Origin of the sequence: Aliarcobacter lanthieri, from assembly GCF_013201625.1 — a bacterium.
Taxonomy (GTDB): Bacteria; Campylobacterota; Campylobacteria; order Campylobacterales; family Arcobacteraceae; genus Aliarcobacter; species Aliarcobacter lanthieri.
This window is the reverse complement of sequence record NZ_CP053839.1, coordinates 576,716-692,058: the sequence shown is the minus strand read 5'-3', so window position 1 is coordinate 692,058 and position 115,343 is coordinate 576,716. Positions and strand designations below refer to the sequence as shown.

The window sequence follows — 115,343 nt, the reverse complement described above, 5'->3', positions numbered from 1 at the left end:
TTTTACCAACTCCGGTTGGTCCTAAAAATAAAAAACTCCCAATTGGCCTTGAAGTTTCACTAAGCCCTGCCTTATTTCTTTTAATTGCTCTGCTAATTGCTTTGATAGCTTCATCTTGTCCAATAACATCTTGTTTTAAAACTTCTTCAACTTTTAAAACTTTCTGTTTTTCACTATCCATCATTTTATTTACTGGAATTCCTGTCCATCTTGAAACTATACTTGCAATTGATTCTTCATCAACACTATTTCTCAAAAGTGTTCCTTCTTTTTGCATTCTATCCCATTTTTCAGCATTTTCTTTAATTTTTGTTTCCAATGCTGGGATTTCTCCATACTCTATTTTTGCTGCTTCTTCAAATTTTGATTCACGTTTAGCTATATTTGCTTTTGTTTTTAACTCTTCAATTTTTGCTTTTAGTTCACTTGTAGCATTAAATGTATGTTTTTCATTTTCAAATCTAGCTTCAAGACTTTGTTTTTCTTCATTTTTATTAGCTAACTCTTTTTCTATTTCAACAACTCTTTCTTCATTTTTCTTATTTTTTTCCATTTTAAGAGCTTCTTTTTCAACATTTAAAGTTTGAATCTCTCTTTTAATTATTGAAAGGGCTGTTGGTTCACTCTCTATTTGCATTTTAAGTTCTGCTGCTGCTTCATCAATCAAATCTATTGCTTTATCAGGTAAAAATCTATCAGTTATATATCTATTTGATAGTTTTGCAGCTGCAACTAATGCACTATCATTTATAATAACATTGTGGTGCGCTTCAAGTCTTTCTTTTATACCTCTTAAAATTTGTAAAGCTTCATTTACTGTTGGTTCATCAACTTTAACTGGTTGAAATCTTCTTTGCATTGCAGCATCTTTTTCAAAATATTTTCTATACTCTTTTAAAGTCGTTGCACCAATAGTATGAAGTTCACCACGAGCCAAACTTGGTTTTAAAATATTTGCAGCATCCATACTTCCTTCACTTGCACCTGCTCCAATGATTGTATGAATTTCATCAATGAAAAGTATTATATTTCCAGCTTTTTTTACCTCATCAATAACTGATTTTAATCTATCTTCAAATTCACCTCGATATTTTGCTCCAGCAATTAAAGCACTCATATCAAGAGCTATTACTCTTTTATTTAGTAAACTTGTAGGAACATCTTTATTTACTATTTTTTGAGCAAGTCCTTCAGCAATTGCAGTTTTTCCAGTTCCTGGTTCTCCCAAAAGTATTGGATTGTTTTTTGTTTTTCTTATCAAAATTTGCATCATTCTAGTAATTTGTTCATCTCTTCCAATAACTGGGTCAAGTTCACCATCAATAGCTTTTTTATTTAAGTCAATTCCATATTTACTTAAAGCTTCTAAATTATCATCTCCACTTTGGCTATCTATTTGTTTTCCAGCACGCATAGATTCAAGTTCTTTTTTTGCCTCTTTTAAGTCTATATATTTACCTAAAATATCTTTTAAAATTTTATTATCAAAGTTTGCAATTAACCAAGTATCAATTGCTATAAATTTATCTCCATTACTTGCCATTTGTCCTTGAGCTTTTTGGAAACTTTCATAAAGTTCTCTTGAAAGTTTTATATTCTCTTTTGTTACACTACTAACAGTTGGTAGTTTTTCAGCATTTGATTTTGCTTCAAGTTCAATCGCTGTCTTATTAACATTCATTTTATTTAATAATTGATTTAATACTGAATTTGTATTTGTTAGTAAAGCCCAAAGTAGATGTACTACTTGTACTTCTTGATTTTTATTATGTAAAGCTAAAGCAACACTTGAATCTATTGTTTCAGCTAGTTGATTTGTCATTTTTTCAAATATATTCTCATTCATTTAGCACTCCTTATATTTAACTGCTAATAAAATTATATTACTTTAGTCTATCTTTGTCAAGTTTTAGGCCTATAATTTTAAAGATTTTTAAATTATATAACTTTTGATATAAATGTTATAATAAAAATATTTAAAAAGGGTATATTATGTTGTGTGGGATAGATGAAGCTGGAAGAGGTCCACTTGCAGGTCCTTTAGTAGTCGCTGGAGTTATACTAAAAGAAGAAATTATTGGATTAGATGATTCTAAAGTTTTAAGTGAAAAAAAAAGAGAAAAACTTTTTGATGAAATTTTAGAAAAATCAAAATATCATATAGTATTTAAAAGTGCAAATGAAATAGATGAGTTTGGTATAAGTTTTTGTTTAAAAAATTCTATTTTAGAAATAATGGAAAATTTAAAAGAATTTACAAACTCTTTTTTAATGGATGGAAATACAAATTTTGGGATACAAAACTTAGCAAAAGAGATAAAAGCAGATGCAAAATATCCTAGCGTTAGTGCAGCTTCAATCTTAGCTAAAGTTAGCCGTGATAGATTTATGGATAGTATATCATCATCTTATCCAAACTATAATTTTTCAAAACATAAAGGATATGGAACAAAATCACATATAGAAGCTATAAAAAGGTTTGGAAGAAGTGATATTCATAGATTTAGTTTTAAGCTCAAATCTTTAGGTGAAGTTGAAGTAGGAATTCAAAAGACTTTATTTTAAATATTAATTTATATCTTATAGTTGTATATTACTTCTACCAAAAGAGTAGCTGATGTACAAAGCAAAAGGATATATGTAAATATTCTAAATGTTTTTTGATTAAACCACTTAAAAATAATTTGTCCTATAAATAAACCAATAAATACAATAGGTATAGCATAAAAACTATATTGCCAAATAATTTTATTCGTTCCTATAAATATTATTTGACTTATTAAACTAATAAAATATATAAAAAGGTAAAAAGCCAATATAGTTGCTCTTAAACTCTCTTTTTTTGTATTAATTCCTGTAAAATATAGTAATAATGGTGGTCCTGGCATACCAATACTTGAAGTTAAGCTCCCTGAAATCCCACCTGCTATAAAATCTCTAATTAGAGTTGATTTTATCCTAAAATTTAAAATTAACAATATAGTTAAAAATAAAATAATAAGTCCTATCAAAACTTTCAAAATATTTGTGTCCATAGAAATAAAAAATAAAATACCAAGTGGTACTCCAAATATACTCCCTATTATTAATCTTTTTAATAATATAAAATCTATATCTTGTCTAATTTTTGATATTAAGGCTATAGATATCAATAAAGATAAAATTATATTTATTTGTATAGCCTCATTTGGTAAAAAAATCATAAGTAAAAAAGGAGTTGCCATAATAGAAAAACCAAAACCTGTACTTGTTTGAAGAATAGAAGCTATTAATATAATAGTGATGAAAATAAAGCTAATTTCCAAAAATTCCCTTTTTATATAATTTTAATTTCTTATTTCATACTTTCTATCGTACAATAAACCTTCTTTTTTCATTTTTTCTCTATCCATTGAATTAATCTTTATAGAATTAAATATTTCAGATATATCTTGATTAAATTGATTTTGGATATTTTTTAAAATTTGTTCTTTTGTTTTATCTTTATTTTTAAATATACTACTTTCAGGATTATAGCTGTATGAATACGATAAATGTAAGAAGTGTTCATATGAATTATCAATTAGTTCAAAACTATAAAAACTACAATAAGTTTCAAACAATTTAATAGTTTTTGTATTTTTACCAGAAGTAGTATGATATATATCATCAAATTCATTCCACTCTAATGTCCTACATTTAATTCCATCAATATAATCTACAAAAGCTCTATTGTATCTTTTTCCATAGCGTTTAGTATATTCTATAATATTATTATTTTCATTAATTTCTTTTTCAAAACTATCAAGATTTTCTTTATTGAAATATTTATTAGAATCAAAAAGATATGTTTCTGATGAATGTTTGATATGTACCATCTCTTTCATCTGATCTGGAATATCTCGAATCAAAACAATCCTATCTAAATGATCAATAACTTTTCCAGTAAATGGTATGCTAATATTATTTGGAGCACTTACAGATACAACTTGCCTTTTACTAGAAATCTTTATATTATCAAGCATGTTTGTAGTTGATAAATATCCTTCTTCTTTGACTAAACAACCAATAAATAAAAAGCTTATTAAAATTAATACTACTAAATTTTTCATTTTTTATACCTATTTACTAATTTTATAAATATTATAATAAATTTATTTTACTCATATCGTAAAGCTTCAATAGGATTTAATCTTGCAGCCTTTCTTGCGGGGAAATATCCAAAAACAACTCCTATTAAAGTAGAAAAAATAAATGATATTAAAATAATTTGATGATTTATAATATAAGGTAATTGCATAAAACTTACAACTCCATATCCAATACCAAGTCCTAAAACAATACCAATGATTCCACCCCAAGTTGACAATACTATTGCTTCAACTAAAAATTGCATTAAAACTTCATTTTCCATAGCTCCAATAGCAAGTCTAGTTCCTATTTCTCTTGTTCGTTCAGTTACAGAAACAAGCATAATATTCATAATACCAATTCCACCAACAAGTAAAGAAATAGCAGCAATAGACCCCAACAAATATGTAAGCATAGTTGTAGTTGATGTCATAGTTTCTAAAATATCTTTCATATCTCTAATGTGAAAATTATCTGGTTCACCAACTTTTATTGCTCTACGCTCTTGCATCAAAGCTATAATATCCGTTTTTGCATCTTCAATATATTGTTCTTGTGTTATAGAAATTATTACAGATGATACATCTTTTTTACCTAATATTTTTCTTTGAAACATACTTACAGGAACAACCACTATCTCATCTTGATCATTTCCAAAAGCAGCTGCCCCTTTGGATTGTAAAACTCCTATTACATTACAAGTAATATTTTTTAATCTTATATTTGCTCCTATTGGATTCTCTTCTCCAAAAAGTTGTTTTACAATAGTTGTTCCTATAATGCAAGATGATTTTCCACTAGCAATTTCACTATCATCAAAAGTCCTTCCATCTTGTAAAGCCCAATCTTTTACTATAAAGTAATCATTATCTGTTCCTATAACACTTGAAGCATGACTTTTATTTCCATATACGATATTCATCCTTGATGAACCTTCAGAAGTAGCTGCTTTTATGTTTGCAATTTCACTTTTTATAGCAACAATATCTTCATTTGTAAAAGGTTTTGAACTATTATCTTCTCTTGGAATACCTCTTCTTTCTTGCCCCACTCGCAAAGTTAACATATTACTTCCAAGTTTTGTAATACTATCTCGTACATTTTGAGTTGTTCCATCACCTATCATAACCATAGCTATAACAGAAGCAACACCTATTACTATTCCAAGAATTGTAAGAACAGATCTTAAAATATTTCTTTTTATCTCTTTAATAGCTATTAAAAAAGCATTTACTAACATTATTTAAATCCTTTCTTTAAACTATCTTCAATATGTCCATCTCTAAAATAAATTACCCTATCTGCATAAGCAGCCATATCTTCTTCATGAGTTACCATTATTATAGTAATTTTTGACTCTTGATTTAATTTTTTTAATAAATTCATAATTTCAATACTTTTAATACTATCAAGATTCCCTGTTGGTTCATCTGCTAATAATACCAAAGGATTTGTAACTATTGCTCTTGCTATTGCAACACGTTGTTGCTGTCCACCACTAAGTTCAGCTGGAGTATTTTTTATAACACTTCCAAGCCCTACTTTATTTAAAGCTTCTATAGCTAAAACTTCTCTCTCTTTTGCTGGAACTTTTCTATATATCAAAGGAAGTTCAACATTTTCTAAAGCAGAAGTTCTTCCTAAAAGATTAAATCCTTGAAAAACAAAACCTAAATAATTTCTTCTTAAAAGTGCCATTTGATTTCTATTTAGTTTTTCTACATTTATTCCATTAAACAAATATTCTCCACTTGTTGGTTTATCTAAACATCCAATCATATTCATAGAAGTTGATTTTCCACTTCCACTTGCTCCCATAATAGCAACAAATTCACCTTCATAAATTTTTAAATCAACACCATTTAGGGCATGAGTAATATTTTGTCCACTTCCATAACTTTTAACAATATTTTTAAATTCAATTATTGTTTTTTTATCTTGCATTTTCACTCTTTTGTGAAATAATTACTAGATCACCAATATTTAAATCTTTAGATTCAATAGCTGAAGATTTTCCATCTGTATCCAAAATTTTAACCATAACTCTTTTAGGTTGACCATTCTCTAATATATATATTGAAGCTAAATTTTGTTTACTCAAATCCTTTGTAACAGGACCTGGTCTATTTGGCATATTTGGTCCAGCAAGTTTTACAGGTCCACTACTAGCTTGTTCTTGTGCTCTTGGTTTAAATCGCAATGCACTATTTGGAACTAAAATATTATCTTTACTATCTTTTGTAACAATTTTAGCAGTTGCTGTCATACCTGGTTTTAATACTAAATCTTCATTATTTACTTCAACTACTGTTTCATAAGTTACAACACCATTTGAATCTATAGGATTTAATCTTACTTGTTTTATCTTTCCTAAAAATGTTCTATTTGGATAAGCATCAACAGTAAATGTAACTGGTAAGCCTTTTTTAATATCAGCAACATCAGCTTCATCAATACTTACAATTAAATCCATACTTTTTAAATCTTTTGCTAAAGTAAAAAGTTTTGGAGCAGACATAGTTGCAGCTAAAGTTTGTCCTACCTCAACTTCTCTATTTAAAACAATTCCATCTATAGAAGATTTTACAGAAGCTTTTTCAAGATTTTGTTTATCGGTTTTTACATTTGATTCTGATTGTAGAACTTTTGCTTTTGTTGCTTCAAGAGAAGCTAAAGCTGCTTCATAAGAAAATTTTGAATCATCAAGTTCATTCTTTGATGGATATTTTCCATTTGATTCATTATACATTTTTAAAGTTCTCTCATATAAAATCTTTTTATTTTTTACATTAACTTCACTCTCTTTTAAATTTGCTTTTGCAATTGCTAAAGCTGCTATTGAACTATCAACTTGTGATTGTAATTTTACAGTATCAAGTTTTGCTAAAATCTGTCCAACTGTTACTTCATCATTATAATCAACAAAAATTTCTTTTATTGTTCCAGAAACTTCTATACCTATTTCAACACTATTTGTAGGATTTAAATTTCCTGTAGCACTAACAATAACTGACAAATCTCCTCTTTCAACAGCTTTTGTTACATATTCAATTTTCAATGCTTTATTTGCTGAGTTAAATATGAAGAAATACACCATAATAACAGCTAAAACTATTGCTGTACTTATCCAAATATATAGCTTTTTTGAACTTTTTGTTTTATAGCTATTTAACTCATTTATTAAATTTTCATTACTCATCTTTTATTAACCTTTTATCTTAAAGTATAGTTTTGCATATTGAAGTTTGATATTTATATCATTGATTACCATATCATACTCATTTATCAGTTTTGTATTTTTTAGAATATCCAAATCATATTCAGAAGTCATTCCTGCATCATTTGAAATTTGATTTGCTGATATTAAATCATCATATAATCTAATATTTTCTTCTATTGTTTTAATATGTTTTTCATATGTATCAATTTGATTTAAAGTTTGTTCATAATCAAAAGCTACTTCATTTTTCAAATCATTTACCTGTATTTTTTGTTTTAGATAATCTATTTTTGCTTCTTGTATTTTATTTGACCTATTATAATCAAAAAGTGGCATAGACAAAGTCAAACTTGCAGTTGATTGTGCATCATCTTTATTTGTATTTCTTGCCATTTTGTTAAATTCACTATCACTAGAACTATAACTTGCATTAGAAGTAAGAGAAACTTTTGGAAGATAATTTGTTTTTACTTTTTTATAATTTGTATTCATCATATCAATTTTTGAATCTTCTTGCAATATATCTATATTATTGTTAATAAAATCATCTTTTGATACTACATAAAAATCAATTATTTCTATTTCATCAGATTTCAAATCAGTATATTTAGATAACTCATACTCTTTTTCTTTTAAAGTATTTTCTAAACTAATATTTTCTTTAAATTGATTGTTTTTTGACATAACAGCATTATTTAATTCAATAATATCAGTTTTTCCTGCTTCATACTGTATTTTTTTTATTATCAATTCTATATCTTTATTTTCTAATCTATACTTACTTTGTGCAATTTGTAATTTTAATTTTTTGATATCCAATAAAGTAGTATAAATAGTTTGTAACAATTGTTGATTTTGATTTTGCCAAGATAATAAATCATATTTTAACTTGTCTTTTGCATATTGAATTGTAAGCATTATTCCACCAGATTCAAATACTGATTGTGTAAAACCTATTCTTGCCGTTTTACCATATCTTCCATCATCTGATTTATCTTTATCAAAAGAGTGATTTCTATTTACACTTGAACTTATATCAATAGTTCCTATCCAATCATTTTTTAAAGTTTCATAGCTTGTTTCTATTGATTGTTTTTCAAGTTCCCTTAACTCTTTTTTATCTTTTTGTAGAATCTCTAAATTATTTGTATCTGCAATTGCAATACTACAAATGATTGAGAATAAAAGTACTTTACGCAATTTTTTCATCCTTAAATTTTTATGTGGAATTATATGTTCTAAATTTTAACGGTATTTTAACAAAATTTTAATCCATTCTTGCATCTTGATAATTATCATTAATACAAAATTAAAGTTTTTTGATTATAATTACAAAAATTTTTAGTTTAAGGAAAAAAATTATGATGGAAGATATTGAAACGCTAAAGCATTTAGTTGACTATGGGGTTATTGTTCTACTTGTTATTATGAGTTTTGTTGCTGTTTTCTTTTTTATAGAAAGAGTGTTATTTTATAAAAAAATAAACGTAAAAGATTACAAAAATAAAAAGTCTTTAGATGTAGCTTTAACAAAACATTTAACTATTATTGGAACTATTGCATCAAATGCTCCTTATATTGGACTTCTTGGAACTGTTTTAGCCATTATGCTTACATTTATGACAATGGGGAATGGAGATATTGATGCTGCTAAAATTATGGAAAGTTTAGCTTTAGCACTTAAAGCAACTGCTGTTGGACTTGTTGTTGCTATCATTTCTATGGTTATGTATAATATTCTAGGAAGATCAGCAGAAGTTTTGGAGAGCGATTATGAAGCTACAGAAATATGATTCAATAAATGTAATACCGTTTATTGACGTTTTACTTGTACTTTTAGCAATTGTTTTATTAACTTCAACATTTATTACAAAAGGAATAATACCTGTTGCATTACCAAATTCTAGTAGTTCAGAGCAACTTAAACCAGATAAAGAAATAGTAATAGTTATAAATGAAAATGGTGAATTATTTTTAGAAGAAACTCCTCTTGTATTAGAAGAATTAGAAAAATCTATTTTACAAAAATCAATAGAAACTCCAGTTCATATACATACAGATAAAAATACAAAATTTGAATCATTTGTAAATGTACTTGATATGTTAAAAAAGAATTCTTATTCAAATGTTTCAATAGTAACAAAGAAGTAACTAATGAATAGATACCAAAGTTCATTCCTAATTACAAGTACGATATATGCAATAGTAGGATTTTTTGCTTTCTTTGTTTTTGCGAATGCTTTAATTATCCCAGACAAGGCAGCTGAGGAAATTACAACAATATCTTTATCAACAGTAGAAGTGGCTCAAGTACAACCTGAGCCAACTCCTCCAGAGCCTGAACCAGAGCCAGAGCCTGAACCAATTATTGAAAAACCAACACCAATAAAAAAACCAGAAAAGCCTAAAAAACCAAAAAAAGAACATATACAAGAAAAACCTATTGAAAAAGTTGTAGAAAATGTTGTGGCACCACAACCAACTCAAACAGCTCCAGTAGAAGAAGCTCCTGTAAAAAATGTAAACCCTGCACAAGTACATAATTTAGAAAGTGCTTATTTAGCAAAAGTTAAAGCAAAAGTAGAAAAGAATAAAGTCTACCCAAGAGTTGCAAAAAGATTAAATCAAACGGGAAAAGTTGAAGTTAATTTTGATGTAATGAAAAAAGGTAATGTAAAAAATGTAAAAATAGTTAAAAAATCTAAATTTGATAAATTAGATGAAGCAACATTAGAATTACTAATTAAAATTGCTACATTTGAACCAATTCCAGATGAGTTAAATAGAGAAGTTTGGAATATAACTATTCCTGTAGATTATCAAATTCAATAATATTTTTTAATAATACAAAAGAGTGTAGTTTTAAACTACCCTCTTTTTACTAAATCTTGTACAAATTTAACTGCCAATCTAACTCCCGTTCCACTAGCTCCATACGGATTATATCCCCAAGCTTTTTCAACAAATGCTGGTCCAGCTATATCAAAATGAATCCACTTATCTTTATTTTCTTCATAGATAAAATTATCTAAGAACATTCCAGCAGTTATTGCTCCACCATATCTAGTAGTTGAAATATTACAAACATCTGCTATTTCAGATTTAATACATTTTTTTAAATATCTATTAAAATCTAATTTTGTTGCATATTCACCAGAACTTTGGCAAGACTCTAAAGCTTGTTGTTTTAAACTTTCATTATTTCCCATAATCCCAGTTGTATATTCTCCAAGTCCTACTACACAAGCACCTGTTAATGTAGCAAAATCTAAAATATAATCAATATTTTTTATTTCATCTTGTGCATAACAAAGACAATCTGCAAGTACTAATCTTCCTTCAGCATCTGTATTTCGAACCTCTATCGTTTTACCATTTTTTGCTCTTAAAATATCATCTGGTTTATAAGCATTTCCACCTATCATATTTTCAACTGCACCAATAATAGCATGTACTTCAATAGGAAGTTTTAATTCAGCAATTACTTTTATACTATTTAATACAGCAACAGCCCCTGATTTATCAGCTTTCATTGTAACCATAAAATCACTTGGTTTTAAAGATAATCCACCACTATCATAAGTAAGTCCTTTTCCAACTAAAACTACTTTTTTAAGAGATTTTTTTGGTTTATATTTTAAGTGAATTAAATGTGACTCGTGAATAGAAGCTCTTCCTACGCTATGCATTGCCATCATTTTATTTTTTTCAAGATATTTTTCTCCAAAAACTTCACACTCTAATTCTAAATCTTTTGCTATTTTTTGAGCTTCTTTTACAAATATTTCTGGATAGAAATCTGCTGGAGAAGTATTTACCATATCTCTTGCTACATTCACTGCTTTTGATATAGTTGTTGACTCTTTTAATATAGTATTTAATAAAGGTTTTTTATCTTCAACAATAAAAGATAATTCTTGTTTTTTACTGTCTTTTTCACTTTTATAAGTTTCAAAACTATAACTTCCTAAAATAGCACCTTCAACCAAAGCTTTAAAATTTTCTTCAAGTTCATTAGTTAATACAATTTTTGCATTCTTAAATTTTGTAGTTTTAAATTTTTTAACTGCTGTTGCTATAGCAATAGCTAAAGAATCATAATTATACTCTTCAAAACCAACATAAATTTTTTTACTTTCAACCAAAATAGCAGATATCTCATCTTTTACTTTAAAATCAAGTTGTTCTAAACTCTCTTTATCCTTAATACTAGAAATTTCTTCTAGACTATTTAGAAATACTATCTCTAAATCAAAATCTTTATTTTTACTAAGTTCTAAAATATTAATCTTCATTCATTACCCTTTTTTCAATTTTCTTTGTTGCTTTATTAAAGTAGTATACTATCCCTCCACCAACTATTATAGCTAATGGAATTGCTAAATACCAATGTTGTTTAGCCCAATGAAGTACAACCATTATTTGTTCTCCAAAATACCAAACAGGAAGTATTGTAATTGCTGCCCAACACCAAGCGGATATTAGATTTATAATTGCAAATTTTCTTGCATCATATCTTGTAAGACCAATAGATATTGGAATAATTGTTCTCATTCCATACATATATCTTTGAGTGAATATAATTGGCCATCCATGCTTTTTTAATAATAAATGAGCAAAAGCAAACTTTCTTCTTTGTCCTCTTAATCTTTTTAAAACACCAACTTTATTAAATCTTCCAATGTAAAAATACACTTGATCTCCAGCAAATCCACCAAGTCCAGCTATAAAAATAGCAAAAACAACATTCATAACTCCATCATGGCTTAAAAGACCTGCCATGATAAGCCCCATTTCACCTTCTAGCATACTCCAAACAAAAAGTATTACATATCCATACTGCTTTAATAAATATATAAATTTTTCTTCTAGTCCTTCAACTGGGGCATTGTATAAATTGTATGCAAGAAAAGATAAAAATATTATCAATCCTATTGCAAAAATTTTTCCTGTATATGGTTGAATTTTTCTAAATAGTTCTTTCATCTTAATCCTTAATCAAAGTTTAGTAGGCTTTTTGCTTGTATCATATCTTTATCTCCCCGTCCTGATAAACATACAATTACACTTTTTCCTTTTAATTTATCTTGAGCTTTTTTTAAATATGCAATAGCATGAGATGATTCAAAAGCTGGTATTATTCCCTCTTTTTGACTCAACCATACAAAAGCATCAAGTGCTTCTTTATCTGTTATATTGTCATACGTAACATTATTATTATCTCTATGAAAAGAGTGTTCAGGTCCAATACCTGGATAATCAAGTCCTGCACTAATTGAATGTGCTTCTAAAACTTGTCCATCTTCATCTTGTAATAAATAAGAACATTGTCCATGAAGTATTCCAGGATTTCCTTTTTCTAAAGAACAACCATGCTTATTTGTATCTAGTCCTAATCCTCCAGCTTCAATTCCAATACAATTAACATTTTTATCCTCTAAAAAATGAGAAAATATACCAATAGCATTTGAACCACCACCAATACAGGCAATTACAAAATCAGGTAATTTTTGTTCTTTTTCTAAAATTTGTTTTCTTGCTTCATATCCAATAATTGCTTGAAAATCTCTAACCATCATAGGATAAGGATGTGGACCAGCAACAGTTCCAATTATATAAAAAGTATCTCTTGCATTAGTAACCCAATATCTTATAGCATCGTTCATAGCATCTTTTAGAGTTTTACTTCCACTTTCAACTGATACAACTTTAGCTCCTAGAAGTTTCATTCTAAATACATTCAATTCTTGTCTTTGAACATCTTTTGTACCCATAAAAACTGTACATTCTAAACCTAAAAGTGCAGCAATAGTAGCTGTTGCAACTCCATGTTGCCCTGCACCAGTTTCTGCTATTACTTTTGTTTTCCCCATTCTTTTAGCTAATAAACCTTGAGCAATAACATTATTTACTTTATGAGCACCAGTATGATTTAAATCTTCCCTTTTTAAATATACCTTTGCTCCGAGTTCTTCACTAATATTTTTAGCAAAATATAATGGATTTTCTCTTCCTACATAATCTTTTAATAAAGCATTAACTTCTGCCCAAAAATCTTTATCAAATCTATATTTAAAATAAGAAGTTTCTAGCTCTTTTAAAATTGGCATCAGTGTTTCTGGTACATATTGACCACCAAAAATCCCACCAAATTCTCCTCTTTCATTTGGATCAAATATACTTTTTTTTGGAATATAATCATTCATATAAATTTTCCTTAAATCTCTAAAACTGAATAAACTGGTACAATTTTACTTAATTTATCTTTACCATCTAAAACTGTAAAATTTAATAAAAAGCAACTCTCTACTAAATTAGCATTTAATTTTTTTATCAAACTTGCACTTGCTTTTGCTGTCCCACCACTTACTATTAAATCATCTAATAATAAAACTCTTGCATTTTCTTTATTGTTAAATGCATCTAAATGTATTTCTACTTCATCAAAACCATATTCTAATTCATATTTCTCACAAACAGTTGTACTAGGAAGTTTTCCTTTTTTTCTAACAGGAACAAAACCTATTTTAAGCCTAGTTGCTAAAGCAGCTGCAAAAATGAATCCTCTTGATTCTATTCCTGCTATAAAATCTAAATTATATAATTTATATCTTTCTTCTAAGTGATTCATCAAGAGTTCAAAAGCATCTTTGTTATTTAATAAAGTTGTAATATCTTTAAATATAATTCCTGGTTTTGGAAAATCATTTACATCTCTTATACTATTTAATAAAAAATTTTTATCCAATTCACTTAACACAACATCTTGCCCCAAACTCTATCCTTTGTATAATTATTAAAATTGGTTTATTTTAACCAAATAATTATTATGTTTTTATGATAATTTTTAAGAATAAAGCAAATATAATCCTATATTTCATATAAAGAGTTACTATGAAACTTATTCTTATTCTTATATTTTCATTATATTCTTTTGCAATAGATTTACAAAAAGCAACTATATATGATGAAAGAAAACACAATATTAACAGCTACTACATGAGTGAAAAATTAGATGGAATAAGAGCCTATTGGAGTGGAGAAGAGTTACAAACCAAGAATGGAAATAAAATTTTTGCACCAAAATGGTTTATAAAAGATTTTCCACCTTTTGAATTAGATGGAGAACTTTTTACTAAGCAAAATGATTTTGAAAATATTCAAAGTATAGTTTTAAGCCAAAAAGAACCAATTGAATGGGAAAATATAAGTTATAATATTTTTGAAGTACCAAATCAAAATGGTGATTTTCAAACAAGACTTAACTTTTTAAAAAATTGGCTAGATAAAAATCCAAATAAATTTATTAAAATAATTCCACAAATAAAAGTAAATAATATTGAAGAATTAAATGATTTTCTAAATAAAGTTTTAACGAATGATGGAGAAGGTGTAATATTAAAAAACTATACATTAGATTATTTCACAGGAAAAAGTGATAATGTATTGAAAGTAAAAAAGTTTTTTGATGATGAGGCAGAAGTAATTTCACATAATTTAAATAAAAATGGCTCTTTTAAAAGCTTAAAAGTTAGACTAAAAAATGGTGTTGAGTTCAATTTAGGTAATGGATTTAAAAATAGTGATAGATTAAATCCACCTAAAGTTGGAAGTATTATAACTTTTAAATATTTTGATTTAACAAAAAATGGTAAACCAAAGTTCGCTTCTTTTTTAAGAATTAGGCAAGTAGAGTAATTATTCAGCTGTTGCATTATGAATTGATTTTTTAACTCCTTGATAAGCTTCACTTGTTGTATCTTTTGTAGTTTCCCATGCTGTTTTACTATCTTCTTTTACACCTTTCCAAGTAGCACAACCTTGAAGTAAAATTATAAATATAACTAATAACACACTTTTAAACATATCTTATCCTTATATTCTCATGAAATATTTTAACTATATTTATACCAAAATTTCTATCAAATTATATTAAATAAATTTAGGTACAATTTGCCAAAAAGTTAAGGGATTTAAAAAAATTATGAAAGAAAATATACAAACAAAAATATGTCATCAAACACAATTCTCACCATTTGAAGATATTGCTGGAGCTTCACATTTCCCTATATACAATACTGCAACTTTTGATTTAAAAAAACAAAATGGTGAAAAAATTTATGATTACACAAGAAGTGACAATCCTACAAGAGAAACTTTAGAAAATCTTTTCAGCTTTGTCGAAGGTGGAGAAGGAGCTGTTTGTACTCATACAGGAATAGCAAGCGTTTCTCTTTTATTTGAGACTGTTTTAAAAGCAAATTCATCTATATTAGTTGAAGCTGATTGTTATGGTGGTACGTTTAGACTTTTAAAAGTATTTAAAGAAAAATATAATATTCAAGTAAATTTTGCAGATTTTAATGATACAAATATGGTAGAACATATTTTAAAAACACATAATATTGATTTAGTATTGTGTGAAAGTCCTACAAATCCAGGACTTAAAATTATTGATTTAAAACTTATTGCTTCTTTATCTCACAAATACAATGCTTTATTTGCTGTTGATAATTCACTTGCAACTTTTATAAGTCAAAGACCTTTAGATTTAGGGGCTGATTTTAGTCTATTTTCAACTACAAAATATATCAGTGGTCATGGTGGAGTAATAGCTGGAGCAATAGTCGCTAAGACAAAAGAACTTGCAGAAAAAATTCACTACTACGCAAATGCCTATGGAAGAAGTCAAAATCCATTTGATGTATATTTAATCTCTTTAGGAATTCCAACTTTAAAAATAAGAATGAAAGAACACGAAGCAAACTCTATCCAAATTGCAAAGTTCTTAGAAACTCAAGATTACATAGACAAAGTTACTCATCCAGCATTAGAAAGCCATCCTCAACATGAATTAGCAAAAACTCAAATGAAATATATGACTGGAGTTTTTTGTGCTGATTTTAAAAGTGTAGAATTAGCAGAGAAATTTATAGAGAACAGCAAAATTTTTGGTGAAAAATGTTCATTTGGGAGTGCTGATAGTAGAGTGGAAATACCTGCAAAAATATCTCATGCAAGTTTTTCTAAAGAGGAATTAAAAGCTATTGGAATAAGTGATAGCACAGTTAGATTTTCTATTGGTTTAGAAGAAGTTGAAGATTTAATAGAAGATATAAAACAAGCAGTAAAATAAATGAATAAAACTCAATTTTATCCAATACCATGTGGACAAACTCTTCCTCCCAATAATATTCATGCAGTATCTACAAGTATGCCAAACTTGCAAGATGTAATTGATTATGAAGAGCAAACACCAGAGATTTTGGAAAAAATAACTGTTGCTTATCCGAGATTTATAGTTCATCCATATCTAAAAAAGCTAGCAACATATTTAAAACAAAAGTATAATGTTTCACAAGAATATGAACTTATACTTTTAAGTAGTAAAAAAGCAATTAAAGTTGTAAGTAATAGATATTTTATACACAATAAATTTGATTTCAATGAGCCTTTTGGAGTAATAAAAGTAATCAAAGGAAGACAATATCAAAAAGTTTTAAAATTTATCCAACATGTAGGATACAACCTTTCTTCAAGATTAGCTGAAGATTATTTATATAAAGTAGGAATAATAAATAAACTTCATATTGAGGAACTAGAAGATAAAAATAAAGCAAAAAGAATAATTATTGAAACTTTATCTAGTGCTTACAAACAACCATTAGAAAATATCTGCTTAAATCCATCTGGAATGAATGCTATGTATTGTACTTTAAAAGGTATAAAAAATATTCAGGCAAAAAATGGAAGAACTATTTTAGTACAATTTGGTTGGTTATATTTAGATACAACAAATATAGTAGATCACTATTTTGAAGAGAGTAAAGTTTTTCATGATGTTACAAATCTTGATAAATTTGAAGAGTTTCTAAAAAAAGATGGACTAAAAGTTTCAGCTATAGTTACAGAAATACCTACAAATCCACTTTTACAAACTGTGGATTTAGAAAGACTCAAAAATCTTTGTAATTATTATAATATACCAATAATTATAGACTCTACTTTTGCAACTCCTTATAATTTAGATTTAAACTCATTTGCAGATATCTATATAGAATCTTTGACAAAATTTGCATGTGGAAATGCTGATGTTTTAATGGGTGCAATTATTTTAAATAAAGCTTCAAAAATTTCTCATATTTCAAATGAATTTTTTAAATATGCAGATGAACCATATATAAAAGATGTGCAAAGGATGGCTTTAGAAATAAAAGATTATAAAACAAGAGTGAAAAAAATAAGCCAGAATACTTTAAAACTAGCTTCTTATTTAGAAAATGCTCCTTTTATAAAAGAAGTTTTTTACTGTTTAAGCCCAAAATATAAAGAAAATTATAAAAAATTAATGATTGATGAAGATAGCTTATGTGGGATAATATCTGTAACATTTAAAAAAGATTTTCAAAAGGTTTACGATATATTAAACTTTGCCAAAGGTCCAAGTTTAGGAACAGAATTTACACTTCTTATGCCTTATACATATCTTGCTCATTATGATTTAATCACAAGCCAAAGTGGAAGAGAGTTTTTAGAAAAAATTAAACTTCCAATAGAACTTTTGAGAATCTCAGTAGGAATAGAAGAGATAGAAGAGATAATTAATGAGTTTGAGAAAATAAACAATATTTAATTTTATTTTTTATACAAATAAGAATTTATGTAAGGTAAAAAATTAGAAATGAATTTAGAAACTGAAAGATTATATATTAGAAAGTTTAAATCAACAGATTGGGAAGATGTATATGAATATACTTCAAATCCTGAAGTAATGTATTATTTACCAGAAGAAACATTTACACAAGAAGATGCAAAAAAATTTATGCAAGACAATGAAGATAAAAAAGCTGAAAAAGTAGCTATTTTATTGAAAAATTCAAATAAATTAATTGGACACATTGTATTTTTTCCTTATTTTGGAGATCATACATATGAAATTGGTTGGGTATTTAATCCAAAATATTATAATCAAGGTTATGCTACTGAAGCAGCAAAAGCTATTTTAGATTATGGATTTAAAATTTATAAATTACATCGTATTATTGCTACTTGTCAACCTGAAAATAAAGCTTCTTGGTATATTATGGAAAAATTAAATATGAGAAGAGAAGGATTTTTCAAAAAGTGTATTCCAACAAAATTTGGCTGGTGGGACGAATACTATTATTCTATATTAGCAGAAGAATATATCTAAAAGCATAAATTATATATATGTTAATGAAATATTCTAAAAAGCCATATAACTCCCACCAATATAAAAGCTATTAAATTTTTTACTATTGTAGCTTTTTTTGAGTTAGAGACAAAATTTAAAGTCTTGCTTTTCTTTTTTTAATAGAATATCTATTGATATAACATAAGAAGCAAAAAGTCCTGAAGTTATAATTAATGTAATAAAAAAAACATTTTAACTATCTTCAAAGATTTGTAAAAGTTTTTTTAGTAAACTCTTCATCAAGTGAAGATATTAGTTCAATAGAATAAATATTTACCATTAATCTCTTATTAGCAAATACATCATAGAATATTATTTTTTAAAAGGATTATTTATGATAAAAAGAACAGATAAAAATAATATAGAAAATATTTCAAATCTAATTTATGATGCAATTCACAATGTAGCAAATACATTAACTGGTGAAAATGAAGATAAAAAAATATTAGAAACTTTGGATTATTATGTAAAAATGGATATTTGTCGTCTCAGCTATAATAATATATATTCATATGAAGTAGATAATAATATTGTTGGTATATTACTAGCATATAGTTCAAATGATGTAGATAAATTAGACTTCCCAATGCTTGAACATATAAAATCAAAAGGTATTTTTTTAGATTCATTTGAAAAAGAGTGTTTTGAAGATGAATTTTATATAGATACAGTTAGTGTAAATCCTAGTTTTCAAGGTCGTGGAATAGCAAAAGAGTTATTTGATTTTGCTACAAAAAAAGCAAAAGAGGAAGGATTTAAAAAGCTCTCACTTTTGGTAGATTTTGAAAATCCAAAAGCAAAAGCCTTATATGAAAAACTAGACTTTCAAGACAATGTTGTATTAAATGTATCTGGTAGCCAATTTTATCATATGATTAAATACATTTAAACAAAAACTCCTGAACTAATAAGCATTAAAAATGCTAAAATAAACATAAAAATGGGAGCAATAATTTCTAAAGTATTTACAAACTTTTTAGAGTTTGAAGATACTTTATGTAAACTTACTCCTAAAAACGATGAAGCAAATATTACAACTGCCATACCCAAACTTATACTTAAGCTAGCTAGAAATACTGCAAAATAAGTTTTTAGCAAAAAAGCATATACAAAAAGTAAAACCGTTCCTGGACAAGGAACTATTCCTGCTGTTAAAACAAATATTAAATCTTGTTTTTTACTTCTTTTTTCTAAATATACAGGTATATTGGTAGTTTTAACAATAAAATTCATATTTTTATTTTGTGGTTTTATATTGAAATTTGTAGTTTTAAAATCTATATTACAAGAAGCACAACCACAAGATTTTTTCGTTAGTTTTCTATATAAAATAAATATTGCTAAAAGCATTATAATACTAGCACTTAAAGCTGTAATATAGATAACTGAATCTGCTATAAATCCACTTAATACTGTTTGAAGTATAAAAATAGATATTACAACTATAACTAAAGCTCCTATGATATGTATAAATGCTGTTAAAAATGAAATGATAAGAGCTTCAAAATATGTACTTTTAGCAGATGAGAAATATGAAAATGCTAAAGATTTCCCATGACCTGGTCCAATAGAATGAACAACTCCATATATAAAAGAAGCAATAATTAAAAAGAATAAAGCAAATTTATCACCATTTTCTATATCTACTAAATATTGTTTTACTTTTGATGTAAACTCATCTAAAAAATCTTTAGGTTTTTCTTCTTCAATGATAGTATCTACTTCTTCATCAATATTATTTTCATCACTATTTTTAGTCCATTTCTCAACTAAATTTTCATTTTCAATATTTGATTTAATAATACCTTGACTAAATTTTTGCTCACTTAATTGTGGAGCATCAATAAGATATGAAACTTCACTTATATTTGTATTCTTTTTAATATTATAAGGAATATCAAATTTTTGGTTTTTATTTTCAAATACTATAAAAAAGAAGCCTTCTTTATCAAATATTCTTATCTTTAAAATATTTTTATCATAAATCTTTTGTTCTACTTCAATATCATATTCAAAACTTAAAATACGATTTTTATAATACATCTTATATTTCTTAACTTCAAAAGGTATTTCATAAGCATCTTCTACTTTATCATAATATATAGTTGTTATAAAATTTCTACTAATTAAATAGTCAATTAGACTATCTTCAATAAGTTTTAACTCTTTATCATCAAAAGTATTATCTAAATTCAAATCATAAATTTTCAATAATTCATCACCAAATTGTTCAGCAAATTCCCATTTTATATTTATTGATTTTATATTTTCATTGTCAGCTTTTATATGTGTAGATATATGTGTTCTTGGAGTAAATGTTGAACATAAAGAGCATCCAAGAAGAATACTCTTTAATATTAAAAATAAAATTATATATCTAATCATTTGTAACTATTTGCTATCTCTTTTGCTGTTTTTATCATACTATCTTTCCAATTCTCACTTAAAGGATCAATAGAAATTACACTTCCACCAATATTTGTAGATATTGTTTTAGCACTTTTTTGTGAAAATTGAGGTGCAACAAAAATTATTTTTATATCATGTTCTTTTGCCTCTTTTATTAATTTCACTAATTCATTTGGTTTTGGCTCTTTACCTTCAATTTCAATAGGAATTTGATTTAGTCCATATTGTTTAGCGAAATATCCCCATGATGGATGAAATACCATAAAAGATTTACCTTTATATGGAGCTAAAATATCTTTTATTTCATTATCTAAAGTATCAAGTTCTTTTATAAATTCTTCATAATTTATTCTATAAAATTCACTATTTTTTTCATCTATTTTTAGCATCGCCTCATATATATTTTTAACTTGAATTTTAACAGAAATTGGATCAAGCCATGTATGTGGATCTAAACCATCTTCATCATGATCATGATGTTCATGGAAAGGATCATCTTCATCGTGATCATGTTCATGATGTGAATGTTCAACCATAGCAATTTTTTCTATTCCAATAGTTGTATCAACAAAAAAAGTATTCTTAGCATTTTGCTTGAATCTATCTATCCATGCCAATTCACTTGGATCACCAACTAAAAAATATGCTTTTGAAATATTCAATGCCTTCATTTGAGATGGTTTTGGTTCAAAATTATGTGGAGAACTACCTGGTTTTACCATAACATTTATATCAAATTTATCTTTTACTATTTTTTCTACAAAATATTTTTGTGGTAAAATATTTACTGTTAACTGTGGTTTATCTGCATACAAAAATGAAGATATTACCATAAATAAAACTAATATTTTTTTCATTTATTTCCTTTTTTTAGAATGCAACTTAGTTGCAGTTTAGAATATTAAGCTTTTTTTTCTTTAATGCAACTTAGTTGTACAATTACTTTAACTATAATTTTGATAAAATTTCCAAATGGATAATTTAACAAACATTTCAGACTTTATAAATATTAAACTAACAACTGCTAGAAAATCGATTTTAGAAATTTTGATAAACTCAAATAGACCTTTATCTTATGAAGATATAAAAGATAAAATCTGTATGGATAAAGCAACTTTCTATAGAAATATTACTATTTTTGAAGAAGAAGGAATTATTGATTCTTTCGAATCAAATGATAAAAAAAGATATTTTGAGATAAAAAATACTCAACACTCACATTTTATTTGTAATGAATGCTTAAAAATAGAGTGTATTCATGAAAAACTAAATCTATCATTAAAAGATTATAAAATTGAAAATATAATATTAAAAGGCAAATGTAAGGAATGCAATAAAAATGGCTAAATTTTTTACTCAAAAACAGTTACAACAAATAGCAAAATTAAAAAGTAGATACGATTTTGTAAAAAACTTTGTTTCTATTGAAACTTTAAGTGGATTAATCCTATTTTTAGTTACAGTACTTGCAGTATATATTGCAAATTCTAGTTATTCAAATACTTATTTTGAATTTTTTTCATCATATCTTTCTATAAGTTTTGCAAATCATAGTTTTTCTATGAGTTTACTTCATTGGGTAAATGATGTTTTAATGGCAATATTTTTCTTAGTTGTAGGAATGGAAATAAAAAAAGATATGCTAGTAGGTGAACTATCAAGCGTTAAACAAGCATCTTTTCCAATAATTGCAGCTATTGGGGGGATGATTGTACCTGCTATTATATATTTAAGCTTAAATAAAGAACATCCAACAGGATTTGGAGTTCCTATGGCAACAGATATTGCTTTTGCATTAGGGATTTTAATGCTATTAGGTAAAAGAGTAAATATATCTTTAAAATTATTCTTAGTTACTCTTGCTGTAGTTGACGATTTAGGAGCTATTGTAGTCGTTGCAATATTTTATACAAGTGAACTTAGCTATATATTCTTTTTATATAGTGCTTTAGTTTATGGAGCTTTAATATTTTTAAATTATATTGGTGTTAGAAAAATATTGCCTTACATAATTTTGGGTATTATTTTATGGTTTTGTATTCATAGTTCTGGAATTCACTCAACTATTGCTGGGGTTTTACTAGCATTTACAATTCCATTAAAAACAAAAAACTTTGATAAAAACTATGAATTTGAAAATTCTCCTTTAGATAAATTATCTTTATCTTTACATAACTTTAGTGCATTTATTATAATGCCTCTTTTTGCTTTTGCAAATGCTGGGGTGATAATAGACTTTTCTAGTGTTTTAACTCATAAATATATTGTTTTAGGAGTTGCTTTAGGACTAATTATAGGGAAACCAATTGGGATATTCACTTTTACATATTTAGCAACAAAACTAAAAATTGCTGTTAAACCTGTAACTGTATCTTGGAGTGAAATTATTGCAGCTGGATGTTTAGGTGGTATTGGATTTACAATGTCAATTTTTATATCTCACTTAGCATTTACTGATGAGAGTATTGTAAGTGCAGTAAAACTTGGAATTTTTGCTAGTTCAATAACAGCAGCAATTATAGGGGTAATACTAATTTTGTTAAACAATAAAGCCAATAAATACAAATGATAATTAAAATTACTAAATTATTAAGATATATAATGTTAGAATATTTTGATAATTTAGTTTTTACTTAGATAAAAGGTATTATAAAGTGGATAAAAATCAAGAAAAAGAGTTCGACCTCTTTTTAAATAATTTTAAAAAACAATCCTCTAAAATTGGATTTAAAAATACAATTCAAAAAGATTATATTTTAAAGACTCTATTTATATCAAAAAAACACCTAACTGCTGAAGATATTTTAAAAGAAATAAAAGAAAAATACAATCTAAATACGGGAATAGTTACTATTTATAATACTATAAAATTTTTTCATAGATTAAATTTTATAACTTTATTAGATATTGGCGATGGAACATTTAGATATGAATTTAACCATAAAAATCATCATGATCATCTTGTATGTACAAATTGTAATCTTATAAAAGAATTTACAGATGACTTTATAGAAGAACAACAACAACTAATAGCAAAAAACAATAGATACAAACTTCAAAACCATATAATGATTCTTTATGGTATTTGTGAAGAATGTCAGAAACTTGATAGCAATTCTTAATTTATAATAAGTTAGATTTAATTTTAAAAACGAAAAAATACATTTCAAGAAAGGATATATTATGATTAAAACAGAAGATATTATAAAAATAGCTAGTTATTTTACAATTATTGCTCATACACCAGGAAGACTTAGAGTAAGAGTAAATCCAAAAATCACAAAAGAGGCTTCAAATATCTCTTTAGGAGATATCGAAAACCTTCCAAATAAGATAAATGGAATAAAAGAGATAAAAGTAAATAAATTAATAGCTTCTGTTACAATCTTATATCATCCTGAAATCTTTAGTCCGAAACTGTGGGAGAATTTGATAGAATCTAAAAATTTAGATGAATTAACAATTCTAATCAACAAACTTGCAAAGGAGGTAATTTAATGGCAATTGATTATAGTATTTTAACAAATAAAAAAGTTGATCCAAACTCAGTTATTCCAGTTCGTGATCAAATTTTACAAATTGCAGTTTATGATGAGTTTGAAGCCTATGAAACTTATTCAAGAATTATTGAGAAATTTGGAAATATTACTCCATTTATAAATATAAAAGAGGCAGAAGCAGTTCATTATAGTGTATTGATACAGCTTATGCAAAAATATAATATTGAAGTACCTATAAATGATTTTTCAACAGCAATAATAAATATTCCAAACACAATAATTGAGTGTTGTGAACTTGGTGTTGCAGGAGAAATTAATAATATTTCAATGTACAACAATCTTTTAAGTTTTGCTGTTGATAGTGATATTATTGATGTTTTATTTAAACTTCAAGCAGCTTCATATAATAATCATCTTCCAGCTTTTAGAAATTGTGTATTTAATCATTATAATAATGGAACAACTTCTGGAATAAATCAAGATGATATTATGCAAAGAATGCAAGAGTACCAAGATATATTAAACAATGTAATGAGTGGAAATATAGATGAAAGTCTTATCTCTTCACTATTTTCAAAATTAAATATGTCAATGATAGGTGGAATGGTAAGTGGTGGTGCAATAATTGCACTATTAAACAATTTTTTAACACAAAATTCAAAAGATGAGGAGTAAAAAATGGCATTACCTTTTATATTAGGATTAGCTCTTGGGGCTACAGCTGTAGTAGCATATAAAAACTCAGACAAGTTAAAAGAAAATAGTAAGAAACTTTTTGAAAAAGCAAAAGATAGTTCAAAAGAACTTCAAGAAAAAGCAATTCTTGTAAAAGAAAAAATCGAAGATAAACTTCATCAAAAAATTGAAAAAAAAGTAGAAAAAGAAGTAGAAAAAGAAGTAGAAAAAGAAGAAGTAAAACCAAAAAGAAAATATACTAGAAAACAAAAGGAAGTTAAATGAAATTTGAAATAGATACAGGAACTCCAAGAAATGTTTTAGGACATGTAATAAGTGGAGCATTAGCTAGTGCTGTTATTAGTGGTGCAATAAATTATAAAAGATACAAAGCTGGAGAATTAAAAAGCTGTGAAGCAATAAAAGATACAACAAAAAGAACTTCACAAGGTGCAATCGCAACTGGAAGTGCAATTGCAACTACAAATTATATTGGTGAAGGAAGTTGGCTAAAAGCTTTAACTTCTGCAAGTATAGGTATTGCTGGAATTTATGCTTTAGAATTAGTAGAAGAAAAACTTGAACAAAAATATTTAACAAACCAAAACATAGAAATAGAAGGAGAATAATATGGCAACAAATCAAAACAATAATCAACAAATTAATGTAAACCCATATGATACAAATATAAATAATAGTAGAATAAACAACAATAATCAAAGTGGATTAAATATAAATCAAAATCCATACTTAAATCAAAATGTTAATCAAACTGCCCAAAATATAAATACTCCAGTTCAACAAAACAATTCAATCTTTAATGGAGATTTTGTAAAAGGTGCTTTAATTGGTGCTGCTTTAACTTATGTATTAACAAATAAAAATGCACAAGAAAATATTTTTAAAGCTTTTGAAAAAGGAAAAGAATTTTTAAGTGCTGGGGTTGAAGAGTTAAAAGAAAGAATTGAAGATGCAAAAGCTTCAATGAATGCGACAAAAGAAGAGTTCTAATGAACAATTTTATTAAAATTCATCAAACAAAATTAAGAGCTAGATATAAATTATCACTTTTAAAAGATAGTTTCATTGATGAAGATATTTTAAAAAACTACTTTTTAAATATTGATTATATAAAAGAAGTAAGAGTAAACAAAAAAGCTTACTCTATTATATTCGAGTTAAAAGAAAATAAATTTTTAGAACTTGAAAATATACTAAAAAACCTAAATACAGATTTACTTTTAAAATCTTGTGATAAAAATCCTTCTAGTATTTGTGTATCTTGTGTAAAGAATGAGGAACCATCAATCAAAGGAACCCTTTTAGCTAGTACAGCTTTGATAGCTGAAAGATTAACTACAAACAATACTTTAAAGGCTGGTATTTCAACAGCGGCAGCTGTACCACTTTTAATTGATGGAACTAAAGAACTTTTCAAAGATGGTTTAACTTCTCATGTCCTTGAAGCAGGAGCAGTTGCAATATCAATATATAGAAAAGATTATTTAGCAGCTAACTCTACAAATGCTATGCTTGAACTTGGAGAGTATATAGAAGAGACAACAGTACATAAAAGTGATGACTTACTAAAAGAACTAGCTCGTCCAAATGTTGAAGAAGCTTGGGTTGAACAAAAAATAGATGGAGTAGTAAGTGAAATTTTAGTAAAAACTGAAGATATAAAAGTTGGTGATATTGTTGTTGTAGGAACTGGAAATACTATTCCAATTGATGGACATATATTAGAAGGAACAGGAACAGTTAATCAAGTTTCAATGACGGGAGAAGCTGAACCAGTTATAAGAAATAGAGGAGATAAAGTTTTATCTGGAACAATTGTAGAAGAAGGACGTTTTAGAATTTGGGCTGAACATGTTGGAGCAAATACTGCAACACAAAGGATTAGACACTATATAGAAAATTCTTTAAATGAAAAATCATCAGTACAATTAAAAGCAAATAAATTAGCGGATAAGCTTGTTCCTGTAACTTTAGGTTTAGCAACAGCTGCATATATTTTTACAAGAGATTTTGAAAGAGTAGCATCTGTACTTCAAGCTGATTATTCTTGTGCTTTAAAACTTGCTACTCCAGTGGCTTTTAAATCTACTATTTCAAAAGCTGGACATAGTGGAATTATGATAAAAGGTGCAAAATCAGTAGAAGCTTTAAGTAGTGCAGATACTTTTGTTTTTGATAAAACAGGAACTTTGACTGCTGGACAACTTGAAGTTATAAGTGTAGATTCTTATGATGATAATTGGACAGATGAAGAACTTTTAAATCTTACAGCTTCAACAGAAGAACACTATTTCCATCCAGTTGCAGAAGCTGTTGTAAAAGCAGCAAAGGAACGTGGTTTTGTACATATGCACCACGAAGAAGTTCAATTTATTGTAGCTCATGGAGTAAAAACTGAAGTTGATGGTAAATCTGTAATTATTGGAAGTCGCCACTTTTTAGAAGATGATGAAAAAATAGACTTTTCAATGCATAAAATAAATATTGAAAACTCTTTAAAGAAAAGTGATACATTATTATACATAGGTTATGATGGAAAACTATTAGGAACTATTGGTCTTTCTGATGAATTAAGAAGTAATGCAAAAGAATCTATCAAAAAATTAAAAGAGCTTGGTGTAAAAAATATAGTTATGTTAACTGGAGATATAGAATCAAAGGCTAAAAAAACTGCAAAAGAATTAGGTATTGAAGATGTAAGAGCAGAACTTCTTCCAACTGATAAAGCTAAGATTGTAAAAGAGTTAATGAATGAAGGCAAAAAAGTTGCATTTATTGGAGATGGAATAAATGATGCTCCTGCATTGATATCTGCTCATGTAGGAATATCTATGTTTAAAGGTGCTGATATAGCAAAAGCAACTGCCGATATTAGTTTACTAAAAGATGATATTTCAGCTGTTGTTGAAGCAAAAGAATATGCAAATAAAACTATGAATTTAATAAATACAAACTTCAATGCAACAGTAGGTATAAATTCTTGTATTCTCGCTGGTGCAACATTTGGATTATTTTCACCAATAGTAACAGCAGTGTTACATAATGGAACAACAATAGGATTACTGTTAAATTCAATTAAAGGTGTAAAACCCAAAAAACAATAATTGTTATTAGTTATATTTAAGGTTTTTTTGATAAAATTCTAAGAATTATTATTAAAGGATTTTATCAAATGCCTATCTTATTACCAATAGCAACAGCTTTAACAGCTATTTTGACAGTTAAAACAGTTAAAAAAAGTATAAAAACTTATGAAAGAAGAAAAAAAAGATATGAAAGAGATAAAATTTGATTTAGAAGTTCAAAAAGAAGTTGCAAAAATAGGAATGACTGCTACTTTAGGTGCAACAGTCGTAACATCAATGTTTATGAAAAACTCTATAGCAAAAAAAACTCATGTTGTTGCAGGGGTTGCCTTTTGTGGATTTGCTTTATGGCATCATATGCTTTATCAACCAAAAAAATCTAATAAAAAATCAGAGAAATTACAAAATATTTTACCAAAAAAACCTATAGCATAACCTAAGTTCTTGTTAATTATTTTTTAGATAGAATCCAAAAATTATTGAAGGAAAAACTAAATGACAAAAAGAGTTCTTGTTAAATTTTCAGGAGAAGCATTAGCTGGTACTGAAGGTTATGGAATAGATACAAAAATATTAGATTATATAGCAAATGAGATAAAAAGTTTAGTTGAATTTGGAATTGAAGTTGCTATTGTTATTGGTGGTGGAAATATAATTCGTGGTGTTACAGCCGCTGCTGATGGCGTTATAAAAAGAACAAGTGCTGATTATATGGGAATGTTAGGAACCGTAATAAATGGTGTTGCAATGCAAGAAGCATTAGAATACAAAGGTTTAAGTGCAAGATTACAAACTGCTATAAAAATGGAAGAAATAGCTGAACCTTTTATTGTAAGAAAAGCCATGAGACACTTTGAAAAAGGAAGAGTTGTAATATTTGGTGCTGGAACAGGAAACCCTTATTTTACAACAGATACAGGAGCAACTTTAAGAGCTACTGAGATAGGTGCTGATTTGCTAATAAAAGCAACAAAAGTTAATGGTGTTTATGATAAAGATCCAATGAAATTTACTGATGCTATAAAATTAAATACTTTAACTTATGATAGAGCTTTAGAAGATCATATCAAGGTTATGGATGACACAGCTATTGCATTAGCAAAAGACAATAAACTTCCAATAGCTGTTACTAATATGAATGAAGAAGGAAATTTACTAAGAATCGTAAAAGGTGATTATAGTAGATGTTCGATTGTTAAATAAGTTTAAAAGGAAAATTGTATGGAAAGATTAGAAGAAAGAATTTCAAGAGCTTTAAAACAAGTAGATAATGATAGATATATTTTAGCTATTGCTGTTGGACAAAGAGCAGATGAGTTAAGTAAGGGTGCAAAACCACTTTTAGAGCAAAATACTCAAAAAATGAAATATACAGATATTGCAATAGAAGAAATAGCAAATGGACTTTTAAAAATAGAAGGTTTAGTAAATAAAAAATAACCATATATTATTTATTAAGTAAAACTACATGAACCAATTTTTTAAAGATGTACAGATTATTAATACTATTGAAGGTGCTATCAATAAATTAAAAAGTCAAATTGATATTTCAGATAAACTTTATGAAATTATTAATTTTATAATTGAAGCACATAAAGGTCAATTTAGAAAGAGTGGTGAACCATATAGTGTTCACCCAATACTTGTTGCATCTATTACTTCAAACTTTTCGAAAGATGAAGATGTTATAGCTACTGCCCTACTTCATGATGTAGTTGAAGATACAGAGTTTTCTTTAGAGTATGTTCAAGAAAAATGGGGTAGTAATGTAGCAAATATGGTAAAGGGGCTTACAAAAGTTTCTGATATTAGAGAAGAAAATTTTGTTACTTCAAAAGACTCAACAAATTCAAAAATAATATCTGCAGCACTTACTTTTAGAAAGATGCTTATTACTTCTATTGATGACCCAAGAGTTTTAATAGTCAAACTATGTGATAGACTTCATAATATGCTAACTCTTGGAGTTTTACCACCACATAAACAAAGAAGAATAGCTGAAGAAACTTTAGTTGTTTATGTTCCAATCGCGAATCGTTTAGGTATTTCAACATTAAAAAATGAATTAGAAGATTTAGCATTTTTTTATATTTATCCAGAAGAATATAAAAAAATTGATGACTTTTTAAAAGAACATCAACAATCTATGCAACTAAGTTTTAATAATTTTATAACTGTTACAAAAAATCTTTTAGAAAAAAATGGCTTTGATATCAATAAGATTAAAATTTATTCAAGAATAAAACATCACTATTCAATATATTTAAAAATGCAAAGAAAAGGTATTACTATAGATGAAGTACTTGATCTCTTTGCCATTAGAATTTTAGTTGAAAATGACATTGACTGTTATAAAGCGTTAGGACATATTCATTTAGAGTTTAAACCTTTAGTTTCAAGATTTAAAGATTATGTAGCAACTCCAAAAGAAAATGGTTATCAAACAATCCATACAACTGTCTTTTATAACTCGAAAATTTATGAAATTCAAATTCGTTCTTTTGAAATGAATAAAGTTGCAGAATATGGAATAGCTGCTCACTGGGTATATAAATCTGGAGAAAAAAATTCTATAAACTTAAATTGGCTTAAATCATTAGAGTTTTCAAATGACAATATTGAAGAATTTTATTCAGATGCAAAAGAGAACCTTTTTAATGATGAAATAATAGTTTATTCTCCAAAAGGAGAAGTTTTTATTCTTCCTATTGGTTCAACTGCCTATGACTATGCTTTTGCTATTCATACAAGCGTAGGAGAAAAAGCTATATCATGTTATATAAATAAGATAAAAAAACCCCTTTTAACAGTTTTAAAAAGTACTGATATAGTATCTATTGAAGTTGGAGAAGAAACAATTGCTAGATGTTCATGGATGGATATGCTAAAAACTCCAAGAGCAAAAAAACAACTAAAACTAATTTGTACACAAAGACAAAAAGAGATAGATAAATTATCAGGAAGAAATATTATAAATACAGTATTCTCAAGATACTATGAAAATATTATTGAAGTTTATCCTATTGAAAACTTATATAAAGTTCCTCAGGTTTTAAGCTATTTTAAGCACTCAAAGTTACTTTTAGAAAAAAAAGTTGCAAAAGATAAAGGTTTAATGGCTAGATTTAAAATATTAACTAGTAAAATAAAAGAATTTAAATTTGACAATCTTTTGATATACTCAAATTTTAGTATACATTCAATATCTTTTGAACACTGCTGTCATCCAAAATTTGGAGATGATATTGTTGCTTTTAGAAATGGTAACGAAGCAATAATTCATCATAAAATGTGTGATAAAGCATATTCAAAGATAAAGTCAAACCATCAAATGTTATTTTGTACTTGGACAAAAAATAGTGTGTTTAAATATAAAATGTTAATTAGTATCCCAAATACAAGAGGACAATTAGCAAAAGTATTTAACTATTTATCTTTAAATGAATTTTACATTTTATATGTATCATTTGGAAGACAAAAACATACTTATAACCAATATTGTGAAATAGAATTTGAAACAAATATATCAAATATTGATGAAGTAAAAAAAATAGTTGAGAAAAATATAAAAGTTATAGAATTATTCTCATCAAAAGATGCATATAATAAATAAAGGTTTAAATAAATATGGAAAATAAAATTATAGAAGCAATAAATGAAATAAAAAGAGGAACAGCTGAAATAATAGATATTGAAGCAATTGAAAAATTAGTAAAACGTTATTTTGAAACTGGTGAAAATTTTTATGTAAAAGCTGGGTTTGATCCAACTGCTCCTGATATCCATGTTGGACATACAGTATTAATACAAAAGTTAGCAACTTTCCAAAAATTTGGAGGAATTGTACAATTTTTAATTGGAGATTTTACAGCAGCTATTGGTGATCCAACAGGAAAAAGTGAAACAAGAAAAGTTTTAAGTAAAGAACAAGTTTTAGAAAATGCTGAAACATATAAGGAACAGGTATTTAAAATATTAGATGCTTCAAAAACTCAAGTTGTATTTAATAGTAAATGGTTAAATGATTTAGGAAGTGGAGGTATTATTACTTTAGCTTCTAACTTAACAGTTGCAAGAATGTTAGAGCGTGATGACTTTTCAAAAAGATATAGTTCAAATACTCCAATAGCAGTTAGTGAATTTTTATACCCTTTACTTCAAGGATATGACTCAATTGCATTAAATAGTGATATTGAAGTTGGTGGAACAGACCAAAAATTCAATCTTTTAATGGGAAGAACTCTACAAAAAGCTTATGATTGTAAAAAACAACAAGCCGTTTTAATGATGCCAATTTTAGAAGGACTTGATGGAGTTCAAAAGATGTCAAAATCTTTAGGTAACTACATTGGAGTTACAGATGAACCTTTTGATATGTTTGGAAAAGTTTTATCTATTTCAGATGAACTTATGTGGAGATATTTTGAGTTAGTGTCTACTAAATCTTTAAAAGAAATTGAAGATATGAAAATTGGTGTAGAAAATGGAACTTTACACCCTAAAAAAGTAAAAGAAAATTTAGCAACAGAGTTAGTTGATAGATTTCATGGAATAGGTGCTGGGGATTTAGCAAAACAAGAATTTGAAAAAGTTTTTGCAAAAAAAGATATCCCAACAGATTTAGAAGAATTTATATTTGAAAATGAAATATGGATTTGTCAAGCATTAGTAGATTCAAATTTAGTAAGTTCAACTTCTCAAGCAAGAAGAGATATAAAATCAAATGCTGTATCAGTAAATCAACAAAAAATAAATGATGATAACCTAAATTTAACTAAAGGCGAGTATATTTTACAAAAAGGTAAAAAGAGTTTCGCTAAGATAATAATAAAATAAAAAGGGCCTTTGTGAAAATAGGAAAATATGAGATAAAGTATCCAATAATTCAAGGTGGAATGGGTGTTGGAATAAGTTGGGATCAACTTGCAGGACATGTAAGTTTAGAAGGTGGTTTAGGAGTAATTTCCGCTGTTGGAACCGGTTATTACAAAAAATTAAGCCCCAATGTACATATTATTACAAGAAAAGATAAACCAAAAGATGTTATAAATTTTTATAGTAAAGACGCACTAAAAGAAATTTTTGCAAATGCAAGAAAAATTTGTGGAAAACTTCCACTTGCTTGTAATATTTTATATGCTATAAACGACTATGGGAGAGTAGTACGTGATGCTTGTGAAGCTGGAGCAAATATTATTATTACTGGGGCTGGTATACCTACAAATATGCCAGAATTTACAAAAGATTTTCCAAATGTAGCATTAGTCCCAATTGTTTCTAGTGCAAGAGCATTAAAACTTATTTGTAAAAAATGGCAAAGATATAATAAAATTCCTGATGCAGTAATAGTTGAAGGTCCATTAAGTGGCGGGCATCAAGGTTTTAAATATGAAGATTGTTTTAAAGAAGAATATCAACTAGAAAATATTGTTCCACCTGTAATAGAAGAAGCAAAAAACTGGGGTAATATTCCAATAATAGCAGCTGGTGGAGTTTGGGATAAAAAAGATATTGATAAATTTTTATCTTTAGGCTGTGTTGGCGTTCAAATGGCTACTAGATTTATAGGAACACATGAATGTGATGCTGATTTAAAATTTAAAGAAGTTTTAGTAAATGCAAAAGAAGAAGATATTGTTTTAATGAAATCTCCAGTTGGACTTCCAGCACGTGGAGTTAAAACAAATCTACAATTTTCAATAGAAAATCACACTGCCCCAAAGGTACAATGTATTTCAAACTGTGTTGCACCATGTAATAGAGGACATGAAGCTAAACTTGTAGGATACTGTATTGCTGATAGATTAGGAGCTGCTTATAAAGGTGATGTTGAAACTGGATTATTCTTTTCAGGTTCAAATGGTTATAAAATTGATAAAATAATATCTGTAAAAGAGTTAATGGAAAAATTGACTAAAGGAGAGTAGTTATATTACTTAGACTTTTTATTATAATAATTCTCTTTTTTAATCTATCTCTTGCTTCAAGCTTGGAAGAGCAATATAAAGAAGCAAGAATAGATTTTTTAAAGTCTTCATTAAAAAAAGATGAAGATAGGAAAATCAAAGATTTAGAGAAAATTATCAATTTAGGTAAAAAGTTAGGTAAAGATACAAGACCAGATGAAGAAAAACTAAAAGTTTTAACAAAAAGAAATGTATCCACAAATAAAAAAGTAGAAGTAAAAACTACTTCTCAAAATAATAAAACTATTCAAAATGTAAAAACACAAAAAGAAACAAATAAACCAAATATTTTATATTCTATAAAATCTGTAACTACTTCAAAGAATTCAATTATTGTTGATTTTAATGTTGATATAACAAAAGATGATATTAAATTTTTTGAACTAAAGCCATCTCCTTTGTATAGAAATGTTTTTGATATAAAAGGTTATTTTAAAGATGCTCTTGCAACAAAATTATCAATTGAAGGAGAGGAGACAATAACAATAGGACAGAATCAACCTGATATATTAAGAATAGTTGTATCAGGAAAAACTAAACCTACTACATCATATAATGTTTCAAAAAGACAATTAATAATAGAGGTAAAAAGTTCTACATCAAAAAGTAATAATACACCAAAACAAAATGTAATTAAACAACCAACTTTAGTTGATAATAACTTAGTTGATACAACAAATGCAATTAGATATATTGAAGCAAATAACAATAATATAACTATAAAATTTAATAAAAAGGTTACGCAAAAAGATATAAAATATACTCATATAAAACAAAATGGGAACTTTGAATATATTTTTGATATATCTGGGCAATATAAATATGCTAATCCAATAAAATTGACTTTAGATAGTATGGATAAAGTTGTTACAACCCAAAATACAAATAGTGTAAGATTAAGACTTATAAATAAAACTTCTGCTCAAATAAAATATAATATAGTAAATAATGAATTAGTTATTGAAGCAATTGCTACAAAATCAGAGAATAAGCAAAATAGCACACAAACTAATATAAATCAAATTCAAAATACAACTCCTAAAAATGCAAAAAATAAAATTATAGTTTTAGATGCAGGTCATGGGGGAGATGATGTAGGAGCTGTTGGACCAAATAAAAGATATGAAAAAGTTGTAAATTTAGCTGTTACAAAATATCTAGAAGCCATTTTGAAGCAAAGAGGATACAAAGTCTATCTTACAAGAACAACTGATAAATTCATAAAAGTTATGGATAGAACTGTTTTAGCAAATGAAAAGAATGCTGATCTATTTATTTCAATTCATACTAACTCTATCACAAAAGAAAAAGCTAATACTACAAGTGGGATAGAAACATTTTTCCTAAGTCCAGCAAGAAGTGAAAGAGCAAAAAGAGTTGCTGCACAAGAAAATAAATCAGATATTAGAGAGATGAATGAAAGTTCAAAAAATGTTTTCTTAGAGTCACTAAATAGACCTAGAATAACTGCTTCACATAAATTTGCAATAGATGTACAAGCTGGAATTTTGCAAGCTGCTAGATCAAAATATAAAGATGTAAAAGATTCAGGTGTAAGGGAAGGTCCATTTTGGGTTTTAGTTGGAGCACAAATGCCATCTATTTTAGTAGAGCTTGGTTATATATCACATCCTGAAGAGAGTAAAAGATTATATGAAAAAGACTATCAACAACTTTTAGCAAATGGAATTGCTAATGGTATAGACTCTTACTTTCTAAAAAATCCTTAATATTTTTTATTAAGTTTTGTTGTTTTTTCTTTATTTTTGGAAGTTTCTTTAATGAAAAGAATTTTACTTTAGTATTTTCCCAAGACAAAAACTCTTTTTTGAGTTCATCTTTATCAAAATATTTATCAATTAACTCAATATTTGAACTATTTACAAGCCAAATCCCAATATCTTTATCTTCATTTATTTGCTCAAAATATTCTTCAAAAAGTGCAATATCAACAAGAATAGAACTCTCTTCGAAAAATTCTCTTTTAGCACATTCAAAAGCACTTTCATTTCTATTTTTACTACCTTTTAAACAGCCCCATCTAGATTGACTTGCAACACCTAAACATAAAAGAATTTTTATATCTTTTTTGTCCACCAAGTATGGAACTACTCCGTAAGTTTTGACATTACCCATTTTAAAACCTAATTATCTTGAATTTTTTTAATATACAAATAAGACGATATAGCAAACCAAAGTATTAAAGGTACTATAATTGAAAGTTCAGGATTTAGTACTCCAGAACTTGTAATTTTAAATAAAAAGAAAAAGAATCCCCAGATTACTAAAGTTCCAAATACACCAAACGATACAAACTTTCCTAAATGGAAGAATCTACTATTTAAAGAGGCATAAGCAAATATCAAAAAGAGTAAAGGTATAACAAAAAATGGAGTAAATATCTGATTATAAATATTTGTTCTTATTTTTTGTGTATTTACACCTTGCTGTTCTAGCAATATCCAAGCACTTAAAGCATCAAGTAAAGAGTACTCACTTTTTGCTTCATACACATTATTTAATATTTTTGGTTGAAATCCTTCTAAAGTATGTAAAAACTTTTCACTTTTTAAAGTAAGCTTTGAATTTTCATCAATATCTTTAGGCTTTAAAATAATATTTGCATCTATAACATACCATTTATTATTTTGGAAATATGCTTTTGGAGCTATTATTGTTTCAACTATATCTTCATCTTCAACTTTATAAATATGTATATTTTCAGCTCTTTTTTCTAAAGGAAATAATTTCTGGAAATAAACAAAATACTCATTGTATTTTAAAAAAATATCACTTTTTGTACTAGTAAAATATTCATTATCTAAAATCTTTCTTTTTTGTTCATAAGAGTACGCCAATGGAGTCATTTGTAAAACTATTAATATAATAATAAAAAATGAAGATAAAAGTACAATAGGAGCAAATATATCTTTTCTTTTTGCTCCTAAAGCATAAAATGCTACAAACTCATTATTTTTTATAAATACTATTAAAGTTACTATTAACGCAAAAACAATCGAAAGTGGTAAAGCTAAAGTAAGTGTAAAAAAACCATTATAAAAAATATATAAAAGTTGTAAATTTGCAGAAGATGGTATTGATTTAAAGTTTTGTAAGAAATCTATACCGACAAAAAATACTTCCAATGACATTAATACAATAAGAAAGTTTTTTATATATTTTGTAAGTATATATTTTGTTAATGTACTCATATTTTACTTCAATGTATATTTAGATTTTACTTCATCAATATCAAACTCTTTTAAAGCATCAATTGATTTTATAATATGAGGAATAATTCTACTATAAAGTTCTTCTAATTCATCTTTAGAAAAATTACTTAAAACATAATTTGATACATCTTCTTTATCTTGTGGTTTTCCAATTCCAACTCTAATTCGTATATAGTCTTTTCCAATATGACTATCAAGTGACTTAAGCCCATTATGTCCACCATGTCCACCAGCAATTTTAAACTTTACTGTTCCAAAAGGCAAATCTAAATCATCATGAATGATAATAATATTTTCTAAATCAATTTTGTAATATTCTTTTATACTATGAACTGCAACACCTGAATTATTCATATATGTAATTGGTTTAGAAAATAGGTTATAAGCTGATTTTTGTAAATTTGATTGGAAATTTGGATTATTTATATTTGATGTATTTAGATTTTTAGTCATCTCATCGATAACTAAAAATCCAATATTGTGTCTTGTCAATTGATATTTTTCACCAATATTTCCAAGACCAACTATTAAATACATATCTAATTATTTAGCTTTAATAACACCAACAACTGGTACTCTAGGATCTAAATAACAATCTACATTTTCAGGTAATGTAATATCTCTAATTAAAATATTATCTCCTGTATCTAAATTTGTTACATCTAATGTAATATTGTTTGGTAAATTTTCAATTGCACATTTAACTGGAATTCTTCTAGTATGAAGTATTAAAAGACCTTTATTTTTAAGACCTTTTGCAATTCCTGTAGTTTTTACTGGAATTTTATAAGAAGCTCTAACTCCATTTTGTGCAACCATTAAATCAACGTGTAATAACTCTGAAGTAATAGGACATTTTTGATACTCTTGAACAACAACTTTTAAAGTGTTTTCCCCTACTTTTACATCAAAAGCTAAAGTAGATTTATTTTTTAAATATTTAATAAACTCATTTCTTTTAAATGCAGCAGAAATATTTTCTAGTCCTTTACCATAGATATTTGCAATTAAATATCCATCTTTTCTTAAAGCTTTAACAGCTGATTTTGTTATACTATCTCTTACGATACCCTCTAACATAATGATCCTTTATTTTGATTTTAAATTGAGTCGGGATTATATAAAAGCTTTACTAAATCTTTGATTAAGAGTTTTATTTATATTTTATTAATACTCTTTTTGATAAAATCTTTACTAAAATTAAAAAACAATAAGGTAAAAAATTATGGTACTACTTGATGGAAAAGCCCTATCTGCAAAAATAAAAGAAGAAGTAAAAGTTGAAGTTGAACAAATTGTTAAAGATAAAAAAATAACTCCAGGATTAGCTGTTATTTTAGTAGGAGATGATGCTGCAAGTGCAACTTATGTTGCAAGTAAAGAGAAAGCTTGTAAAGATGCTGGAATTTATTCTGTTGTTCATAAAATGCCTTCATCTATTACAGAACAAGAATTACTTGAAACTATTGAAATGATGAATAAAAATCCAAAACTTGATGGAATCTTAGTACAACTACCATTACCAAAACATATAGATACAACAACTGTTTTAGAAGCTATTAATCCACTAAAAGATGTTGATGGTTTTCATCCATACAATGTAGGAAGAATGGTTTCAAACTTAGATTCATTTTTACCAGCAACACCATTTGGTGTTATGAGAATGTTTGAAGAAAATAGTATTGAATTAAGTGGAAAAAATATTGTAGTTATTGGAAGTAGTGACATAGTTGGAAAACCTATGGCATCACTTTTAATAAATGCAAAAGCAACTGTTACAGTATGTAATAGTAGAACAAAAGATTTAAAATTTCATACACTAAATGCTGATATTGTAGTTATTGCTGTGGGAGTTCCTTATTTATTGAAAGCCGATATGGTAAAAGATGGAGCAATTGTAATTGATGTTGGTATAAATAGACTTGATACTGGAAAACTTGTTGGTGATGCAGATTTTGAAGGACTTAAAGATAAATGTTCATATTTAACTCCAGTTCCAGGTGGAGTTGGACCTATGACTATTGCAATGCTTTTAAAAAATACAATAAAAGCAGCAAATTTAAGAGAAAAAAGAGAAGCAAAATAGATGTTAAAAAAAATTTATAACTGGTCATCTTCTTGGACTGGAACAATTATAATTGTACTTGCAATTATATTCTTTATTGCTCAAGCTTTCATAATCCCAAGTGGAAGCATGAGAACTACACTTTTAGTAGGAGATATGCTTTTTGTTAAAAAATTCTCTTATGGAGTACCAACACCTACAATTCCTTGGGTTAATGTAAAAGTTCTTCCAGACTTTAATAACAACAGTCATTTAATAGAAGGTGATAGACCCAAAAGAGGAGACATTGTAGTATTTTATGCTCCACAAAAAGCTTTAAATGATGGAAGATTACCAGAAGGAACACATTTTGTAAAAAGAGCTGTTGCCGTTGGTGGAGATACAATATTTTTAAAAGATAAAAATCTATATTTACATCCAAATGAAGGAAATGAGTTTGTAAAAGAGAATTTTAGTAATTATGAAACGATTGAAATAGATGGAAAACTATTTATTGTAAATCCTTATGAAAAAGAGTTTCAAGGTATAAGAAGAAATCCAAATATAGTTAGAGGATTCTTTCATCAAGAGTTATTTGATATGCAAGCAATTACAATTCCAAATGATGAATTTTTTATGATGGGTGATAATCGTGATTATTCAAATGATTCAAGATTTTGGGGAACTGTCCCATATAAAAATATAGTTGGTAAACCTTGGTTTATATATTTTTCATGGGATAAAGATTATAAAATCAGATGGGATAGGATGTTTAAAACTATTCAAACAATACAAGATGAAACAACTTTTGATATGAATTTTAAAGAAGATAGTAAAGGAATCTACTAATGAAATATTTTATTGCTGCTGATCATGCTGGAATTGAAGTAAAAAATTTTATAAAAGAGTTATTAACAAAAAAAGGACATGAAATTGAAGATTTAGGTCCTTTTAATACTTCAAGAGTTGATTATCCTGATTATGCTTCAAAAGTTTGTACAAAAGTTTTAGAAAATAATGACTCAATGGGTATTTTAATTTGTGGTAGTGGAATTGGCATGAGTATGGCTGCAAATAAATTTGATGGGATTAGAGCAGCACTTTGTCATAATGAATACAGTGCAACAATGGCTCGTCAACATAATGATGCAAATATTTTATGTTTAGGAGAAAGAGTTAGTGGTCAAGGTATGATTGAAGCAATCATAGATTCTTGGGATAAAGCCAAATTTGAAGGTGGCAGACATACTCAAAGAGTTGATAAAATAAATGCTTTATCAAAAATGGGAAGTTGTAGAGTATAAAAAAGGATTTTATTATGAGTGATTCGCAAGTTTATTTGATTATGGCAGTTATTGTTGGTGCAATGCTTTTTGGTCATAAATTAATGTTTTTTGATAAAAAAGATAAGGACAAGAAGTGATAAATCCAAAGATTATTGATTATATATTTTCAAGTGCTTCTATTCAAAGATGGAATGATTATCCAAGAATGGTAGAACTTGTAGAACTTGATAAACAAGCTCATAAATTTGTAATCGCATATTTTATAGCAAAACTTGAAGATGGTATAAACTTCACTCATCTAATAGAAGCTGGGATTTTTGAATTTTTAAGAAGAGTTGTTGTTACAGATATAAGACCAGATGTTTTTAGAAAAGCTTTACAAAAAAAATCAAAAGAGATAAACTCTTGGGTTATTGAGAAACTTAGGTTTTCATTACAAGATATAGATAACGGAAATTTTTTACAAAAATTTGAAGAATTTTTAAATGATCCAAGTATGTATAAAAAAGAAAGATTTATACTAAAAGCTGCTTCATATTTATCTACAAAATGGGAATTCTCAATAGTTTATCAAACTAGTCAATTCTTAAATGATATTGAGGAAGTAAAAAAAAATGTAGAAGCTGAACTTGAAGATTATTATGAATTAATTGGTGTTAGAAAAATTGCACTTAATAAAAAACTTAGTAAAATTGTAGATTTAAGTGGAAGATTAAGATTCCAAAAAAGATGGGCTCAAACACCAAGGATTCCAGAAACTTCTGTTTTAGGACATATGCTAACTGTTGCAATATTTTCATATTTTTATAGTTTAAAAGTACAAGCTTGTGATAAAAGACTACAAAATAACTTTTTTACAGCACTTTTTCATGATTTACCAGAAGCTTTAACAAGAGATATTATAAGCCCAGTAAAATATAGTGTTGATGAACTATCAAATATTATTGCTGAATATGAAGTAGAAAAGATAGAAGATGATATTTTGCCTAATATTCCTGAAAGTATGCAAGAAGAATTTTCTTACATTCTAGGAATTTATAATGGAATAAAAGAAGAATTTGCAAATAAAGTGCAAATTGATGGAAAAATTCAAGAAGTTGAAGATATAAGTAAATATAACCTTGATAAATATGAAGCAATTGATGGGAAAGCTCTAAAACAGTGCGATAAGTTATCTGCTTTTGTTGAAGCTAGTTTATCAATATCTCATGGAATTAAATCAAAAGAATTAATCAATGGTAAAAAAGAAATTTTAAGAGGTTTAAATGAAATTCTAGGAGTTGATTTTAAAGCTATTGCTATGGAAATTGATCAAGAGTTTGGAAGTACTGGACAAACTCAAACTACTTTAGATTTTGATTGAGTAAAAAGAGAGCTTAAAAGCTCTCCCACTCATCATCTTTACTATTATCTTTTATAACTACTGGTTTTGTTGATTGTATTGTTGATATTTTTTTATTACTTATTATTTGTGTATTTTTTATATCTTTTCTCTGATTTCCTATATCTTTTGCTTTTACTTCATTTTTACCTAAAAAGTTTTTTTGATTTGCATCTTCAACAATCATCTTAGCAATATTATCAGTTGCTATTGCGATATCATGAGATTGACTAGCAACCATCGCATTTTGTTGTGTTTGTTGATCTAACTGATTTACTGCATCATTAATTTGTTCTATTCCTAGAAGTTGTTCTTTTGAAGCATTTTGAATATCAGATATTAAATTCATAGTATGAGAAATATTGTCATTTAATTCTTTATAGCCATCTATCATTGTTGTTGCTATATTTTTACCTTCATTTGCTTTTACTGTTGCTCTTTCCACTATATCTTTTATCTCTTTTGCTGCTTCTGCTGAACGAGATGCTAAATTTCGCACTTCTTGTGCAACTACAGCGAACCCTTTCCCTGCTTCTCCTGCTGTTGCTGCTTCTACAGCTGCATTTAAACTTAAGATATTTGTTTGGAATGCTATATTATCTATAACTCCTATGGCTTCATGTACTAAATTTACTTGTACATTTATCTCATCCATTGCCATTGTTGTTTTATTTGCTAATTCTTCACCTAAATTCGCTGATTTAGTAACATCATTAGAAAGATTTGACATTTTTGCAATACTCTCTGTATTATTTCTAATATTACTTGTTATCTCTTCTAAAGCTGCTGCTGTTTCTTCTAAAGATGCTGCTGCTTCATTTGAAGATAAATTTAATTTATCTACATTCGCTAATAAAATCATTGAACTATTATCTAAAGTTAAACCATTTGATTTATTTTCTACTAACATTTGAGTAATAGAATCTCCAAGACTATTTATACCATTTGCTAAAGCTAATAACTGCTCTTTTATACCACTTGTTGGAACTCTTTTCATATAATCATATTTTGAGTATTTTTCTAATACATCTAAAATATTTTCTATATTCGTTTCAAGTACATTACCCATATTATTTATAACATTTTTAAGTTGAGTTAAAGCCGGATTAGATACTTCAGTATTTAATCTTTGACATAAATCACCCTGTTCAAATTCACCAAGAACAGTTATTGTTTCATCAATTAGTTGTCTATCTTCTTCTATCCCTTTTTTAGTCTTAATTATATTTTCATTAACGACTTTTGACATTTCTCCAAATTCATCATTTGCACTGTCATCAAGTAATTGAGTTGTTGATGTTTCTCTATTTAAATATGCAAAAAAGCCTAATAAACCATCTTTAAATCGTTCTATTGAATTAACTACTGCATTTGATATTATTATTGAAATAATTATAAACAATATAATAGAAGATATTAAAACTGTAATAAGTACTCTTTCCATAGTATCATCTGCTTCATCTCTTAATTCTATCGCTTTTTTAGATATTTCTGCAGCTTTATCTTGTATTGAAACACCTGTTTTTGCCATATTATTTATAGAAATTGATATGTTTTTATCTTCTTCTAAAATTCCTTTTTCATAATCAGTAATTTTTACTTTTGAGTATAATAAGAATTCATTCTCATACTCATCTAATAAAGATAAAATTTCATTTGCTAGTTTTATATTATTTTTTTCAGTATAACCAGAAACTGCCTCTTTCATATTATTTTTAAGATATTTTATATCTTCAAGTACAATTTTCTCTGTTTGAGGTGTTGATGTTCTCATAAACTGTAAAACAACAAATCTTGTTCTAATAGTATCAGAGATAAATTTTTCAGAAGCTACTGAAGCAGCATTTCTAGTTTCATATATATTCATATAGTATTTATATACACTTACAATTATTCCAACTATTAATATAAATAATATAGGAAATAAAAACAATTTTTTTCTTGTGTTAAACTTATTTAACATTTTTGCGTCCTTTGTTATTTTAATTATAAAAACACTACTAATAAATGAATTAATTATTATTGTATTTTTATAATTTTAAGAAAAAAAATATTACAAGAAAATAACTGTATAAAAACTTAGGTATAGTTGTTTTATAAAGGAACTTAACTACTTAAAATTAACATAAAAAATATTTATTTTAAAAGTTATGAATTTAATACTTTTAAAATATAATTAATACTTAGATATAATAAAAACTAAAAAAAGGAAAAATATGCAAATTATTATTGGTATTGCCATTTTTATTGTAATTTTAACAGTGATAATATATAAGGTAAATGATCAATTTGAGAAAAGAGAGTTTATTATACTTTTATCAACTATTTTATTTGTAACAATAGGAACTATTTTATATGAAAAATTAAATGAAAATTATTTACCAAAAATATTTAAAGAAAGATACGAGAAAACTAAAAATCTATCAATAGAAAGTCTTAATTATGAACTATTGAATAATAAAGTTGTTAGTTCTAAAGATCAATTTATATATAAATTTACATATATAGTAAAAAAAGATGATAAAGAATTTCTGTGTACAATGAATAATGTTGAGATAAATAAAATACAAAAAGAGTTTGTATTTAAAGATTTTGCAAATTTAAAAGAAGAGTGTATTGAAAAATAACTTTTCTTTATAAATTTTACATAGGTTTAAAACTACTCTTAGTTTTACAAACTTGTGGAAAATAACACTTATCACATTCTGGTTTTACAGCTTTACAGATATATCTTCCAAATAAAACCATAGCTTGATGAAAAATATGTAAGTCTCCTTTTAATTTTTTTACTAAATCAGCTTCTGTTAAAGTTACATTTTTAGCATCACTAAGACCTAAACGATGAGAAACTCTAAAAACATGAGTATCAACAGCCATAACATTTGCACCCTCAAACTCTATCATAAATACATTTGCAGTTTTATTTCCAACACCTGCGAGTTTCATCAACTCTTTTTGCTCATGAGGTATTTCTCCATCATAATCCATTATTACACTTTGTGCCATTTTTATAATATTTTTTGCTTTATTATTAAAAAAAGAACAAGAGTTTATGATCTTTTTAACATCATCTAAATTTGCAACAGCTAATTCTTTTACACTAGGATATTTTTCAAATAGTGCTGGAGTTATAATATTAACTCTCTTATCTGTACATTGAGCAGATAGAATAATAGCTATTAAAAGTTCATAGTCATTTTTATAATTTAGTTCAGTTACAGCATCACTATAATGTTCTAAAAAGGCTTGTTTTATTATTTCTATTTCTTGTTTCGTTGCTTTTTTCATATTAAATTCTCAACTATTAAATATCTTTTATTTTTGCTATTTCATCTCTTAATCTTATAGCTTCTTCAAAATTCAAATCACTTGCTGCTTTCTTCATCTGTTTATTTAACTCAACTAATATTTTTTTTCTCTCACTTGCTGGCATTTTTTCAAGCCTTTGTTTTTTTAATGCCACAGTATCATACTCTTCAAGCTTTAAATTTTCATCTAGCTTTCTTGTAGTTGATTTTGGAGTAATATTATGAAGTTTATTATGTTCTTCTTGTAGTTTTCTTCTTCTATTTGTTTCATCAATAGCAAATTGCATAGAGGCTGTTATTTTCTGAGCGAAAAGAATAACTCTTCCATTTTCATTTCTTGCAGCTCTTCCTATTGTTTGTATAAGAGAAGTTTTACTTCTTAAAAACCCTTCTTTATCTGCATCAAGTATTGCAACAAGAGAAGTTTCTGGAATATCAAGCCCTTCTCTAAGTAAATTTATCCCAATTAATACATCAAAAGTTCCAAGTCTTAACTCTCTTATTATTTGATTCCTTTCAATTGCATCAATTTCAGAGTGCATATATTTTACTTTTATTCCTAAATCTGCATAGTAACTAGCTAATTCTTCTGCCATTTTTTTGGTTAAAACAGTAACTAAAACTCTCTCATTTTTAGCAATTGTTTTTTTAATCTCATCATGAAGTTTTTCTACTTGAAATTGACTATCCATAATTTCAATAACAGGGTCAAGAAGTCCTGTAGGTCTTATAATTTGCTCCGCTACAACAGAACTTAATTCTAATTCTAATTCATTTGGTGTTGCACTTACAAAAACATAATGAGGTGCTTTATTTATAAACTCTTCAAATTTTAGTGGTCTATTATCAAGTGCAGATGGTAATCTAAACCCATATTCAACTAAAACCTCTTTTCTACTTCTATCAGCTACATGCATTCCACGAAATTGAGGTAAAGATACATGAGATTCATCAACAACAAGTAAAAATTCCTTACCCATTTGTTCAAAATAATCCAATAATGAATATGGAGTTTCACCAGGTTTTAAACCTGTTAAATGTCGTGCATAATTTTCTATTCCTTTACACATCCCAGTACCTTCAATCATTTCTAAATCAAATTCAACTCTTTGTTTTAATCTTTGATACTCTACTAACTTATTTTCTTTTTGAAAGAATGCTAATCTATCTTCTAATTCTTCTTCTATTTGTTTTACAGCTTTACTTAAATTATCTTGTGTTACAACGAAAGGATTAACTGAATAGATAATCACTTCATTTAAGTCTTTTATTTTTGTATTAGTTAAATATTCATGTTTAGTAATACTTTCAACCTCATCACCAAAGAATTCAACTCTTATAAATTCATCTTCAAAATATGCAGGAAAAATATCTATAACATCACCATTTACTCTAAAATCTGCTCTATCAAAAAATTTATCATTTCTTTTATAACCCATCTCAATTAATTTTAATAAAAAAGATTTTTGTGAATATTCAAATCCGACTTCAATTCTTTGAACCATTGCTTTATACTCAGTTGGATTTCCAAGTCCATAGTTTGCTGAAACAGAAGCTATAACTATAACATCATCAAATGATAAAAGTGATGCTGTTGCACTAAGCCTTAATCTTTCTAACTCATCATTTATTGAACTATCTTTTTCAATAAACAAATCACTTCTTGGAATATAAGCTTCAGGTTGGTAATAATCATAATATGAAATAAAATACTCAACATGATTATTGGGAAAGAATTGTTTAAATTCACTATAAAGTTGAGCTGCTAAAGTTTTATTATGAGTCATAATAAGTGTTGGTTTTTGAACCTTTTCTATAACTTTTGCAATAGTATAAGTTTTTCCACTTCCAGTAACACCTAATAATGTATTATATTGATTTCCTTGTAATATCGAACTACTTAAATATTCTATTGCATTTGGCTGATCTCCACTTGGACTATAATCACTTACTACTTTGAATTCTGGCAAATTTTATTCCTTATTTTTCTTCTATAAATTGATTATCTTTAAATCTTATAAAACTTTTTTGACAACATAAAGATGGTACATTTATATACTCTTTATTTTCAAAATTAAAACTACTTCCTTGATGATAGTGTCCTTCAATGATAATATTACTATTATAATTTTTCAATCTTTTTTTAGCAATCTTTTCAAAATTTGAGATTTTATGACAAATATTTTTTTTTAGTAATACTTGTTCAATTTTTTTTGATATAAAAAATTTTATATCTATAAAATTTAAGAACCAAAGTAAAAAACTATTCCTTATAATTTTACAAAATAATTCATACTTCCAATTTATAAAATTATCCCCATGAGATAAGGCTATAATATTGTTTTTATATTTTATGAAAAAAGGTTGGTCTTCTCTTTTTATTACTTTAATATTAGGAAATAGTTTTTGTAAGTTAAAATCATGATTACCTTCTAAATATATAATCTCTTTTTTTAAAGATAACTGATTCAATCTATCTATAACTTCATAATTTTGTTCTACGAAATACTTTGATTCAACAGATAAAAAATCAAAATTATCTCCCATTAAAAAAATTTGAGAAGTAAAAAAATCATCTTTTTCAATTCTTTCTAGTAAGTATAAAAACTCTTGATTTTTTTTATTGTAGTGAGAATCGGCTATAAATATAGCCTCTTCTTTTAAACTTGTGTTCAATTTATAGCTCTAACTCTTTATAATATACTTTTAAAACTTCAAAAGTTTTAGTTCCTCCAGGTAAGCTTGCACTAAATTCATCACCTTCAACTTTTCCCATAAGTTGCTTTGCTAAAGGAGAGTTAAAAGAGATAAATCCTTTTTCTACATTTGATTCAACACCACCAACTATAGTATAAGTAAATTCTTCATCACTATCTACATCAACAAGATTAATCGTAGATCCAAAACTCACTCTATCATGTGGTAATACAGATGGATCAACAATAACAGCTTTTGATATTGTATCACTCAATTCAGCTATTTGAACATCTATTAATTTTAATTTTTCTTTTGCTGAGTGATACTCTGCATTTTCTTTTAAATCGCCTAATTGCCTAGCTTCATCTAGTGCTATTACCGTTTCTGGTCGTTCAACACTTTTTAAAAAATCCAAATCTTGAGTAACTTTATTGTACCCCGCAAGTGTCATTGGCTCTTTATCCATAACCTCTCCAATAAATATTTTTGTGATATAATACCGAAAAATTAGTAAAGAAGATTTAAATATGCAATATGATAGAACATTAAAGCTTTTTGGGGATGAAGCATTTGAAAAATTTCAAAATACTAAAATAATACTTTTTGGTGTTGGTGGAATAGGAAGTTTTGCACTTGATGCACTTTATAATACTGGAATTACAGATATTACAATAGTTGATTTTGATAAATATGAACCTTCAAATATGAATAGACAATTAGGAAGCCATGGCAATATAGGAAGAGTAAAAGTTGAAGTTTTAAAAGAAAAGTATCCAAAAGTAACACCTATTTGTGTAAAAGTAACACCTGAATGGATTGATAACTTTGATTTTTCTCCGTATGATTATATTTTAGATGCAATTGATGATGTAACACCAAAAGTTCACTTAATAAAAAAACATTTTACAAAAATAATTAGTACAAGTGGAGGAGCAAAAAGAATAGATGCAACAAAACTTGAATATAAATCAATTTGGGAAACTTATAACGATAAATTTATTAAAAAAGTAAGAGAAGAGTTAAAAAAACAAGGATTTAAAAAGAAGTTTAAAGTGATTTTTTCATCAGAAGTTCCTTTATGTGTTGAAAAAGGTAGTTTTGAAGGAGTAACGGCTTCTTTTGGCTTGATGATGGCTTCAATTACAGTACAAAAAATAGTTAAAAAATTAAATTTGGTTAAAGATAGTCAAAGTTAAAAATATATATAATAATTTACTTTACACAAAAAAGGATTTACATGAGCGGTATTGGTGGTAGTGTTGAACAAATGACACAAGGACATTTACGAAATGTTCAGCAATTAGCAGTATTTTACACTGGTCATAATAATATTTACGCAATAAACATTGCAAAAGTAAAAGCTTTTATAATAACTGAAGAAGTTGTGATTAATGACACTCCTAAAGATACAAATATTATATCAGGAATTGCAACAATCAGAGGGGAACCTGTAACTTTAGTTAATCTTGATGCTTGGCTTGGTCTTAAACCTCTTGAAACAAGTGAATATAAGCTTATAATTTTTTGTGAATTTAACCACAAAAAAATAGGTTTTTTAGTAAAAGATATGCTTGATATTGTTGAAAAAACTACTCAAGAATTAAGAAATACAGAAGAAACAAACTCAAAAATTACTTATACAACTTATGTAAAAGTTAATAATAAAGATGAGCTATGTACAGTATTTAATGCAGAGCAACTTTTAAGAGATATTCACTGGACAAATGATGGAGAAGATGATGTTAAAAAATATGTTGAATCTAAAATCAATTCTTCTAAAAAAATCTTAGCAGCTGAAGATTCAGCAGTAGCAAGAGAAGTTTTAACAAAATTTTTTCAAGAAGCTGGTGCTAACTTTGAAATATACCAAAATGGGGGATTACTATTAAGTAGATTAGAAGAGCTAAGCCCAGAAGAAATAGGACTTGTTGTAACAGATATTGAAATGCCAGGAACTGATGGATATCAAGTTGCCTCTTTTATAAAAAATAGTAACAAATATTCTCATGTTCCAGTAATTGTGAACTCATCTATGACAACAGATGCTGTAAAAGGGAAAATGGATAGAATAGGAATAGATGGATTTGTAGGTAAAACTGATATCTCAACTTTATATAATCTAACAAAAAAATTTCTTAATTAAGTAAAAGCTATAAAATTTAGCTTTTACTATTTTCAAATACTTTCAAGCCAATTTTTAATATTTTCTATTTGAACTTCAGTCTGTTTTGTTGATGTTCCTCCATAAGAGTTTCTACTATTCATAGAATTTTTCAAATCCAAATATGAAACTATTTCTTCATCAATATTTTCTAATTCTTTTGATGAGTTTCTAATCTCTTCTATATTTAATTGACTTATATCTTTATTTAAACTATTTGCTTTTTCTACTACTTCTTTTGTAAGGTAATAAGCTGTACGAAATGGCATATTTTGTTTTTGAACTAAATAATCTGCTAAATCTGTTGCTGTTAAATGACCTATTTTACAAGCAGTTTCCATATTTTCAACATTAACAATCATAGTTTTAATAACTTCATTTAAAATGCTAAGTGATATTTCAATAGTAGAAACAGAATCAAAAACTCCTTCTTTATCTTCTTGTGTATCTTTATTATAAGCTAATGGTAATGATTTCATAACAGTTAATAAAGAGATTAGATTTCCATAAACACGACCTGTTTTCCCTCTAAGTAATTCTGGAACATCAGGATTTTTCTTTTGTGGCATAATAGAACTTGTTGTTGCATACTCATCACTCATTCTTACAAATCTAAACTCATAAGATGACCATAAAATTAGTTCTTCAGAAATTCTACTAATATGCATCATTGTTGTAGCAATATTAAATAAAATTTCTAAAGCGAAATCTCTATTTGAAACACTATCCATTGCATTTGAAGTTGGAGCAGTGAAACCTAAAAATTCAGATGTTTTAAATCTATCAATTTTATGTGGAGTTCCAGCAAGTGCAGCACTTCCAAGTGGAGAGTAATTGTTTCTTTCATAAGAAGAAGCAAATCTTTCAAAATCTCTTTTAAACATATTTGCATAAGCCATAATATGATAACCAAAATTTATAGGTTGCGCATGTTGTAAATGAGTCATTCCTGGCATTAAAGTTGTTGTATGTTTTGAAGCAATGTTTGTTAAAGTTAATATTAATTCTTTTATTTGATTTTGAATAGATTTTGTTTTTTCTTGAACATAAAGAGTAAAATCTGTACAAACTTGATCATTTCTACTTCTTGCTGTATGTAGTTTCTTTCCTGCATCTCCTACAATTTCAGTTAATCTATTTTCAACTGCCATATGTATATCTTCATATTCAAGTGAAAATTTAAAATCACCTTTTTCAATCTCATCTTTTACTTTTAACAATCCTTCTTCTATTACTTTTTGTTCATCAATATTTATAATACCTTGTAAAGCTAACATTTTAGAGTGAGCTATTGAACCTTTGATATCTTGTGAATATAGTTCTTTATCAAACATTATTGAAGCATTAAACTCATCTAATAACTTTGCATTAGTATTTTTTAAAATCTGATTATTTTCTTTTGACATTTAGTTTTTCCTATAAAATTATTAAGTTTATATTATAACATAAGTGGTATAATAGTTGATTATATAAATTTTTGAGAATAATATAAAATGAAAAATATAAAAGAAATTACAAAAAATACTTTATCTAGTTTAAAAGATAAAAAACTTCCAACAACACCTGAAAATTATTTTTTAGAGTTTGTAGCCCAAGCAAAAGTCTTTAATAATCAATTTGACGATATAAAAATAATAAATGATGCGCTAAAGAATTTAACAAATGATGAAAAAAAAGTATTAGATGGGGAATCAATATTCCAAATTATAAAAATTTTATCAAAAAGAGCTACAAATGAAGAATTAAAATCTTTAATAAGTACATTTAGTGATTTATTAGCACCTTCTGTTAATTTCGAATTAAAAGAAGAGATTGAAGATTTTATTTTATCATGCTTTAGAAATCCAAAAAATATAACTTCAAAAGAATCTATAAAAAAGATTAAAGAATTTGCACATAAAAGAGTAGAAGCAGATAGAAGAGTTTTAAAAGAGAAAACAAATGATATTATAAAACTAACATCTTTGATTAGTAGATACTATGATAAAACACTTTCAGATAGTGATAGTTCAAATGAAGAAATAAAAAGAATAAAAGAAGATTTAGTAAAATTAGATATTTCAGATTACTCTAAAAGAGAGCTTATTCTTGTTCAGAAAAAATTAATTGATACAATCTATAAATTAGAAAATTCTTTATCAGAAAATAATAAAGCTTTAGCTTCAAGTATTGATAAATTTAAACTTTTGCAAAAACAAATAGAAGAGTTAGAAAAAGAATTAAAAGTTGCTAAAGAAGAATACCTTTTTGACTTTTTAACTGGTATTTTAAATAGAAGAGCTTATGATAATGAAGCAAAAAAAATGGAAAAACAATATTTTATTTTTGATACAAATTTTGCTATTGTATTTTTTGATATAGACCATTTTAAAAGAATAAATGATAGTTTTGGTCATATTTGTGGAGATGAAATATTAAAATCATTTGCTACTATTTTAAAAGATCTTACAAGAAAAGAAGATGTTGTTGCAAGATATGGTGGAGAGGAATTTGTTGCTTTAGTTAATTTTAGAGATAGAATAGAAATTAAAAGGTACATAAAAAGAGTAAAAAACGCTTTTTTAAATAGTACCTTCATATATAAAGATAATAAGATAAATATAACTTTCTCTGCAGGAGTTACTTTTAGAAGTAATTATAATTCAATAGGAGAAGCTCAATTAAAAGCTGATGAATTACTTTATCAAGCAAAAAAATCTGGTAGAAATATGACTATTTTTGATTCAGGAGATATAGTTTAAACTATATCTCTTAAGACCATAACTGCAATTTTGGTAAATTTGCAACAGCTTTTAAAATATCAGTTTTAGATACAATCCCTACTAAAATATCATTTTCATCAACAATAGGTATAGCATCAATTTTTAAATCCAACATTACTTTAACAACATGTCTTACATCTGATTCAGGGTCTGCTGTTAGAACTTCTGGTAAATAAACATCTTCTATTTTTCTTTTTAATACAGATTCTATATCATCTATATTATTCATTATTAAAGTTAGAATAATTTTTTTATTTATAATTCCAATAATTTTTTTACCAAAAGCTGTTATTGGAATTTGAGAAACACCTTTATCTTTTATAAATTCATATAATTCTGCAATAGTGAAATTTGTAGTAGCATACATAACATCTTTTGTCATAATATCTTTTATTTTATAAACTGGTTCTAAGTTATCTAAAGATGCAATTTTTTTATAAGAATTTAAAAATTCATTTTTTTGATTTTTATTTAGTTCACTAGAAAAATCTTGAATCAATCCCTCTTTAGGTTCAAATCTAACACTTTCTGCTTCATCAATATTTTTTAATTCATATAAATTATCTGTTGTACTTCTAAAGCCTACTGTTCCATTATTGTAAATAGCAAACATAAAAATAACCTCTCTTTATTTTACCTATTGTACCAAAATAATTTCAAAAAACTATTTTTTATATAGGTAAAACTCTTAAATCAACAAATACTTTATCTTGTAAAATTGATTCTATAGCATAAAGGGTTCCCATACTTCCTGAACTACATCCACTACATGCACCTAAATACCTAATATATAAATCATAGTGTGGTTTTGAATCAACCAAATCTAAAATTTCCATATTTCCACCGTCCATAACAAGCATTGGTCGTACATCTTCATCTAAAACTTCATCAATAAGTTTTAATTTTTCTTCTTTTGATAAACTTTCAAAATCTATTTGACTTCTCTCTTGAGCTTTTTCTTTTTGTTCATCTATCTCTTTTCTAGTATATTCTAAAATATCACTTAGATAAATCTCTTTTTCTTCTAAACCACCCTCTTTTTGACATGATTTACAGAAAATTCCTGCTTTTGTAATTTCTCCTATATCTTCAATAGTTTTTAAATCAAATTGCTTTATGGCAATTTTAATATCTTCTAAATTAACTCTTGCACACTCACAAACTAAGTAATCATCATCAAAAGAGCTAACATCAAATTCTTCATTAGATAATGCAATTTTTTTAATAACTACAAAATTCAAAGTCTTATCATATAATTCTTGGATATTCATTGCAGGCATTTCTGGTCTATCTCTCAAGGCAAATTCTACATCTGTTTTTGTAATTTTTGAAGCTTTTTCAACTGTTTTTCCAATACATAATTCTGTCATCATATCATTCAAAGCTATTATAATACCACTACCAAAAGATTGAAATTTTGCATCCATAATAATATTGCTTTGTTTATCAACAGCCCAATAAAGTCTTATACTATCTCCAGCATTTGATTCATAATCTGCAATTAATAATTTTAAATTGAACTCTTTTGCTTTCTCTTTTGTAATTACACCTAAATTTTTGGGTTCATCAATTCTTTCTAAAATTTTATTTGAATATTCATTTTGACTATTTTCTTTCATTAAACTTCCATTATATAATAAATTTTTTCTGTATTTTATTCAATATAGGATAAATTTTATCTTAATTATAAACTTCGTAAGAATAGGACTTATACTAATATTTGCATAGCAATAAAATCGCTTTATTTAGATTTATGCCTTTACATTATATACTTATTTTGATATTATTCAAACAGGATAAATTCTGTCCTATTTAAAAATCAAATAAATTTTACGGAGAAGTCATGAGTGATAATCAACAAATACATGACATTTTAAACAAAGATTATAAACTGGGATTTGAAACTTTAGTTCAAAGTGATACATTCGAAAAAGGTTTAAATGAAGATGTTATACGGGCGATAAGTGCAAAAAAAGAAGAACCACAATGGCTTTTAGACTTTAGATTAAAAGCTTATAAAAAATGGTTAACTATGGAAGAGCCTACTTGGACAAATCTTAAATTCCCAAAAATAGATTACCAAGATTATGCATACTTTTCAGCACCTAAAAGAGCTTTAAATTCTTTAGATGAAGTTGATCCAGAGATTTTAAAAACTTATGAAAAACTAGGGATTCCACTAGAAGAACAAAAAATGTTAGCTGGAGTTGCAGTAGATGCTGTATTTGACTCTGTTTCAGTAAAAACAACTTATCAAGAAGAGCTTGAAAAATTAGGAATTATATTTTGCTCTATAAGTGAAGCAGCGCATAGATTTCCAGATTTAGTGAAAACATATTTAGCAAGTGCAGTTCCAGTTTCAGACAACTATTTTGCATGTTTAAATAGTGCAGTTTTTACAGATGGAAGTTTTGTATATATTCCACCAAATACTAGATGCCCAATGGAATTATCAACTTATTTTAGAATAAATGCTTTAAATACAGGTCAATTTGAAAGAACACTAATAATATGTGATGAAGGAAGCTATGTTTCATATAATGAAGGCTGTTCTGCTCCTTCAAGAGATGAAAGACAGCTACATGCAGCAGTTGTTGAATTATGTGCATTAAAAAATGGACATATAAAGTACTCTACTATTCAAAATTGGTTTCCTGGTGATGAAGAAGGAAAAGGTGGAATTTTAAACTTTGTAACAAAAAGAGGATTATGTAAAGGAGAAAACTCTAAAATCTCTTGGACACAAGTTGAAACTGGTTCTTCAATTACTTGGAAATATCCATCTTGTGTACTACAAGGAGATAATAGTGTAGGAGAATTTTACTCTGTTGCTATTACTTCAAAAGCTCAGCAAGCTGATACTGGTACAAAAATGATACATCTAGGTAAAAATACAAAATCAACGATTATCTCAAAAGGTATTTCAGCTATGAAAGGTGTAAATGCTTATAGAGGATTAGTACGAGTTGGAAAAAATGCAGACAATGCTAGAAATATATCTGAATGTGATTCACTTTTAATAGGACACAAATGTCAAGCACATACTTATCCTTATCATGAGATAAGAAATAGTAGTGCAAATATAGAGCATGAAGCAACAACATCAAAAATATCTGATGAACAACTATTTTACTTAAACCAAAGAGGGATTGATGAAGAAGATGCAATAGCCATGATTGTAAATGGTTTTTGTAAAGAAGTTTTAAAAGAGTTACCAATGGAGTTTGCAGCAGAAGCAAAAGAGTTATTAAATATTTCATTAGAAGGAAGTGTAGGTTAATTATGAGTAATAGTTTATTAAAAATTGAAGATTTAAAAGTTAGTATAAATAATAATAATATTTTAAAAGGTTTAAACCTAGATATAAAACCTGGAGAAGTTCATGCTTTAATGGGAGTAAATGGTGCTGGAAAATCTACTTTAGTTAAAACATTAGCAGCTCATTATGACTGTGAAGTAATAGGTGGAAAAGTAACATTTAAAAATAAAGATTTATTAGAAATGGATGTTTCAACAAGAGCTAATGAAGGTATTTTCATGAGTTTCCAAAGTCCTGTTGAAGTTGCTGGAGTAAACAATAGCTATTTTTTAAGAACAGCTTTAAATGCAAAGAGAACTTACAAAGGTGAAGAAGAACTTGATGCTATGCAATTTTTAAAACTTGTAAAAGAAGAAACTTCAAAATTTGATATAGATAGAAAACTTTTACAAAGAGATTTAAATGATGGTTTTAGTGGTGGAGAGAAGAAAAGAAATGAATTAATCCAACTTTTGATGCTTCAACCTGATTTAATAATGCTTGATGAAATAGATAGTGGACTAGATGTAGATGCAATAAAAATCGTAGCAAATGTAATAAACTCTATGCTTGATGGTAAGCGTTCTATTTTAATGATTACTCACTATGATAGACTTCTAGAACTTATTAAACCTGATTTTGTACATATTTTAAGTGATGGAAAGATTGCTAAAACTGGAGATTATAGTTTAGCTTTAGAACTAGATGAGAAAGGTTTTGAGGCATTAGGAATAAATAATGCAAGTAATTAATTTTAAAGATTTAAAACTACCACAAAAAAGAGATGAAGAGTTTTTAAAAATAGACTTCTCTTCACTTTTTTCTTATGATTTTAAAAATATTAAAACATCTACTTTTAGTCTTGACTTAAAATCAAAAAAAGATGAAAATTCTTATGATAGTATTTTATTTGATATTACAAAAAATTTAGATAAAAATCAAAAAGTTTTAACTATCAATGAAGATACAAAAGAGCCAATTATCTTAATTCATACTTTAAATGAAGATGAAACAGCTTTTACAAACTCTTTAGAAATTGAATTAAAAGATGGTATAAAAGCACAAATTATTGAAGTTTTCAATTCAAAATCAACAAATTCTTCATTTTTTGTAAATAGAAGTTTAATTATAGGTAAAAATGCACATTTAGAATATGTAAAAGTTCAAGATATAGTTTCTCAAAACTCTATAATATTTTCTTTAAAAACTTCTCAAGATGATAACTCAAATGTAGAACTTACAAATTTTGAATTTGGAGATGGATTTATAGTAAATAGTTTTGAAAATACAATAAATTCACAAGAAGTAAACTATGAATTAAATGGTTTACTAAAATTAGAAGATAAAGCAAATTCTTCAACTTTGGTAAAAACTGTACACAATAACAAAAGTTCAAGAAGTAATATAAACTATAAAAATAGTTTAAAAGACAATTCAAGAGCTGTTGTAAAAATAAAATCTATTGTAAATCAAGAAGCACTATATTCAAAAGCTTTCCAAAACTGTAACTCAATTTTATTAAGTGATGATGCAACTATTTTTGCTCAACCACATTTAGAAATTTATATTGATGAGCTTGAAGCTAGTCATGGAACAACAACTGGTACACTAAATAAAGAACAACTTTTATATCTTTGTGCAAGAGGTATCCCAAAAGAAAAAGCTTATGATATGCTTTTAGTTGCATTTGAAAGTTCTATTAAAAATAATTTAAAAAATGAAAAAATTAAAGAATTCATTGATAACTATAAAAGAGAGAACTATGTATAAAAAAGATTTTCCATATTTTCAAAACTCAAAAACTATATATTTGGATAGTGCAGCAACAACACAAAAACCACAAAGTGTAGTTGATGCAACAGTTGATTTTTATACAAAATATTGTTCAAATACTCATAGAAGTAATTTTGGTGATGCAAATAAAGCTACACAAGAGTTTGAAGATGCAAGAAAAACTTTACAAAAGTTTATAAATGCTAATAAAAAAGAGGAGATTATCTTTACAAAAGGTGTTACTGAAAGTATTAATTTTATAGTTTCTTCTTTTGCAGCAGATTTTAAAACAGTTATTATCTCAAGTTTAGAACACCATGCAAATATTGTACCTTGGCACATACAAGGAAGAACTTTAGGTGCTGGACTTGAAGTTGTAAATTGTGATAGCAACTTAAACTTCGATATGAACCATTTTGAAGAACTTTTAAAAGCAAATCCAAACTCTTTTGTAAGTATTACTCATATTTCAAACTCTTTTGGAAAAATTCATGATATAGAAAATATTATAAAACTTGCTCACTCTTACAATGCTGTTGTAATGATTGATGGAGCACAAAGTCTGGCTCATACAAAAATTGATGTTCAAAAACTTGATGTTGATTTTTTTGCTATTTCTGGTCATAAAACTTTAGCACCAACAGGAGTTGGAGCAATTTATATAAAAGATAAGTTTTTAAAAGAAGTAAAACCTTATCAAACAGGAGGAGCTACAATACATGAAGTTAGCTATGAAAAATCTACACTTCTCGATGCTCCTTTCAAATTTGAAGCTGGAACTCAAAATATAGCTGGGATTATAGGATTTAAATATGCTTTAAACTATATATCAAATATTGGTTATGAAACAATACAAAAAAAAGAGCATGAACTTTTCTCATATCTAGATGAAGAGTTAAAAAAACTTCCAGATATTGAATTTTACAATGATTTGGAAAATTGTTGTGGAAGTAGAAGTTTTAACTTCAAAGGAATAATTCATGATGATATAGGAATCCTTATTGATAAAATGGGAATTGCTGTAAGAGTAGGACATCACTGTACTCAACCAATTATGAAAAAACTAGGAATAAAAGGAACAGTAAGAGTTTCTATATCTTTTTATAATGAAAAAGAGGATATTGATAAATTAATAATAGCTTTAAAAAAAGCTTTAAGTATGTTAAAGGATTGATATGAGTATCAAACAAAGAGTAGAAGATATTAAAGAAGATTTAGATTTTTTTGATGATGAATTAGCAAAATATGAATATATTATAGATTTAGGGAAAAAACTTCCACCTTTTGATGATAAAAATAAGACTCCACAAAATATAGTTCATGGTTGTACTTCTCAAGTTTGGTTAATATGTGAAAAAAAAGATGATAAACTATTTTTTTATGGCACAAGTGATGCTATTATTGTAAAAGGTTTAGTATATATTATTTTAGATATTTTTTCAAATTCTACTATAGCAGAGTTAAAAGAAGTTGATATGGATATTATAAGAGAGTTGAATTTAAGTGAAGTTATAACTCCAAATAGACAAAGTGGAGTTATTGGAATGATAAAAAAAATAAAAGAGTATGCATTAAACTCTTAAAGGAAATTTATGGCAATTTTTAATAAAGATGAAATAAAAGAGAGAGTTATAGAAAATTTAAAAAAAGTTTATGACCCTGAAATTCCAGTTGATATTTATAATTTAGGACTTATTTATAAAATAGAACTTGAAGAGAGAGAAAACTATTTATTTTGTGAAATAGATATGACACTTACTAGCCCCTCTTGTCCTGTTGCTGATAGCTTAATTGAACAAGTAAGATATGTAGCAATTGCTGTTGATGAAATAGATGAAGCAAAAGTAAACTTAGTATTTGAACCTATCTGGGAACCAACTATGATGAGTGAAGATGCAAAAGAAATTATGGGAGCAAGTGGAGCTGCAATAACTTTTTAATCTTTTATTATTAAGCAAAAAATTTAGAAGATTTATCTTTAATTTTATCTATAAATCTTCTATTCTACAAAACAAAATTAGCAATTTCTAACAATTTAATTAACAAAAATTAAGAAGATTTAATCAAAAAAAAACTCTACAATCATATATAAAATTTTTGAAAAGGCTAAAATTATGAAAAAGATTCAAAAAGTGCTTATTGCAAATAGAGGAGAGATTGCATTAAGAATTATTAGAGCTTGTAAAGAGCTTGATATAAAAAGTGTTGCAATTTTTTCTGAGGTTGATATTGAAGGTGTTTGGGTAAGAAAAGCTGATGAATGTTACCCAATTATGGGAGATGTTGTACAAGCATATTTAGATTATGAAAAAATTATTTCTATAGCTAAAAAATCTGATTGTGATGCTATTCACCCTGGATATGGATTTCTAAGTGAAAATGCTGATTTTGCTAGAGCTTGTGAAGAGAATGGTATTATTTTTATTGGACCAAAACCAGAACACATAGAACTTTTTGGAGATAAAATGGCTTCAAAAGTAGCTATGAAAAAAGTTGGAGTACCTGTACTTGAAGGAACAGATGAGCCAATTAGTGACCCAGCTGAAGCTTCTAAAATTGCAAAAGAAATTGGGTTCCCTGTTATCATCAAAGCTGCATTTGGTGGTGGTGGAAGAGGTATGAGAATAGTTAGAGAAGAAAAAGATTTTAAAGAATTATACGAAAGTGCTTCAAATGAAGCTTTAAAATACTTTGGTAGAGGAGAAACATTTATAGAAAAATATGTTGAAAATCCTAGACATATTGAGATACAAATTATTGCTGATAAATATGGAAATGTTTTACACTTAGGTGAAAGAGATTGTTCTATTCAAAGAAGACACCAAAAAGTTATCGAAATTGCTCCATCTCCAAGACTAAACAATGAAGCAAGAAAAGAGCTTTATAGAATTGCAACAAAAGCTATGTTCAAACTGGGATATGAAAGTGTTGGAACAGTTGAATTCTTACTAGATCCAGATGACAATATCTATTTTATTGAAATGAATACTAGAGTTCAAGTTGAGCATCCAGTAACTGAAACTATCACTGGGGTTGATATTATTCAAAGAATGATTCAAATTGCTGAAGGTGATAAGATGATATTCTTACAAGAAGAGATTAACTTTAGAGGTTACTCTATAGAATTTAGAATAAATGCTGAAAATCCTCTAAAAGGATTTATGCCATCAGTTGGAACTGTAAATAAATACTTAACTCCAGGAGGACCTGGTGTAAGACTTGATTCAGCACTGTACACTGGATATAAAGTTCCACCAAATTATGATTCAATGGTAGGAAAACTGATAGTTTGGGCTATTGATTGGGAAGGTTGTGTAAAAAAAGCAAAAAGAGCTTTAGATGAATTCTATATTGAAGGTTTCCCTACAAATATTCCTCTACATAGAGAAATTGTAAGAGATCAAGATTTTAAAGATGGAAAATTTACTACAAACTATCTTGACACAAAAATGGATATTTTTACTTTAAACAGCCAAGATAACATTCAAGAAGAAGAAGGAAAAATTGAAAATCTTAAAAAACTAATAGATACTATTAACTCTAAAAAAATTGCTACAAGACACTAAGAACTAAAAGTTCTTAGTGTAATAAACCACTAAATTAAAGCCTTTATAATATATACTTATAAAAAAATTTATCTAAGGCTATTTTGTGTCAATATTTTTTACTCTTTTAGGGAAAATAATCCCTTTATATATAAGTATTATTTTAGGGTTTCTAAGTACATATATTTTAAAATGTGATAAAGAAACTGTAGCAAAAATTCTACTTTATCTTTTATCTCCACTAATTATTTTTAATGCAGCTTTAAATGTAAATTTAAGTGCTTCAATACTTTTTTTACCAATATTTTTCTTTTTATTTAGTTCTATTTTAAGCTTTTTACTTTTAGCATATTTCAAAAGAGTTTATAGCGATAATACTGCAAATTTACTAGCTTTTAGCACCTCAACTGGAAATACTGGAAATATAGGAATTCCTTTAGCTATTTTATTTTTAGAACCAAGTATGGTTGATGTTTTTATATTCACTGTTTTAGCTTCACTTTTATATCAAAACTCTGTTGGATACTATATAACTGCAAAAGGAAATTTTAGTGCAAAACAAAGTCTTTTAAAAATGTTAAAACTTCCAGTTTTATATGCATTTATTTTAGGAATTATTTGTAATTTACTAGAGATAAAATTACCAGAAGTTTTTGAAAACTACAACGAATATTTAAAAGGTGCTTATACTGTTTTTGGTATGATGATAGTTGGAATGGGACTTGAACACATAAGAACAAATGGTTCTTTTGATATAAAATTTATATCTTATGCAATGTTTATAAAATTTATTTTGTGGCCTGCTGTAGTTCTTGCTTTTATTTTTATAGATAAAACTTATATTCACTTCTTAAATGATGGTTTATATACTGTTATGTTTTTATTTTCTATTGTTCCACTTGCGGGAAATACTGTAACAGTTGCTACTTTGTTAAATGTAAAACCACAAATGATGAGTATAGCTTTGTTTATTTCAACTGTTATTTCACTATTTTATATTCCATTAATTTTATATCTTTATATGAATTAATTTGTTTTTTTGTACAAAGCTATAAAAATTCCTACAAGTATATTAATAGTTGAAAATAAAAGCTCAAAAGTAAGACTTTCACCAAGAAATATAATACTTAAAAATATTGCCATTATTGGTACTATTAATTGAACTATACTTGCAGTTACAATCTCAATTCTTGGTAAAATTGTATACCAAAGGAATACTCCAAAAGCAGTTGTTATTGAACCTGAAGTTATAGCCATAATAGATGTAACAAAATCTAGTTTAAAATCATTCCCAATAAAAACTATATAAAAAATAGCAAAAATTATAGTAAAAATAGTAGCTTTAAAAAAACTATCTGTTGCATTTAAAGTTGTATTTTTTGATTTCTTTCCAAGAACACTAAAAACTGCCCAACCAAACCCAGATAAAAACATCAAAAAAGTATGAAAATATGAGATAGTAAAATCACTTTTTGGATATAAAAGATATACAAGTCCTCCAAAGGCTATCGTTATTCCAATAATTTTATTAAGAGTTAGTTTTTCATTAAAAAATAGAGCTAAAATAATCATAGTTAGCTGAACAACAGCAAATAAAATCAAAGTTCCAACACCTGCAAGCATATTTATATATGAATATGAAAAACAAATTGCATATAAAAAAAACATAAAACCACTTAGATAGTTTGTTTTAAGAGATATTTTTAAATTCTTATTTTTATAAAAGAATATTACAAAAAGTACTAACATTGCTGAGACTATTCGTAAAAAGGTAAAAGAAAAAGCATCAATATTTTGTGTAGATATAGCCATTCTAGCTAAAACTGAATTTGAAGCAAAAAATAGTAAAACTATAGAAATTAAAGCTATTAATTTTATATCAAAACTAAGATTTTTCATATATTTCCTAATTTTTAAAGTATTATACAATATATAGTTAATTTATAATATTTCAATATTTATTAAATAATTCCGTATTCTTTTTTTGAGATAAGATATTTGTAAAGAAGAAAGATTATATTAATTTAATCTCTTATTATTTTTTCAACAATTTTTTTAACTCTTGGGGCAACAATAGAAATAATTGGGATAGCACAAACAGCGGCTTTAAAAAATGCTTCCATCCATTTTAGAAAAAAACCATCAATAAATCCTAAATTAATAAAAGATATTATAAAGCTCATTATAAAACTCATAATACTCCCCATTAAAATAGCAAAAACATATTTTTCATATTTTTTATCTATCATTTATATCCTTATCGCTATAAAACAGGGATTATATTAGATTCTATATTAATTATACATTTACATGAATATTATCTTTTCCTTCAAACTCCTTTGTATTCGCATTTTTTACAATTAATTTTGAAATAGAATCTGTTTTTAATGCTACACTATGAGATTGTGAAGCAACACTAGCATTTTGCTGTGTTTGTTCATCCAATCTATTAATAGAATCATTTATTTGCTCTATTCTTAAAAGCTGCTCTTTTGAAACACTTTGAATTTCTTCTATTAAATTTATAGTTTTGAATAAACTATCATTTAGTTCTTTATAACCTACAATCATATTATTGGCTATAGTTCTACCTTTATGTGCTTTTTGTGTTGCATTTTCAACTATACTCTTTATTCTTTTTGCAGCATCAGCACTTCTAGTTGCTAGATTTCTTACTTCTTGTGCTACAACAGCAAATCCTTTTCCACTTTCACCAGCAGTTGCTGCTTCTACTGCTGCATTTAAACTCAATATATTTGTTTGAAAAGCAATATTATCAATTACACTTATTGCTTCATTAACTAATATTACCTGAGTATTTATCTCTTCCATAGATAAAACAGTTTCATTTGCTAATTCTTCACCATCATTTGATGATTTTTTAACATTTTCTGATAAAGACCACATTTGTAAGATATTATCTGTATTACTTCTAACATGAGAAGTTATCTCATCTAAAGCTGCAGCTGTTTCTTCAAGTCTTGTTGCAGCTTGACTTGAAGATAAATTTAGTATATCTACATTATCTAATAAAATTTTAGAATTACTTTCTAAAATAAGGCCATTTGATTTATTTTCAATCAACATATCTGTTATTGTCTGCCTTAAAGTATTTATTCCAACAAATAACTTTTTAAAATCATTATTTACTAAATCAATGTTTAGGGAATCTAAATAGTTATATTTACTATATTCACATAAGATACCAATAATTTGATCTATATAGTTATGAAGTGTTTCAACTAAACTGTTTATAGTTTTTGCTATATAATTTAGTTTTATATTTGAAGTATTTGTATGAAAAATTTTATCTCCAATTATACCTTTTTCAATTTTTTCAGAAATAAGCATAATTTCACCATAAATTAATAATTCATCATCATTTCTTTGATTCAAAATATTACATATTGAATCTAATTTATCTTTTATTTCTTTATTATAGCCCTTGCATTCAAAATCATCTATATTTAAAAAATTTATCTCATTCTTTAAATATGCCTCTATTTTATTTAATAGTTGTAAAACATCTTTATTTTTATTATCAAAAAACATTATAGCTCCCTTCTATTTCAAATATAATTTTGTAGCATTTAATATTTCTTCTTGTGTTGGCTTTACTCTAACAGAAATATATCTTAATTCTCCATTTACATTTTGAGATGAGTAAACAGTTGCATTTACCCAATAAAATCCACCATCTTTAGTTTTGTTTTTTACTATTCCTTTCCAAATTTTTCCACTTTTGATGGTTTCCCATAAATTCCTAAAAACTTCTTTAGGCATATCTTCATGTCTTACTAAATTATGAGGTTTTCCTACCAATTCACATAACAAATACCCTGATACTTTACAAAAATCATCATTTGCAAAAATAATAATTCCTTTTTCATCTGTTTCAGTCACAATTATTATTTCTTTACTAAATGTTGTTTCTTTTGACATTCTCCCCTCCTTTTCAATTTATTTTAGTTATCACTACAAATTGTATCTAAATAAATACAATTTTATAGGTACTTTATTAATAAAAAATCATTATTTTAATTTCTAATATTTCGATAAAAAATAAATAATTTCATATAACAAACTTATTTTAAAAATTAAATTAGGTTATATAAAAAGTTATATTATTTTAATAATTATTAGATAGAATAATTTTAATCTTAATAAAGATTTATTTATCTACATATAAAAAAGGAGAGTATATGAAAAATAAAATTTTACTATCACTTTTGGCTTTTGGTTTAATCTCAAGCCTTAATGCTTACGAATTAAATGGAAATTTAATTGTAAAATGGACTGGATATAAATTAGCTTCAAAAGTTGGTGTTTCTGGAACATTTAATAAAATAAATTTTGATATTAAAAAATCAGATAATTTATCTGAGTTTTTAAAAAGTTCAAAAGTAAAAATAGAGTCTAATTCATTAGAATCAAATGATCCAACAAGAAATTCTAATATTACTTCTACACTATTTTCTCTAGCTTCTGCAAATTTTATAGAAGGAGAAATATCTAGTGTAGATGAAAAAAATAAAACACTAATTTTAGATGTTATTATGAATGGTATAAAGAAATCTACTACAATGACTTATGAAATAAATGATGAAAGTATAGTAGCAAAAGGAGTTATAGATATTTTAGATTTTGATATGAAAAAATCTTATGAAGCATTTACTAAAATTTGTGGTGCATTACATGAAAATGTATCTTATTCAGATGTAAATATTGAATTTACAATACCTTTCAAATAATAAAATAGCCTTTTTAAGGCTATTTTAAAAAATAATTATAATTTAAAACTATAATAGGTAAAATCTTCTATATTTTTATTTTAGGAGATTTTATGTTTTTTTCAAATAAAGAAGATAAACTTCAACTCAAAGTTATTGACCAAAATTACGCTTCTATCGTATTTAAAAATGATGGAACTGTTATAAAGGCAAATAAAATCTTCTTAGATACAATGGGTTATACTTTAAATGAGATTGTAGGAAAACATCATAGTATGTTTTGTGATAAGAAATTTGTTGAAAGTAATCAATACAAAGAGGCTTGGGATATTTTAAATAGAGGTAAATCTATAACTTCTGAATTTAAAAGAATAAAAAAAGATGGTGATGCTGTATTTTTAAGAGCATCATATATGCCAATTGCTGATGATAGTGGAAAAGTTTATCAAGTTATGAAACTAGCACAAAATATTACAGAAAAGAGATTAAAAGATTTGTTCTACCTTGGACAAGTAAATGCTATAAATAAATCTCAAGCTGTTATAGAATTTGATATGCAAGGTACAGTTTTAAATGCAAATAAAAATTTCCTAGATATTTTTGGTTATTCACTTGAAGAAATTATTGGTAAAAATCATAGTACATTTTGTGATGAGAAATATAAAACATCAAATGAATATCAAGAATTCTGGAAGAAATTAAATCGTGGAGAATATGATGCCAATGAATATCTACGAATTACAAAAAATAGGCAACAAGTTTGGATACAAGGAAGCTATAATCCTATTTTAGATTTAGATGGTGATCCTTTTAAGGTTGTACAATATGCTACAGATATAACTTTGAAGAAAACTACAATGTTTAGTATAGGAAAAGAGATTGAAGAACTTACTAAATCTCTACAACATTTAAAAAATGCTTCTTTAACAATGGTACATGAAGCAAAAATAACTATGGAAGGCTCTCAAGAGGTAACTGTTTCAATTGAAGAATTAAATCAAGCAGTTCAAGAATTATCAAATAAAATAGAAATTATGTTATCTTCAATTACAAATATTTTTAATACAACTTCAGAAAGTGAAAAAGTAATTTCAGAATTAAAAAATCAATCAAATGAAACTACTATAGCTATGAATAGACTAAATGAAGAATCAATCAAAATTGGTGATACAATAAATGTTATCACACAAATTGCATTTCAAACAAATATATTAAGTTTAAATGCAGCAGTAGAAGCAGCAACTGCGGGAGAAGCTGGAAAAGGTTTTGCTGTTGTTGCAGGAGAAGTAAGAAATCTTGCTTCTAGATCAAATGATGCTGCAAAAGATATAACATCTGCTATTGGATTTATACAATCTTTAGTAAGAAATTCTCTTGATTCTATACATAATATTGATAGTAAAGTTGATGAAATAAGCTCTATGTCATTTCAAATATCAAGTTCAATGAGTGAACAAAAAACAATCTCAAATGAATTAGCTAGTACAGCTTTAGAAACAAGCCAAACTCTAAATCAAATTACAAATAATATGGTAAGAGTTTCAAATAGTGCAAGTAGCACAGATAAAGAAGCTGAAAAAACAAAAGATAATTCAAATGAGCTAATAGAAGTTTCAAATAGACTTATTGATACATTAAAAGTACTTAATTAATATAAGTACTTTTTGTATTTTTAATTGCTTATTTTGTATGTAATTTTCTAAATGGTAACTTTTATTAGATTTATTACACACTTTTCAATCATTGAGTAAACATTTTTGAAATCTTCAAAATTTTTAAAATAATATGGATCTGGGACACAATCTCCTTCATATCCATAATCACCAAGTTTTAAAGGATTTGCATATCCTAAATTTTTTAAATCTCTTAAGTTATTATCATCAAGAGCTACAATAAAATCAAAGTTTTTAAAATCATCTTTTTTTACTTGTCTTGCTCTTTGTTTTGATATATTAACACCATTTAAATGTGCTACTTTTATAGAATTTTCACAAGGAGCTTCACCTATATGCCAAGAGCCTGTTCCTGCACTATCTACAATAATATCAAGTTTATTTTTATTTATATAATCTTGTGCGATTCCATGAGCTAAAGGAGAACGACAAATGTTTCCTAAACATACAAAAAGTATTGATTTACTCATCTATAAACTACTAATGGAAAAAATCTTTTTTCAATAATTGCATAAATAAATCCTATAGCAAGCCCTATAAAATGAGCATACCAAGCTATTGGAAGTCCTATTAGAAGTGGAGCAACAGAAATAAGTAAAATCCAAGTTATAATCCCGCTTCTTTGTCTTTTATCAAAATATGCAATATAGCCTAAAATAGCACATATAGCACCACTTGCTCCAACTAAATTTACTTGAATATCTATATAAAAAATATATAAAAAAGATAAAAGCGAAGTCAAAATACCAGTAACTAAATATAAAGTTATAAATCTTTTTTTACCTCGAGCTTGTTCTATTAAATTTCCAAATTGCCATAAAACAAACATATTCATACCTAAGTGTGCTATTCCTCCATGTGAAAACATTGAAGTAAGTGGTTGCCAGTAAAATCCACCAATTAAAAAGTATAGATTTAAACCAAATAAAAGATTCCCTTGAGAAACATTTATTTGAATTATATAAGCCACAACTGTGATAAAAATAATCACATTTGTAGCAGTGAAATCTTTTTTTGAAAATTTCATACTATATAAGTGCCTCTTTTAAGACATCTTCTATTGTATCAACTACTTTTATTTCTAAAGAGTCTTTTACTTCTGTTGGAATATCATCTAAATCTCTATCAAAATTTTTACGTGGAATTAAAACTTTTTTAATTTTTGCTTTATATGCAGCAATTAATTTCTCTTTTAAGCCACCAATAGGTAAAACTTTTCCACTTAAAGTTAGTTCTCCAGTCATTGCAACATCAGATTTTATTTTTCTTTCACTTAAAACTGATGCTAAAGTTAAAGCCATAGTTATACCTGCACTTGGTCCATCTTTTGGTGTTGCACCTTCTGGAATATGTAAGTGAATATCGTATCTTTTATATACTTCACTACTATCAATTTTAGAATTTTCCTCTTCTTCTTTTACAAATTTTGGAATAATTTTTTCATCAATTTTTAGAATATTTTTATCAATTAAATGTTTTACTACAGAATATGAAATTCTTGATGACTCTTTCATAACATCACCTAAATTTCCAGTTACATTTAAAGAACCTTTTCCTTTTAATTTGATTGCTTCTATTTTTAAAATATCTCCACCTACACTAGTCCAAGCCAAACCATTTGAAACTCCAACAACATCTATTTTATCTGCTGGTTCTATCTCAAAAATAGGATTATCCAAATATTCTTTTAAATCTTTTGTTCCTATTGTAACTTTTGTAATCTCTGGATTTTGTAAAATAAGTTTTACAACTTTTCTAAATATTTTAGAGAAAACTCTTCTTAAATTTCTAACTCCAGCTTCTCTTGTATATTTTGAAATAATTAATTCAATAGTTGCTTTGCTTAAACTAACTTCACTTTTTTGAAGCCCATGTTTTTCAAGCTCTTGTGGAATTAAATAATCTTTTGCAATATGATATTTTTCATTTGGAGTATAAGAGTTTAGTTCTATAAACTCCATTCTATCTCTTAATGGTGCTGGAATTCTTCGTATATCATTTGCAGTTGATACAAAAATAACTTGTGATAAATCAATAGGAAAGTTTAAATATAAATCTCTAAATTCATGATTTTGTTCTGGATCAAGAATCTCAAGCATAACGGCTGCTGGATCTCCTCTATGATTTGCTCCTAATTTATCAATCTCATCTAAAACAATAACTGGATTCATCTTTTTAGCATCAATTAATCCTTTGATTAATCTTCCAGGCATTGCTCCAACATAAGTTCTTCTATGTCCTCTAAGTTCATTTACATCTTCCATTCCACCAAGAGCAACTCTTACAAGTGGTCTTTGAAGAGCTTGTGAAATAGAGTTTGCTAAAGAAGTTTTACCAACACCAGGAGGTCCTACAAAACATAAAACTGTACCTTTTGATTTTAAATCTTCTATTTTTCTTTGTTCTAAAAGTTGTTTTACTGCAAAATATTCAGCAATTCGCTCTTTTGCTTTTTCTAGTGAGTAGTGATCCTTATTTAACTGTTTTTCAACACTTGCAACTGATATTTTTTCATTTGCATATTCTCCAAAAGGTATATCTAAAACTTGTTCAACATATGTTTGAAGAAGAGAAGCATCAGGAGAATCAGGGTTCATTCTACTTAATTTTTCTATTTGTTTTTTTGTTTCTTTATAAGCTTCTTTACCCATAAAACATTTTTTATCTTTTAATCTTTTTTTATAAGATTTTATCTCTTCTTCTTTTTGATTATCAGCACCAAGCTCTTTTTGTATAGCTTTTATTTGTTCTTTTAAAAAATAATCTTTATGAGTTTTTTCAATTTTAGAATTTACTTTTTGTGTTATCTCTTTTTGGATTTTATATGATTCAATCTCTTTTTTTACAACTTCTATAATATCTAAAATTCTTTGTTCTAAATTAGTATTTGAAAAAATCTTATAAGCTTCATCTTTTTTTAGTTTTAAAACAGATGAAATTAAATCTGCAACTCTTGCTGCATCATCATTTTCTTCTATTGCTTTTATTAAATCAACTGGAAACTTATTATTTAGTTTTGAAAGTTTTTTAATATTATCTAGTAAAATTGCAATTAAAGATTTGATACTCTCTTCATTTGATATTTCATCTGCAAGAATATCAACAGTTGCAAAAATATTTTGTGTTGGCACAAAATCTATAATTTTAGCTTTAGCAACTCCTTGAAATAATACTTTTACTTTACCATCAGGTAAAGATATCTTTCTCATAACATTTCCTACAACTCCAACATCATAAAAAGAGTCTTTCTCTCTTTTCCCCTCTTTTAATGATTTTGAAACAGTAACCATCACAAGCCGATTAAACTCTATCGCATTTTCAACCGCTTTTATATTTTCCTCTTTATTTAAAAAAAGTGGTGTAATCATAAATGGGTATAAAAATACCTCATCTTCGATAATCAATGGTATAGTTTGTGGAAAATTACCATAATTTGCTAATTCCATATTTTAACTGTTCTCCTTAAAATATTTTTACTTATTCAAATATTGACCTATAAAAAGGTACTTTAACTTTGTTTATCTCTTCTGGATTTTCCCAAGAATTTTGAGATTTATTCATATAATATTCCGATGCCATAGGCTTATCTCTTCTTTGATAAAGTTCTGCTATTTCTTTATCCATAGAAGCTTTTGCCATCATAAGCCTAACATTCATAGTATCAATAAGTGGCATATATGGAGAGTTTTTATACTTATTTTTAAACTCTTCAATTTGTACTAAAGTATCTTCTATAAGTTGTTGATCTCTAAATTGTTGTTTAAATCCCATAAAATTGGCTTTTATTTTTAGATATCTTGCATAATCAATATCTTTACTCATACTAAATCTTTTTATATACTCATCTAAATAGAAGTTTGCTAAAGCATATTCTTCGTCTTGCATATGAGCATTTACCAAAATAAGCATAGCTGTTGGTATATATGGTGAATTTCTATGTTCACTTTCTAAAGATGTATAAGTATCATCTGCTTCGTCTAAATCGCCCATTCCAATTTGCATCATCATTTTATTGTACCAATAAAGAGCTGGTTTATTATATTCTTGTTCACTCTTTGATGAACAAGCATTAAAAACAAGTGTAGCACTTAGTAATAACAAAATATTTTTTATTTTCAGGTTTTTTACCATTTCTTCATCCTTATTTGTCATAAAAGCAATATATTATCGAAAAAAAGCTTTATATTTATAAATGTTAATATGCTATAATCAAAAAAACTAACTTAAGGTAATAAAATGAAATTAACTCTTATTGGAAATGGTATTATGGCTCAATCTCTTGCTATTGGATTAGTAAAAAATCATGAAGTTGAAATGATAGGAAGAGATTTTGGAAAATTAAAATTAATTCATGAAAAAATTCCTCAATTAATTATAAAAGAGCTAAGTGATAAAGAAGATATAAGTGGTAAAAATGTTATTTTTTGTGTAAAACCTTATGCTTTAGAGAGTGTTTCTGTAAGACTTACTGGAGAAGCAAATGTTTTAATATCTATTTTAGCTGGAACAAAACTTGATTATTTAAGAAAACAGATAAAAGCAAAAAGTTATATTAGAACAATGCCAAATGTTGCCGCAAGTGTTCAAAATTCTATGACAACCGTAACTGGTGATATAGAATCAAAAGCTATAGCATTAGAAGTATTTTCATCTATTGGTGAAGCTATTTGGGTAAACAATGAAAACCAATTAGATATTGCAAGTGCTATCACTGGCTCTGGTCCTGCATTCTTATCTTTAGTTGCTGAAGCAATTGCTGATGGTGCTGTAAAAGTTGGATTAGAAAGACATCTAGCACAACATTTAGTTCAAGGATTATTTAGTGGGACAGCTTCTATTTTAAAACACACTCATCCAGCTGTTATAAAAGATTCAGTTATGAGTCCAGGGGGAACAACTGCTGCAGGATATTCAAAACTTGAAGAAGGAAATGTAAGAAATGCCTTTATAAAAGCTATTGAAGGCTCATTTACAAAATCACAAAAAATTGCTGAAAAATAGTATAACTTTAATTGAAACTTTAATAAGTTTATTGATTTTATCAACTGTTGTAATAGGTTTTTTAAAAATCTCTTACAATAGTGAAAACAATAACAATCTTTTTAATATCCTCAATCATATAGAAAATGATTTTACTACAAAAAACTACTCAAATTTTATTCAATATAGTACAAATTTACAAATCACAAAAAATAAAATTGGAAACGAAAATGAAGTTGAAAATTTAAATGTAAAAAAATATGAATATTTAGATAATAATATAAGAGTTTTTAAATATGAAAAATAGTTTTTCTCTACTTGAACTTTTATTAACTTTGATTATATCAACTTCAATAGTTATTTATTCAACAATATTTTTAAAAGAATTATCTTTAAAAAATAGAGAAACTTTAAATTTAGAACTTTTAAAAATAGAACTTTTTTCAACAAAGGCTTTTTTAGAAAAAAACAAAGATAATTTATCTCAAATCTCTTTTAATGCAAGTAGTTTATATTTCAAAAATTCCATTTTACTTAAAAATGTTATAGATTTTAATATGAATAATAATGGAGATATTGTAACAATTTATATAAAACTCTCAAATAACTTATCTCAAGAATGGAAAATAAAATTATGAAAAAAGCATATACTCTTATCATAACTTTAATTTTACTTGTAGTTTTTAGTCTAGTTGCAAATCAAATTTTAGAAAATAGTTCTTTGGGAAATGAGAGTTTAAAACAAAAAGTTTTATACATTCAAGCAAAAAACCATCTTAAATTTTTAGAAGAGTATATTTTGAGTTTAAATTTAGAAGATATTGAGTCTATAAATAATCTAAAAATAGATGATGATTCTTTTGAGATAAAAGCACAAAAATCAAAAGAGTTTGAAGGACTTTTATTGGATGTTAAATCTTTTGATTTTGATATTAGAGTTACTAAAAAATTAATTATAAAATAACATCTAAAACTTTTTTAGCTAATTTTAAAGCCCTACTTCTATGTGAAAACTCTTTTTTTACTTCATCACTTAACTCACCTAAAGTTTTATCAAATCCACTTGGAATAAACATAGGATCGTAACCAAAACCATTTGTTCCTTTTTCTATATTTAAAACTTCACCATACATCCAACCATGAACTGTATAAACTTCTTGTTTATACACTATTGCTATACAAGCAGTATAAAATGCTGGAGTTTTTTCTAATCTTAAATTATTTAATTCATATTTTAATTTTTCATTATTTTCTTTATCACTTGCATTAAAACCCGCATATCTAGCACTATAAACCCCAGGTGAATTTCCTAAAACTGGTACACTAATTCCACTATCATCAGAAATAACAACTACATCCAAACCTTTTTTTATCAATTCATCATATATTGTTTGAGCCTTTTTTATAGCGTTCCCTTTGAATGTATCTTTATCTTCATCTATCTCCATTTTGCCTAAAATATCACTAAATGCTACAACTTCATCATTTGGAAGAAGTTTCTTAAACTCTTCTATTTTTCCTTTGTTTGCTGATGCTAAAACTATTTTCAAATTTTGTCCTTATACTACTTATTATCGAATTTTTTATATAATAAACTCAAATTATAATATATTTAGGATTATTAATGATTAAATCTGTAATGCCTTTGAGTTTTATTATCGCTCTTAGATTTTTTGGGCTTTTTATTGTTTTACCTGTTATTTCTGTATATGCTCTGTCTTTGGAAGGTGCTAATGCTACTTTAGTAGGAATTGTTGTTGGAGGATATGCTTTAACTCAAGTTATTTTTCAAGTTCCATTTGGAATTATGAGTGATAAATTAGGAAGAAAAGGTACTATTATAACTGGACTTTTACTTTTTGCTATTGGTTCATTAATCTGTGCAATAGCAACTGATATTTTCACTTTAATGCTAGGAAGACTTTTACAAGGTTCTGGTGCTATTGGTGCAGTAGTAACTGCAATGATAAGTGATTTAGTAAAAGAAGAACAACGTTCAAAAGCTATGGCAATGATGGGAATGTTCATAGGTCTTTCATTCGCTCTTGCTATGTTAGCTGGACCACTTATTGGTGGTTTTATAGGAATTGAAGTTCTATTTTATATTACTATGTTTTTAGCACTTATTTCTATTTATATTTTAGTTAAAAAAGTTCCAAATCCACCAATTATAACTCACACTTACAATGATAAACTAAAATTAGTAGATATTTTAGGAAATACAAATATCAATCGAATGAATATCACAAACTTTTTACAAAAAGCTTTGATGACATTTGCATTTTTAGTAATTCCTATAATTTTGACAAAAACTTATGGTTGGCAAAAAAGCGAACTTTGGTATGTCTATGTTCCAGCAATGATTTTTGGACTTTTATCTATGGCACCTGCTGCTATTATTGCTGAAAGAAAAGGAAAATTTAGAGAAATCTTAGCTATAGGAATTTTACTTTTTATTATTTCATATTTAGTAATTGGATTTAGTTCTAGTGCTTTTGTTTTTGCTATTGGAGTTGTGATTTTCTTTATTGGGTTTAATATGCACGAACCAATTATGCAATCTCTTACTTCAAGATTTGCAAAAGTTCATCAAAGAGGAAGTGTTTTAGGGGTATTTAACTCATTTGGATATTTAGGAACATTTGTTGGTGGGCTTTTAGGTGGAATTATGCTTGATAATATTGATTTATCAACATTTTCTATTGTTATTGCTGTAATCTGTATATTATGGGCAATTTTAATTTTAACTATGCCAAATCCATCAAAAACAAAATCTTTATATTTAAGTTTAGATGAATATAAACTAGAAAATAGTGGAAAACTAAATGAAAATAAAAATATAGAAGAGTGGTATATAAACAACACAGAAAATATTGTTGCTATAAAATACAATGAAAATATCACTCCTGAAGAGATAAAAAATATTTTAAAGTGATAAAATTTTGAAAAAGTTTATATTTTTTACTTTAAGTTTTATTCTTCTACTAACTGGATTTTCAATTAAATTTATCAATGAATTTGATATTTTTAAAGATGAACTTCTTACAAAATATGAACTAGAAACAAAAACTACATCTTTATACCTTCAAGAAAATATAAAAAAATATCTTGAAGATAAAGATACACAAATTTTAAATAAGATTAATAGTATTTTTAATGACAATTTTTCATCAATACAAATAGAAAAAGGTAACTTTACTATAACAGAAAAAGAGCTAATTGACTTAACAAATAACTTAGATAAAAATCTTGCTTGGGAACTTACAAATCTACAAATTGATGAAAATTTAGGGCAAATACTACAAACTACACAAAGTGATGATTTACAAAAAGAACTTTTAACTATTGAAGGTTCTATTCCAAATGAGTTAAATAAAAATTTAGTTCCAAGTAGCGATATATACACTTTTATTCCTAATAAAAATTTTAGAAACATCTCATCTTTAACTATCAAATTTGATGCTACAAATCAACTTGATGAAACTATCAATTCAAATGCAACTATAACTTTTGATAAAAATATTAGTAATTTTATAAATCAAAATAATACAATAGTACCAAAATGGTTTAAGGATTTAATCCCTATTTATATTGAAGAACAATCAAATAATGTAAGTAATGGTTTTACATCAAATGCTACAATCTACTTAAATACAAATGTAGAAAAAGTATATATTGAACTTTATGAAAAAACAAAAAAAGAGTTTTTCTCAAATTTATTATGGTTTTGTGTAGCGTTTTTAGGGTTAATTGGTTTATGGTTTTTATATAGACTTCTAGTGAAATAGATTTGGTTTTATTTATAGTAACAATTGACTATAATATTTCCTGAACTCTTCCAACTTGTCCATCTTGAAGACGTACTTTTATTCCATGTGGATGAATAGGTGAATTTGTAAGTATATTTTTTACTATCCCACAAGTTAATTTTCCAGTTCTTTGGTCTTGTTTTAGCACAATATTTACTTTTAAACCAGCTTTTATATTTATTCTTTTTTTAGCATCAAGCATATTTCCCCTTTTTAATCTTTTTAATTTCATTCCCAAGCTCTAACTTGGAATGCATACTTAAACTTAGTAATGTACTCTCATCTAAGTTCCAAATGTGGACATTGGGAACGAAAGAAAGAAAAATTTTAAAACCCTTGTTAATTTAACTTTTTATAATTATCACAACCAACTTGATTTCCACCATCACAAGCTTTTTTAAACCACTCTTTTGCTATATTTTTATCTTTTTCTACACCTTCCCCATAGAAATACATAGCCCCAAGATTAACTTGAGCCCTTGTATCTCCTTGAGCTGCTGCTTTTTTATACAACTCAAAAGCTTTTGCATAATCTTGTTTTACACCTTGACCTTTTCCATACATATTTCCAAGATTAAATTGAGCATTTGCATATCCTTGATTTGCTGATTTTTCATACCACTCAACAGCTTTTGCATAATCTTGAGTTGCTCCTATACCTTTTTCATACGAAACTCCAAAATTATATTGAGCTTCTACATCTCCTTGAAGTGCTGATTTTTCATACCATTCAAAAGCTTTTTTAGAGTCTTGTTTTAAACCTCCTGAGCCTTTTTCATACATATATCCAAGACTATTTTGAGCGACTGCAAACCCTTGATTTGCTGATTTTTCCCACCATTCAACAGCTTTTTTAGGATTCCATTTTACGCCTAGTCTTTGCATATACATAGCTCCAAGATAATATTGAGCTTTGGCATCTCCTTTTAAAGCTAAATCTTCAAATATTGTAAATGCAGTTTGAAAATCGCTTTTATTTAATGCATTTAGTCCATCATCAAAACTTGCTCCAAAAAGCAAAGTTGCAAATAAACTCAAACCAAATATTAGTTTCTTAAACATTTTATATTTCCTTTTTATAAATTTAATTTTTATTAACTCAAACTTTTAAGTTCAGCTTCTATTTTTTCTAACCTTGTTTTTACTTCTTCAAGTGCTTTTTTATTCTCTTCTATTACATTTGCAGGAGCATTTGCTACAAATCTTTCATTTGATAACATACCATTTAGTTTATCAAACTCTTTTTGTGATTTTTCTTGTTGTTTAGTCAATTTATCAATGATTGGTTTCATATCAATTTCACTTGTTGGAAGATAAACTTCAAGATTATTTGATACATCAGTTATACTATTTTCTACTTTCGCACTTACAAACTCAACACTATCAACTTTTGCAAGTTTTTCTATAAATGGTTTTGCTACAACTGTATCTATATTTTTATCAAGTTTGATATATGCTTTTGCTATTTTTGAGTTCCCCATATCTATGATAACTTTTGCTCTTCTTATAGCAATAATTGCTTCTTCAATAATAGCAAACATATTTTCTATATTTTCATCTTTTTTAATATCTTTTGGGAAATTCATAATCATCAACGAACTTCCATTTTCAAGTGTTGTACCACTTAATTTATGATATAAATAGTCTGAAATAAATGGCATAAATGGACTTACCATTTTTAAAGTTTCTTTAAAAATGGCTCCAAGTTCTACAATACTATCTTTACTAGCTTTTGAGTACTCAATTCCCCAATCACAAAACTCAGTCCAAACAAATCTATAAAGAGTACTTGCTGCTTCATTGAATTTATAACTTTCTAAGCTATTTCTCACTTCATCAACAGCATGACTTAGTCTACTTTGCATATATAATCCAAGTGGAGTTTTTATAGTAATATCTTTTAAATCAGGGAAAGTTTCTACGTTTAGACTTAAAAAATTACTAGCATTGTAAAGCTTATTTGTAAAATTCCTAAATTGTTCTAAATTTTTAGCCCCAAGTTTTATATCTCTTCCTTGAACTGCCAAATATGCTAAAGTAAATCTGATAATATCAGCACTATGTTCATTTACCATATCAAGTGGATCTATTACATTTCCTTTTGATTTTGACATTTTAGCACCTTGTTCATCACGAACAAGAGCATGCATATATATATCTTTAAATGGTAATTGTCCCATAAAATGTTCACCCATCATCATCATTCTAGCAACCCAGAAAAACATAATATCAAATCCAGTAATAAGTAAAGAATTTGGATAGAAATCTTTTAAGTCACTTTCATTAAAAGTATTTGTCATATTTCCATCATTTCCCCAACCTAGTGGTGAAAATGCCCATAAAGCAGAGCTAAACCAAGTATCTAAAACATCAGGGTCTTGATAAATATTTTTTGAAGTACATTTTGGACACCCATTTGGAGCATCTTCTTTTGTAGCCCATTGATGATTACAACTATCACAATAAAAAACTGGTATTCTATGCCCCCACCAAAGTTGTCTTGAAATACACCAATCTCTTAACTCATCCATCCAAGCTCTATAAGAGTTTAACCAATGACTTGGGTGGAATTTTGCTTCACCAGCATAAGTTTTCTCTATTGACTTACGCGCTACTTCTTTACTTACAAACCATTGTTTAGAAATATATGGTTCAACTATATTTTTACATCTATAACAATGCCCTACTTGGTGATTGTGTTCTTCTATTTTTACTATAAATCCATCATCTTGAAGTTTTTTAACTATTAAAGGTCTTGCTGCTAATCGCTCTAATCCTGTAAATTCTCCACAATAATCATTTAAAATACCTTTTTCATCAAAGCATTTTATAAACTCTAAATTATGTCTTTTTCCAACTTCGTAGTCATTTGTATCATGTGCTGGAGTTACTTTTACAACACCTGTTCCAAATTCCATATCAACATGAGAATCAGAAATAACTTTTATTTTTCTATTTGTAAGTGGTAAAACCACTTCTTTTCCAACAATATTTTTATATCTTTCATCGTCAGGATGAACCATAATAGCTGTATCACCGAAATATGTTTCAGGTCTTGTTGTAGCAACAGTCAGAAAACCACTTCCATCTGCAAAATGGTAATTCATATGATAGAATTTACCATTTATTTCTTCATGTTCAACTTCTATATCACTTAAAGCTCCATCATGAGTACACCAATTTACCATATAGTTATTTTGAGTTATCATTCCTTCATTATAAAGCTTTACAAAAGCCTCTTTAACAGCTTCTTTAAGACCTTCATCCATAGTAAATCTTTCTCTACTCCAAGCTGGACTGATACCCAATTTTCTCATTTGATAAACAATATTTCCACTAGACTTCTTTTTTTGAAGCCAAGCTCTTTCAAGAAATTCTTCTCTTCCTATTTGCTCTTTTGTAGTACCTTCTGCAAAAAGTTGTTTTTCAACAATATTTTGAGTTGCAATCCCTGCATGATCTGTTCCTGGTTGCCAAAGAGTTTTAAAACCATCCATTCTTTTATATCGTGTGATAATATCTTGTAAAGTAAATGTTAAAGCATGCCCTATATGTAAACTTCCTGTTACATTTGGTGGTGGCATCATAATTGCAAAGTTTTTATTTGGTTCTTGAATAGCTTTATTACCATCTATTTCAAAATAACCTCTTTCTTCCCAAAGCTTATAAAAACTATCTTCTATTTTTGCTGGTTCGTACTTTTCACTCATAAAAATTCCTAATATGTTACTAAAATAGCTTAGATTTTATCTAAAATTCACTTAGTAGCCAATAACTTGCTCTTTTTAAAGCTTTTTGATAAAATCAACTCCTATCTAATTTTAAAATAAGGAGAGATTATGTTTAAAATATTTTTAGGAAGTATAGTTGTAGCAACTACTTTATTTAGTGCTGATTTACAAGCAACAGGAGTTGAAGTAACTTTAGAAAATGGTAAAAAAATAACTATAAAAAGAGAAGCTAAACCAAAAGAGTGTGAAAATATAGCTTTTGATCCAAAAGATGTTTTTGGAGAAGTTAATCAAGCATCAAAAAATATAAATGAAAACTGCAAAAGAAGTTTTGTTACATATTTTGGAAAAATTGCACCAATGAAAGCAGCAGAAAACATTGACACTTATGGAGAACTAGAAGTTTTAGAGTTTATTGAAAAAGCAAAAAAAGATAAAAATTTACTTTTTATTGATAGTAGAACAGAAAACTGGTATAACCATCAAACAATCCCTAGTGCAGTAAATGTTCCATATTTGTATACTAAAAAATCTCAATATCCTGATGAATTTGAAGAAGCTCTTGAAATTTTTGGAGTTGAAATAAAAGATGGGAAATATGACTTTACAAATGCAAAAACATTATTAATGTTTTGTAATGGTGCTTGGTGTGGACAATCTCCAGAGGCTATGAAAGAGTTAATAGCAATTGGATATCCTCAAGAAAAAATGAAATGGTATAGAGGTGGACTACAATCTTGGTTGAGTTTAGGACTTACAACTATTAAACCATAAAAAAGCTTGGAATTTCCAAGCTTTTAAAAACTAAATTCTATCTATTTCCATAATTTATAATTACTGGTTTTACTTCACCAATTTTTTCTATACTAACTGGTTCGTCAATTGCTCGTTTTGAACCACTTAACTCAAAAACAACCTTATACTCAGCACTTGGACAACTAATAATACTTGTTGTTTCATTTAATTTTGTTTCTACACAACCTACTTTTATATCAATTTTTGGCTCTGCTGCAAATAAAAATATAGAACTCACAATAAAAAATATAGCTATTTTTTTCATATTTTAATCCTTTTAATTATGTAATACCACATATTAGCAAAAAATGTTTAAACTAAAAAAGATTCTCAACTTCTAAGAAACTTTTTTTAGATTTCTATTTTATAAATATTTTATTATCCTTTTTTCAAGATATTGCCCATTTATTTTTTGGTCAGACATTATCCTCTCCTAAAATTGATTTTTTTTGTTATTAACATAAATATAGGAATTACATATAATCCATGTATCATAATTTCATAGCATAAAGATGTTATTCTTCCCATCATTAAATTTGGTAAAAAGAGTCCAAGTGTAACTATTAAAAGTGGTATTCTAAAAGCAAATACTTTACTAAATTTAATTAAACTTTGATAATTTATTTTTAATCTTTCTCTATCAATCCAAATAATATAACTAACCAAAGCGCTAAAAATTGTAAACACTACAAATAATACTATACTTGTAATTGAAAGTATTATTACTTCTACTAGTAAGTCAAGATGTTTATTACCACTATTTGAATTACCAATATCAATTTGATAAAGAGCTAATATTGCACCAATAAAAAATGTCATAATAATCCCAAAAATAACATTAAAAGGACTAGAAAAAATCATATTAAAAATATAAAATGTATTTAAAAATGGATTTGACCAATTTTTCTTTATTAAAAACTTTTCTAAATACCAACCTATAGTTAATAATACTACAAGGGTTCCAATAATGAATGGCATATTTTCTCCTTTATAAAATCTTACTTTGAAACCAATTATCATTTTAATATAAAAGTATACCAAAAAATTGTCACATTCTTGTCACAGTTTCTAATTATTTTTATCCTACTTTCTTAAATATTTTATTATTTTTATAATCTACATTATTTACAGCTTTTACAGAAGAAAAAAGGTCAGTTATAGCTTGTGAACCATAATACCCAAGTGTATAACTCACTGTAGAATTTACCAATCCTCCTACAAATGTTCCATCCATTCCTAGAATATCAGCAATATTATCATTTTTTGCAAAAAAAGATGATATTGCAAAAGATACTACTGCTCCTTGAAGTGTATTTTTAAAATCTGCTTCTATATCTTGAAATGCTCCTGTACCATTCCCATTTTTACTATCCCAAAATACATATTCACCTACATTTTGTCCGATAACTGTTGTTGAAGTTGAAATAGCTAGTTTTTCTATATTTGAATAGTCATTATTTGCTATGATTATACTTCCTATACTTCCACCTATACTACTTCCTAACTTTGTTGATAAAGCATCACCTTCTTTTGCTTCTAAAAAAAACCTTTCTCTCATATCAAAAGTAACATATTCTTTAAAATTTCCATTTTTATCTATATAATCTGCAACATCATTATTACCTTTACCTTTCAATACTTCTCCTAATATCTTCATAGTATCAGGAGAATATTGAACATACTTAATTACTTCATCTAGGTTTATATCTTGACTATTACCAAATTTTTCTAAAACTTCTCTGGCTTGGGCATCTAGCAATACTTGTGTTTTACTTTTTTCTTGATTACTAACATATAACATACTATCTTTATATGTCTCTTCTAATCCATTCGTATCTAATGTTTTATCTTTATTTACAAATTCTTTTACAGTATTATCACTTATATCAAAATCATTTCGTAAAATCTCACCATTACTACTTATTTTTACTACTTTTATATTTCCTTTATCATCTGAAGGAATATGATAAGTTAAACTTCCATCATGTCCTTCATATACTTTTACATTTCCATGTCCACCTTGTACATTATCAACATCTTTTGGAATTTTTACTACAAACCCAACTGGTAGATTTTTTGCTTGTTCTTCTGTTAATCCATTGTATTGTAGTAACTCTTTTGTAGTATATTTTGTTCCTACTGCTATATGTGAGATTGTTTGTCCTGATTGAAGTAATACAACACCAGTTGTTTTAGAAGCTACTATATTTATTGTTTCTAATATTGTTGTTTCAGTTGGATTTTCTGTTTCATTAACCCAATTACCATTAGAATCTTGATAAGATTTTGTAGTTTTATCACCCAAAGTATATTCATATACTTTATTTCCATTTTCATCAATATATTCAATTCTTTGAGTAGGTATAATAATCTTATCACCTTTTGCAAAGCCATCAACTAACTCTTTTTCATTAGCATATCCATTTGCACGAGCTAATTCATCTAAGTTAATATTTTTATTACTATTTGTTACAAGCTTTTGATATAACTGCGTATAAGCTGAAATACCTGAATTATCATATGTTAATATATGATTTTCATTTGATATATCTCTAATTTGAATATCATTTTTGACATTATTTTCAAAAACTTCTACTCCACCAATACCTAATTTTTCAGTTCTTATATTTCCATATATATCAACTGTTATATGAGTTTGTACATTTCCATTTATCTCTAAAAGTGAATAATCTTTTGCATTATAATAATAAATTCTCTCTTTTCCAGTTGCAGTATCTATTACTATAACTTTTTGATTACCTTCATTATCTGTATATATAGTGATATTTTCATTTATTTCTGGTTTATTTGGGATAGCTAAAACTGTACCCTCTTTCATATTTGTATAATCATCAACTTTTATTTTTAAATTATTATAAGCTAGTATCTCTTTTGCTGTAAGTCCTGTTGCTTTTGCTATATCTGATAAACTAGTATTTTCATCTATAGTCATAGTTTTATCATAGTTTATTGTATTTTGTAAATTTTCTGATTTTCTATTATATAAATCTGTTGTAATTTCATTTATATATTTATTCCACTCTATTGTATTTGCAGGAAAAATTCCTTTTGCTACCATAGTATTATATGCACTTAGATTTGTTGTTTTTAAATCTTCAAATCTTTGTAATTGTGTAGTATTTATTGCTTGAAAATCTTGAGCATAATTGTATGATTTTTCTGCAACTTGTCCTAAATCTATCCCAGCTTTATCTAATGCATATCCTATTGCTTCACCTGCAACAAATCCAACTCCAACTATTGCAAAAGCTGGTAAAAAACTTAATACAGTAGTTGAAAGCCCTATAGCTAACCCAGTACCTGCAAGTCCTGTTAATAAATCTTGAATTATAGTCCCTGATATATGAGCTATATTATCATCTGTACTTTTTGCATAGTCCCACTCCAATATGGAAGTTACAGCTCCAGCTTTAATTTGTGAAAAAACTTTTGTAATTGCAGGTATATCTTTAGCATCAATAATATTGCTTTTTTCTAACTGTGTTAAATATCCTTCTAATGCGACATCAGGAGCTTGTATAAAAAATTTAAAATACCTTTCTGATCCAGATTGTTCTAAAATATCTGTAGTATTATCTTTTTCTTCATTAGAGTTATATGTTATATCATTTGCCATTACAGTTCCTTTCTTATTTATCTGGTATAAAAATCCATCTTGTTTCTACTTCATCTAAATTAGTATTTAGATATTTCTTAAAATATAAATCTACTTTACTTTTTTCTTCTATATTCAATACATTATATGCAATTCCACCAAACTTTTCATTTTTACTATTCATTACAAATACTAAATTATTAATAAGTTTCTTTTGATATAAAATATATACACTTATAAAAGTTGTAAAATATATAAAAATAATATATGGTAGAAATAACACGTAAAGGATTTTTATTGAAAGTGTATCTCTTTGTCCCTCATGTTTTTGATTTAGCAAAGTTAATTTAACTTTACATATTCTTTTAATATTTTCTAAAAGTATTAAATTAGAATTTAACAATAGAATATGAGTTTCATAAAATTTTATAGTTTTTCTTTTTTGAAAAAAAGCATAATATAGAGTTTTCAATATATAAAAAACATATACTGGTATACTAAAAAACACAACCAATCTCCCTAATCTACTATGCTCAAATAAATTCTTTAAACTAAAATCTGCAAATGTTAATACTATCAATAAAAAACTAGTATAAACAAGTATCCCAAATAATTGTGTTATTAAATATATTTTATCTTCTATTTCAAATAAAAATCCATCTTTATTTGGTATTAGTTCTAGGTTTTTATCATCCATTTATACTTATCCTTTATAAAATCTTACTTTGAAATCAATTATCACTTTAATATAAAACTATAACAAAAAATTGTCACATTCTTGTCACAGTTTTTAGTTATTTTTATCCTACTTTCTTAAATATTTTATTATTTTTTATTTATTCCTTCTTCTATTATTTTTTTCAAATCCTCTTTATGTTCTATCAAAATATTTTTATATATATCTTTTATTTCTTCATAAAGTTTTGGAAATTGCTTGTTATATTTTTCTCCAAACTTAGTAGATTCAAATCTATTTATTTCAGATAATTCATCTTCTGTAAAATTATCATTGAAAACTTTTATAAAAACTGGTTTTAATTCTTCATAATTCATATATTTTGATACAAATTCTTCCATTATATCTTTGAAAAGTAATAATTGTGGGAATTGTTTAATTTTTTCTTCTATACCTATTTTCATACCTTTTGAAAACATTTCTTCATATATTGGTTTATCAAGAAGAATTTCTGCTTGTGATTTATTTTTATTTACTTCTTTTTTGATATCTATTTTTGTTGGCTCAATTTTAAACTCTCTATTCATATTTTTTGCTAGTATATTTGCCATTTCTTTTTCATTATTTTTAATTTTAGTAGCTCTTTGTTGCACCATTTTAGAGAGGATATCTTTCTTTTCTTCAAAAACAAACATAGATTTTACTTGCATATCTGAAATAATTTTAGGAAGTTTCTCTCTGTACTTTTTACCAATTTGTGTATTGTAATAAGCATTTAATTCTACCAATTCAGCTTCTGTAAAATTATTTGATATGATATTTACTAACTTTTGTTTTATATTTTCATAAGAGAAGTATTTATTAGTAAATTCATTTAAGATTTCATACATCTCTTTATCTTTCATAAGTGTATTCAATGCTTTAAAATTTTGAATTAAGTTATCATAATATTCTTTTATGGGACTACTATCAATTAAAATCTCTGCTTGTGATTTTTTTGGTTCTTCTACTATGATTTTTGTATTTGTAGAAGCACAAGCGCTAAAAAACACTATTATTATAAACAGGTTTATAAAAACTTTTCTATACATTTTTTACCTTTTTATTAATTTATTTTTATCTCTTTTTCTTCAACTTTTCCATTTGATTTATACGTTTTTATTATCTTTTTGATTAAAACCAATCTTTTATTCATAAGATTATCTTTTGGTTTATCTACATCTAAAATTTTTTGATCAACAGATTTAAAATAATAAAAGACTTCTTGTTTTTCTTTATTTTTTAATTCAATATTTTTTTGTCCAACTAAATAAAAACCATCTTCTTGATTTAGATAAAATACCTTATCATAATAATCTCCATTTAAAATTTCATTCTTTGATTCTGTATTTAATTCTATTTCTTTGAAGTTTCTATCTTCATCTGAAATAAATTTATTCCAATTAATATTTTCTTCTTTTCCTTGATAAATAGTTTTGAAATTTTCAAAACAATTATTATCTAGTTGTAACATAACTCTTTTATATAATCTCTCTTTATATTTATCTGATTGTGCTAAGAAGTTATACTCTTTATTGTCTTTTTTACATTTGATAAAATCTGTATTTTTTATATTATCTACTGTGCAGTTATTATTAAACTCTTTTATTAACTGCTCTTTATAAGTGCTTTTAAAATCTATTGTATCATTTATTTTAGATTCAACAGCAAAACTAAATAGTAGTTTATTGCAAGTGATATTATCGTTTAATTTAAAAGTTTGCTTATAATCAAGTGCATTTAACATTGATAATCTTTTTGATGAACTTATCATATTTGTATTTGAGAATTTTATTCCAGCCATACATAAAGTATTTGACTCTTCATCATATATAACACTCGTCAAATCTTCACTCATTTTAGGACAAGAAAATTCTATTTTTTTCTTAAGTTTTGAGAAATCCATAAATTTTTTAAGGTCTTTTATTACTACATTATAAAACTTTTCTATATTTGTAGCTTTTTTTTCAACATTTGAAAAGCTATCTTTTTTAAAATCATCAATAGCAAAAGCACTGTATGTTTTATCTAATATAAATGTATTTTGATAGATTATATTTTTATTATCTAACGATTCTAATTGTTTTACTGTCTGTTTAACATTTGTTTTATTCCAATTTTTTGAGATATTTTCAACATCATACAAGGTAGCTTTTACATAGATATAATTATTTGTACAATCATATTTTTCAGGAGTTATTTTTAAAAGTTTTTTTGTAGGTTCATATATATTATTTACTCTTACAAGTTGAATTCTAAATAAATCTTTAAATTTTGAAATATTATTGATAATCTCATTTGAGTAAAACTCACTTTCATTTTTACAATTTACTGAACCAAAAGAATAATTTGGAGTAAAAACTGGTGCCATCCCCATACCATTTCCCCAATTTACATAGTTTACATTCATACCACTACTTGGAGCATTTGTTATATCTAAATCTTTTTCTTCAGAAACAATAACTATTTCATCTAAAAGTTTGTAGCTTTCATTTTTTGAGGTATTATTTACTTTTTGTGAACATCCACTAAAAATAAATATTATAAATAGTAAGTTTATAAATATTTTTTTATACATTTTATTCCTTTAAAATTTTAATTTTGTATCAATACAAACAGTTGGAAATTCTTTACATAATCTATCAATATCTACTTTTTTAAGTTTTTCTTTTTGATTTAATGATTTCTTAAACATTTCAAGTCCTTTTTGATGATTTTGACGGACACCTTTTCCATTGTAATATGCGATTCCAAGATTAAAATAAGCATTTGGATTTCCTTGATTTGCTGATTTTTCTAACCATTCAATAAATTTTTTATAATCTTGTTCTACTCCTAATCCTTTTTCATACATATATCCAAGATTAGCTTGTGCATCAGAATGTCCTTGAATAGCAGCTTTTTCATACCAATAAAATGCTTTATCATTGTCTTTTATTTCTTTTTCAAAATAATAAAGACTCCCTAATCTAAATTGTGCTTTAGAATAGCCTTGATTGGCTGATTTCTCGTACCATTCAATAGCTTTATTTATATCTTTTTCAATATCTTTACCTGAATGATAAATATTTCCTAATTCATATTCTGCTCTATCATATCCTTGATTAGCAGATTTTTCGTACCATTCAATAGCTTTCTTTATGTCTTTTTCAACACCTTTACCTGAATGATAAATATATCCTAAACCATATTCAGCAAAAAAATCTTCTTTGATAGCATACTCTTCATATAATTCTAATAATTTTTTATACTCTTTATTTTTATTATATATCTGAGCTTGTTCTAAATCTTTACTTGATAGTCTTTTTTTATCTTCATTTAAAATTGTATTTTCTGTTTGATTTGTAGCACAAGCATTAAAAATTATTACTATAAATAGTAAGTGTATATATATTTTTTTATACATTTTAAAATCCCAATTTGGTGTTCCATCGGGATTTTGACTTTGTGGTGCAACCATTTTTCTAAACCAATTTAATGTTTCTAAAGCACTATGAGTCTCTTTATATTCTAAAGCTTTTTTTATATTATCTTCAATAGATACATTAGGAGGTATATTTCCTTGAAATCCAAAATTTTTATCAGCCATGATTTAAAATCCTCCTCCAAGTTTTATTTCTAATTATTTTAGTGATACGGTATGAAGCATATATATTAAATGGTATCGTTCCTATAGCAGCTAAAGCAGCTACAATATCAAATGGTCCATATGATTCTATTAATCCTATCATCCAATTTGCAATAAATACAAAAAAAATATCAAACACTATAAAACAAAGTATAAAGTCAATTACTATTTTAAATTCAAATATTAACCTATCTTTTTTACTTATAGTTTGTATTTCAAGAGTTGAAGAATCTTTTTTATTACGCCATTGTTGGTATTTGCAGTACAAATATGTGCATATACGATAATAAATATAAGCTGAAAGAATTCCACTCCAACGCATACTCAATAGAATACTCCAATCTATTATTAATGTCATAAACATAGTAGGTCTTGTTCTATTCCTTGCTTCGTAATTAAGCATATTTTGAACACCTTGGGCATCCATATCATAAAACCACTGTAAGAATAAATTCTCAGAACTCCAAATTAAACTTCCAAGAGTATGCTTATAAAGAAGAAACAAAGCTAAAAATATTAAAAATAGCAATAATTCTTTTGCTTCATTTTTTAGAAAACTCATCTGTTTGCCTAATTCTTAAATCATATTTCTTTATTTATTTAATACTAGTGTTTGATTTTCACTATTTACTAATTCATTGAACTTTTGTAAAAATTTTGCAAAATTTAGTCTTATTGCTCCTGCATAAGCAAATATTACTCTAGTTGTACCATTTACAGAAGAAAGAGATACAGTATCATCTTCTGCATAAGCTACTTTTTCTAAACTATCATAATTAAAATCTTGATTTGTTTGATTTCTTGACATTCCAGCTACTCCAAATAATGCAACAAATATAGCATCTTTAAAACTAAAATCCATCTCTGCTATATAATTAGAAGATATATTTATAGTTTCCATAGGTTGATTCATTCTATAAATCTTATATATTCCATTTACACCTACTTCTGCATCACCCCATGCTTTTTTATTATCAAAGTTCATATCTACATCTATTTTGTAGATTTTTGAATTTATAGGATTGTTGTTATAAAACTTATTTATATTAGTTAATAGATGAGTTTTTATCTCTTCTTCATCAATAAGAGCAATATGCATATGCTTATTATTTAAAGCATCACCAGTTAATTTTACATTTGATACTTCGACATTTATATCTTTTTGTTTTATATCTTGAACTGTATCATTGTGTAAAGCAAAATTTTTTGGTGGTACTTTACTTGCACACCCACTAAATACAAAAACTGTAAATACAGTAACTAAAGCTACTTGTAGTAATTTTTTCATTCTATTTTCCTTAAGTATCTATTTCATTTTTTAAATGTTAATGATATATTATCTAGAGTATGTCACAGTTTGCGTCACAGTTTTTATATTTTTAAGTAGATTAATTTATTATTTTGAGATTTTGCAGCCTAAACTAGGGATAGTTTCTATTATTTTATAATTTAATTTTGTTCTTAAACGATAAATTAAGGTTCTAAGATTACTATTACAAACAGTAAAATCTTGCCAAATAGAATGCTCTATTTCTTTAAAAGAAACAATCTGCCCTTTTGCTTCAATTAATATTTTAAATAATTGTTTTTCTTTGTGGCTTAGTTTAATTGGTTTTGATTTATAAAAGAGTATTTCATTTTTTAGATCATAAGAATAATTTTCTTCTAATATTATATAAGAATTATTTTGTTCAAATTTTTCATCTTGAATTTTATATAAAGATAAAAGTAAAGTAGATTTTATATCTTCTTTTTTAAATGGTTTTAGAATATATCCTAAAGGATCTGTCCTAATAGCTCGTTGAATAGTGTTTTCATCACTATAAGCTGTAAGATAGATCACTGGTATATAATAATCTTTTTGTATTTCACTTACAATATCTATTCCATCTATTTTATTCTTTCCTAAATTTATATCAGAAAAAATAATAGTTGGTTTTTTATATTTTATACTTTTTATTGTATCTTCATAGTTAGAAACAATATCTGTAATTTCATAATTTAAGTTATTAAGAATTCTTTTTATATCAAGAGCCACAATAGCATCATCTTCTATAATCAATATTTTTTCATTATTCATCTTCATTCCACCAAATAGTTATTAATGTACCTTCTTTTGCTTTTATATCAATTTCTCCTTTTAGTTGATTAATAGCTAAAGTACTTACTAAAGTTAGCCCAAGTGAAAATTCTATATTTTCTTTATCAAAACCTATTCCATCATCTTTAATAGTTAATTTTAAGATATTATTACTTTTTTCTAAAGATATATAAATATTTCCTTTTTTATTTAAAAAAGCATATTTAAAAGAGTTTGTTACAAGTTCATTTATAATCAACCCACAATAAATTGCTTGCTCCATCTTCAGCTTCGTTTGAATATCAAAATAAATATTTATAGAATCATCATAGCTAGATTTCACTTCATCAATTAATGTTTCAAAATACTCATAAACATCTATAAAATCTATATTTTCTTGAGTATATAAAAGTTCATGGAGATGTCCCATTGCACCAATTCTATTTTGAGTAGTAGTTAAAATAGCCTTTAACTTTTCATCTTCGATTTCATCACTTTGAAGCCTTATCAAAGATACAATAGTTTGCATATTATTTTTAACTCTATGATTTAACTCTTTAAGTAAAACTTCTTTTTCATTAAGAGCAATTTTTAAATCTTTTGTTCTTAAATCTACTTTCTTTGATAATCTTTTTGTTTCATTTTCTTGTTGTAATATCAATTTCTGATTTGCTTCATCTTTTTCTTTTTGTAAGTTTGTAATCCTATTTGCCAAAGCAATAGAAAATATTAAAGCTTCAACTACAAATGATATTTCAATTAAATATGGAAAAGGAAGAGTATTATATATACCCATACTTGATAATGTCATCAATAAACCAGAAGATAAAAATATAATCCATGCAAAAAGTATAAAATAAGCTTGTCTATTTTTCTTTATTGAAGCATATATTGTAACAAACATTAAAAATATTAAAAATAACATTAATGCATTTGTTCTATATTTATCATACTCTTCTGTTAGAAGAAAAAATATAACACTTATAGGAATAAATATTAAGAACCCATTTAATACTTTATTTAATCTTGGATATTGAGTAGTTTGTAAAAAACTTTTTGTAAATAGTCCTAAAAAATAAATGGGAATTGCAACTAGAAGTGCTGCAAATTCTATTAAAAGATTAAGAGAGTTTAAATCAAAAACATAAAGTTTTGCAAATCCTACATATATAAGATGATGAAGAATTAATCCAAAAATATATAAAACATAATATAGATAACTTATGTCTCTTGTAAAGAAATATATAAAAAGATTATAAATTGCAAGAACAAACATAGAGCCAAAAAATATAGAAAGTATCAACTGATGTTTTATCTCTTTTTTATAAAAATTTTTATCATCTAAAAGTTTTAAATCTATTATTAAAGTTGTTATATTTGATGATGCCTTAACAAAATATATATTTTCTTCATTTGGATTTAATTCTATTTTAAATATTGGATTTATTGCTGATTTATCAAAACTCTCAACTAAAAAACCATCTTGTATATGTATGTTTTTATTTAAATCAAAAAAATCTATATTAGTTGTAAGAGGATTATTATATTCAATAATTTTGTAAATCTTTTTATTTGAATTATTTTTAATAGTTATTTTTATCCAAACATCAAAATGTGGAGAATATCCATAAGCAAGGATATCCTTATCATTTTTTTCAAAATTTATGTTTGAATTTTTTATATCTTCAATAGTTAAGCTTCTAGTTTTATCTATATAGATTTCACTATCTTGAAGTAAATTTATATTTTTCGTGCTCTCATCTATATTTACAATATTGGCATAAATATTTGATGAAAATATAATAAAAAGAAGAACTATCTTATAAAAAAATTTTAGCACTTAAATCCTATTTTTATAAATTTGAAAATACGTATCATAATATATTATCAAATTTTCCTACAATTCTTCTTATTTAATATTATATAAAATTCATTTTATAGCAGATAATATTTTGTACTCTTCCAAAGCAAAATCATCAGTCATCCCACTAATATAGTCAATTATTAGTCTAACTCTATAATAATATTCTAAAATATTGAACTCTTCAATATTATCAATATTAAGTTTTTCAACATCATTTTTATAAGCTACTATTTGTTTAGAAGAGACTCTTTTTATCAATCTTTTTGATATAAAACAATCTATTTTTTCATCTTTTAAAAGTTTTGAAAAATCTTCATTTTTTAACTCTAAAAGTGGTTTATAAATATCAAACAAAGAGTTGATAATTGTATAAGCTTGAAGTTCCAAAGTTTGAACTTCTCTATTTTGATAGATATATTTTATTGAAATATCTTGTAAAACTTTCAAAGCTTTATAATATTTACTTTCTTTATCATACTCTAAAAGTGCGTGATTGAAACTTCCTTCAAAAATAGCTTGATGATTTTGTACAAATACACTTGAAACATGTCTTACAAAACTTGTAACCAAACCAACTCTTAAAAATGTAAAAAACATATTAAATTGATATGGTTCATCATCTTTTTTTGCCTTTTCATACTGTTTTTCTATGATTTCTAATAAAAACTCTTCATTTTGTTTTTGGCACTCTATTTTTATGATATTATAAACTTCATCTAAAGATAAAATTCCTTTTTCAACACTATCTTCTAAATCAGCAGTTAGATATGAAATATCATCTGCAGCTTCCATGATATAAGTTATTGGAAATCTATGCCCTACTTTTATTTTAAGTTTATCTTGTATTTTTTCAACTAATTCTTTTTCACTATAATAAAATCCTGGTTTTTTCTTCAAATATGATAATCTATCTTCTTTTAAAGGTTTTTCTTCAAAAGCACCTCTTGTATATTTTAAAACAGCAATTATTTGAAAATATGATAAATTTAATCTTTGAAGTTTTGTTATAATTCTTATAGCTTGAGCATTTCCATCATAGTTACAAATATCTTTAGATATTAATTTTTTTAATTCTTTAGCTTCTTGTGTTGTTGATTCAAGCCTATCTAAAATCGGTAAAATATTTATCTTTATCCATTTATTTATAGTCTCTTCTGCAAAATGCCCAAAAGGTGGATTTCCTATATCATGAATCAAACTTGTCATCTCAGAAGTAGAAATAAAGGCATTTTCTAAATCATCTAATCCATAAGTTTCCAACTTCTCTTTTTTCAACTCATCTAAAATAGTTCTAGCAATATATCTTGCATTTTGTCCAACTTCAAGTGAGTGAGTAAGTCGTGAACGAATAGAAGCATTTAATTCTAAAGCAAAAACTTGAGTTCTTTTTTGTAATCTTCTAAATGCTGATGATGAAAAAATTCTTCCTCTATCACTTTCAATTGTTATTTCTATATCTTTTGATGGATAAAACTCTCTATCTAAAGTAAACTTTTCTTTATAATTTATCATAATATCATCTCTTTTATATAAATCTTTATTCTAGTATCTTATCAAAAATATCTACTATACTGTCATCTATTTTATTTCTTTTAGCTTCATTTTTCATAATATCTATTGTTTCTTTATGAGAAAAACTATCTCTATAAGCTTTTTTCTCTCTTAAAGCACTATAAATCACCAAAGAAATAAGCAATCTATCTTTAAAACTCAAATCCTTTGCACTTAAACCAAAAGTTCCACTGCCATCAAGCCTTTCTTGAACTTTAAAACTAAGATTACAAATATCAGAAAATCCCATAATAGAGTTTAAAACTCTTTTTGTGTGATATGGATATGATTTTATTATCTCTTTTTCTTCATAAGTTAAAGGCTCAATTTTTTCTAAAATATCTTTTGGAATATATAATTTTCCTATATTTTGGAGTGATATTGCTATTAAAAAAATTTGTTTATCTTTATGTTCAAATTCAAAATAATCTGTGATTATTGAAGCATATTTTAAAATCTTTGAATTTAGATTTTGGAATTTATGGAATATTGTAGTCATATTTAAAATATCTTCAAAATCTAAAGCTTTTGTAAAATCACTCAAATTTGAATAAATAAACATCACTATTTCACTTTCATTTTCTAAATCAAGCCAAAATGAAAGTTGATTTGAAATTTTATAAAATTTTTCTATCAAATCTTTACTATAAATATCCTCATTATTTTTTATATACTCTAGACATTCAACTCTTTGTTTTACACTATTTTTATGAAAATCAAATTTTGTACAAATATCTTTTGAAAGTTTTATAATATCTTGAAAAGCTTTATCTTCTAAATGTGAATTATCTAAAAAATCAAATTCTTCTATATCATTTTTTGGAAGATTTGATATTAATGAATATGAACATAAATCAGCCAATTTTTTAGCTTCAAAACTATATTCTAACCCTAAATGTAAAGATATATATGAAGTTTTTTTACTATCTAATATTTCACTAAAAGCTAGTAGAAAATTGTTTAAATTAAATGCCATCTGTTTTTTTTTATCCATTTTATCCTCATTTCAAATTACTTATATAGAATAGATATTATAATATAATTTTTAATTATATAATCAAGGAGAGACAATGTTAAAGAAAATTACATTTTCAGTACTTTTTTGCTCTTTTACTTTTGGTTTTGATTATAACTTAAAACCACAAAAAGTAAGTGAAGATGTTTGGTGTTTTTTTGGAAAGACTGAAGTTCCATCAAAAGAAAATGGTGGATTTATGGCAAATTCTTGCTATATAAATGCAAAAGACAGCTATGTCTTAATTGATAGTGGCACAAGTTACAATTTTGCTAAACAAGCTTATGAAGCTATGCAACAAATAGAAAAATTACCTGTTAGTAATATAATAATCACTCATGAACATGATGACCATTGGATGGGAAATAGTTTTTATAAAGATAAATTTAATAGCACAATTTATGCTCCAAAATCTATAAATGAGAACTATGGTGAAAATTCTCGTCCTAGAATTTTTCAAATTTTAGATTCTAAAGATATGGAAAATACAAAAATTATAAAAGCAGATATTATAATAAATAATGATGAAATAGTAAAAATAGGAAATAAAGAGATAAAAATTATACATACAAAATTAACTGCACATACAAATAATGATTTAATAGTGTATTTACCAAATGAAAAGGTAATATTTACTGGTGATATAATTATGAATGAAAGGATTACATCAAATAGAGATGGTTCTGTTATTGGGACTTTAAAAGCTATTGATTTAATAGAGAGTTTTAATTGGGATACTTTAGTTGCAGGACATGGGAAAATTACAGATAAAACTGCATTAGAACATACAAAAAACTATTTTACTCTTTTAAAAACAAGAGTTTTAGAAGCTATTGAAGCTGGAACAACAGCAGGAGAAATTAATAAAATTGTAACAATGGACGAATTTAAAGATATTGCTATGTTTGATGAACTAAATAGTAGAAATATTTTTGATGCTTTTACAGAGCTAGAATTTTATGATGAAAACTAAAGAAGAGTAGAAAATTCTACTCTTCAACTAATTCAACTATAGCATTTTTAGACTCCGTTGTCATGTCTAAGTCTATATGAACACCATTTTTAACCTCAACCAATTTTACATCTAAACCTTTTGATTTTGCTAAATTATAAAAATCTATTGTCATTTGTGGAGTTGAAATATCATCTTCTGTTCCATAAATTAAAACTATTTTAGTATTTTTTGAAATATTATCTACAACATCAATAGCTGAAATTAGATTTTTATCATCACTTCTTTGATGAATATCATAAACTCCACCAACACAAACAAGATTATCTACTAAATTAGGTTTTAATCCAAGAAGTGTTGAACTCATCAAACACCCTGCACTGTGTCCTATTAAATTTATTTTTGAAGAACTATATTTTTCTTTTAAAGCTTCTACTAAACTAACTAAGAACTCTATATACTCTTTTGTAGCAGCTAAATTCTTTACTTCTTTACTTCCAAGAGGAAGAAGTTTATTTGACGAACTTTGTGAGTATCCTGGAAGTGCAATAGCAATAGTAGAAATATCACTCATCATTGTTATATCTTCGGCAAAAGGTGAATATCTAGCAAGAGTATCACTTCCTTCATCCCATGTTCCATGAATAAGGATATTTAAAGAATCTCCATCTCCATCAAATTTTTTATAATTTGTACATTCATTTTGTACAAATATAAATCCTTCTCCTTTTTTAATACAATCATCTTTTGTAATATTTGCAAAAAGTGAACTTACAAATAATGTTATTAAAACTAAAAACTTCTTTAACATTTTCTCTCCTTTTATTTGATTAGTAAGCTGTAATACCTATATATCCATCAACCTGACGTTCTATAACTTCCACAATTCCAGCTTGTACAAAACTCATACCATCAATAAAATCTTCATCTTTCCATCCCATAGTTTCCATAGTATTTCTACATCCTATAAACTCAACATCATATTCCATTAATGATTTTATTCTATCCAAAGTTGTTTTATCATAGTCATTTTTAAAAACTCTCATTCCTTTTCCATAAGCAACTACGACTATTTTTAGACTTTCAGCTGGATATTCTTTTAAAATATTATACATAGAACCAACTGTTGCTTTTACAGTATCTAAATCATTTACATATAAAGAGTAAACAACTTTTCGTGGGCTTTCAAAGCTTGGTTGTGGATTGCTAAAAGTACTTACTCCAAATGAATAAATAGCAAATATGCAAATTAATAGTAGTTTTTTCATATCTTATCCTTTTATTAAATTTACTTTAGTATCTTTTAATACTAAACCACTTTCCAAAATTCTACAATAAACTCCCCTATGTCCTTTTAATAATTTTGGTAAGTTTTCATCAAAAATACTCAAATGATTACAAACGGTACAAATTTGAGTAATTTCTAGGATACCTTCTTCTATTTGTAATTTAATACCTACTTCAAAATCATGTGGGTCAAAATCTAGTAAAATATTCTCACCTAAACTTCCAAACTCTAAATTAATTCCATAGTTTTTCGCTATTTGATAAGATTTTAATCCTACAATCATAACTGTCTGATCAAGATTTTTCAAAGCAAATTTATCTAACTCTATTCCATAATCTTTAATTAAATTTAATTTTTCAACCTTTGGTCGAGGTAAAGAAGAAATAGAATCTTTTTTAGCACTAAAAATTTCTAAAACTTTGCCTATTTGTTTCACTTTTTATTCTCTTGTAAAATGTTAGTAAAATCTTCTAAAGTCCATGAACCAACATATTGTTTTAGAAAAGTTGCATTTTCATCTACAAAGAAAAAACTAGGAGTAATTTTTTTATACTCTTTTTGTAGATTAAATGGTAAAGATGCATTATCCATATCAATTTCTATTGAAATATAATTTTTAGATATTAATTCTTTAATTACATTTTGTGGAAAAACTTCTCTATCCATTTTTTTACAGAAAAAACAAGTTTTTGAAGTAGCATAAACTATTATCTTTTTATTTTCCTCTTTTGAAAGTTTTAAATATTTTTTTTCATCTTCTAGTGATAAAAAAGGCTCTTTTAGGTTAATTTCTTCTTTAAAATTATCCTTGTATTCTAAAAAATAGTAACTAAGATTTGTATAATCATCTTCACTTAATTCACCTTTCATACTATCTTTATTATCATAATAATCTAAAACATTTTCATCACAGATTGAATTAAATCTATCTGGATTTTCTAAATAATCTTTTAAAAAGTTTTCTATTTGTATTTGTTGGAAATCTGGTTCATTTGGATCTCCTATCTTATTTGAACTATCCATCATAGCCCAAACTATCATATTTGCACTTGGCGCTTTTAAATTTAGTAAGCTATTATTTTTTTCAAAAAAATTCTCTTTTATAAGATTTAATGAAATATATTCTTTATGACAAGTTGTACATTTTTGTTCAAAAACTTTTTTACCATCTTCAAAAGAGGCAAAAAGACCTGAAATGATTAGTAAAATTACAAATAAAACTTTCATATTCTTTCCTTTTTATTTGAAAAATATTAAAAAAAATACTCTTCAAATAAAAAAGCATAGAAATCTATGCTTTTTTTAGATAATTCCTGGATTACCTTTAACTCCAACAATATCAGGAGTATCAACTTTTAAATTAGTTATATGTTTTACATTTTTCAAATATGTTTCAACAGTTTCCCAAACTGGTTCTCCTTCACTTTGAGTACCAACAGTAGACCAACCAGCAACTTTATAAGATTTATTTGCATCTAGTTTTTCACCAGTTTTTGTTAATACAATTTCAGAAATTCTACTTCCTATTTTTGCTTTTGGATCTATTTTATATGAGATTCCACCTGTTCTTACCATATCACCACCTTGTTGATAAAATGGATCTTCATTAAACAAGTTATCAGCAACATCTTCTAAAATATCTTTAATATCACTACCTTTAATATCTCTTGCATAAGTTTCAGGATATGTCATAGCTGTTTGAGTCATTAAATCATCAAAAGTTATAGTTTGTCCAGCTATTACTGAAGTTCCCCATCTAAATCCTGGACTTAGTGAAATTTGTGCTTCTTTAACTTCTAAAAGAGCATCACATATAATTTGATCCCAAGAACCATTAAAGTTCCCTCTTCTAAATAAAGTCTCTTCTGTTGTAGCTATCGGTCTTGTTAATTCTTTTATAAATGGTAATCTTACATCTTCAATATATTTTTTCATCTCTTTATCTTCAGTAACTAAATCAGAGAAAATAGGAAGAAGTGTAAATTTAAAATCTTTTATTTTTCCATTTTGAATATCTAAATCCAATACATTTAAGAATTTTCCATTACTTCCAGCATTACAAACATAAGTTGTTCCATTTGCATTTTTAACTGGTACTGCTTCAGGAACACCATCATGAGTATGTCCACCCATAATAAAATCTATTCCAGTAACAATTTCTGCCATTTTTTTATCTGTATCAAAACCATTATGAGATAAAACAATAACTGCATCTGGTTTTTCTTCTTCTCTTATTTCATTTACAAGTTCTTGCATAGTATCATCATATATACCAAAACTCCAATCAGGAATAAATCTTTGTGGATTAGCAATAGTTGTATATGGAAAAGCTTGTCCAATAATAGCAACTCTAGCATTTCCCATTTTTTTAATTGTATATGGTTTAAATGCTAATCCACTATCTTCATCATATGCTTCTACTCCATTCATTAAAGAATCTTCTTTAACAAAAATATTTTGTGCTAGAAACTCTGCATTAAGTTCTTTTATATTTTCTAAAACTTCTTCAGCTTTATATGTAAATTCCCAATGCCCAACACAAACATCAACACCAAGCAAGTTTAAAGCTCCAACCATATCTTTACCTCTAGTCCAAAGAGAAGTTGCACTTCCTTGCCAAGTATCTCCACCATCCATAAATAAAGTTTTATCTTTTCCAAAGCTATTTCTTAAGAAATCAACAACTGTTTTAATTTGAGCAAAACCACCAGTTCTTCCCATAACTTTTGCATGTTCCTCAAAATTCACACATGAATAAGCATACTCTAGTCTTTTATTACCTTTTATTCCATAATGTTCTAAAAATTTTTCTCCAACTATATGTGGAGTTTTACCTAGATTTCCATATAAACCTAAATTTACACTAGGTTCTCTAAAATACACAGGAAGTAATTGAGCATGAGAATCTGTCATATGTAAAAATCTAGCATTCCCAAATGGTTTTAATTTATAATAATCTTCTATATTTTTTGTTGTATCTGCCATTCTTGTATGAGAGTTTGCAAATACTGGTGCAGCACCTAAAACTGCCATCATATAAACAAATTCTCTTCTACTTAATTTACTCATTTTATATCCTTCTACTATAAATAAAAAAAGTCAAGATAAAATCTTGACTTTTTTAAATTGATACTTTTAAAAATTAGTACTTATATCCATCACTTGGACTAGCTAATTTCCAAGTTTTCTTTGATTGCTCTTTTTGTGTCAAAGCACTAATTCCAAAACTACAAGCTCTCCAAGCTGCAAATTCAATAGAAACTTTTTCTCCAGTTGGTTTAGACTTTTCATCAACTAATTGAATTTCTTTTGAACCATTTTTTAAAGCATCTTGAACTGCTTGAACATATTGACTAGCTTTCATTCCAAATCTCATAAATTCAACTTTCTCTTTAATAGCTATTTCATTATATTTTTCAGCAGTTTGTATCACTTTTTCTATACCATTAGCTTTTACATCACACTCTTTCTTTACATCAAGATGTGAATAGCTATCTGCGAATAAAGAGCCTGAAAACAAAGCTGTAACTAAAGATATTTTTAAAATTTTATTCATCTTTTATCCTTTATTTTCTTACATCAGGTCCATCAACTGGTAGACCATTTGACATATAAGCTAAGAAGTAAAGAAGCTCTATCATATCTTGACTCTCATCTTTTGGAGGAACTTGTCCTTGATCAACTACACAACCAGATATTCTTCTTTCTAAAGTACCAATCTCATCCCATTTAAGTCTATAAACAGGGAAATGTGTTACTTGCCCAGTTAAAGGAGAAAGTATTTCATTTCTAACTCTTTTTCCTGCTCCATCAACATGACAGTTAGAACAAGCTAGTTTTAAATAACCTCTTTGAGTATAATAATATTCTTTTCCTCTTTCATAAGCATCTTTTTCAGCTTGGCTTTGAATTTTAATATCAAAATTTTTACCAGATTCTTTACTTTCATTTACAAAATAAGCCTGAAATTCTGCCATAGCACCTTTTTTAGTTCCCCACTCCTTTTCACCATTTGCTCTTAAACAGTCATTGATTGCTGAAGTTAAAGAAACCATTTTTTTAGTTTTTTTATCATAGTATGGGAATGTACCAGCAATTGTTAAATCAGGGAAACATGTTTGTAATGAGTTCCCATTTGCAAAAGGTTTTGTATATAACTCTTCACCTTTTTCTATTACATCTTCATAAGGTGGCATCTCTTTTAATTCATCATATTGAAATTTTGCATCTTTTGAATAAGCATAACTTCCAATATTAAAATCCAAAAACTTTAAATTCTTTTCATATTTTGCTTCTAACTCTTCTGCGTCAGAATATGGAAAAAATCTAGCTTGATTCTTTGCTGCATCTTCAAATTTTGCCTCAAAGTACTTAACCATTTCAATTCTATCTTTTTCTGCACCTTCATTAAAATTTGCAGCATTTAAAGAGATAGTCGAAAACATTAAGAATAAAGTAGTTTTAACTATTTTAGAAACCATTTTCTCTCCTTTATTAATCAAGTAGTTAAACTACTTGATTTTTTCACTACTTGTATCAGTATTACCTTTTAAATCTTTCCATGTCATTTCAATAGTGTCTCCAACTTTTGCTCCTGTAAATGAGAATTTAAAGTATGGATCTTTAGATAAAAATTGACTTGAACTTACTTCATATACAATTTTGTCTCCAACTTTTGCAACCAAATAAGTAATGAAATTTGGCTCTTTTTTTGCTCTTTCTGCTTCTTGGTAACTTAACATTTCGTGACTTGCTAAAGCTTTTACTTCACAAACACCATTTTTATCTATTTTTGCTTTTATTTTTGTAGTTCCTGACATATTACATCCTTTTAAATTTATTTATATTTTTTAATTATTTGTTTAATGTTGATAAAATCAACCACCACAACCACCAAGAGTAACTTTAATCTCTTTACTTACAGAGTGTAATTTTCCATCAACTTCTGCAACAATAGTTACCTTTCCTGTTTGAGCCATTTTTATTCTAAATGCATAATCTAATACTGCACCTTCATTAACTGTAAATACAGCAACTGTACTTTCAGGGTTTGCATCTTGGAATACTGCAATTTTTGAAGCTTTTAATTTTGTATCAAAAGAAATAGGTACAACTGCACCATTTTCTGCAATTTCTGGAGCTTTTAAGTTAATTCCACTTTCAGTAGTATCAGTTGTTCCAAAAAGCTCTTTTATTGCATCATCAACTTTTGTAGCAGTCCAAGCTTTTGGTTTAGATGCTCTAAAATCTTCTGCACTTAAATTTGTTGTAGCAAGTGCAACAGCACTTAATCCTATTCCTAAAAATTTTCTTCTATTTAACATATTTCATCCTTTATTTTAATTTATTGTTTTTATATAAGCAACAACTGCTTTAATCTCATCATCGCTTAACCAACCATTTCTACCAAATGCTGGCATAGAGGTAGTTGGATTTGTTGTTGATGGATCAAAGATTTTTTCATATAAAACCTCTTCAGGCCATAATGCTAAGAATTGAAGTTTAGGTCCCATATTACCAGGTCCATCTAATTCTTTTCCATTTGCATCATGACATGCCAAACAATTACCTTTAGTGTTTGTATTAAAAATTTCTTCTCCCTTTTTAATCAAATCACTATCTGAAGCTAAGCTATTTATTGTTAAAAAAGAGCTTATCGATAAAACAGTTACACACTTTTTGATTAATGTCATTTTAAATCCTTATTTACTTGAATTAATCATATAATCAATGATCTCTTTAGTTTTTTCATCACTTATATCTACTCCACCTTTAGGTGGCATAGTATTTATACCATTTATTCCATTATAATATACTTGTTCTATTCCTTTTTCCATAACCTTAGCCCAAGCATCTTTATCCCCAACAACTGGTGCTCCAATCGCTGCATTTGAGTGACAAGCTGAACAATTAGTTTCATAATCTACTTGTCCAGGAAGCATAATACTTGTATCCAATTTTGGTAATTCTCTAACTGTTGAAAGAGGTTCATTTGATGTTTTTGTTAAGTCATCTTGAATTCTTAAAACAAGTTCATTTATATCACCTTTTACACAATCTTTCATACATCTAGTACCTTTTCCATAATTATTTGGATTTCCTAAATATTTAGTCATATTTTCAACTCCTTGTTTTGGATTTTCAGGAGTATTTGTTTCTGGATAAAATCCATCAACATTTGGCATAACTATTTTTAAAAATTTTTCTTTATCCAAAATATAATCATCATCTAAATCTTCTCCATCTATTGTTATATCATTTAAAGATAATAAATATGCAGTTAATGCATAAGTCTCACTATTTGTCAAAGTTTTTGGAGCATTAAATGGCATTGATTCTTGGATATACCAAAAAAGTGTACTAGCATAAGGCCAAAATGAGCCTATTGTTTTATCCGGATTTGATGGATTTGGGTGTTTATCAGCTGGATTTAGTCTTTGGTTTTTTAAACTTTCAACAGTTCCTCCGGCTAACTTTGGATAACCTTTTCCACCACTTCCAAAGTCTCCATGACACATAACACATTGTGCATCATAAAGTTCAGCTCCCTCTTCAACACTCCCTTGAGCTTTTTTAGGCTCACCATTTTCATCTAAAACTGGTTTACCATGTTTCATATCATATTCAGGTAAACCTGAACCATCATACATTACATCTAAATCCCATGCAGTAATTTCTGTAGAAGTTGCTTCTCGACCTATATTAAATTTCTTTATATTTTGTGTATTTATATGATATAAAGTATATTTACCATCTTTTACTGGATATTTAATTCCACCATCAACTGATACCTCTTTAGAAAATCCAGTTGTTGTTAAAACTGTTAATAAAGATACACTAAGAAGAGCTTTTTTATGCTTTATTATGTTTTCTAATTTGAACATTATTACACTCTCCTTTTTCTGTAATTTCCCACGTTACTATTGCATTTCTATGATAAACTGATTCAACCCCAACAGCACTTGTTTCTTCATCAATCGTTGGCTGAATATTTCCAAAATCATCATAAGATCTACTAGATAATAATATAGGTTTCCCATCCCATTTATAAATATAACTAAATCTAGTCCAAGATTTTGGTAAAACTAAACCTTTAAGTTTTGCCTCAACCCAATTATTACCACCATCAAAAGATATATCTACTCCTTTAATAGTTCCATGTCCACTCCAAGCGATTCCTTCTATTTCTACTATATCCCCAGCTTTTAAATGCGTCCAAGGTTTTTCAGGACATGGTTTAGTAATTACAGAATTAACTTCATTCACCCAGAAGAATCTCACTGATTTACCACTTTTTTGGAGCATAGTGTATTTTGAAGTTTCTTCTTTTGCATGCCAAGGTTTATCACTAAATTCTAATCTATTTAACCATTTAGTATTTAAATTACCTTCCCATCCTGGAACAACAAGCCTAATAGGATAACCTTGTTCAGCTCTTAAAGCTTCACCATTTTGTCCCCAAACAACCATAACATCATCAAGAGCTTTTTCAACAGGTATTGTTCTTGGATTTGAAGCATTGTCACTTCCAACAGCTAACATCCAAACAGCATCTTTTTCTAAACCAATATCTTCTAATATCGTTTTTAGCATAACTCCTGTCCATTGTGCAGCACTCATCATACCTTTCATAAATTGTAAGCTATTAAATTGAGGGGCTCTCCATTCTGGACTTCCATTTGCTGGGCATTCAATGAAATATGTTCTTGTTTCACTTGGATATCTTTTAATATCTTCAAGTGTTAAAACAACTTCTTTTTTTACTTTACCATGAATCATTAATCTATATTCATTTGGATCAACATGTGCTGTTCCTCCATGGTTTCTAGTAAAAAACAGCCCATTAGGAGTAATTATTCCTTCACTTTCATGAATTGGACACATAGATATAGATGCATAAGCATCTCCTGAAGATAATAAATCATGAGTTCTTCTAATATTGTTATGCTCATAAGGAGATGGCAATCCATAAGGATTTTTATTTACAACATCTCCTAATTTTTGTCCCCATGGGGCTTCATTTATTATAGCTGGGTCATCTGCTTTTAAAGCAACTGGTGTTAATACAGATGTTGTACCTAAAGCTCCAGCTGAGTAGATAACAGTTTTTTTGAAAAAATCTCTTCTGCTTGTTGATTCTATAACTTCAGATTGTATTTTATTATTTAAAACTTTACTGCTCTCCAAGCTAACCTCCTATAAAATTAATTTTATTCTATGATTCACCAATTTTGATTACAAATAGATAAGTTAAAACAAAACTTAAAATATTAAATAATCTTATATGGATTTAGAATTGTATACTGATAAAGTAGCATATATATAGCATTATAAAAATATTATTATAAGTATATTGTTTAGTTATAATTATAAAAATAGCTACTTATAATTCACTATTTTTATAAAGAGTTTATTTTTTGATAGTATTTAATTTAAAGAGTTTATATAATTGTCTTATTATTACCATTAAAAGTAATCCATCAAGCATACTAGCAATAATAAAAGAGAAATATTCAGATTCACTTATTAAACCATAATTATACGAAAGCATTGCAATTGCAACCATAAATGTAAGAGGCATTGAATCACTTAATGCAAAAAGAGCAGTTTGTTTAGGTTTTAAAAATTTTAAAAATACTAAATAAGAACTAACAAATCTTATACTTACTATAGCACACATAATAAATAATGCATGAGTTAAAATATCTAAATTTATCATATCTAGTTTTACAGTTGAACCTGTATATATAAAAAATATTGGAGCAAAAAAACCATAACCAAAAGATTCTATTTTATGTAAAAGTTCTTGTTTTTGATGAAAAAACATTTTAAAAAATAAACCTGCAGTAAATGCTCCTAAAACAACATCTATTTTTAATATCAACATAATTGATACTAAAATCAAAAGTAAAGAAATAGAAAATCTTATATCTTGATCATGTTTGTCGTCAATATTATCAGGAATCAAATATTTTTTAACTTCAGGAAACCACCAAAATGTCATATATGAGAATCTTAAAAGTAATATTGTAGCTATAATTACTCCAATAATTGTAAGTATAGAAATAAAGAAATTTGTACTAAATCCATATTCTGTCCAACCACTAAATAGTGTAAGAGCTAAAATACTTATTATTTCTCCAACAACTCCTATTGATAAAGCAAGATTTAACCATGGTTCTTCTTTACCATACTCTTTTATAAGCATCATAATCATACCTAAAGAGAAAATAGGTAAAGCTACAAAATAAGTTAATCCTAAATCAAAAACCCAACAAACTAATCCTGAAATTGTATACAGAAGAATAAAGTATAATATAACATTTACAGCCATAGTTGCTTTTATGACTTTTACTAATTTAAAATTTATCTCTAAACCAGCAAGGAACATTAAATAAACAAATCCAAATTTAGCCACAAGCTTTAAAGTCTCATCACCATAAATAAGCCCTAAATATCCACAAAGTAATCCTAAAAGTATTTCAACAACAACAACTGGTGTTTTTATCATCTTTGAAACAAGTGGAGACACCATAATTATGGTACATATCGTAATAATTAAAATAATTTTTTCCATACTCTTCCTAAAAAAATATCAATATTTATAAGCTTTCATCTTTAATTAATCCAGCCTCTCTTAAAAATGGACTTGGAATAAATGTCAATTTTTTTATTTTGTCATATTTTGCATAAGATAGATATAAAATATCTTTTGCTCTTGTAACTGCAACATAAAAAAGTCGTCTTTCTTCTTCCAAACTTCCACCTTTACTCATAAGTTTTCTATTTGGAAATCTTCCATCCATCAAATCTATTACATAAACTTCTTTAAATTCTAAACCTTTACTTGCGTGGATTGATAAAAGATTTACACCTTCTCCCTCACTTAATTCACTTCCACCTAAAATCATAGAATTTATAAATTTTGATAAATCACTAAAATTTCTTGATAGATTTTTAAGAAGCATTGCTTTCCTATTTATTTTTGCTAAAGCTTTCGTTTTTTGTATTGCATTTATTGTTCCATCTTTTTGTGTTGCTCTTTTTGTTGATAAAAACTCTTTTATTTTAGAATAAGCCATAGAAGAACTTATCATAGTTATTAAACTTTCTGGATTTCGTGTTCTTCTTAATTGTTTGAAAAGTAAATATAAATCATATAGATACTTTGCACTATCAACATTTAATTTTGGGTGTTTTAAAATAGGATTTGATAAAAAAGCCTCTTCAAAATTACAATCTTTATATTTAGATACACTTCCTAATTCTAAAAAATCATCAAATAGTCCTAACTGTTGATTTTTAACTTTTTTATTATCAAAAGGATTATTAATAGATGAATTTGGAGTAAAAAGCCCTTGAAATATATTTCCACTTCCTAAAGAAATTAAAGCATCAAACAAATCTTTTGCAACTGCTTTTCCTATACCTTTTCCATGTTCAACTATATGTATAAATGCCATCATATCATTATTTGAAACTTGTAATACTAATATATCAAGAATAAACTTTACTTCAATAGAGTCAAAAAAACTCATACCACCTTTTCTTTTTGCTGGAATTGAGAATTCTCTTAAATTTGCTTCTATACCATCTGCACTAGAGTTATTTCTATAAATAATAGCTATTTCACTATGTGGAGTTTCAGTTTGCGAAATAAGCTTTGAAATATACTCATATTGAGAAAAAAGTTCATCAAAAGCTAACAATTTTGGTTGATAGATATTTTCACTTCTTACAACTTCAAGTTTCTTTTCATAAACTCTTTCATTAAACTCTATAACTTTTGTTGCTAAATCTAAAATAGGTTTAGTTGAACGATAATTCTTTCTTAAAGTAAAGACATTTGAATCTTTATATCTTTTTGAGAATGTTGAAATAATCCCAATATCTGAACCATTAAAAGCATAAATACTTTGATCATAATCTCCTACACAAAATAATGATTTTGGTTTAAAAGAATCTAGTAATCTTCCTTGCAAAGGATTTGTATCTTGATATTCATCTACTAAAATTTCTTTAAATTCAAAACTTTCTGTACCCAAAACTTCAAGCATAGTTGTTAGTAAATCATCAAAATTAACATATCCATACTCTTTTTTTAATATATTAAATTCATCAATAACATCTTCATATATTAAAGTATATATTTCATGTGCTGGGCTTTTTTCTATTATCCAAGTAGCAAAATCTTCATTATTATGAGAATTTAAATATAAAGAATACATATCATATAAATACCCACCATCATAAGGTGATGCTTCATCACTTCTATCCATAAAAACTCTTTTTTCATATAAAGATTTAAACAAAGTTTTTAATTCATTTGGTTGTTTTAGTGATATATTTAAGTTAAGCTCTTTTAAAAGTTTATATGAAACAGAGTGAAAAGTACCAGCAGTAATCTTTTTTGCTATATCATTTCCAAATATTTTAGAAACTCTTGAAACCATCTCTTGTGCTGCTTTATTTGTAAAAGTCAGAAGTAAAATTTCATTTGGATTAATCCCAGAATTTAGCAAATAAGATATTCTTCCAACAATAGTAGAAGTTTTTCCTGTTCCTGCACTAGCAATTATTAGATTATATCCGCTTTTACAAGTTGCTGCTAAGAGTTGTTCTTGGTTTAAGTTTGATAAAGGCATTTTGTAGGCTTATTTAATTATTGTATAAAGTAAAATCATTTTGGAATAGTATCATAAAAGCTTTAAGAAAGATTGAAAAAGGCAAAAAAAAAGGTCGCCTAGGGGAAGCGACCTTTTCTACACAAGGAAACATAAAAAAATTATCTATTTAAGAAACTTATCTTAAAAATACTCGTATAAATTAAGCTATGTTAAACTTAACTTATACCGAAATTATACATAAAAAAGATTAATCGAAAATTAATTAGATTTCCATTTCTGAATTTTTTCTACTTTTTTTTCATTTTCAACTAAAATAGTAATGTATTTAAAAGACCATATTATCAGGGTACTTATCAATAATATTGCACTCAACTCTATAAGAAAGATATAGTTTAAACCAAAATTCAAACTTACTGATGCAAAGATTCTAATAAAAGTTAAAATTTGAACTACAATAAAAATTGAAATAGCAAAAAGCTTTGTCTCTATTTTTCTTCCAGAGTGTCCTAAAACAACTCTTGTTCCAAAACCAACTAAAACTGTAACAAAATATCCTATAGCAATTGTATGAATAACAATTTTTTCAAAGAAAAAATTTGGGTTAATAAAAGCGAAAATTCCTTCAATAATTGATATAAAAAATGCAATTAGAATCCAATATAATCCTAAATGTAAAATCCAAACAATAGCTGGGACTTTAAAAGTCGGTAATTTCCATATAAATAATTCTCTCACTAAAAATATAAAAATAGGTATATCTGAAATTAGATTTAATTTTGAATTATCAAAAGATAGTAATATAACTTTTAAAATAAGAAGTAAAAATAATATATCTAAAAGTTTGTTGCTTTTATTTATAATATAATTTGGAACCATTACTCTTGTAAAAAAAGGGATCATTCTTTGAGATATTGTAAAAACAATCATAAATAAAAAAAGATAAAAGCCAGCATTTATTGATAGCCTTGAAACTATAAAAGAATTTGGAAAATCTAAATTTGAAACTATAAATAAAAAATGAAAGATAATACCTGCTAGAAAAGAAATAAGAACCCATTTTGTATCATTTTTATCTTTCATTATACTTTTTTTATGAATAGAATAAAGTGTTCTAAAACTCATAATTTGACCAAATAAAAGTATAATTTGAAAAAGAAAAGTTATTTTTGAGTAAAAAATTAAAGATAAAAATATACCTAAACTAGCAAATAAATATATAAAAAATTGGTTCATATATTCAGTTGTAGATATCTCACTTTGCATTAGAAACTTTGGAAAAACTACAAATAAAAATCCTAAAAAGAACTGTATAAAAACAACAAATATTAAACTATATGCATGATAAGTCAAAAGTGAACTATCTAAATTTACTATATTTGAATAAGAAAAAGCAAACAAGGCAATAAAGAGTATGAAAAAAACTATTCCACTTGTAAAAAATGGCTGATGTGGTTGGGAAGAAAATTTTTTATACCAAGAATTCATAAAATCTCCTAAATATTGAATTTAGAAGATTTTATCGATTTTTTATATAATTCTTATTGACTTTAAATAAGATATTAAAGTTTATTTAACTCTTTGCAAGCAATATCTAGTTTCATTTCACAAGCTTGTTTAAAATATTGTTTTGCTTTATTCTTATTTTGAGTTAAAAATTTACCATCAATATACATAACACCTAAATTATAACAAGCATTTGAATATCCTAAATCACAAGATTTTTGATATAAATTAATTGCTGTTAATGGTGATTGCTCCACTCCATTTGCATTATTATATTTTAATGCTAAATTATAGCAAGCTTTAGGATTATTTAATTCGCAAGCTTTTGTTAAGAATTCAACTGCTCTAAAATTATCTTGTTCTACACCAGCTCCTTTATCATACATCATTGCTAAGTTATAACAAGAAAAGCTCAAACCATTTTTACAAGTTTTTATATATAAATCAACTGCTTTAAAGCTATCACTTTGTACACCTTGCCCTTTTTCATACATATAAGCTAAATTATAACAAGCACTTTGATGTCCCTCTTCACAAGCTTTTGTAAAAAGATCTAAAGCTTTTTCATAATTTTTAGCTATATACTCACCTTTATAATACATTAATCCTAAATTATAACAACCAGCGAATGCACCTTTTTCACAAGCTTTTTGGAATATATTTGCAGCTTCTAAAACATTTCCTTTTTCAAGTTCTAAATAACCATCTTCTACTAAAGAGGCATTTGATATTTGAAAACTAAAAAATGATAAGAATAAAATTTTAAGTAGATTTTTGAACATAATTCACTCCTTTAAAATAAAATTATTTTATGAAATATGTTACTCTTTTTAGATTAATTATAGATAAATCGAAATATTTTTATAAATTATAGGTTAGAAAATTTCTAACCTATAAAACATTATTTAGTGACAACTTCCACAACAAGAAGTTGATGTAGCATCTTTTGCAGCTGCTAAAACTGCATCATAATTTGGTTCTTGAGTTATTTCAGGAACTATTTCTTTATAAGTTATTTTTCCAGAAGGATTTACTATAAATATTGCTCTTGCAGTTAGTCCTGATAAAGGTCCATTTGCTTGTAAAACACCATAAGATTTAGCAAAAGCTTTTGCTCTAAAATCAGATGCAACTTTTAAATTTTCTATACCTTCTGTAGTACAAAATCTTTTCATAGCAAATGGTAAATCCATAGATACTATTATAACCTCTGCATTGTCTATTTTTGAAGCTTCTTCATTAAATCTTCTAGCTTCAGTAGCACAAACACCAGTATCTAAAGATGGAACAGCTACAATAATTTGTGCAATTCCACGTTGTCCACCAATTTGAATATCACTTAAATCAGCTCCAACACCATTTACAACAGGAGCAATATCTCCAACATTTAATTCTGTTCCATTTAAACTTACTTCTAATTCACCTTTAAATTTTACTGTTGCCATTTAAAATCCTTTATATAATTTATTCATATGTAATTATATTAAAATAGGATAAAAAAACTCTTATTCCAAATCAATATTTTTTTATTACTTTAATTTAATACAATTATCTTCTAAAATAATCTTTTTACTATCTATTAACTTTGTTAATGTTGCTTTAAAAGCCTTTTTACTCATAGAAAAAATATCTTTTATATCATTAGCTTCACTTTTATATGTAAAATTAATACTTCCACCATTTGCTTTTAAAATATCTAGAACTTTATCTGTATCAACTTTTTGTCCTATTTTTTGTAAACTAATATCTAGTTTATTATCATCTCTTACATTTTTGATATAAGCTCTTTTTTTATCACCAATATTTACATTTTCAAAAACTTCTGAGTGAAAAATCATACCTTCATAGAGATTATTTACAATAACTTTAAATCCAAGTGGAGTTTTTGAATATAATAAGATATCAACCTCATCATTTTTCTTTAAATCTTTTATCTCTTTATTTAATTCAAACTTTTCAGAACCACAAAGTCTATTTGTACGCTTATCTAATTGAATTTGAAGTACTTTATAAGTACCTTTTATAAAAGTACTTTTTTGTTTATTTTTTGGAATTAAAAGATCTTTTGGTAAACCGATATCAACAAAAGCACCAAACTTTGTAGTATCAACAACTTGTAAATAAGCAAACTCATTTACATAAGCATAAGGTTTTAAAGTTGTAGCAACAAGTCTATCTTCACTATCTGTATATATAAATACATCTAGTAAACTATCAATTAGCATCTCTTTTTTTACATAAGCATTTGGCAATAAAACTTCTTCTTCATCTAAACTTCTTAGATAAAGTCCTGGTTCACTTGCTCTATAAATTTTTAGGGTATTTATTTTCCCAACTTCTATTTTTTTATTCATTTTGGTTTTTCCGTCTCTTTCTCTTATTTTTTATATTTGATTAGCTTTACAATTCCTAAAGCAACAACTGCAACCATAATTATACTTGCTCCTGAACTTATATTATAAAAATATGAAACCATAAGCCCAAGTAATGTGAACATTGTAGCTAAAATTGCACTAATTATCATCATACTAGATAATTTTGAAGCAAAAGCTTCTGCTAAATATGTAGGAATTGTTAAAAGAGCTATTACTAATATCAACCCTACTGCTTTAATAGCTGCAACTACACATAATGCTGATAAAATTAGTATTAAAGTATAAAAGAATTTTACATTTATACCACGTAAAGTTGCGAATTCACTATCATAAGATACAGCTAGAATTTCTTTATAAAAAAATATCACTATTGCTATAATAAAAATATCTAATAAACTCATATATACTATATCTTCACTAGAAACAGCAATAATTGAACCAAATAAGTAGCTCATCAAATCTACATTATATCCAGGAGTTAAATCTACAAAAATAATCCCTATTGCCATCCCACTAGCCCACATCATACCAATAATTGCATCTATTCTACTTCTATTTTTCAAAGTTATAATAGCTATTAAAATTGCAGTAATTACAGCAAATATTGTTGCTCCAAATAAAACTGGAATTCCCAAAAATATCGCTATTCCAATTCCTCCATAAGCACTATGTGCTATTCCTCCAGTTAAAAATGTAATTTTATTTACCACAACTAAAGTTCCAATAATACCAGCAGCTATAGAAATCAAAACTCCAGATATAATGGCATTTTGTATAAAATCATATTGTAAAATTTCTAACATAATATTCTGCCTTTTAATGTGTATGATTACAACAAATTTGTGTTTTACCTAAAGCTGAAAGAAGTTCAACCTCACAAAGATGATCATCTGTTAAAGTAACATTTTTTTGTACTTGGTCTAAACTATGGAAAACTAAACTTCTATTTACATGAGCTACATTTTTTGCATAATTTAAAAGTATAGATAAATCATGACTTACAACAACTATACAAATATTTTCATTTAATTTTCTCAAAAGTTCATATATTTCTTGCTGTCCTTTTACATCAATACTTGCTGTAGGCTCATCTAAAAGCATTATTCTTGGGTTAGAACATAAAGCTCTAGCAATAAAAACTCTTTGCCTTTGCCCTCCACTTAAATCACCTATTTTTTTATTTGCAAAATCTTTCATTCCAACTTTTTCTAAAGAATCTAAAGCACAAAATATTTCATCTTTTGAATAACCAAATAATTTCTTTTTTGAACTTATATGTCCCATTAAAACAACTTCTAAAGCTGTAATAGGAAAATCTATATTTAAATTAGTATTTTGAGGTACATAACCTACTTCACTATTTTTTATATTTTTTTCTATTGTTCCATTTTGAATAGGTAAAAGCCCCAAAATAAGCTTTAGTAAAGTTGATTTTCCACCACCATTTGGTCCAATGATAGCTAAAAAATCATCATTTTTTATTGTTAAATTTACATTTTCCAATACATCTGTTTTCTGATATTTAAAAAAAAGATTTTTTATATTTATTAAATTCACGAGCAACCTTTATTTGCAACTTTGTTGCAATGGTATCAAAATGTGGATTAAATTTACTATTTTTATTTAAAAGATTGTAAAAATATTATAAGTATTTAGTATGAGTTCCAGAGTATAAAAGGAAAATAAAAATAAATTATTTTCAAATTATTATTATAAATTTT

The 115,343-nt window shown here is 26.4% G+C and carries 120 protein-coding genes and 2 pseudogenes (1 of these 122 cut by a window edge); 51 read left to right on the top strand and 71 right to left on the bottom strand.

The window, feature by feature from the left end; translation table 11 throughout:
* Window positions 1-1,846, bottom strand: partial view of an ATP-dependent Clp protease ATP-binding subunit gene (locus ALANTH_RS03475; RefSeq protein ID WP_026807508.1) — the 5' portion only. Its footprint begins 734 nt before the window's first position; only the first 1,846 of its 2,580 coding nucleotides appear in the window; it begins with the start codon at window positions 1,844-1,846; its stop codon lies beyond the left edge, outside the window.
* Between the two features lie 146 nt (window positions 1,847-1,992).
* On the opposite strand from ALANTH_RS03475, the gene ALANTH_RS03470 reads away from it, so the two are divergent.
* Entirely contained in the window at window positions 1,993-2,565 is a 573-nt protein-coding gene (locus tag ALANTH_RS03470) for a ribonuclease HII (protein WP_026807507.1), read from the top strand.
* An 8-nt stretch (window positions 2,566-2,573) separates the two neighbouring features.
* Here the strand turns inward: ALANTH_RS03470 and ALANTH_RS03465 are convergent, their stop codons facing one another.
* Genes ALANTH_RS03465 through ALANTH_RS03440 form a run of 6 tightly spaced genes read right to left on the bottom strand, consistent with a single transcriptional unit; the run spans window position 2,574 to window position 8,539 of the window.
* On the bottom strand, window positions 2,574-3,305 hold the full coding sequence (locus tag ALANTH_RS03465; RefSeq protein WP_026807506.1) for a sulfite exporter TauE/SafE family protein: 732 nt from the start codon (window positions 3,303-3,305) through the stop codon (window positions 2,574-2,576).
* A 21-nt stretch (window positions 3,306-3,326) separates the two neighbouring features.
* On the bottom strand, window positions 3,327-4,091 hold the full coding sequence (locus tag ALANTH_RS03460; protein ID WP_026807505.1) for a hypothetical protein: 765 nt from the start codon (window positions 4,089-4,091) through the stop codon (window positions 3,327-3,329).
* A 47-nt stretch (window positions 4,092-4,138) separates the two neighbouring features.
* Window positions 4,139-5,350 carry an ABC transporter permease gene (locus ALANTH_RS03455; protein WP_026803459.1) on the bottom strand — a complete coding sequence of 404 codons (1,212 nt, stop codon included), beginning with the start codon at window positions 5,348-5,350 and terminating at the stop codon, window positions 4,139-4,141.
* Window positions 5,350-6,054, bottom strand: coding sequence for an ABC transporter ATP-binding protein (locus tag ALANTH_RS03450; RefSeq protein WP_026807504.1), 705 nt, complete (start codon window positions 6,052-6,054; stop codon window positions 5,350-5,352). Before ALANTH_RS03450 ends, ALANTH_RS03455 begins: the two co-directional genes overlap by 1 nt.
* Window positions 6,044-7,309 carry an efflux RND transporter periplasmic adaptor subunit gene (locus tag ALANTH_RS03445; protein WP_026803457.1) on the bottom strand — a complete coding sequence of 422 codons (1,266 nt, stop codon included), beginning with the start codon at window positions 7,307-7,309 and terminating at the stop codon, window positions 6,044-6,046. Before ALANTH_RS03445 ends, ALANTH_RS03450 begins: the two co-directional genes overlap by 11 nt.
* A gap of 6 nt (window positions 7,310-7,315) precedes the next feature.
* Entirely contained in the window at window positions 7,316-8,539 is a 1,224-nt protein-coding gene (locus ALANTH_RS03440; RefSeq protein ID WP_228133182.1) for a TolC family protein, read from the bottom strand.
* A 155-nt stretch (window positions 8,540-8,694) separates the two neighbouring features.
* Between ALANTH_RS03440 and exbB the strand changes: the two genes are divergently transcribed.
* The 3 genes from exbB to ALANTH_RS03425 are packed head-to-tail and all read left to right on the top strand — an operon-like array spanning window position 8,695 to window position 10,162.
* A complete protein-coding gene (gene exbB, locus ALANTH_RS03435; protein WP_026803455.1) occupies window positions 8,695-9,123 on the top strand; it encodes a TonB-system energizer ExbB in 429 nt (142 codons plus the stop codon).
* Window positions 9,104-9,481, top strand: coding sequence for a TonB system transport protein ExbD (exbD, locus tag ALANTH_RS03430; RefSeq protein WP_026803454.1), 378 nt, complete (start codon window positions 9,104-9,106; stop codon window positions 9,479-9,481). The genes exbB and exbD overlap by 20 nt, the downstream gene beginning before the upstream one ends.
* Window positions 9,482-9,484: 3 nt before the next feature.
* A complete protein-coding gene (locus ALANTH_RS03425) occupies window positions 9,485-10,162 on the top strand; it encodes an energy transducer TonB (protein ID WP_026803453.1) in 678 nt (225 codons plus the stop codon).
* 35 nt (window positions 10,163-10,197) lie between these two features.
* Here the strand turns inward: ALANTH_RS03425 and ALANTH_RS03420 are convergent, their stop codons facing one another.
* From ALANTH_RS03420 to ALANTH_RS03405, 4 genes are read right to left on the bottom strand one after another with little or no spacing between them, the layout of a single operon-like run.
* Window positions 10,198-11,625: a leucyl aminopeptidase gene (locus ALANTH_RS03420; RefSeq protein ID WP_026807502.1), complete on the bottom strand. Its 1,428-nt coding sequence runs from the start codon at window positions 11,623-11,625 to the stop codon at window positions 10,198-10,200.
* Window positions 11,615-12,316, bottom strand: a complete 702-nt coding sequence (locus ALANTH_RS03415; RefSeq protein ID WP_026807501.1) for a DedA family protein — start codon at window positions 12,314-12,316, stop codon at window positions 11,615-11,617. The genes ALANTH_RS03420 and ALANTH_RS03415 overlap by 11 nt, the downstream gene beginning before the upstream one ends.
* An 8-nt stretch (window positions 12,317-12,324) precedes the next feature.
* Complete coding sequence (gene trpB, locus ALANTH_RS03410) at window positions 12,325-13,536, bottom strand: tryptophan synthase subunit beta (RefSeq protein WP_026807500.1); 1,212 nt, start codon at window positions 13,534-13,536, stop codon at window positions 12,325-12,327.
* 11 nt (window positions 13,537-13,547) lie between these two features.
* Window positions 13,548-14,105, bottom strand: coding sequence for an adenine phosphoribosyltransferase (locus ALANTH_RS03405; RefSeq protein ID WP_026803449.1), 558 nt, complete (start codon window positions 14,103-14,105; stop codon window positions 13,548-13,550).
* Window positions 14,106-14,224: 119 nt separating this feature from the next.
* Between ALANTH_RS03405 and ALANTH_RS03400 the strand changes: the two genes are divergently transcribed.
* Window positions 14,225-15,028, top strand: a complete 804-nt coding sequence (locus tag ALANTH_RS03400) for a DNA ligase (RefSeq protein WP_026807499.1) — start codon at window positions 14,225-14,227, stop codon at window positions 15,026-15,028.
* Here the strand turns inward: ALANTH_RS03400 and ALANTH_RS03395 are convergent, their stop codons facing one another.
* Window positions 15,029-15,196: a hypothetical protein gene (locus ALANTH_RS03395; RefSeq protein WP_162830425.1), complete on the bottom strand. Its 168-nt coding sequence runs from the start codon at window positions 15,194-15,196 to the stop codon at window positions 15,029-15,031.
* Window positions 15,197-15,314: 118 nt separating this feature from the next.
* Between ALANTH_RS03395 and ALANTH_RS03390 the strand changes: the two genes are divergently transcribed.
* The 4 genes from ALANTH_RS03390 to ALANTH_RS03375 all read left to right on the top strand — a co-directional run bounded on the left by ALANTH_RS03390 (window position 15,315) and on the right by ALANTH_RS03375 (window position 19,434).
* A complete protein-coding gene (locus ALANTH_RS03390) occupies window positions 15,315-16,466 on the top strand; it encodes a trans-sulfuration enzyme family protein (protein WP_026807498.1) in 1,152 nt (383 codons plus the stop codon).
* Window positions 16,467-17,963 carry a PLP-dependent transferase gene (locus ALANTH_RS03385; protein WP_026807497.1) on the top strand — a complete coding sequence of 499 codons (1,497 nt, stop codon included), beginning with the start codon at window positions 16,467-16,469 and terminating at the stop codon, window positions 17,961-17,963.
* A 48-nt stretch (window positions 17,964-18,011) separates the two neighbouring features.
* Entirely contained in the window at window positions 18,012-18,524 is a 513-nt protein-coding gene (locus ALANTH_RS03380) for a GNAT family N-acetyltransferase (RefSeq protein ID WP_026807496.1), read from the top strand.
* Between the two features lie 355 nt (window positions 18,525-18,879).
* Window positions 18,880-19,434, top strand: a complete 555-nt coding sequence (locus ALANTH_RS03375) for a GNAT family N-acetyltransferase (protein ID WP_026807495.1) — start codon at window positions 18,880-18,882, stop codon at window positions 19,432-19,434.
* Here the strand turns inward: ALANTH_RS03375 and ALANTH_RS03370 are convergent.
* Both ALANTH_RS03370 and ALANTH_RS03365 read right to left on the bottom strand, forming a co-directional pair.
* Window positions 19,431-20,930 carry a HoxN/HupN/NixA family nickel/cobalt transporter gene (locus ALANTH_RS03370; protein WP_026807494.1) on the bottom strand — a complete coding sequence of 500 codons (1,500 nt, stop codon included), beginning with the start codon at window positions 20,928-20,930 and terminating at the stop codon, window positions 19,431-19,433. The two genes, ALANTH_RS03375 and ALANTH_RS03370, sit on opposite strands and share 4 nt — an antisense overlap.
* Window positions 20,927-21,811, bottom strand: a complete 885-nt coding sequence (locus tag ALANTH_RS03365; RefSeq protein WP_026807493.1) for a metal ABC transporter solute-binding protein, Zn/Mn family — start codon at window positions 21,809-21,811, stop codon at window positions 20,927-20,929. Before ALANTH_RS03365 ends, ALANTH_RS03370 begins: the two co-directional genes overlap by 4 nt.
* Window positions 21,812-21,926: 115 nt before the next feature.
* Here ALANTH_RS03365 and ALANTH_RS03360 point away from each other — a divergent pair, with 115 nt between their 5' ends.
* The 16 genes from ALANTH_RS03360 (at window position 21,927) to ALANTH_RS03285 (ending at window position 35,932) form a co-directional block, all read left to right on the top strand.
* On the top strand, window positions 21,927-22,301 hold the full coding sequence (locus tag ALANTH_RS03360; protein WP_026803441.1) for a Fur family transcriptional regulator: 375 nt from the start codon (window positions 21,927-21,929) through the stop codon (window positions 22,299-22,301).
* Window positions 22,294-23,523: a Na+/H+ antiporter NhaA gene (gene nhaA, locus ALANTH_RS03355; protein ID WP_081801308.1), complete on the top strand. Its 1,230-nt coding sequence runs from the start codon at window positions 22,294-22,296 to the stop codon at window positions 23,521-23,523. Before ALANTH_RS03360 ends, nhaA begins: the two co-directional genes overlap by 8 nt.
* An 85-nt stretch (window positions 23,524-23,608) precedes the next feature.
* Window positions 23,609-24,076 carry a Fur family transcriptional regulator gene (locus ALANTH_RS03350; protein WP_026803439.1) on the top strand — a complete coding sequence of 156 codons (468 nt, stop codon included), beginning with the start codon at window positions 23,609-23,611 and terminating at the stop codon, window positions 24,074-24,076.
* 61 nt (window positions 24,077-24,137) lie between these two features.
* Complete coding sequence (locus ALANTH_RS03345) at window positions 24,138-24,452, top strand: hypothetical protein (protein ID WP_026803438.1); 315 nt, start codon at window positions 24,138-24,140, stop codon at window positions 24,450-24,452.
* Window positions 24,452-25,129: a ferritin-like domain-containing protein gene (locus tag ALANTH_RS03340; protein ID WP_026807491.1), complete on the top strand. Its 678-nt coding sequence runs from the start codon at window positions 24,452-24,454 to the stop codon at window positions 25,127-25,129. The genes ALANTH_RS03345 and ALANTH_RS03340 overlap by 1 nt, the downstream gene beginning before the upstream one ends.
* A 3-nt stretch (window positions 25,130-25,132) precedes the next feature.
* Entirely contained in the window at window positions 25,133-25,414 is a 282-nt protein-coding gene (locus ALANTH_RS03335; RefSeq protein ID WP_026807490.1) for a hypothetical protein, read from the top strand.
* A complete protein-coding gene (locus ALANTH_RS03330; protein WP_026803435.1) occupies window positions 25,411-25,758 on the top strand; it encodes a magnetosome protein MamC family protein in 348 nt (115 codons plus the stop codon). Before ALANTH_RS03335 ends, ALANTH_RS03330 begins: the two co-directional genes overlap by 4 nt.
* A 1-nt stretch (window position 25,759) precedes the next feature.
* The gene (locus tag ALANTH_RS03325; RefSeq protein WP_026803434.1) at window positions 25,760-26,140 is read left to right on the top strand and encodes a YtxH domain-containing protein; all 381 of its coding nucleotides are present in this window, start codon (window positions 25,760-25,762) and stop codon (window positions 26,138-26,140) included.
* On the top strand, window positions 26,140-28,254 hold the full coding sequence (locus ALANTH_RS03320) for a heavy metal translocating P-type ATPase (RefSeq protein ID WP_026807489.1): 2,115 nt from the start codon (window positions 26,140-26,142) through the stop codon (window positions 28,252-28,254). Before ALANTH_RS03325 ends, ALANTH_RS03320 begins: the two co-directional genes overlap by 1 nt.
* A 147-nt stretch (window positions 28,255-28,401) precedes the next feature.
* Window positions 28,402-28,671 (top strand): hypothetical protein, encoded by a 270-nt coding sequence (locus ALANTH_RS03315; protein ID WP_228131102.1) that lies wholly within the window; start codon window positions 28,402-28,404, stop codon window positions 28,669-28,671.
* Window positions 28,672-28,731: 60 nt separating this feature from the next.
* Complete coding sequence (gene pyrH / locus ALANTH_RS03310) at window positions 28,732-29,439, top strand: UMP kinase (RefSeq protein WP_026803431.1); 708 nt, start codon at window positions 28,732-28,734, stop codon at window positions 29,437-29,439.
* A gap of 18 nt (window positions 29,440-29,457) precedes the next feature.
* Window positions 29,458-29,676, top strand: coding sequence for a DNA-directed RNA polymerase subunit omega (locus ALANTH_RS03305; protein ID WP_026803430.1), 219 nt, complete (start codon window positions 29,458-29,460; stop codon window positions 29,674-29,676).
* 28 nt (window positions 29,677-29,704) lie between these two features.
* A complete protein-coding gene (locus ALANTH_RS03300) occupies window positions 29,705-31,849 on the top strand; it encodes a RelA/SpoT family protein (RefSeq protein WP_026807488.1) in 2,145 nt (714 codons plus the stop codon).
* A 14-nt stretch (window positions 31,850-31,863) separates the two neighbouring features.
* On the top strand, window positions 31,864-33,072 hold the full coding sequence (gene tyrS / locus ALANTH_RS03295) for a tyrosine--tRNA ligase (RefSeq protein WP_026807487.1): 1,209 nt from the start codon (window positions 31,864-31,866) through the stop codon (window positions 33,070-33,072).
* 11 nt (window positions 33,073-33,083) lie between these two features.
* The gene (locus tag ALANTH_RS03290) at window positions 33,084-34,163 is read left to right on the top strand and encodes a nitronate monooxygenase (RefSeq protein ID WP_026803427.1); all 1,080 of its coding nucleotides are present in this window, start codon (window positions 33,084-33,086) and stop codon (window positions 34,161-34,163) included.
* Between the two features lie 62 nt (window positions 34,164-34,225).
* Window positions 34,226-35,932 carry an N-acetylmuramoyl-L-alanine amidase family protein gene (locus ALANTH_RS03285; protein ID WP_172658489.1) on the top strand — a complete coding sequence of 569 codons (1,707 nt, stop codon included), beginning with the start codon at window positions 34,226-34,228 and terminating at the stop codon, window positions 35,930-35,932.
* On the opposite strand, the gene ALANTH_RS03280 is transcribed toward ALANTH_RS03285, so the two are convergent.
* From ALANTH_RS03280 to ALANTH_RS03265, 4 genes are read right to left on the bottom strand one after another with little or no spacing between them, the layout of a single operon-like run.
* A complete protein-coding gene (locus ALANTH_RS03280; RefSeq protein WP_026803426.1) occupies window positions 35,895-36,338 on the bottom strand; it encodes an NUDIX hydrolase in 444 nt (147 codons plus the stop codon). The genes ALANTH_RS03285 and ALANTH_RS03280 overlap by 38 nt on opposite strands.
* Window positions 36,339-36,346: 8 nt before the next feature.
* Complete coding sequence (locus ALANTH_RS03275) at window positions 36,347-37,414, bottom strand: LptF/LptG family permease (protein ID WP_026807486.1); 1,068 nt, start codon at window positions 37,412-37,414, stop codon at window positions 36,347-36,349.
* A 3-nt stretch (window positions 37,415-37,417) separates the two neighbouring features.
* Entirely contained in the window at window positions 37,418-37,972 is a 555-nt protein-coding gene (gene pth / locus ALANTH_RS03270) for an aminoacyl-tRNA hydrolase (protein WP_026803424.1), read from the bottom strand.
* Window positions 37,973-37,978: 6 nt separating this feature from the next.
* The gene (locus tag ALANTH_RS03265; RefSeq protein ID WP_026803423.1) at window positions 37,979-38,515 is read right to left on the bottom strand and encodes a 50S ribosomal protein L25/general stress protein Ctc; all 537 of its coding nucleotides are present in this window, start codon (window positions 38,513-38,515) and stop codon (window positions 37,979-37,981) included.
* 145 nt (window positions 38,516-38,660) lie between these two features.
* On the opposite strand from ALANTH_RS03265, the gene folD reads away from it, so the two are divergent.
* The 4 genes from folD (at window position 38,661) to ALANTH_RS03245 (ending at window position 42,128) form a co-directional block, all read left to right on the top strand.
* Window positions 38,661-39,521 (top strand): bifunctional methylenetetrahydrofolate dehydrogenase/methenyltetrahydrofolate cyclohydrolase FolD, encoded by an 861-nt coding sequence (gene folD, locus ALANTH_RS03260; RefSeq protein WP_026807485.1) that lies wholly within the window; start codon window positions 38,661-38,663, stop codon window positions 39,519-39,521.
* Window positions 39,522-40,328, top strand: a complete 807-nt coding sequence (lepB, locus tag ALANTH_RS03255) for a signal peptidase I (RefSeq protein WP_026807484.1) — start codon at window positions 39,522-39,524, stop codon at window positions 40,326-40,328. It begins immediately after the preceding gene.
* Window positions 40,328-40,783 (top strand): ribose 5-phosphate isomerase B, encoded by a 456-nt coding sequence (rpiB, locus tag ALANTH_RS03250; RefSeq protein WP_026807483.1) that lies wholly within the window; start codon window positions 40,328-40,330, stop codon window positions 40,781-40,783. The genes lepB and rpiB overlap by 1 nt, the downstream gene beginning before the upstream one ends.
* Before the next feature lie 115 nt (window positions 40,784-40,898).
* Window positions 40,899-42,128: an HD domain-containing protein gene (locus ALANTH_RS03245; protein WP_026807482.1), complete on the top strand. Its 1,230-nt coding sequence runs from the start codon at window positions 40,899-40,901 to the stop codon at window positions 42,126-42,128.
* A 13-nt stretch (window positions 42,129-42,141) separates the two neighbouring features.
* On the opposite strand, the pseudogene ALANTH_RS11550 reads toward ALANTH_RS03245, so the two are convergent.
* A pseudogene (locus ALANTH_RS11550) lies at window positions 42,142-43,170 on the bottom strand (methyl-accepting chemotaxis protein); the annotation flags it as partial.
* A 1,192-nt stretch (window positions 43,171-44,362) separates the two neighbouring features.
* On the opposite strand from ALANTH_RS11550, the gene ALANTH_RS03235 reads away from it, so the two are divergent.
* Complete coding sequence (locus tag ALANTH_RS03235) at window positions 44,363-44,773, top strand: hypothetical protein (protein WP_026807480.1); 411 nt, start codon at window positions 44,363-44,365, stop codon at window positions 44,771-44,773.
* Window positions 44,774-44,789: 16 nt separating this feature from the next.
* On the opposite strand, the gene nth is transcribed toward ALANTH_RS03235, so the two are convergent.
* From nth to greA, 4 genes are read right to left on the bottom strand one after another with little or no spacing between them, the layout of a single operon-like run.
* Window positions 44,790-45,434, bottom strand: coding sequence for an endonuclease III (nth, locus tag ALANTH_RS03230; RefSeq protein WP_026803416.1), 645 nt, complete (start codon window positions 45,432-45,434; stop codon window positions 44,790-44,792).
* Between the two features lie 16 nt (window positions 45,435-45,450).
* A complete protein-coding gene (uvrB, locus tag ALANTH_RS03225) occupies window positions 45,451-47,424 on the bottom strand; it encodes an excinuclease ABC subunit UvrB (protein WP_026807479.1) in 1,974 nt (657 codons plus the stop codon).
* A gap of 10 nt (window positions 47,425-47,434) precedes the next feature.
* Window positions 47,435-48,130, bottom strand: coding sequence for a UDP-2,3-diacylglucosamine diphosphatase (locus ALANTH_RS03220; RefSeq protein ID WP_026807478.1), 696 nt, complete (start codon window positions 48,128-48,130; stop codon window positions 47,435-47,437).
* A 1-nt stretch (window position 48,131) separates the two neighbouring features.
* Window positions 48,132-48,617 (bottom strand): transcription elongation factor GreA, encoded by a 486-nt coding sequence (gene greA, locus ALANTH_RS03215; RefSeq protein WP_026803413.1) that lies wholly within the window; start codon window positions 48,615-48,617, stop codon window positions 48,132-48,134.
* Window positions 48,618-48,678: 61 nt separating this feature from the next.
* Here greA and ALANTH_RS03210 point away from each other — a divergent pair, with 61 nt between their 5' ends.
* Complete coding sequence (locus ALANTH_RS03210; protein WP_026807477.1) at window positions 48,679-49,347, top strand: ThiF family adenylyltransferase; 669 nt, start codon at window positions 48,679-48,681, stop codon at window positions 49,345-49,347.
* Window positions 49,348-49,388: 41 nt separating this feature from the next.
* The gene (locus ALANTH_RS03205) at window positions 49,389-50,294 is read left to right on the top strand and encodes a chemotaxis protein CheV (protein WP_026803411.1); all 906 of its coding nucleotides are present in this window, start codon (window positions 49,389-49,391) and stop codon (window positions 50,292-50,294) included.
* Between the two features lie 32 nt (window positions 50,295-50,326).
* Here ALANTH_RS03205 and argH read toward each other — a convergent pair whose 3' ends face one another.
* Entirely contained in the window at window positions 50,327-51,718 is a 1,392-nt protein-coding gene (gene argH / locus ALANTH_RS03200) for an argininosuccinate lyase (RefSeq protein WP_026807476.1), read from the bottom strand.
* 87 nt (window positions 51,719-51,805) lie between these two features.
* Here argH and ALANTH_RS03195 point away from each other — a divergent pair, with 87 nt between their 5' ends.
* Entirely contained in the window at window positions 51,806-53,053 is a 1,248-nt protein-coding gene (locus ALANTH_RS03195; protein ID WP_026803409.1) for a GGDEF domain-containing protein, read from the top strand.
* Window positions 53,054-53,063: 10 nt separating this feature from the next.
* Here the strand turns inward: ALANTH_RS03195 and ALANTH_RS03190 are convergent, their stop codons facing one another.
* Together ALANTH_RS03190 and ALANTH_RS03185 are read right to left on the bottom strand one after the other, a co-directional pair.
* Entirely contained in the window at window positions 53,064-53,687 is a 624-nt protein-coding gene (locus ALANTH_RS03190) for a CBS domain-containing protein (protein ID WP_026803408.1), read from the bottom strand.
* A 58-nt stretch (window positions 53,688-53,745) separates the two neighbouring features.
* Complete coding sequence (locus ALANTH_RS03185) at window positions 53,746-54,693, bottom strand: iron-sulfur cluster assembly scaffold protein NifU (protein ID WP_026807475.1); 948 nt, start codon at window positions 54,691-54,693, stop codon at window positions 53,746-53,748.
* A gap of 224 nt (window positions 54,694-54,917) precedes the next feature.
* Between ALANTH_RS03185 and sufB the strand changes: the two genes are divergently transcribed.
* The 8 genes from sufB to ALANTH_RS03145 all read left to right on the top strand — a co-directional run bounded on the left by sufB (window position 54,918) and on the right by ALANTH_RS03145 (window position 62,720).
* Entirely contained in the window at window positions 54,918-56,354 is a 1,437-nt protein-coding gene (gene sufB, locus ALANTH_RS03180; protein ID WP_026807474.1) for a Fe-S cluster assembly protein SufB, read from the top strand.
* A gap of 2 nt (window positions 56,355-56,356) precedes the next feature.
* Window positions 56,357-57,124 carry a Fe-S cluster assembly ATPase SufC gene (sufC, locus tag ALANTH_RS03175; protein WP_026803405.1) on the top strand — a complete coding sequence of 256 codons (768 nt, stop codon included), beginning with the start codon at window positions 56,357-56,359 and terminating at the stop codon, window positions 57,122-57,124.
* Window positions 57,111-58,142, top strand: a complete 1,032-nt coding sequence (locus ALANTH_RS03170; protein WP_026807473.1) for a SufD family Fe-S cluster assembly protein — start codon at window positions 57,111-57,113, stop codon at window positions 58,140-58,142. Before sufC ends, ALANTH_RS03170 begins: the two co-directional genes overlap by 14 nt.
* Window positions 58,090-59,319: an aminotransferase class V-fold PLP-dependent enzyme gene (locus tag ALANTH_RS03165; protein WP_228282876.1), complete on the top strand. Its 1,230-nt coding sequence runs from the start codon at window positions 58,090-58,092 to the stop codon at window positions 59,317-59,319. The genes ALANTH_RS03170 and ALANTH_RS03165 overlap by 53 nt, the downstream gene beginning before the upstream one ends.
* 1 nt (window position 59,320) lies before the next feature.
* Complete coding sequence (locus ALANTH_RS03160; protein WP_026803402.1) at window positions 59,321-59,728, top strand: SufE family protein; 408 nt, start codon at window positions 59,321-59,323, stop codon at window positions 59,726-59,728.
* 9 nt (window positions 59,729-59,737) lie between these two features.
* Complete coding sequence (locus ALANTH_RS03155) at window positions 59,738-60,085, top strand: metal-sulfur cluster assembly factor (protein ID WP_026803401.1); 348 nt, start codon at window positions 59,738-59,740, stop codon at window positions 60,083-60,085.
* Between the two features lie 174 nt (window positions 60,086-60,259).
* Window positions 60,260-61,711, top strand: coding sequence for an acetyl-CoA carboxylase biotin carboxylase subunit (locus tag ALANTH_RS03150; RefSeq protein ID WP_026803400.1), 1,452 nt, complete (start codon window positions 60,260-60,262; stop codon window positions 61,709-61,711).
* An 85-nt stretch (window positions 61,712-61,796) separates the two neighbouring features.
* Window positions 61,797-62,720, top strand: coding sequence for an AEC family transporter (locus ALANTH_RS03145; RefSeq protein WP_026807471.1), 924 nt, complete (start codon window positions 61,797-61,799; stop codon window positions 62,718-62,720).
* On the opposite strand, the gene ALANTH_RS03140 is transcribed toward ALANTH_RS03145, so the two are convergent.
* From ALANTH_RS03140 to ALANTH_RS03125, 4 genes and pseudogenes are all read right to left on the bottom strand, one after another.
* The gene (locus tag ALANTH_RS03140; RefSeq protein WP_026807470.1) at window positions 62,717-63,589 is read right to left on the bottom strand and encodes a DMT family transporter; all 873 of its coding nucleotides are present in this window, start codon (window positions 63,587-63,589) and stop codon (window positions 62,717-62,719) included. The two genes, ALANTH_RS03145 and ALANTH_RS03140, sit on opposite strands and share 4 nt — an antisense overlap.
* A 125-nt stretch (window positions 63,590-63,714) precedes the next feature.
* Window positions 63,715-63,939, bottom strand: a complete 225-nt coding sequence (locus ALANTH_RS03135; protein WP_026803397.1) for a DUF2798 domain-containing protein — start codon at window positions 63,937-63,939, stop codon at window positions 63,715-63,717.
* 49 nt (window positions 63,940-63,988) lie between these two features.
* Window positions 63,989-64,543 (bottom strand): annotated as a pseudogene (locus ALANTH_RS11525) (methyl-accepting chemotaxis protein); the annotation flags it as partial.
* A gap of 711 nt (window positions 64,544-65,254) precedes the next feature.
* A complete protein-coding gene (locus ALANTH_RS03125; RefSeq protein WP_051488684.1) occupies window positions 65,255-65,632 on the bottom strand; it encodes a PAS domain-containing protein in 378 nt (125 codons plus the stop codon).
* A 260-nt stretch (window positions 65,633-65,892) separates the two neighbouring features.
* Between ALANTH_RS03125 and ALANTH_RS03120 the strand changes: the two genes are divergently transcribed.
* Window positions 65,893-66,441: a YceI family protein gene (locus ALANTH_RS03120; RefSeq protein ID WP_026807469.1), complete on the top strand. Its 549-nt coding sequence runs from the start codon at window positions 65,893-65,895 to the stop codon at window positions 66,439-66,441.
* Between the two features lie 92 nt (window positions 66,442-66,533).
* Complete coding sequence (locus ALANTH_RS03115; RefSeq protein ID WP_026807468.1) at window positions 66,534-68,072, top strand: methyl-accepting chemotaxis protein; 1,539 nt, start codon at window positions 66,534-66,536, stop codon at window positions 68,070-68,072.
* A gap of 47 nt (window positions 68,073-68,119) precedes the next feature.
* Here the strand turns inward: ALANTH_RS03115 and ALANTH_RS03110 are convergent, their stop codons facing one another.
* The 4 genes from ALANTH_RS03110 to ALANTH_RS03095 are packed head-to-tail and all read right to left on the bottom strand — an operon-like array spanning window position 68,120 to window position 72,224.
* Window positions 68,120-68,563, bottom strand: a complete 444-nt coding sequence (locus tag ALANTH_RS03110; protein ID WP_026807467.1) for a low molecular weight protein-tyrosine-phosphatase — start codon at window positions 68,561-68,563, stop codon at window positions 68,120-68,122.
* Entirely contained in the window at window positions 68,560-69,120 is a 561-nt protein-coding gene (locus ALANTH_RS03105; RefSeq protein WP_026807466.1) for a rhomboid family intramembrane serine protease, read from the bottom strand. Before ALANTH_RS03105 ends, ALANTH_RS03110 begins: the two co-directional genes overlap by 4 nt.
* Before the next feature lies 1 nt (window position 69,121).
* Window positions 69,122-71,539: an endopeptidase La gene (gene lon, locus ALANTH_RS03100; protein WP_026807465.1), complete on the bottom strand. Its 2,418-nt coding sequence runs from the start codon at window positions 71,537-71,539 to the stop codon at window positions 69,122-69,124.
* Window positions 71,540-71,570: 31 nt separating this feature from the next.
* On the bottom strand, window positions 71,571-72,224 hold the full coding sequence (locus ALANTH_RS03095; protein WP_026807464.1) for an outer membrane protein assembly factor BamD: 654 nt from the start codon (window positions 72,222-72,224) through the stop codon (window positions 71,571-71,573).
* A 105-nt stretch (window positions 72,225-72,329) separates the two neighbouring features.
* On the opposite strand from ALANTH_RS03095, the gene ALANTH_RS03090 reads away from it, so the two are divergent.
* The 4 genes from ALANTH_RS03090 to ALANTH_RS03075 are packed head-to-tail and all read left to right on the top strand — an operon-like array spanning window position 72,330 to window position 74,037.
* Entirely contained in the window at window positions 72,330-73,094 is a 765-nt protein-coding gene (locus tag ALANTH_RS03090; protein ID WP_026807463.1) for a pyrroline-5-carboxylate reductase, read from the top strand.
* Window positions 73,081-73,380 (top strand): type IV pilus modification PilV family protein, encoded by a 300-nt coding sequence (locus ALANTH_RS03085; RefSeq protein ID WP_026807462.1) that lies wholly within the window; start codon window positions 73,081-73,083, stop codon window positions 73,378-73,380. Before ALANTH_RS03090 ends, ALANTH_RS03085 begins: the two co-directional genes overlap by 14 nt.
* Complete coding sequence (locus tag ALANTH_RS03080; protein WP_026807461.1) at window positions 73,370-73,711, top strand: hypothetical protein; 342 nt, start codon at window positions 73,370-73,372, stop codon at window positions 73,709-73,711. Before ALANTH_RS03085 ends, ALANTH_RS03080 begins: the two co-directional genes overlap by 11 nt.
* Window positions 73,708-74,037, top strand: a complete 330-nt coding sequence (locus ALANTH_RS03075; RefSeq protein ID WP_026803386.1) for a hypothetical protein — start codon at window positions 73,708-73,710, stop codon at window positions 74,035-74,037. Before ALANTH_RS03080 ends, ALANTH_RS03075 begins: the two co-directional genes overlap by 4 nt.
* Here ALANTH_RS03075 and ALANTH_RS03070 read toward each other — a convergent pair.
* Window positions 74,027-74,623 (bottom strand): non-canonical purine NTP pyrophosphatase, encoded by a 597-nt coding sequence (locus tag ALANTH_RS03070; protein ID WP_026803385.1) that lies wholly within the window; start codon window positions 74,621-74,623, stop codon window positions 74,027-74,029. The genes ALANTH_RS03075 and ALANTH_RS03070 overlap by 11 nt on opposite strands.
* 74 nt (window positions 74,624-74,697) lie before the next feature.
* Here ALANTH_RS03070 and ALANTH_RS03065 point away from each other — a divergent pair, with 74 nt between their 5' ends.
* Both ALANTH_RS03065 and ALANTH_RS03060 read left to right on the top strand, forming a co-directional pair.
* Window positions 74,698-76,008, top strand: coding sequence for an MFS transporter (locus ALANTH_RS03065; RefSeq protein ID WP_026807460.1), 1,311 nt, complete (start codon window positions 74,698-74,700; stop codon window positions 76,006-76,008).
* 7 nt (window positions 76,009-76,015) lie between these two features.
* Window positions 76,016-76,861, top strand: coding sequence for a hypothetical protein (locus ALANTH_RS03060; protein ID WP_119171289.1), 846 nt, complete (start codon window positions 76,016-76,018; stop codon window positions 76,859-76,861).
* A gap of 28 nt (window positions 76,862-76,889) precedes the next feature.
* Here the strand turns inward: ALANTH_RS03060 and ALANTH_RS03055 are convergent, their stop codons facing one another.
* The 3 genes from ALANTH_RS03055 to ALANTH_RS03045 form a co-directional block, all read right to left on the bottom strand.
* Window positions 76,890-77,084: a YwbE family protein gene (locus ALANTH_RS03055; protein WP_026807458.1), complete on the bottom strand. Its 195-nt coding sequence runs from the start codon at window positions 77,082-77,084 to the stop codon at window positions 76,890-76,892.
* A gap of 137 nt (window positions 77,085-77,221) precedes the next feature.
* Entirely contained in the window at window positions 77,222-77,944 is a 723-nt protein-coding gene (locus ALANTH_RS03050; protein ID WP_051583580.1) for a tetratricopeptide repeat protein, read from the bottom strand.
* A 32-nt stretch (window positions 77,945-77,976) separates the two neighbouring features.
* Window positions 77,977-80,592 carry a valine--tRNA ligase gene (locus tag ALANTH_RS03045; RefSeq protein ID WP_026807457.1) on the bottom strand — a complete coding sequence of 872 codons (2,616 nt, stop codon included), beginning with the start codon at window positions 80,590-80,592 and terminating at the stop codon, window positions 77,977-77,979.
* Between the two features lie 129 nt (window positions 80,593-80,721).
* On the opposite strand from ALANTH_RS03045, the gene ALANTH_RS03040 reads away from it, so the two are divergent.
* Window positions 80,722-81,387 (top strand): rhodanese-like domain-containing protein, encoded by a 666-nt coding sequence (locus ALANTH_RS03040; protein ID WP_026803379.1) that lies wholly within the window; start codon window positions 80,722-80,724, stop codon window positions 81,385-81,387.
* Between the two features lie 37 nt (window positions 81,388-81,424).
* On the opposite strand, the gene ALANTH_RS03035 is transcribed toward ALANTH_RS03040, so the two are convergent.
* The 13 genes from ALANTH_RS03035 to ALANTH_RS02975 form a co-directional block, all read right to left on the bottom strand.
* On the bottom strand, window positions 81,425-81,673 hold the full coding sequence (locus ALANTH_RS03035; protein ID WP_026803378.1) for a hypothetical protein: 249 nt from the start codon (window positions 81,671-81,673) through the stop codon (window positions 81,425-81,427).
* 158 nt (window positions 81,674-81,831) lie between these two features.
* Window positions 81,832-82,386, bottom strand: a complete 555-nt coding sequence (locus tag ALANTH_RS03030; protein WP_026807456.1) for a hypothetical protein — start codon at window positions 82,384-82,386, stop codon at window positions 81,832-81,834.
* 100 nt (window positions 82,387-82,486) lie between these two features.
* Entirely contained in the window at window positions 82,487-85,045 is a 2,559-nt protein-coding gene (locus ALANTH_RS03025) for a LysM peptidoglycan-binding domain-containing protein (protein WP_026807455.1), read from the bottom strand.
* Between the two features lie 13 nt (window positions 85,046-85,058).
* A complete protein-coding gene (locus ALANTH_RS03020; protein WP_026807454.1) occupies window positions 85,059-85,721 on the bottom strand; it encodes a hypothetical protein in 663 nt (220 codons plus the stop codon).
* A gap of 128 nt (window positions 85,722-85,849) precedes the next feature.
* Window positions 85,850-86,791, bottom strand: coding sequence for a DUF2059 domain-containing protein (locus ALANTH_RS03015; RefSeq protein ID WP_026807453.1), 942 nt, complete (start codon window positions 86,789-86,791; stop codon window positions 85,850-85,852).
* Window positions 86,792-86,805: 14 nt separating this feature from the next.
* Window positions 86,806-88,317 (bottom strand): hypothetical protein, encoded by a 1,512-nt coding sequence (locus ALANTH_RS03010; protein WP_026807452.1) that lies wholly within the window; start codon window positions 88,315-88,317, stop codon window positions 86,806-86,808.
* A 9-nt stretch (window positions 88,318-88,326) separates the two neighbouring features.
* A complete protein-coding gene (locus ALANTH_RS03005) occupies window positions 88,327-89,328 on the bottom strand; it encodes a tetratricopeptide repeat protein (protein ID WP_051583578.1) in 1,002 nt (333 codons plus the stop codon).
* The gene (locus ALANTH_RS03000; RefSeq protein WP_026807451.1) at window positions 89,321-89,929 is read right to left on the bottom strand and encodes a hypothetical protein; all 609 of its coding nucleotides are present in this window, start codon (window positions 89,927-89,929) and stop codon (window positions 89,321-89,323) included. Before ALANTH_RS03000 ends, ALANTH_RS03005 begins: the two co-directional genes overlap by 8 nt.
* A 30-nt stretch (window positions 89,930-89,959) precedes the next feature.
* Window positions 89,960-90,655: a hypothetical protein gene (locus ALANTH_RS02995; RefSeq protein ID WP_026807450.1), complete on the bottom strand. Its 696-nt coding sequence runs from the start codon at window positions 90,653-90,655 to the stop codon at window positions 89,960-89,962.
* Window positions 90,656-90,763: 108 nt separating this feature from the next.
* Complete coding sequence (locus tag ALANTH_RS02990; RefSeq protein WP_228282875.1) at window positions 90,764-91,453, bottom strand: response regulator; 690 nt, start codon at window positions 91,451-91,453, stop codon at window positions 90,764-90,766.
* Window positions 91,440-93,287 (bottom strand): 7TM diverse intracellular signaling domain-containing protein, encoded by a 1,848-nt coding sequence (locus ALANTH_RS02985; RefSeq protein ID WP_026807448.1) that lies wholly within the window; start codon window positions 93,285-93,287, stop codon window positions 91,440-91,442. Before ALANTH_RS02985 ends, ALANTH_RS02990 begins: the two co-directional genes overlap by 14 nt.
* A 90-nt stretch (window positions 93,288-93,377) precedes the next feature.
* The gene (gene dgt, locus ALANTH_RS02980) at window positions 93,378-94,823 is read right to left on the bottom strand and encodes a dGTPase (protein ID WP_026807447.1); all 1,446 of its coding nucleotides are present in this window, start codon (window positions 94,821-94,823) and stop codon (window positions 93,378-93,380) included.
* A gap of 25 nt (window positions 94,824-94,848) precedes the next feature.
* Window positions 94,849-95,856 (bottom strand): HD-GYP domain-containing protein, encoded by a 1,008-nt coding sequence (locus tag ALANTH_RS02975; protein WP_026807446.1) that lies wholly within the window; start codon window positions 95,854-95,856, stop codon window positions 94,849-94,851.
* A gap of 76 nt (window positions 95,857-95,932) precedes the next feature.
* Between ALANTH_RS02975 and ALANTH_RS02970 the strand changes: the two genes are divergently transcribed.
* The gene (locus ALANTH_RS02970) at window positions 95,933-96,850 is read left to right on the top strand and encodes an MBL fold metallo-hydrolase (protein ID WP_026807445.1); all 918 of its coding nucleotides are present in this window, start codon (window positions 95,933-95,935) and stop codon (window positions 96,848-96,850) included.
* A 16-nt stretch (window positions 96,851-96,866) separates the two neighbouring features.
* Here the strand turns inward: ALANTH_RS02970 and ALANTH_RS02965 are convergent, their stop codons facing one another.
* The 20 genes from ALANTH_RS02965 to ALANTH_RS02870 form a co-directional block, all read right to left on the bottom strand.
* Window positions 96,867-97,640, bottom strand: a complete 774-nt coding sequence (locus ALANTH_RS02965; protein WP_026807444.1) for an alpha/beta hydrolase family protein — start codon at window positions 97,638-97,640, stop codon at window positions 96,867-96,869.
* A gap of 19 nt (window positions 97,641-97,659) precedes the next feature.
* Window positions 97,660-98,097, bottom strand: a complete 438-nt coding sequence (locus tag ALANTH_RS02960; protein ID WP_026803367.1) for a DsrE family protein — start codon at window positions 98,095-98,097, stop codon at window positions 97,660-97,662.
* A gap of 3 nt (window positions 98,098-98,100) precedes the next feature.
* Window positions 98,101-98,553 (bottom strand): MOSC domain-containing protein, encoded by a 453-nt coding sequence (locus ALANTH_RS02955; RefSeq protein WP_026803366.1) that lies wholly within the window; start codon window positions 98,551-98,553, stop codon window positions 98,101-98,103.
* Window positions 98,550-99,344: a thioredoxin family protein gene (locus tag ALANTH_RS02950; RefSeq protein WP_026807443.1), complete on the bottom strand. Its 795-nt coding sequence runs from the start codon at window positions 99,342-99,344 to the stop codon at window positions 98,550-98,552. Before ALANTH_RS02950 ends, ALANTH_RS02955 begins: the two co-directional genes overlap by 4 nt.
* 75 nt (window positions 99,345-99,419) lie before the next feature.
* A complete protein-coding gene (gene soxB / locus ALANTH_RS02945; RefSeq protein WP_026807442.1) occupies window positions 99,420-101,186 on the bottom strand; it encodes a thiosulfohydrolase SoxB in 1,767 nt (588 codons plus the stop codon).
* Between the two features lie 73 nt (window positions 101,187-101,259).
* On the bottom strand, window positions 101,260-101,673 hold the full coding sequence (locus ALANTH_RS02940) for a hypothetical protein (protein WP_026807441.1): 414 nt from the start codon (window positions 101,671-101,673) through the stop codon (window positions 101,260-101,262).
* 10 nt (window positions 101,674-101,683) lie between these two features.
* Window positions 101,684-102,598, bottom strand: coding sequence for a sulfur oxidation c-type cytochrome SoxA (gene soxA, locus ALANTH_RS02935; protein ID WP_026803362.1), 915 nt, complete (start codon window positions 102,596-102,598; stop codon window positions 101,684-101,686).
* A gap of 30 nt (window positions 102,599-102,628) precedes the next feature.
* Window positions 102,629-102,937 (bottom strand): thiosulfate oxidation carrier complex protein SoxZ, encoded by a 309-nt coding sequence (gene soxZ, locus ALANTH_RS02930; RefSeq protein ID WP_026807440.1) that lies wholly within the window; start codon window positions 102,935-102,937, stop codon window positions 102,629-102,631.
* 57 nt (window positions 102,938-102,994) lie between these two features.
* Window positions 102,995-103,441 carry a thiosulfate oxidation carrier protein SoxY gene (gene soxY, locus ALANTH_RS02925; protein WP_026807439.1) on the bottom strand — a complete coding sequence of 149 codons (447 nt, stop codon included), beginning with the start codon at window positions 103,439-103,441 and terminating at the stop codon, window positions 102,995-102,997.
* 15 nt (window positions 103,442-103,456) lie between these two features.
* Window positions 103,457-103,810, bottom strand: a complete 354-nt coding sequence (soxX, locus tag ALANTH_RS02920) for a sulfur oxidation c-type cytochrome SoxX (RefSeq protein WP_026803359.1) — start codon at window positions 103,808-103,810, stop codon at window positions 103,457-103,459.
* Between the two features lie 9 nt (window positions 103,811-103,819).
* Window positions 103,820-105,001, bottom strand: coding sequence for a c-type cytochrome (locus ALANTH_RS02915; protein WP_026807438.1), 1,182 nt, complete (start codon window positions 104,999-105,001; stop codon window positions 103,820-103,822).
* A complete protein-coding gene (gene soxC, locus ALANTH_RS02910; protein ID WP_026803357.1) occupies window positions 104,970-106,304 on the bottom strand; it encodes a sulfite dehydrogenase in 1,335 nt (444 codons plus the stop codon). The genes ALANTH_RS02915 and soxC overlap by 32 nt, the downstream gene beginning before the upstream one ends.
* A 223-nt stretch (window positions 106,305-106,527) precedes the next feature.
* Window positions 106,528-107,694, bottom strand: coding sequence for a cation:proton antiporter (locus ALANTH_RS02905; protein WP_026803356.1), 1,167 nt, complete (start codon window positions 107,692-107,694; stop codon window positions 106,528-106,530).
* Window positions 107,695-107,719: 25 nt separating this feature from the next.
* Window positions 107,720-109,762 (bottom strand): ATP-dependent helicase, encoded by a 2,043-nt coding sequence (locus tag ALANTH_RS02900; RefSeq protein ID WP_026807437.1) that lies wholly within the window; start codon window positions 109,760-109,762, stop codon window positions 107,720-107,722.
* 240 nt (window positions 109,763-110,002) lie between these two features.
* Entirely contained in the window at window positions 110,003-111,229 is a 1,227-nt protein-coding gene (locus ALANTH_RS02895; RefSeq protein WP_026807436.1) for an NnrS family protein, read from the bottom strand.
* Window positions 111,230-111,303: 74 nt separating this feature from the next.
* Entirely contained in the window at window positions 111,304-112,029 is a 726-nt protein-coding gene (locus ALANTH_RS02890; RefSeq protein ID WP_026807435.1) for a tetratricopeptide repeat protein, read from the bottom strand.
* Between the two features lie 123 nt (window positions 112,030-112,152).
* Complete coding sequence (prx-suh, locus tag ALANTH_RS02885) at window positions 112,153-112,692, bottom strand: thiol peroxidase Prx-SUH (RefSeq protein WP_026803352.1); 540 nt, start codon at window positions 112,690-112,692, stop codon at window positions 112,153-112,155.
* Window positions 112,693-112,776: 84 nt separating this feature from the next.
* Entirely contained in the window at window positions 112,777-113,601 is an 825-nt protein-coding gene (locus tag ALANTH_RS02880) for a CvfB family protein (RefSeq protein WP_026807434.1), read from the bottom strand.
* A gap of 23 nt (window positions 113,602-113,624) precedes the next feature.
* On the bottom strand, window positions 113,625-114,425 hold the full coding sequence (locus tag ALANTH_RS02875; protein WP_026803350.1) for a metal ABC transporter permease: 801 nt from the start codon (window positions 114,423-114,425) through the stop codon (window positions 113,625-113,627).
* 13 nt (window positions 114,426-114,438) lie between these two features.
* Window positions 114,439-115,179 carry a metal ABC transporter ATP-binding protein gene (locus ALANTH_RS02870; protein WP_026803349.1) on the bottom strand — a complete coding sequence of 247 codons (741 nt, stop codon included), beginning with the start codon at window positions 115,177-115,179 and terminating at the stop codon, window positions 114,439-114,441.
* Between the last annotated feature and the right edge of the window lie 164 nt (window positions 115,180-115,343).

Excerpts from the sequence above, each read along its gene's own strand:
- ALANTH_RS03470 (WP_026807507.1), top strand. The coding sequence starts at position 1,993 with ATGTTGTGTGGGATAGATGAAGCTGGAAGAGGTCCACTTGCAGGTCCT.
- ALANTH_RS03460 (WP_026807505.1), bottom strand. The coding sequence starts at position 4,091 with ATGAAAAATTTAGTAGTATTAATTTTAATAAGCTTTTTATTTATTGGT.
- ALANTH_RS03455 (WP_026803459.1), bottom strand. The coding sequence starts at position 5,350 with ATGTTAGTAAATGCTTTTTTAATAGCTATTAAAGAGATAAAAAGAAAT.
- ALANTH_RS03450 (WP_026807504.1), bottom strand. The coding sequence starts at position 6,054 with ATGCAAGATAAAAAAACAATAATTGAATTTAAAAATATTGTTAAAAGT.
- ALANTH_RS03445 (WP_026803457.1), bottom strand. The coding sequence starts at position 7,309 with ATGAGTAATGAAAATTTAATAAATGAGTTAAATAGCTATAAAACAAAA.
- ALANTH_RS03440 (WP_228133182.1), bottom strand. The coding sequence starts at position 8,539 with ATGAAAAAATTGCGTAAAGTACTTTTATTCTCAATCATTTGTAGTATT.
- exbB (WP_026803455.1), top strand. The coding sequence starts at position 8,695 with ATGGAAGATATTGAAACGCTAAAGCATTTAGTTGACTATGGGGTTATT.
- exbD (WP_026803454.1), top strand. The coding sequence starts at position 9,104 with ATGAAGCTACAGAAATATGATTCAATAAATGTAATACCGTTTATTGAC.
- ALANTH_RS03425 (WP_026803453.1), top strand. The coding sequence starts at position 9,485 with ATGAATAGATACCAAAGTTCATTCCTAATTACAAGTACGATATATGCA.
- ALANTH_RS03420 (WP_026807502.1), bottom strand. The coding sequence starts at position 11,625 with ATGAAGATTAATATTTTAGAACTTAGTAAAAATAAAGATTTTGATTTA.
- ALANTH_RS03415 (WP_026807501.1), bottom strand. The coding sequence starts at position 12,316 with ATGAAAGAACTATTTAGAAAAATTCAACCATATACAGGAAAAATTTTT.
- trpB (WP_026807500.1), bottom strand. The coding sequence starts at position 13,536 with ATGAATGATTATATTCCAAAAAAAAGTATATTTGATCCAAATGAAAGA.
- ALANTH_RS03400 (WP_026807499.1), top strand. The coding sequence starts at position 14,225 with ATGAAACTTATTCTTATTCTTATATTTTCATTATATTCTTTTGCAATA.
- ALANTH_RS03395 (WP_162830425.1), bottom strand. The coding sequence starts at position 15,196 with ATGTTTAAAAGTGTGTTATTAGTTATATTTATAATTTTACTTCAAGGT.
- ALANTH_RS03390 (WP_026807498.1), top strand. The coding sequence starts at position 15,315 with ATGAAAGAAAATATACAAACAAAAATATGTCATCAAACACAATTCTCA.
- ALANTH_RS03385 (WP_026807497.1), top strand. The coding sequence starts at position 16,467 with ATGAATAAAACTCAATTTTATCCAATACCATGTGGACAAACTCTTCCT.
- ALANTH_RS03380 (WP_026807496.1), top strand. The coding sequence starts at position 18,012 with ATGAATTTAGAAACTGAAAGATTATATATTAGAAAGTTTAAATCAACA.
- ALANTH_RS03375 (WP_026807495.1), top strand. The coding sequence starts at position 18,880 with ATGATAAAAAGAACAGATAAAAATAATATAGAAAATATTTCAAATCTA.
- ALANTH_RS03370 (WP_026807494.1), bottom strand. The coding sequence starts at position 20,930 with ATGATTAGATATATAATTTTATTTTTAATATTAAAGAGTATTCTTCTT.
- ALANTH_RS03365 (WP_026807493.1), bottom strand. The coding sequence starts at position 21,811 with ATGAAAAAAATATTAGTTTTATTTATGGTAATATCTTCATTTTTGTAT.
- ALANTH_RS03360 (WP_026803441.1), top strand. The coding sequence starts at position 21,927 with ATGGATAATTTAACAAACATTTCAGACTTTATAAATATTAAACTAACA.
- nhaA (WP_081801308.1), top strand. The coding sequence starts at position 22,294 with ATGGCTAAATTTTTTACTCAAAAACAGTTACAACAAATAGCAAAATTA.
- ALANTH_RS03345 (WP_026803438.1), top strand. The coding sequence starts at position 24,138 with ATGATTAAAACAGAAGATATTATAAAAATAGCTAGTTATTTTACAATT.
- ALANTH_RS03340 (WP_026807491.1), top strand. The coding sequence starts at position 24,452 with ATGGCAATTGATTATAGTATTTTAACAAATAAAAAAGTTGATCCAAAC.
- ALANTH_RS03335 (WP_026807490.1), top strand. The coding sequence starts at position 25,133 with ATGGCATTACCTTTTATATTAGGATTAGCTCTTGGGGCTACAGCTGTA.
- ALANTH_RS03330 (WP_026803435.1), top strand. The coding sequence starts at position 25,411 with ATGAAATTTGAAATAGATACAGGAACTCCAAGAAATGTTTTAGGACAT.
- ALANTH_RS03325 (WP_026803434.1), top strand. The coding sequence starts at position 25,760 with ATGGCAACAAATCAAAACAATAATCAACAAATTAATGTAAACCCATAT.
- ALANTH_RS03320 (WP_026807489.1), top strand. The coding sequence starts at position 26,140 with ATGAACAATTTTATTAAAATTCATCAAACAAAATTAAGAGCTAGATAT.
- ALANTH_RS03315 (WP_228131102.1), top strand. The coding sequence starts at position 28,402 with ATGAAAGAAGAAAAAAAAGATATGAAAGAGATAAAATTTGATTTAGAA.
- pyrH (WP_026803431.1), top strand. The coding sequence starts at position 28,732 with ATGACAAAAAGAGTTCTTGTTAAATTTTCAGGAGAAGCATTAGCTGGT.
- ALANTH_RS03305 (WP_026803430.1), top strand. The coding sequence starts at position 29,458 with ATGGAAAGATTAGAAGAAAGAATTTCAAGAGCTTTAAAACAAGTAGAT.
- ALANTH_RS03300 (WP_026807488.1), top strand. The coding sequence starts at position 29,705 with ATGAACCAATTTTTTAAAGATGTACAGATTATTAATACTATTGAAGGT.
- tyrS (WP_026807487.1), top strand. The coding sequence starts at position 31,864 with ATGGAAAATAAAATTATAGAAGCAATAAATGAAATAAAAAGAGGAACA.
- ALANTH_RS03280 (WP_026803426.1), bottom strand. The coding sequence starts at position 36,338 with ATGGGTAATGTCAAAACTTACGGAGTAGTTCCATACTTGGTGGACAAA.
- ALANTH_RS03275 (WP_026807486.1), bottom strand. The coding sequence starts at position 37,414 with ATGAGTACATTAACAAAATATATACTTACAAAATATATAAAAAACTTT.
- pth (WP_026803424.1), bottom strand. The coding sequence starts at position 37,972 with ATGTATTTAATAGTTGGTCTTGGAAATATTGGTGAAAAATATCAATTG.
- ALANTH_RS03265 (WP_026803423.1), bottom strand. The coding sequence starts at position 38,515 with ATGTTAGAGGGTATCGTAAGAGATAGTATAACAAAATCAGCTGTTAAA.
- folD (WP_026807485.1), top strand. The coding sequence starts at position 38,661 with ATGGTACTACTTGATGGAAAAGCCCTATCTGCAAAAATAAAAGAAGAA.
- lepB (WP_026807484.1), top strand. The coding sequence starts at position 39,522 with ATGTTAAAAAAAATTTATAACTGGTCATCTTCTTGGACTGGAACAATT.
- rpiB (WP_026807483.1), top strand. The coding sequence starts at position 40,328 with ATGAAATATTTTATTGCTGCTGATCATGCTGGAATTGAAGTAAAAAAT.
- ALANTH_RS03235 (WP_026807480.1), top strand. The coding sequence starts at position 44,363 with ATGCAAATTATTATTGGTATTGCCATTTTTATTGTAATTTTAACAGTG.
- nth (WP_026803416.1), bottom strand. The coding sequence starts at position 45,434 with ATGAAAAAAGCAACGAAACAAGAAATAGAAATAATAAAACAAGCCTTT.
- greA (WP_026803413.1), bottom strand. The coding sequence starts at position 48,617 with ATGGATAAAGAGCCAATGACACTTGCGGGGTACAATAAAGTTACTCAA.
- ALANTH_RS03210 (WP_026807477.1), top strand. The coding sequence starts at position 48,679 with ATGCAATATGATAGAACATTAAAGCTTTTTGGGGATGAAGCATTTGAA.
- ALANTH_RS03205 (WP_026803411.1), top strand. The coding sequence starts at position 49,389 with ATGAGCGGTATTGGTGGTAGTGTTGAACAAATGACACAAGGACATTTA.
- argH (WP_026807476.1), bottom strand. The coding sequence starts at position 51,718 with ATGTCAAAAGAAAATAATCAGATTTTAAAAAATACTAATGCAAAGTTA.
- ALANTH_RS03195 (WP_026803409.1), top strand. The coding sequence starts at position 51,806 with ATGAAAAATATAAAAGAAATTACAAAAAATACTTTATCTAGTTTAAAA.
- ALANTH_RS03190 (WP_026803408.1), bottom strand. The coding sequence starts at position 53,687 with ATGTTTGCTATTTACAATAATGGAACAGTAGGCTTTAGAAGTACAACA.
- ALANTH_RS03185 (WP_026807475.1), bottom strand. The coding sequence starts at position 54,693 with ATGAAAGAAAATAGTCAAAATGAATATTCAAATAAAATTTTAGAAAGA.
- sufB (WP_026807474.1), top strand. The coding sequence starts at position 54,918 with ATGAGTGATAATCAACAAATACATGACATTTTAAACAAAGATTATAAA.
- sufC (WP_026803405.1), top strand. The coding sequence starts at position 56,357 with ATGAGTAATAGTTTATTAAAAATTGAAGATTTAAAAGTTAGTATAAAT.
- ALANTH_RS03170 (WP_026807473.1), top strand. The coding sequence starts at position 57,111 with ATGCAAGTAATTAATTTTAAAGATTTAAAACTACCACAAAAAAGAGAT.
- ALANTH_RS03165 (WP_228282876.1), top strand. The coding sequence starts at position 58,090 with ATGAAAAAATTAAAGAATTCATTGATAACTATAAAAGAGAGAACTATG.
- ALANTH_RS03160 (WP_026803402.1), top strand. The coding sequence starts at position 59,321 with ATGAGTATCAAACAAAGAGTAGAAGATATTAAAGAAGATTTAGATTTT.
- ALANTH_RS03155 (WP_026803401.1), top strand. The coding sequence starts at position 59,738 with ATGGCAATTTTTAATAAAGATGAAATAAAAGAGAGAGTTATAGAAAAT.
- ALANTH_RS03150 (WP_026803400.1), top strand. The coding sequence starts at position 60,260 with ATGAAAAAGATTCAAAAAGTGCTTATTGCAAATAGAGGAGAGATTGCA.
- ALANTH_RS03140 (WP_026807470.1), bottom strand. The coding sequence starts at position 63,589 with ATGAAAAATCTTAGTTTTGATATAAAATTAATAGCTTTAATTTCTATA.
- ALANTH_RS03135 (WP_026803397.1), bottom strand. The coding sequence starts at position 63,939 with ATGATAGATAAAAAATATGAAAAATATGTTTTTGCTATTTTAATGGGG.
- ALANTH_RS03125 (WP_051488684.1), bottom strand. The coding sequence starts at position 65,632 with ATGTCAAAAGAAACAACATTTAGTAAAGAAATAATAATTGTGACTGAA.
- ALANTH_RS03120 (WP_026807469.1), top strand. The coding sequence starts at position 65,893 with ATGAAAAATAAAATTTTACTATCACTTTTGGCTTTTGGTTTAATCTCA.
- ALANTH_RS03115 (WP_026807468.1), top strand. The coding sequence starts at position 66,534 with ATGTTTTTTTCAAATAAAGAAGATAAACTTCAACTCAAAGTTATTGAC.
- ALANTH_RS03110 (WP_026807467.1), bottom strand. The coding sequence starts at position 68,563 with ATGAGTAAATCAATACTTTTTGTATGTTTAGGAAACATTTGTCGTTCT.
- ALANTH_RS03105 (WP_026807466.1), bottom strand. The coding sequence starts at position 69,120 with ATGAAATTTTCAAAAAAAGATTTCACTGCTACAAATGTGATTATTTTT.
- lon (WP_026807465.1), bottom strand. The coding sequence starts at position 71,539 with ATGGAATTAGCAAATTATGGTAATTTTCCACAAACTATACCATTGATT.
- ALANTH_RS03095 (WP_026807464.1), bottom strand. The coding sequence starts at position 72,224 with ATGGTAAAAAACCTGAAAATAAAAAATATTTTGTTATTACTAAGTGCT.
- ALANTH_RS03090 (WP_026807463.1), top strand. The coding sequence starts at position 72,330 with ATGAAATTAACTCTTATTGGAAATGGTATTATGGCTCAATCTCTTGCT.
- ALANTH_RS03080 (WP_026807461.1), top strand. The coding sequence starts at position 73,370 with ATGAAAAATAGTTTTTCTCTACTTGAACTTTTATTAACTTTGATTATA.
- ALANTH_RS03075 (WP_026803386.1), top strand. The coding sequence starts at position 73,708 with ATGAAAAAAGCATATACTCTTATCATAACTTTAATTTTACTTGTAGTT.
- ALANTH_RS03065 (WP_026807460.1), top strand. The coding sequence starts at position 74,698 with ATGATTAAATCTGTAATGCCTTTGAGTTTTATTATCGCTCTTAGATTT.
- ALANTH_RS03055 (WP_026807458.1), bottom strand. The coding sequence starts at position 77,084 with ATGCTTGATGCTAAAAAAAGAATAAATATAAAAGCTGGTTTAAAAGTA.
- ALANTH_RS03050 (WP_051583580.1), bottom strand. The coding sequence starts at position 77,944 with ATGTTTAAGAAACTAATATTTGGTTTGAGTTTATTTGCAACTTTGCTT.
- ALANTH_RS03045 (WP_026807457.1), bottom strand. The coding sequence starts at position 80,592 with ATGAGTGAAAAGTACGAACCAGCAAAAATAGAAGATAGTTTTTATAAG.
- ALANTH_RS03040 (WP_026803379.1), top strand. The coding sequence starts at position 80,722 with ATGTTTAAAATATTTTTAGGAAGTATAGTTGTAGCAACTACTTTATTT.
- ALANTH_RS03035 (WP_026803378.1), bottom strand. The coding sequence starts at position 81,673 with ATGAAAAAAATAGCTATATTTTTTATTGTGAGTTCTATATTTTTATTT.
- ALANTH_RS03030 (WP_026807456.1), bottom strand. The coding sequence starts at position 82,386 with ATGCCATTCATTATTGGAACCCTTGTAGTATTATTAACTATAGGTTGG.
- ALANTH_RS03025 (WP_026807455.1), bottom strand. The coding sequence starts at position 85,045 with ATGGCAAATGATATAACATATAACTCTAATGAAGAAAAAGATAATACT.
- ALANTH_RS03020 (WP_026807454.1), bottom strand. The coding sequence starts at position 85,721 with ATGGATGATAAAAACCTAGAACTAATACCAAATAAAGATGGATTTTTA.
- ALANTH_RS03015 (WP_026807453.1), bottom strand. The coding sequence starts at position 86,791 with ATGTATAGAAAAGTTTTTATAAACCTGTTTATAATAATAGTGTTTTTT.
- ALANTH_RS03010 (WP_026807452.1), bottom strand. The coding sequence starts at position 88,317 with ATGTATAAAAAAATATTTATAAACTTACTATTTATAATATTTATTTTT.
- ALANTH_RS03005 (WP_051583578.1), bottom strand. The coding sequence starts at position 89,328 with ATGGCTGATAAAAATTTTGGATTTCAAGGAAATATACCTCCTAATGTA.
- ALANTH_RS03000 (WP_026807451.1), bottom strand. The coding sequence starts at position 89,929 with ATGAGTTTTCTAAAAAATGAAGCAAAAGAATTATTGCTATTTTTAATA.
- ALANTH_RS02995 (WP_026807450.1), bottom strand. The coding sequence starts at position 90,655 with ATGAAAAAATTACTACAAGTAGCTTTAGTTACTGTATTTACAGTTTTT.
- ALANTH_RS02990 (WP_228282875.1), bottom strand. The coding sequence starts at position 91,453 with ATGAAGATGAATAATGAAAAAATATTGATTATAGAAGATGATGCTATT.
- dgt (WP_026807447.1), bottom strand. The coding sequence starts at position 94,823 with ATGATAAATTATAAAGAAAAGTTTACTTTAGATAGAGAGTTTTATCCA.
- ALANTH_RS02975 (WP_026807446.1), bottom strand. The coding sequence starts at position 95,856 with ATGGATAAAAAAAAACAGATGGCATTTAATTTAAACAATTTTCTACTA.
- ALANTH_RS02970 (WP_026807445.1), top strand. The coding sequence starts at position 95,933 with ATGTTAAAGAAAATTACATTTTCAGTACTTTTTTGCTCTTTTACTTTT.
- ALANTH_RS02965 (WP_026807444.1), bottom strand. The coding sequence starts at position 97,640 with ATGTTAAAGAAGTTTTTAGTTTTAATAACATTATTTGTAAGTTCACTT.
- ALANTH_RS02960 (WP_026803367.1), bottom strand. The coding sequence starts at position 98,097 with ATGAAAAAACTACTATTAATTTGCATATTTGCTATTTATTCATTTGGA.
- ALANTH_RS02950 (WP_026807443.1), bottom strand. The coding sequence starts at position 99,344 with ATGAAAGTTTTATTTGTAATTTTACTAATCATTTCAGGTCTTTTTGCC.
- soxB (WP_026807442.1), bottom strand. The coding sequence starts at position 101,186 with ATGAGTAAATTAAGTAGAAGAGAATTTGTTTATATGATGGCAGTTTTA.
- ALANTH_RS02940 (WP_026807441.1), bottom strand. The coding sequence starts at position 101,673 with ATGAATAAAATTTTAAAAATATCTTTAGTTACAGCTTTGTTTTCAGGC.
- soxA (WP_026803362.1), bottom strand. The coding sequence starts at position 102,598 with ATGGTTTCTAAAATAGTTAAAACTACTTTATTCTTAATGTTTTCGACT.
- soxZ (WP_026807440.1), bottom strand. The coding sequence starts at position 102,937 with ATGTCAGGAACTACAAAAATAAAAGCAAAAATAGATAAAAATGGTGTT.
- soxY (WP_026807439.1), bottom strand. The coding sequence starts at position 103,441 with ATGTTAAATAGAAGAAAATTTTTAGGAATAGGATTAAGTGCTGTTGCA.
- soxX (WP_026803359.1), bottom strand. The coding sequence starts at position 103,810 with ATGACATTAATCAAAAAGTGTGTAACTGTTTTATCGATAAGCTCTTTT.
- ALANTH_RS02915 (WP_026807438.1), bottom strand. The coding sequence starts at position 105,001 with ATGTTCAAATTAGAAAACATAATAAAGCATAAAAAAGCTCTTCTTAGT.
- ALANTH_RS02905 (WP_026803356.1), bottom strand. The coding sequence starts at position 107,694 with ATGGAAAAAATTATTTTAATTATTACGATATGTACCATAATTATGGTG.
- ALANTH_RS02900 (WP_026807437.1), bottom strand. The coding sequence starts at position 109,762 with ATGCCTTTATCAAACTTAAACCAAGAACAACTCTTAGCAGCAACTTGT.
- ALANTH_RS02895 (WP_026807436.1), bottom strand. The coding sequence starts at position 111,229 with ATGAATTCTTGGTATAAAAAATTTTCTTCCCAACCACATCAGCCATTT.
- ALANTH_RS02890 (WP_026807435.1), bottom strand. The coding sequence starts at position 112,029 with ATGTTCAAAAATCTACTTAAAATTTTATTCTTATCATTTTTTAGTTTT.
- prx-suh (WP_026803352.1), bottom strand. The coding sequence starts at position 112,692 with ATGGCAACAGTAAAATTTAAAGGTGAATTAGAAGTAAGTTTAAATGGA.
- ALANTH_RS02880 (WP_026807434.1), bottom strand. The coding sequence starts at position 113,601 with ATGAATAAAAAAATAGAAGTTGGGAAAATAAATACCCTAAAAATTTAT.
- ALANTH_RS02875 (WP_026803350.1), bottom strand. The coding sequence starts at position 114,425 with ATGTTAGAAATTTTACAATATGATTTTATACAAAATGCCATTATATCT.